Source organism: Erythrobacter longus (assembly GCF_000715015.1).
Classification (GTDB): domain Bacteria; phylum Pseudomonadota; class Alphaproteobacteria; order Sphingomonadales; family Sphingomonadaceae; genus Erythrobacter; species Erythrobacter longus.
Genome location: NZ_JMIW01000001.1, coordinates 458,206 through 573,548 on the forward strand (window position 1 = coordinate 458,206; position 115,343 = coordinate 573,548).

Here is a 115,343-nt window from a genome sequence, read left to right on the forward strand (position 1 = left end):
CGTCATATGCGCGTTTGAGCTTTGCGATGGCCGCGTCAATGTGATGCTTGCCAGCCCCAAGCGGAGCCGCCTCAAACAGGTCGAGAACCCTGCTGAACACTTCAAATGGAAGCTCGCCCACGGGCATTTCCATCCGGTTCTGGCTTTGTGCAAAACGCGATTGAGCCGCCATGGTACTCATCGCAATTTCTGCAATTTCGGGTTTATCAGAAGCGATGAGCTCCTGCATTAGAGGGCTGAGCACAGGGTCAATCGAGGCGGTTTGCTTGAGCTTTGCCGTCAGATGCCCTTCGAGCGCTACGGAATACAGGTGGTCGACCACCGTTTCATCCGATGCCAATTGCTGCGCCACCACATCCACAAGGGCTTTCAACATTTCGGAATTTTCGGGGTTTAACGGCAGTTCGCCTACAAATTGCGCGGCGATATCGTTGATCATCCCGCGCAGCCGTGCAACGATTGCGTCGCCAAAAAGGCTAGGCCCCTCGCTATCAAGCATATGCCCAATAACCGGCGCAACAGAGCGTAGCGCACGGTTGCCGCGCGCCATTTCATCCCGCAGGAATGCGTCCACCAAAGTGGACTGAGATCGGTCGATCGCCATCTTGCCCATTGCGTAGCACCTACAGGCTTAAGGTTAAGCCCCGGTTAGCCTTACATAATAGCTTTTTTATTGCGGACGCGCAGCAGCAATTGCAAAAGCGCCCCAAGAGAGAACACAAGCAAAGCGTTTTGAAGAAGGCCAAAGAAGGCTGCGCCTGCAAATATCGCCAAATGAAGAGCATTATCGCGCCAAAATGCCTGCGATGGTTTTGAGCCGGTGCTTCCAGCAAGATACGAAAGCCCTATCGCAAGCAATGGGATGGAAAGGCTCACCAGCATGGCTCCTGCCTCCCAATTGGCAATCATCAGCACCGCGCAAGAAAGCATAGTCGTCACTGGTGCAATCCAGTTTGAGAGCGCAGATTGGGCAGCGTGGAGTGATATTCCGCGGCGCAATCTTCCCGAGCTATCTGCAAGCGATGCGGCAAATGCGCCCACGCTGGCCAAGGCAATGCCTGCAGGAGCAAACCCAATACCGGCCAAGATTGCCGCAACCAAAAAGCCTGCAACTGCCGCTGCTGCTGCGATTTCGCTACCCGCGCCAAGCCACCGGTCGGCTGTTTGGCGCACGATTGCAGCAGCAATCACCGCGCCCGGCCCTGCCCAGCTTGGCTGCGACAGATTTGCTTCCATCAAGGCTTTGCCGCGAAGGTTCAGGCTCTCGGCATCGCTTGCAAGCACCCATTGGTTGTTTTCAAGCAGCGTTATTGGCACATCTTCGCGCACCACCCTTGCTTGAAGCCCGATCCGCAAGAGTAGCGAAACCGCATCGGCATCTTCTGGCATTTCCTTAAGCGCCGCGGCGCATTCCCCTGGAAGAACAGCAACGCCGCCCCAATGCTTGTCCTTGTCGATTCTTTGAAAATCAGCGGGATATGCCGCGCTTAACGGGTGATCCGAGCTGATTTCAAAGATGCAGTTTTGCAAAGCCGCGTCGGCGCCGCAATCATCGTCTAGCGCGTCCTGATCAACAATAAGGCCGTCGAGCTGGACAAATATCGCATCATCCGCGCGCACTAGATTTGTCAGCTGAAGGTGATTGCGCAGCGCATGAAAAGAGAGCCCCTTGCCCTCGACCCTGCGCTGCTGGGCGATGATAAGTTCGCTGGCCGGCGCAGTGCACAGGCAGATGATCCGTTCACATTGCAATCGAAGCGCCAGATCGACCTGCCATTCAAGCACGCTTCGCCCTGCAAGCTTTTGCTCAGCTCGCAATGCACCGTTCGATGCACGCTCGGTCGCCGACAATAAGGCAATGCGCAAAGCCAAGCTCCCTCAAGGATGGGCCCAATTCCTCTGAACATGAGGCAATGCGCAGTCGCTACGCCGCTTACCCCTCTTGCATCAAGCGTAAGGGGAGAAGTCTTTCCACGATTTTGAGGCAGTTAGCGCTAGAAGCGTCCCGGAGCGTTGCCGCTGAAGCGGGCGAGCACAGTTTCGATTTCGCGAATTGCCGCCGGTTCGCCAGGGGCTGAACACAGCGCGTTTTCTGCCGCATCAAGCAGGTCTTGCGCATGAAAACTGGCCGCTAGCCCTTTCAAACGAAGGGCCGCAACGTTCCAATTTCCATCGCAACGTGAACGCTTTAGCAGATCGAGGAGCTTTTCAGCGCTCTCTAAGAACGCGCCGCGCAGTTCGCTCAGCAGAGCCGAGTTATCACCCGCTGCCGCCGCGAGAGTCGCATCAAGAGCACCACTTTCATAAGCCATAGTTCGCACGTCTAAACGGATTCGGGTTAATGTGGGGTTTATCCTTGTGCCCGCTGTGTTATTCTGTGGCTATGGCAAGTGGAAAGCACATTCGCGCGGTCGGCCAAAACGCTCAGACCAAGGCGCAATCTGATAGTGGTTCGGCGGCTGTTGATGCCGATGCGGGCGATGGTGTCGATTTTGCTGATGCAATCGAAGCTGATGCAATCGCAGCTGGCGATGAGCTTGATCTGGCGGATTATGACCTGGACGAAAGCGTTGAAGCGCAAGAGGCTTCACCACGCGCTTCGTGGTTTGCACCAGCCTTGGCGATTTTGGCGGCGCTTGGATGGTCCGGCTTTTATGGCTGGGCGCTGCAAGATCAGCTTTTAAGCGCAGCCACCGCCCCAAGCGAATGGACACGCCTGTTCGTTGACTGGTCGGTGCCAGTCTTGTTGATTGGTGTCGCATGGCTTTTGGCGATGCGCAATTCGCAAGCGGAGGCAAAAAGGTTTGCACAAAGCGCGGCGCTTTTGTCGCAGGAAAGCCGGGAATTGGAGAGCCGCCTCACAATTGTGAACCGCGAGCTTAGCCTTGCGCGTGAGTTTCTGGGTGCACAATCGCGCGAACTTGAAAGCCTTGGCCGGATCGCGAGTGAGCGTATTTCGGCTCATGCTGATACTTTGCAGGGCCTTATCAAAACCAATGGCAAACAAGTCGAGGCGATCGGAAGCGCCAGTGAAAGCGCGCTCGCCAATATGACCCGGCTGCGTGATGATTTGCCAGTGGTCGCCAACTCTGCGCGCGATGTATCGAACCAGGTTGGCGCTGCGGGGCGCACAGCGCATGAGAATCTCGACAAGCTGGTGAGCGGTTTTGAGCGGCTCAACGAATTTGGCAGAGCAAGCGAGACGCAGGTCAAATCCCTCGATAGCCGGGTTAGCGAGACGCTGAGCCGTTTTCAGGAACAGATCGAAGCGATCGAAGAGCGCGCGGGTGCAAGGCTTGATGAGATCAAGGCAAGCGCAAGCGAATATCGCGGCGAAGTTGAAGACGCTGAACGTGCAGCATTGGAAGCGCTCCAGGACCGTGTGGCCACACTAAAGTCCAGCACAGACGAAATGGGCACGGCGCTGCGCCAATCGGAAGAGCAGGCCATGACGCAGCTGGAGGCATCCAAGCAGCGCTTCTCTGATGAAGTGGTCAAGGCGATCAATTGGCTCGACGAAGTGGACGCCAAGGCAATCGGTCTTGCGAAGAAACGGGTCGAGGAACTCAATTCCAAGGTCGCCCTGTTTGTGGAACAATTGGATACCCGCGACCGTCAGTTCAACGAACAGGTGGTCCGCGTTCAAGAGGCGTTTTCGACCAATGAGGCGCAGGCGAGCGAAGTTCTGGCTCAACGCTTGGCCGATCTTGATGATGCTTTGGCACAGCGGCGCCAGGCGCAAAGCGCACAAACAGAGGAGCTTGTCTCTCATTCGGGCGAGCTTAACGAGAAAGTTGAACAGCTTACCGCTCTAATCGCAGCGGCCAAGGACGAGTCTGCGTCTGCTGAAACGATGCTGTCTTCGGGCCTCAATTCGCTCGACGAACAACTTGAAGATAAGCGCGCAAAACTGCGTGAGACACAGGCCGAGATCGATAAGTTGACCGAGGCCGGGGTGCGCCTGCTTGAGATTATTCAATCCAGCGCAACCTTCTCCCGCGAAGATTTGCCAGAAGCGATGAAGAGCACGCTTGGCACTCTCACAAACGTTGAAGAACGAGCGCATAAGGTCTCCACCCTCATGCTCGCAGCCAATGAGAAGGCAGATGCGCTGACCAACTATTTGATCGAAGCGCGTGGCAAGGTCGATGAGAGCGACGCATCGATAGAGGCGCTGCATTCCAAAACGGCCGAAAAATCAGAAGAGGCCCTTGCGCGCATTCAAGGGCTGCAAAGTGGGCTCGCGCGGCTTGCCGAGGAGAGCGAAAACCTTGCTGGAGGCACGCAGGAGCGACTTCGCGAAGAGCTCGCCAAACTGGATGCTGCGACAAAAGACGTGTTCGAAACGCTTGAAACAGGCGCGCGTGAGAAAGTTGGCGCCCTTGCCGAAACGCTTTCGAAGCGTGCTGTGGAAGAGCTTGAACGGTCCTTGCGCAACAATTCAGCCGAAGCCGCAGGCAAGCTGGAACAAGCCGCCGCGCATGCTTCTGGTGTCAGCCGGGAGGCAACCGCCCAATTGCGCGATCAATTGAGCAAGGTGAATGAGCTTACCAAAAACCTTGAACAGCGCATTGCCCGCGCGCGCGAGCTCGCCGAAGAGCAGGTCAACAATGACTTTGCCCGCCGTATGGCATTGATCACAGATAGCCTGAATTCATCGGCTATCGATCTGACATCGGCATTGTCGCAGGAAGTTTCTGACACGTCCTGGGATGCTTATCTCAAAGGGGATCGGGGCATTTTCACAAGGCGCGCCGTGCGCCTGATCGATAATAGCGAGGCACGCGAGATTGCTGAGCTTTATCAGAATGATGCCGATTTCAAGGCCAATGTAAGCCGCTACATCCACGACTTTGAGGCTATGCTGCGCTCCGTGTTGTCCACCCGCGATGGCAAGGCCTTGGGCGTGACGGTGCTGGGCTCTGATGTCGGCAAACTCTACGTCGTGCTGGCACAGTCGATTGAGCGGCTCAGACAATAATCCGTGCAGCAATAGAGTGATCAGCGCGGCGATGTGACCGATGCAGGTGGCTTTGGCAAAATGTCGAGGTCACTCGCGCTCACCCAGCCATACTCGAAATTAAGCACGAACAGGCTCGTCAGCACAATCGCGATCACGGTTGCGCGGATAAGAAGCTTGCCCGGTTTGAATGTCGCTGGTGCGCTTTCGGCTTGTCCGGGAACCATGGCCTCTCCCGCTTCCTCAGCCGTGCGCACGCCAAAGGGAAGCATGATGAACGCGCTCATCACCCAAATCAGGAAATAGACCGCAAGGATGGATGTCCACTGCATCAATCTGCGTCCTTCTTAAGTCCGGGCATAAGCACGCGCACTTGCGGATTCTTGCCAGACCAGCGGCGTGCCGCGCGCCGGGCAGCAAGGCGCGCTGCCTCATGAACGGCGCTTGGATCGCTTGCATCGCGGCCTTTCAGCCTGCCGATGGCCTTGAGGATATCCTCACGCGTTTCCTCAACAAAATCGGGCAAGTCCTCATCAAGCGGAAGCCCGATTGCCTCGATCAAGGGAGCTTCACCGCGGGCAAGAACGACGATCACCAACCCTTCAAACGACACCCGGCGGCGCGTGTTAACTGCATCGCCGTCGGCTGGTGAAATGATGTCTCCATCAAGCACAAGGCGACCATTGCGCACTTGCGCGATTCTACCTGGCTTACCGGGGGCAAGGCGCACGATATCGCCATTGGATTGCACCACATTGTTGGGAATGCCGGATGACTTTCCAAGCCGCGCCTGCTCCTGCATATGGCGCATCTCGCCATGCACAGGGACCAGAATGTCAGGCGTCAGCCAGCTGTAAAGCGCTTCCAGTTCGGGGCGTCCCGGGTGGCCAGAGACGTGGATGAAACTTTGCCGATCGGTGATCATTTCAATCCCGCGCGCGGCCAATTGGTTCTGCATCTTGCCAACCGAAATCTCATTACCGGGGATGAGCCGCGATGAAAACAGCACCACATCGCCAGAGACCAGTTCAAGCGGATGATTTTCATCAGCGATCCGCGCAAGCGCTGCGCGAGGTTCACCCTGCCCGCCGGTTGCCAGGATCATAACATCACCGCGCGGCAAACGCATGGCGGTGTCGAAATCCACAGGTGTCGGGAAGTCTTCGAGATAGCCATTGTCCTGCGCGACCTCGAGAATTCGGTCGATTGAGCGGCCAGCCACGCACACTTGGCGACCTGTTTCGCGCGCGACCTCTCCCAAGGTATGGAGCCGCGCGACGTTGCTCGCAAAGGTGGTAACGAGGACGCGCTTGCCTTTGTGCTTGGCAACCTCTTCCATAAGACCCTTGTGAACCGCGCCTTCAGAACCCGATGGGTTGGGATTAAAAACATTGGTGCTGTCACAAACCAGCGCCAATACGCCTTCATCGCCAATCGCGCGAAGCTCTTCTTCGGTGGTGGGCTCGCCAATGATGGGATCTTCGTCGAGTTTCCAATCCCCTGTGTGGAAAACGCGGCCATAAGGCGTGTCGATCAGGAGCGCATTGCCCTCTGCGATGGAGTGAGCAAGCGGCAGGTAGGTGACATTAAACGGGCCGATGTCGATCTGGCCGTGGTCTTCCTCAATGATATTGAGTTCAACCTTGCCCAAGAGCCCCGCTTCTTCGAGCTTTCGCGCAACAAGGTCGGCTGTAAACGGCGTTGCATAAAGCGGTACGCCAAGCTCGCCCGCGAAGTAGGGCACAGCGCCAATATGGTCTTCATGCGCATGGGTCAGGACGATGCCAAGCAAATCCTTGGTCCGCTCTTCGATAAAATCGAGATCGGCAAAGACGAGGTCAACGCCCGGGTATTCTCCTCCCGAAAAGGTCATGCCCAAATCGACCATCAGCCATTTGCCGTCGCACCCGTACAGGTTGACGTTCATGCCAATCTCGCCCGAGCCGCCAAGGGCCAGGAAAAGCAGTTCTTGCTCTGGTTTATAATTTTTATTCACGAGCTTGTTGTTGTTCAATCCTCAAGGTCTGACAGTCAGGCGGCGGCCAGTTTGGCCAAAATCGCGAGCCCTTCAATCGTCAGATCGGTGTCTACTTCGTCAAATATCTGTGTCGCATCATCGAACAGAACCGCAAGCCCGCCGGTTGCCACCACTTTGGTCGGGCGTCCGATTTCGGCCTTCATCTTCTCAACGATGCCTTCCATCATAGCGACATAGCCCCAGAACACGCCAATGAGCATTTGGTCTTCGGTGTTGCGTCCAATGACACTGTCATTTTCTGGTGCGCGGATAGCGATGCGCGGCAGCTTTGCAGTTTTGCCCACTAATGCGTCGAGCGACAAATTGATCCCGGGCGCGATGGATCCACCTTTGTAAGTGCCGTTGAAATCGATAGCCTCAAACTTCGTTGCGGTGCCAAAATCAATGCAGATAAGGTCGCCGCCATATTTATGGTGCGCGGCCAGGATATTGAGAGCGCGGTCCGCGCCCAAAGAGCTTGGCTGATCAACGTCCGCCACAAATGGCCAGGACGCCTTGCCCTCGCCCGCTCTCAAAGGTGTGACGCCAAAGTATTTTTGACAAAGGACGGTCAGATTGTGATCGGCACGCGGCACAACCGAGGCGTAGATTATCCCCGTAATGTCTTCGCGCGCGACGCCCTCAATCGTCAGGAGTTGCAGCAGCCAGACGGCATATTCATCGCCCGTACGCCTTGGATCGGTCGCAATGCGCCAGCGCGCACGCGGAGGCGTGACAAAACCGCCCTGCCCATCTGGCTCAAACAGAGCAAAGACAACATTGGTGTTTCCGACATCAGCCGCGAGCAGCATCGGGTACTCCTTTAAGTAACATCACCGGCTCGAATGACACGTTCAGAGCCATCCGCCAAGCGTAGCCGCAATGCGCCGTCACTTTCTTCCAGACCTGCGAAGGTTCCAGAGAGGGTGGTGCCGTCGGTGTCGTGCACTGTCACGCTTGATCCGCTGGCATGTATCGAGCGTTCAAGAAACTGCGAAAGCAGCGGGGTGAGGCCATCCTCTCGCCACTGTTGGAGCCAATGTGCAAAGCTCGCCACGAGAGTTTCGGTAAAGCTCGATGGCTCGACCGGTCCAGCAATATCCGAAAGCGCCGAAGTCTTGCGATCAGGCAAATCGGGAGCTTTCGCAAGATTGACGCCAATCCCCACGACGATGTTCTGGCCCACCATTTCGAGCAGGATCCCGGACAGCTTCCCCCCATCCAGAAGGACGTCATTGGGCCATTTGAGGCGCAGTTTGCTTGCATCCGGCAAGGCGCTCGCTGCCGCATCGTAAACCGCCATTGCCGCAACAAAGCTTAGAGAAGCTGGAGGCGGATCGCCTGCGTTCAGGTTAACGACGCACGACCCCATAAAGTTGCCGGAACCATCAAACCACTTGCGGCCCTGACGCCCTTTGCCAGCGGTCTGGCGCTTGGCAAGGAGCCAATCGCCTTCCACTGGTTTCGCGTCCGAACGAAGTGCGCCTGCAAGGTCCGCGTTAGTCGAGCCGGTTTCTTGGACGACTTTGACTGATGGATGGCGGATCAAATTGCCAAAAACAGCGAGGACGCAGCCTTATTGGTGAGGTCGGTGAGCGATCCGGTGAGCAGATAACCAAGCGGCGATACGATCACAGCGCAAATGCCCAAAAGCACCCAATGCGAAGTCTCGGCTTTCCCGGTGGCAACGCCTGCGGGTTCATCGAAGAACATGACCTTCACGAACTTGATGTAGTAGAACGCACCGATAACGCTTGCTGCAATGGCGATAGCTGCGAAGACCACAAGGTCAGCGTCCACCACGGCCTGGAACACCACAAACTTGCTGTAGAAGCCCAGCAACGGAGGAATGCCCGCAAGGCTGAACATGAATACAAGCAACGCCCATGCGATTGCGGGACGGGTCACAGCAAGCCCAGCAATATCGCCGAAGGTCTCAAACAGATTGCCATCTTCGCCGCGCAGCAACAGCAATGCGGTAAAGCTGCCGAGGCTCATCACGACATAGATGAAAAGGTACACCAGCATCGAACTTGCACCAGCGGGCGTCGCAACAGCCAGACCCAGCAGGATAAAGCCGACGTTGTTGATCGAGGAATAGGCGAGAAGACGCTTCAGATTGTCCTGACCAATCGCTCCCAGCGCGCCGAACACGATGGAGGCCAAAGCGGTGAACATCACGATTTGCTGCCACGCCTGAACTTGCCCGCCAAACACTTCGAACACCACGCGCGCGGTGAGCGCTACGGCTGCGACTTTGGGAGCCGTCGCAAAGAACAGCGTCACCGGTGTTGGCGCGCCTTCGTAAACATCCGGCGTCCACATATGGAACGGCACGGCGGAAATCTTGAAGGCAAGGCCTGCCATCACAAAGATGAGGCCGAACAGTTGTCCTGTCGAAAGCTCGCCTTCGAGCCCTGCGCGAACGCTGGCGAAGTCGGTTCCGCCGGTAAAACCGTAGAGCAGGCTCATCCCGTAAAGCAGGATGCCTGAGGCAAGCGCGCCGAGGACGAAGTACTTAAGCCCCGCTTCGGTTGAACGCTCATCCTTGCGCAGGATTGCGGCCAGCACATAGGCGGCGAGCGAGTTCAATTCGAGGCCCATGTATAGCGTCATAAAGTCGCTTGCCGAGACCATGATGCTCATGCCCACGGTCGCGAACAGGATCAGGACGGGGTATTCAGCGCGCAGCCCGCGCTCGCTCGATGCGGCGGGACCGTTGAAAAAGGCTGGCGCGACAACAAGCGCACCGATCCCTGCAAGATAGATCAAGGCCTTTGAGAAAAGCGCAAAGCTATCGACTTTGAGAAGCGTGCCGAACGCATAGCTGTCAGGGCCATCGACCCCGAGGTGGAGCCCGGGGATCGTGAACAGCCCCGCCACAAACAGCGCACTGGCAGCAACAATTGTCACAGCGCGAGCGGCCTTGTCGCCGACCCATGCAGCAACCAGCAACAGGACAAGGCCCGTGCCGATAAGGATCAGCTCTGGCGTGATGAGGGCGAAGGATGATGGGAAATCAAGCATCAGTGTTGGCCCTCCCCGTCATGGCCCTCGAACTCCATGGCATTGGCCGCCTCCGAGAGTGGCTCACCGCTCGCAAGCGCAGCGTCGCTGGCAGGAGCAGCAGCGGCAAGTTGCGCATCAAGCGCGGCAATATCGGCGCGCATTGGGGCAAGGAAGCTCTCCGGATAGACGCCCATCCACAGGACTACGGCAGCAATCGGGGTCATCATAATCCATTCGCGCGCGGTGATGTCTTTCATTGCGGCGGCATCAGCGTTCTTCTGATCGCCGAAGGCCACGCGGCGGTAGAGGTAGAGCATGTAAGCTGCGCCCAGGATGATGCCGGTGGTGCTGACCAGCGCCACGAGGCTGGAAGTTTGGTAGATGCCTGCAAGCGACAGGAATTCGCCCACAAATCCGCTGGTGCCCGGAAGGCCGATTGAGGCCATGGTGAAGAGCAGGAAAAACAGCGCGTAATACGGCATGTTGATGCTGAGCCCGCCGTAGCGTTCAATCTCACGAGTATGGAGCCGGTCGTAGATGACGCCCACACACAGGAAGAGCGCGCCTGAAACAAGGCCGTGCGAAAGCATGACGATCATCGCGCCCTCAAGCCCCTGCACGTTGAATGCGAACAGGCCCACGGTCACAATCGCCATGTGAGCAACCGATGAGTAAGCGATAAGCTTCTTCATATCCGCCTGAACCAGCGCGACGAGAGAGGTGTAGATCACAGCGATCATCGACAGGATGAAGACGAACCACGCAAAGTCCGCGCTCGCCTCCGGGAACATCGGCAGGCTGAAGCGGATAAAGCCGTATCCGCCCAGTTTCAGCAGAACACCCGCAAGGATCACAGACCCCGCAGTCGGAGCCTGAACGTGCGCGTCGGGAAGCCAGGTGTGGAAGGGCCACATCGGGACCTTCACCGCAAAGCTCGCAAAGAACGCCAGCCATAGCCACGTTTGTGCCCCACCGGGGAAGTCGTATTGCATCAGCGTCGGAATGTCCGAGGTGCCCGCCTCGCTCACCATCCAGAACATCGCGATCAGCATCAGAACAGAGCCGATCAGCGTGTAGAGGAAGAATTTATACGAGGCGTAGATGCGGTTATCCCCGCCCCATACGCCGATGATAAGATACATCGGGATAAGGCCCGCTTCAAAGAAGATGTAGAACAGGAACAAATCCTGCGCCGCAAACGTCCCGATCATCAGCACTTCCATAAACAGGAAGGCCGCCATGTATTCGCCGATGCGCTTTTTGATCGAATCCCAGCTGGCGAGAATGCAAATTGGCATCAGGAAGACGCTGAGCATGATGAGCATCAGCGCGATGCCGTCGATGCCGAGAGCATAAGAGAAGCCCGCGACTAGCTCATACTTTTCCTGAAACTGCCACTGCGCGCCGCCAATGTCGTAATTTGCCCAGAGCATGACGCCCAAACCAAAGGTCACAAGCGTTGCGCCCAATGCGATCACTCGCGAGGCTTGCCCGGCGAACAGACATGCGATGGCTGCCGCTAACGGCACCAACATCATCGTGGTGAGGATGGGAAAGTCCATTACGCTCAAAGACCCCTAGAGCAGCACATAAGTGACAGCGGCGATCAGCCCGAGAAGCATGATCAGCGCATAGGTGTAGAGATAGCCCGACTGGATCGTCTTGGCCGCGACCGAACCGCGCTGAACCACAGCAGCGATGCCGTTTGGTCCAAAGCGGTCAATCACGCCGATATCGCCCAGTTTCCAGAACTGGCGGCCAAGCCAGAAGGCAGGCTTCACGAAGATCGCGTCATAGAGCTCGTCGAAATACCATTTGCGGAACACGAAGTTGTGCAGCCAGCCAAAGGTGCCCACGAACTTCGCAGGAATGTCAGGCTTCGCGATGTAGGCGATGTACGCTCCGATAAAGCCCAGCACCATGACCACAAAGGCCGAATACTTCACCCAATAGGGCACTTCATGAAGCGCGTGGATGAGGTTTTCGTTGTAGAAGATCGAGCCTGCCCAGAAGCTTGCATCATCAATGAAGCTCGGCGCGAACACCTGGCCAGCCAGAACCGCGCCCGTAGACAGCACCACAAGCGGGATAAGCATCGCAATCGGGCTCTCATGCGGGTGATAGCCGCCGGTTGTGTCCTCGCCTGCTTCCTCGGGTGTCTTGTGGACGGTGTGCTGAATATGCTCACTCTCGATCCAGCGGGGCTTACCCCAGAAGGTGAGGAACATCAGACGCCAGCTGTAGAAACTGGTGAGGAGAGCTGCCGTCACACCTGCCCAGAAGGCAATCGTCGAAGTGGTGGTGCCACGCGCGAAGGCCGCCTCGAGGATCGCGTCCTTCGACCAGAAGCCAGCGAAACCTGCACCGAGGTGATAAACACCCAGCCCCGTGATCGCGAGCGTGCCCAACAGCATTGCGACAAAGGTAATCGGGATCGCTTTTCTGAGACCGCCATAATAGCGCATGTCCTGCTCATGGTGCATCGCATGGATGACCGAGCCTGCCCCCAAGAACAGCAGCGCCTTGAAGAAAGCGTGCGTAAACAGGTGGAACATCGCAACGCCGTATGCGCCAATGCCGGCTGCAAAGAACATGTAACCCAGCTGCGAACAGGTTGAGTAAGCGATAACCCGCTTGATGTCCCACTGCGTTGTACCGATGGTCGCTGCGAAGAAGCACGTTGCCGCGCCCACGATAGTCACGATCATCAAAGCAGTCGGAGCCGCTTCGAACATTGGCGAGAGACGGCAGACCATAAACACGCCCGCTGTCACCATGGTCGCTGCGTGGATGAGAGCGGACACAGGCGTCGGTCCCTCCATCGCGTCAGGAAGCCATGTGTGGAGACCCAATTGCGCCGACTTACCCATCGCCCCGATGAAGAGTAGGAAACACAGAATATCCATCGTCGGCAAACGCATGCCGAGGAAGCCGATGGTCGATCCGCTCATGCCAGCAGAGGCGGCCAATATCTCTGGAATAGAGGTCGTCTGGAACACCAGGAACGTGCCGAAGATACCGAGCATAAAGCCAAGATCGCCTACGCGGTTGACCACGAAGGCCTTGATCGCAGCAGCGCCCGCAGACGGCTTTTTGAACCAGAACCCGATGAGCAGGTACGAGGCAAGCCCCACCCCTTCCCAACCGAAGAACATCTGAACGAGGTTATCGGCGGTCACCAGCATCAGCATGGCGAAGGTGAAGAGCGAGAGATATGCGAAGAAGCGCGGTTGATCCGGGTCTTCCTCCATATAGCCCCAGCTATACAGGTGGACGAGCGCGGAAACCGAGTTGATCACCACCAGCATCACAGCTGTGAGAGCATCAACCCGCAAAGCCCAGTCGAAGGTCAAATCACCCGACTGCACCCATTGCAGCACGGGCACGACCTCGGCAGTATGCGTGCCGGTCAGAAACCCGATGAAAATCGGCCAGCTCAAGGCAGCCGACAGGAACAGACCGCCGGTCGTAATCGACTTGGCAATCGTATTGCCCAGCATCCGGTTGCCCAGCCCTGCAATAATCGCCGCGACCAGAGGCGCGAAGACGATCAATAGGATTTGCGTTTCCATGGCGGCGCTTATCCCTTCATCCGGTTGACATCATCGACCGCAATCGTTCCGCGGCCGCGATAGTAGATGACGAGAATGGCAAGCCCGATCGCTGCTTCTGCTGCCGCAACGGTCAGAACCATCATGGCAAAAACCTGTCCCACCAGATCGCCCATGAAGGCGCTGAACGCGACAAGGTTGATGTTCACGGCGAGCAGGATCAGCTCCACCGCCATCAGGATGACAATCACATTCTTCCGGTTGAGGAAGATGCCCAGCACGCCCAGCACGAAAAGGATCGCGCCCACGACTAGGTAGTGTTCAACGCCCACGGGTCCCATTAGAGTTCGACCCCTTTGCCAATGTCTGGATTTTTCATAACCGTCGCCTCTTCCGGGCGGCGTGCAATTTGTTTGCCGATGTCTTGCTGTGCGCGGCTTCCTGGAGGCGGCGGCTGGAACGTCAGCACAATCGCGCCAATCATCGCCACCAGCAGGATGATGCCAGCGATTTCGAACAGCAGAATATAACGGCCATAAAGCAGCGCGCCGATAGCCTCGATATTAGAGACACTGGCGCTCGCAGCGGCGGTTCCATCGGGCGTGCCAAGTTCAATCCCGCCAGCACCATAAGCGCCCAGCCCAAGGCCAAGCTCAGCGAGAAGGATCAGCGCAATCGCAATCCCCAGCGGAAAGTTCCTGATAAACCCGGCCCGCATCGCCGCAAAGTCGATGTCGAGCATCATCACCACGAACAAGAACAACACTGCGACCGCGCCCACGTATACAATGACGAGCAGCATCGCGATGAACTCTGCCCCCACCAGCACCATCAAGCCCGCCGCATTGAAGAACGACAGGATGAGCCACAGTACGGAGTGCACAGGGTTCCGCGACATGATCACCATGACCGCGCTGGCCACGACAAGCGTCGCAAAGAGATAAAAGGCGAGTGTCTGAATCATGATCCCTGTTTTTCCGTCCAGCCCGTCAAGACTTGGCCGCGCCCTTAACGATAGGGGGCGTCCGCTTCAAGGTTAGCCGCGATGGCCCGTTCCCATTTGTCACCATTTGCGAGCAGTTTTGCCTTGTCATAAAGCAATTCCTCGCGCGTTTCGGTGGCGTATTCGAAGTTTGGCCCCTCGACCACGGCATCCACCGGGCAGGCCTCCTGACAAAAGCCGCAGTAAATGCACTTCGTCATATCAATGTCATAGCGCGTGGTGCGGCGGCTGCCGTCTTCGCGCGGCTCGCTCTCGATCGTGATCGCCTGAGCCGGGCACACCGCCTCGCACAGCTTACACGCAATGCAGCGTTCCTCGCCGTTCGGATAACGCCGCAGCGCGTGCTCACCACGAAAACGCGGGCTAAGCGGCGATTTCTCGAACGGATAGTTGATCGTCACCTTGGGCTTGAAGAAATACTTCAAGGTCAGCACGTGTGCTTTCAGGAATTCCCAAAGGGTGAAGCTCTTAAGGAGCTGTGTTGCGGTGGTCATCAGTCAGCCTTAACATTCGTCATTACACAGTCGCCCTGCCAGACAGGCGGATTGCGATCGGTTGATGTAGTAACTTCTTCGATTTTCAGTCGAAAAGTGATCGTTTGATCAATCTTAAACGAAGTCTCGCCAATTCGCTCGGTTACAGGAAAGCTCGTCACGCTTTGAATTTCATAGACTGTATCCGCAATCGTAAATCCGGTTGGGATGTCGTCATCAGATTGGCGTTCCTGAAGGTCGCCAAAACGTCCGGACGAGTTTTTCATATCAGCCTGAGTGATTTTGGGCTGGCTAATGAGATAGCCTTCGTCGCCCCCTTCAAACACTAACAAGCTCTTGTAGAGCTTTAGGCGCTTCTCAGAACTCACCAAATGAAATGGGGTCGGGATCATGATGCGAGCAGTTGGGAAGTCAAACGGTGAACCAGCAGCGGCTGCAACCGTTTCGCAATCCACTTGCATGAGCGGAAACGAGGGCTTCACGGGTTCCTCTGCGTGTAACGGTTGCTGGCCAAGTATCAGTGCCAGACCGAGCGCCATAGGTCTTAGCTTCATGTCTGACCTCCTGACGGCTGCGCTACTGGCGCAGCTTCAACGATTTCGCCAGGCGTCACACTTGCCGGCTCAACCACTGGCGCAGCGCTCGTAAAGTGACCGGTCGCCATCAGATAGCCGCTGATCACTGCGACAAAGCCAAGGCTCATCGGCAGGAACACCTTCCAGCCAAGCCGCATCAACTGGTCATAGCGATAACGCGGCACAGTCGCCCAGATCCAGCTGAACAGCAGGAAGAAGAAGAAAGTCTTCAAAAGGAACCAGATAAAGCCCGGCACATAATACAGCGGTGCCCACTCAAACGGTGGCAACCACCCGCCCATAAACAGGATCGCGCAAAGCGAACACATCAGCAGGATGTTCGCATACTCACCCAGCCAGAACAGCGCGAAGGCCATCGACGAATATTCGGTCTGATAGCCAGCGACGAGCTCGGATTCGGCCTCTGTAAGGTCGAACGGTGCGCGCGCTGTCTCAGCCAAGGCCGAGATGAAGAACACCACAAACATCGGGAACAACAGCGGGTTAAAGAAGAACCCGTTGACGAAGCCAAGCCCGTGGCCGCGCTGTGCCTCGACAATACCGTTCATATTGAACGTGCCCGCCCACAGGACAACGCACACGAGAATAAAGCCGATAGAGACCTCGTAAGAGATCATCTGAGCCGCCGCGCGCATGGCTGAGAAGAAGGGGTACTTCGAGTTCGACGCCCATCCAGCCATCACCACGCCGTAAACGCCCAGCGAGCTGATCGCGAGGATGTAGAGAAGACCCACATTGATGTCTGCAAGCACCACGCCATCACCAAACGGGATCACCGCCCAAGCGGCGAGAGCGACGGTAAAAGTGATGATCGGCGCAAGCAGGAAGATAACCTTGTTCGCGGCGCTTGGAATAATGGTCTCTTGCAAGAACACCTTAAGCCCGTCAGCAAAGCTTTGCAGCAGACCAAACGGCCCCACCACATTGGGCCCGCGCCGAAGCATAATCGCGCCCAGCACCTTGCGGTCGACATAGATCACCATAGCAACGGCCAGCATGACGGGAAGCGCGATCAGGAGGATGCCCGAGATCGTGGCGATGAACCAGGCCCACTCATACGGAAGGCCAAGAGTTTCAAAGAACGCGGTCATTTACTCGTCCCCTTCGTGATCTCCTGCGAAAGCAGGAGCCTATCTCCGGAGTTCGATGATGGCTTCCTGCTTTCGCAGGAAATCACAGGCGCGAGGGAAAGGCTCATTCCGCAGCCTCCTTCATTTCTTCGCCGTGGAGCAGTTCTGCCGAACATTGTTGCATCACAGCTGACGCGCGGGCGATAGGATTGGTGAGGTAGAAATCCTTGACCGGATAGGCGCTGATCACGCCTTCGGCCTTGGCCTTGCTGTCCGCTTTCGGAAGAGAGCCATAGTCGGCGAGAGCCTCTTCACCCAAAGCAGGCACCTCGGCAATCATAGCGCCTTGAAGCTGCTCAAAGCTGTCAAAGCCAACGCTTACGCCAATGGCATCGGCGAGAGCGCGCAGGATCGTCCAGTCTTCGCGCGCATCGCCGGGCGCAAACACCGCCTTTTCAGCGAACTGAACACGGCCTTCGGTGTTGACGTAAGTGCCATCTTTCTCGGCGTATGATGCGCCGGGCAGAATGATGTCAGCGTTATGCGCGCCCTTGTCGCCGTGGTGGCCGATGTAGACCTTGAGGCTGTCCGCAAACGGCGCAAAGTCCATCTCGTCCGCACCAAGGCTGAAGAGCACTTTGGGTTTCGCCGCCGCGATATCCGCCATGCCGCCTTCTTGCGCATAGCCGAGCATCAACCCGCCCATGCGCGCCGCGCTCATATGGAGCACGTTGAAGCCGTTCCAATCGTCTTTCACGAGGCCAAACTTGTCGACAAGCTTCAGAGCTGCGCCAAGAGCACCCGCAGCCAAAGCCGCCCCGCCAAGGATCACCGCAGGGCGTGTCGCTGCCTTCATGGCATCGCCGAGAGCTTTTGGCACACGGTTCAGAACCTTGAGGTCTTGCCCAAGGAATTCCGCCGGATAAGTGGTCTCCCACTCTGGCCCCACTACAAAGACCTTCGCGCCGGCTTTCACAGCCTTGCGAATGCGGGCATTCACCAAAGCTGCTTCCCAGCGGATGTGCGAACCAACGATCAGAATACAGTCAGCGGTCTCAATCCCGGCAAGGCCTGAGTTAAAGTTCACCGCCGCAAGGTTCGAGACGTCGTATGTCATGCCCGTTTGGCGACCTTCAAGCAGCGTCGATCCGCAAGCCTTCAAAAGAGCCTTGGCCGCAAACATGGTCTCACAATCGACCATATCGCCAGCGACCGCCGCGACGGAGGACTTGTCGCCCTCTAGCGCGCCAGCAATCGCCCCAAACGCCTCTGACCAATCAGATGCTGCAAGTTTGCCGTCTTTGCGAACGAACACCTTGTCCAAGCGCCGTTTCGTCAGGCCATCGACCTGATAGCGCGCTTTGTCCGACAGCCACTCCTCGTTCACATCATCATTGATGCGAGGCAAAGCGCGCATGACTTCGCGGCCCTTTGAGTGGAGCGAAATGTTCGCGCCAACAGCGTCGGACACGTCAATGCTGAGCGTCCGCTTCAATTCCCAAGGGCGCGCTTCAAACGCATAAGGACGCGAGGTGAGAGCACCAACTGGGCAAAGGTCGATCACATTCGCAGACAGCTCATGCGCCGCCGCCTTTTCCAGATAGGTCGTGATCTGCATATCTTCGCCGCGATACAGCGCGCCGATTTCATCCACGCCCGCGATCTCTTCAGAGAAGCGCACACAGCGGGTGCAGTGAATGCAGCGGGTCATCACCGTCTTGATCAGCGGACCCATGTACTTTTCGGTCACCGCGCGGCGGTTTTCTTTCGTGCGCGAGGAGCCGCGACCATAGGCGACCGCCTGATCCTGAAGATCGCACTCACCGCCCTGGTCGCAAATCGGGCAATCAAGCGGGTGATTGACGAGCAAGAACTCCATCACCCCTTCGCGCGCCTTTTTGACCATTGGCGTGTCGGTGCGGATCTCTTGCCCCTCGCTTGCAGGAAGCGCGCAAGACGCCTGAGGCTTAGGCGGCCCCGGCTTCACTTCGACCAGGCACATCCGGCAATTGCCCGCAATGGAAAGGCGCTCGTGATAGCAAAAGCGCGGAATTTCCTTGCCCGCTTGCTCGCAAGCCTGAAGGACAGTCGCGCCCTGGGGGACTTCGATTTCCTGACCGTCTACGGTTACCTTAGGCATATTATTCTGCCAATCTCTTTAGACGTGAAGAATACGCCTCACAGCCGCCGATGTTACCGTCGAATTCCCAGTTCTTGATCCTGTTGTCGGGACCGACTGCAATGCGAACATTGCAATTGTAATTAGTCGGCACGTATGTCGTAGTGCCGGTGTTCGCCGAAAAGCTTGTGCCTCCGACTTGGCCATAGGTGTTTGAGGTCTGATACTGCGGCATGTTCACGGTGAACTCACGGCCCCATCCATAAACAGTATCCTCGCCGACGTGCATTTGGCCTTGAGGATACCCGAGCGTATCAATCGCTGCTTGTAGCGGTTGACCCATAAGCGTATTTAGGCCGGTCTCCATGTTTGAAAACGTGGCGCATCCTGCGAGAGAGAGTGCGCCAATAGCCGAAGCAATTCCGAACTTAATCTTCATTTCAGTTCCCCTCATTTTCGGCGCTGATGTAAAAATTCGTCATTGCGAGCGTAGCGAAGCAATCCAGAGCGAAGCGCGAAACGGCTCTGGATTGCCGCGTCGCTTCGCTCCTCGCAATGACAATGATTTAAAGCAATACACATCATTCCGCAGCCTCCCGGAATTGTGCGTTGTGTTCTTCGATCCGGCGCTCAAGCTCGGGGCGGAAGTGGCGGATGAGGCCTTGAATTGGCCACGCTGCAGCATCGCCAAGCGCACAGATGGTGTGACCTTCGACCTGCTTGGTGACTTCATGGAGCATGTCGATCTCTTCGATCTCGGCATCGCCTGTGCGAAGCCGCTCCATCATGCGCCACATCCAACCGGTGCCTTCACGGCACGGCGTGCATTGGCCGCAGGATTCGTGCTTGTAGAAATAGCTGAGGCGAGAAATTGCGCGGACGATATCGGTGGACTTGTCCATCACGATAACTGCCGCCGTACCAAGGCCCGAGCCAAGCTCTTTCAGCCCGTCAAAATCCATCGGTGCTGAACGGATTTGCTCAGCAGGCACCAGCGGAACCGAAGAACCGCCCGGAATAACCGCAAGCAGATTGTCCCAACCCCCAGTAATCCCACCGCAGTGCTTTTCAATCAGCTCTTCGAACGGAATGCTCATCTCTTCTTCAACCACGCAGGGTTTTTCCACGTGGCCGCTGATCTGGAACAGCTTGGTGCCCGCATTGCCCTCACGCCCGAAGCCCGCAAACCACGCACCCGAACGGCGCAGGATCGTGGGCACAACCGCGATGCTCTCAACATTGTTCACAGTCGTCGGACAGCCATAAAGCCCAGCGCCCGCCGGGAACGGCGGCTTCAAGCGCGGCTGACCCTTTTTGCCTTCAAGGCTTTCGATCATCGCGGTTTCTTCACCGCAAATGTAGGCGCCAGCACCCCGGTGCATGAACACATCGAAGTCATAGCCCGAACCGCTGGCGTTCTTGCCAATCAGTCCAGCGTCATACGCCTCGTCAATTGCGGCCTGCAGCGTCTCAGCCTCGCGGATGTATTCGCCGCGAATGTAGATGTAGGCAGCGCGTGCTCGCATGGCGAAACCGGCGATCAGCGCGCCTTCGACGAGCTTATGCGGATCGTGGCGGATAATTTCGCGGTCTTTGCAGGAACCCGGTTCGGATTCATCAGCATTGATGACGAGGAAGCTTGGCCGGCCATCCGCGCTGGTCTTGGGCATGAACGACCATTTGAGACCGGTCGGGAAACCCGCCCCGCCCCGGCCACGCAGGCCGCTAGCTTTGATCTCTTCGATGATCGCATCTTGTCCGCGCTCAATCAGAGCTTTCGTACCATCCCAATCGCCGCGCTTTTGCGCCGCTTTAAGGCCCCAATCTTGGAAGCCATAAACATTGGTAAAGATGCGGTCTTTATCAGCCAGCATCGTTCGATCCTTCTCTCGTATTTGCCCCTTTGCGAGCCATCCGAAGCTGCCGCAAAGTCAAAACCTGAAACAATAAGCCCATCGCCATAAGACCAATGCCAATCGGACGCTCACCGGTTGCCGACAGGTATGCGCCCGCGCCAAAGCCCACGAGCCCTGCAATCATAAAGGCGATGACGGCACCGTTCATTTGTCGTCATCCATCGTCTTGGCGTTGACGACAAACAGCACCACCGCAAGCGCCAGCATGACGGAACCAAGGGCAATCCAAACGGCCATCACCCGATCACCCCTTGTTGATACAGCCCCGTTGTGACGCCAAAAATCAACACAATCACTGCCACGCGCAGCAAGCCCATCAACGCCTTGTAGGCGATGAAGGCACCAGCGAGGGCAAGAATGATTGTGACGATGTCCATTACCGCGCATCGTCCTTGCTCAACAGCTGACGCGCTGCGCCAACTCCGCCGAACAACACGCCAAGCAGGACCCAAACGACCCAGCCATCGCCAGAGAGGAATTCCCACACGGCGAGCGCAAAGAACAACAGGCCCACAGCGCCCATGCCAAGGTTGGTTTTGGGATTGGCCATTACCGATCTCCCCCGCTTTTCTGCCCTTCGTCTGCCTTAGGCAGGAAGATAAAACCAAGCACCGCAAATGGCAGGCCGATACCGATAAAGGCCGGGCCAAGTGTAAGGCCGAAGGTGACACAAAGGCTCAAGCCAAGGACCAAAAAGGTAATGGCGAGCGCGCGCTTTCCGGCGATTTTATCAGCTTGGGTGTCACCCATCACCATTCCCCCCGGTAATCGTGATTGGCATCGACCATTTCTTTAAGAGTGGTGGGTCCGCCCGAAGGTTCTGACGTGTGACGTCCAGGCTCCTGCGTGCCTGCTTTCGGCGTTTCGCCAGCGGCGAGCGCATCAAGCACGGCGTCGAGGCGTTCAGGGGTCAGATCTTCGTAATTGTCATCGTTGATCTGGACCATAGGAGCGGTGGCGCAATTGCCCATGCACTCCACCTCGGTCAGCGTCCAAAGACCATCTTCGGAGACGTGGCCCATCTTCATGCCGCGCTTCTTGCAAGCGCTGATGATGTCGTCAGACCCGCGCAGCATACACGGCGTCGTGCCGCAGACCTGCACATGATATTTCCCGACCGGCTTCATATTGTACATGAAGTAAAAGGTCGCGACTTCGAGCACGCGGATCACCGGCACATCGATATATTTCGCAACATATTCGATGACAGGAAGCGGGAGCCAGCCTTGCGTATCGGTCTCTTCGCCCACCTGACGCTGAGCCAGATCGAGCAGCGGCATCGTCGCCGACTTCGCCCGGCCTTCGGGGTATTTGGCGATGTGGTAATCGGCCTTTTTCTTATTCTCTTTCGACCACTCAAAAGAGCCCCAGCGCGCGCGCAGTTCGGGGGTATCGGGTGCGGGTGTACGGTCAGCCATTTAGTTTCCTCCAACCGTCACCCCGGCGAAAGCCGGGGTCCAGAGCGGAGCCACTAGTGTTGCAAACTGGATTCCGGCCTTCGCCGGAATGACGAGAGATGGGTTGTGCGCGCTCATTCGAACGTCTCACTTTCGTCTTCTTTGTTACGCAGGGAGAGAAGCTGCCAACACACGGCCACGATCAAAGCTCCAATGCCATAGGGAACAATTCCAGCAGTCCAATTGATCGGGCCGCCATCAGCGCTCCCGAATGCAAATAGGGCAACAGCCAGCACAAAAGCGAACACGACCGTGGTCAGGCGGTATGCCGTACCTTCCTGAAAACGTCGCGTAAGCAAGCTAACCAAAGCTGTTAGCAGCGTCATAGCTATGGCTGATCCGATTAAGAATGCAATCACCGGTCACACTCCCCAAACACGACATCAATCGCGCCAAGGATCGCGGTCGCATCGGCCAACATATGACCCTTCGTCATCATTTCCATGGCTTGAAGGTGTGAGAATGCCGTCGGGCGGATTTTGCAGCGGTAGGGTTTGTTTGTTCCATCGCTGACGAGGTAGACGCCGAACTCGCCCTTGGGGCTTTCGGTTGCGACGTAGACTTCGCCCGCTGGCACGTGGAAGCCTTCGGTGTAGAGCTTGAAGTGGTGGATCAAGCTTTCCATCGATTGCTTCATCTCGCCGCGCTTGGGCGGGGAGACTTTGCCATCGGTGCTCGCAATCGGGCCTTGCGGCATATCGCGGATACATTGCTTGATGATCTTGGCGCTCTCACGAACTTCCTTCACGCGCACCATGAAGCGGTCGTAGCAGTCCGAATTGGTGCCGACAGGAATGTCAAACTCCATCCGGTCGTACACATCATATGGCTGCGATTTGCGCAGGTCCCATGGAATGCCAGCGGCACGGATCATTGGCCCCGAAAAGCCCCAGGCAATCGCATCATCGCGGCCCACAATGGCGATATCGACATTGCGCTGCTTGAAGATGCGGTTGTCGATCACGAGGCTCATCGCGTCGTCAAACAGCTGGAAAAACCGGTTGTCGAGCCAATCGCCAATATCGACGAGAAGCTTCTCGGGCACATCCTGATGCACGCCGCCGGGGCGGAACCATGCCGAGTGCATGCGCGCACCCGATGCCCGTTCAAAGAAGTTGAGGCAATCCTCGCGCAGCTCAAACACCCAAAGGTTAGGCGTCATCGCGCCCACATCCATAACATGCGCGCCGATGTTCAGCATGTGGTTGCAGATACGGGTTAGCTCAGCAAACAGGACACGCAAATATTGCGCCCGCTCTGGAACTTCGATGTTCAGCAGCTTCTCGATCGCGAGCACGTATGAGTGCTCCTGACACAGCGGCGAACAGTAATCCAAGCGGTCAAAATACGGAAGCGCCTGAAGATAGGTCTTCTGCTCGATCAGCTTTTCGGTGCCGCGGTGGAGCAGGCCCACATGCGGGTCCACCCGCTCAACCACTTCGCCATCCAGCTCCATCACCATGCGAAGCACGCCGTGGGCTGCCGGGTGCTGTGGCCCGAAGTTCAGCGTGTAATTCTTGATGACTTCGCCGTTATTGGTGGGCGATTCTTCGATTTGGACGCTCATTCTTCGTCCTCCTCTTCAATTTCGATCTCGATCATATTGGGCGGAACAGCATCCGTGCCTTCCGCCGCGTTCTCCCCAGCCCTGGCACCAGCGCCGGTGTCCGCCGGTTTCTCGGTCACTTTGGGCTTGTCCACCTGCGGCGCACCATCCGCCTTCTCATCACCGGGCAGCACGTAGTCCGAACCCTCCCACGGCGAGAGGAAGTCAAAGGTGCGCATATCCTGCGGCAGCTCAACCGGCTCGTAGACAACGCGCTTTTCTTCTTCGGAATACCGCAATTCGGTATAGCCGGTCATCGGGAAGTCCTTGCGGAACGGGTGCCCTTCAAAGCCATAGTCGGTGAGGATGCGGCGAAGGTCCTGATTGCCCGCAAACACCACGCCATACATGTCAAAAACTTCGCGCTCCAACCAACCCGCATTGGGCCAAAGCGTCGTCACCGTAGGCACAGGGGTACTCGCATCGGTCGAACACTTCACCATCACCCGGTGGTTCTTCGTGAGCGAGAGCAGCATGTAGACAACCTCGAACCGCTCGGCACGGTCGGGGTAGTCAGCGCCCGCGATTTCCATCAACTGCTGATAATCGTGATCGTCTCTAAGCGTGCGAAGGACCGTCTCGATGTCGCCGCGCTTGGCGGAGAGGATAATCTCGCCGTGCTGCTCGCCCGACCCTTCAAGCCAAACGCTCAAAGAGCCGGCAAGAGCGTCGATCACGCCTTCATTAGAAGCGTATTTCGGAGCGGAGTGTACAACTGTCATGGCCTAGTCACCTGCAAAGAACCCCATGAACGCACAAAAATATCTGAAATCGCCGCCTCAGCAGCCTCGCTTCCGTCCGTTTGAACATTCAGCATCACTGTACGGCCATCTTTCAGATCGACGATACCAACCGCGACCTTGCCATCAGAGGCGCGGCCTTCGCTGTAGAAGGCTTCATAGCCGCTAACCGATCCGTCGATGAGATAATCGGTCTCGGGGTCCTGCTCTAATCCCTGCCGGAGTACCTCCACAGACGCACCCGGGAAACCGAACCTCGAAAGCATATCGTTCTTCAGAACGAAGAGGAAAACCGTCACGCCGGACACATCACAGCGGACCGCCTCCACACCTTCGCGCTCTTTGACCTGAACAGCCTCTTTCGCACACGGCATTTCTACCGACGCCGTGTCGAACGTGGTCTGTGCGGCGCTCCACTGGACTGGCTGAGCCGCCAAAGGCGCTGCGAGCGCCGCGAGCACAATTGCAAGGAAGGTACGGTAAATCCTCACCGTTCAATCGTCCCGACACGGCGAATTTTGCGCTGTAGTTGCATCACACCGTACAGAAGAGCCTCTGCCGTCGGAGGGCAACCGGGCACATAGATATCAACCGGAACAATCCGGTCGCATCCGCGCACAACGGAATAGGAATAGTGGTAATAGCCGCCGCCATTAGCGCAAGAACCCATGCTGATCACATATTTGGGATCGGACATCTGGTCGTAAACCTTGCGCAGCGCAGGCGCCATTTTGTTGCACAACGTGCCCGCCACAATCATCACGTCTGATTGACGCGGGGATGCACGCGGCGCTGCGCCAAAACGCTCCATATCATAACGCGGCATGTTCACGTGGATCATCTCCACCGCGCAGCACGCAAGACCAAAGGTCATCCACCAGAGCGAGCCTGTGCGCGCCCATTGGAACAGGTCTTCTGTCGATGCGACGAGGAAGCCCTTGTCATTCACCTCGGATTGAAGCGCGCGAAAATAGTCCTGATCCGGTGCACGCACTTCGCCGCCTTTGGCGGTTTCCAGAGCGCTTACGTCGGGGAGACTTGCTGGGGGAGTAATCGTGTTCATAGCTAATCCCTTAGGGCCGATACCCTATTGCCAATACCTCATTGCCAATCGAGGGCACCCTTCTTCCACTCATAGGCAAGGCCAATGGCGAGGATGGTGAGGAAGGTCATCATGCCGATCCAACCGACCCAGCCTGTCTCACCCAGGCTCACGGCCCAGGGAAAGAGGAACGCTGCTTCGAGGTCGAAGATGATAAAGCTGATCGCTACCAGATAAAACTGTACGTCAAACTGGCTGCGCGAATCTTCAAATGCGGGAAAGCCGCATTCGTACTCGGACAGCTTTTCCTCGTCCGGATTGTGCGCACCGGTAAGGCGCGAGACGCCCATCGGCAGAAACACAAAAAGAACCGAAAGCCCAAGAGCTATACCGATGAAGAGCAGTATCGGCAGATACTGACTAAGGTCGACTGTCTGGTCGATCATTACGCTGTCCATGTGTTTTTATCCCAGTGCGCTGCCCCCTACGCCTGAGCCGCCCTGTGTGCAAGGGGCAGAAACGCGTAAATCACGGCATTATTCGTGCACAAAATCGAATGGTCAAACCTCGTGCTTGCCCGTTTCGCAAAGCGAACGAGGGACACGGACCATTCGCGGCCCTGACCAACATTATGCCAAAGCGGACCAATCTCTAGATTTTAAAGCGATCCTTGCCTGAAAATCCGGCTCACTTCATCATGCCGGCAATCGCCTTGTCGGTTGCCTTGCCATAGGGCGGCTTGAACCCGCCAAGCTTGGCAATGTCGATCTTTGGCTGATGATAGACGGCGCGTGCGTGGCTGAATTCTTTAAAGCCCTCAATCGCGTGATAGCTGCCCATGCCCGATGGCCCGACGCCGCCAAAGGGCAGGTCTTCCATTGAAATATGGAAGATCACATCATTGGTAGTCACACCGCCAGAGATTGTGCGGGTAAGAACGCGTTCTTGCTCTGCCTTGTCATCGCCGAAGTAATAGAGGCCGAGCGGGCGATCATTTTCGTTCACATAATCAATCGCTTCATCGACCGCGCGATAGGTTTTGATCGGCAGGACCGGGCCAAAGATTTCCTCCTGCATCGCCTCCATTTCATCATTCACATTCTTGAGAATGGTCAGCGGCATCTTGCGCTGATTGGCGTTGCTGAAATCTTCGCCGGCCGGATTGACCTCGATCACCTCTGCACCCTTGTTTCGCGCATCTTCGACCATACCCTGAAGCCGTTCAAAGTGGCGGTCGGATACGATGGAGGCGTAATCATCATTCTGGAGCAGCGTTGGATACATCGCGCTAGCGCCTTGAACGACGCCTTGGACCGCTTCGTCTTCGCTTTCCTGGGGCACATACATGTAATCCGGCGCAAGGCAGATTTGCCCTGCGTTCATCATTTTGCCCAAAGCAATGCGTTCACCTGCCTTGGCAAAGTCTGCGCTTTTACCCATGATAACAGGCGATTTTCCGCCCAATTCCAGTGTGACCGGCACAAGGTTCTTCGACGCGGCCTCCATCACGCGCCGCCCTGTTGGGGTGGAGCCTGTGAAGACCAGGTGATCGAAAGGAAGCGAAGAAAACGCCGCTGCGACCTCTGGACCGCCGGTGATGACGGTCAGTTCATCGGGTGTGAAATATTCCGCCACAAGTTCCGCCATCAGCATGCTGGTGCGCTCTGTAAACTCGCTTGGCTTGATCATCGCCCGGTTACCAGCGGCAAAGATCTGCATCAGCGGGCCAAAAGCCAGTTGTACCGGGAAATTCCACGGAGAAAGAATGCCGATCACGCCCTTGGGCTCATACCGAAGCTCAGCCTTCGCCCCCAAAAGTCCCAAGGGAAACTGCACGCCGCGCTTTTCGGTCTTGGCCCATTTGTCCATGTGCTTGAGCGAGTGTTTGCCTGCACCAACGGTTGTCGCAATGTCGGTCAGCATCGACTGTGTCATCGAACGATTGCCGAAATCTGCCGCCATTGCTTTACACAAGTTCTCGCCGTGGTCTTTCAAAAGCGCCATCGCGCGCTTCACACGATCCTTGCGCATCGACATCGGCTCTGGCCGTGATGCGGTAAAGGCGTTTCGTTGCAGTTTCAGCGCCGCTTCTTGTTGTGCTCGCAGATCATCAGCCATGGTCGCTCTCTCCCAAACCCGGTCTAGTTTCGATTTGATACTCACACTGCGCGAACTGTGCGCGCCGTGCAAGACTAATACGAAAAGCCGAGGTGTATGTGCGTTGCCTTTCGCGTAAGCTCTCCCTAATTGCTCTGGCAAATCCATGACCCCTTTCAAAAGGACAAAAGCCATGTCTCAATTCGCCGCGTCTGATCCGATTGTCATTCTCTCCTATGCCCGCACCCCGATGGGCGGCATGCAAGGGGCACTTTCCGATGTGTCTGCAACCGATCTGGGCGCGACGGCGGTGAAGGCCGCGGTGGAGCGTTCCGGCGTTCCCGGCGACAGCTTTGACCGCGCATATATGGGATGTGTCCTGCCAGCTGGCCTTGGGCAGGCGCCAGCGCGTCAGGCAGCGCTCAAAGCAGGACTTCCGAAATCCGTTCAAGCAACCACCGTCAACAAGGTGTGCGGTTCGGGTATGCAGACCGTCATCATGGGCGCAGAGGCGCTGGCGAGCGGCACAGTCAATTATGTCATTGCAGGCGGAATGGAGAGCATGACCAATGCGCCGTACTTGCTCAAAAAGCACCGCTCGGGCGCGCGCATCGGCCACGATACGGCCTATGACCATATGTTTCTTGATGGGCTCGAAGATGCCTATGAGGAAGGCCGTGCGATGGGCACATTCGCGCAGGATACAGCGGACGAATATCAACTGACCCGCGAAGAGCAGGACGCCTATTCGATTGAATCGCTGACCCGCGCCAATGCGGCGATTGCGAGCGGAGCATTTGCCGATGAGGTGGTGCCCGTGACGTTCAAAACCCGCAAAGGCGAAGTCACCGTCGACACCGACGAACAGCCCGGCAAAGGCCGCCCGGACAAAATCCCCGCCCTTCGCCCGGCTTTCGCCAAAGACGGCACAATCACAGCGGCCACCTCAAGCTCAATCTCGGATGGTGCAGCCGCAGTCGTCCTGACCCGTGAAAGCCTTGCCAAACAAAACGGTCAGGAACCTGTCGCAAAAATCGTCGCTATGGCTGCCCATGCGCGTGAGCCCAAGGATTTCACCGTAGCACCCGTCGGCGCGATTGAAAAAGTGCTCGCGAATGCTGGCTGGACAATCGATGATGTGGACCTGTGGGAAGTGAACGAGGCGTTTGCCTGCGTCGCCATGTTCGCGATGCGCGACATCGGCATCGACCATGCAAAGATCAACGTAAACGGCGGCGCGACGGCTCTGGGCCACCCCATCGGCGCATCGGGCACGCGCATTATCGTGACGCTTCTCAACGCGCTAAAATCGCAAGGCAAAAAGCGCGGTGTCGCAAGCCTTTGCATTGGTGGCGGTGAAGCTACCGCTGTGGCGGTTGAATTGGTTTAAACCGGTAAGGGGGGCTCTTGGCGATTTGCGAAGAGCCCTTCCCCTACATTTCGCCCGCACCCCAGATGCGTGTCGCAAGCACCCATCCGGTTTTTCCGGCAATATCGATCTCGCAAAAACTATCGCTGCAACGCAAAAGCTCCCCGACAACCCCGGGCTGAGCCTTCCACAGCAGGGCAGAAGTCGCCGAGGCTTCTGCACGAAGCTCTGCAACGCCATCGCCGATGATAAGCGCACCCAATTTGGGGCTAAGCTGGCTTGATGCGATCCACCCTTGAGTGCCATCAGGGTCCTGAACGAGACGCCAGCTTTCACGCAGGCGGATGACTTGCACCGGCAAACCCTTGCGCTTGTAAACCCAATCAATCGGATAGTTTTCACTCGGGCCTTTGCGCATATTGACCTCGTCAAAACGCAAAGTCGCCCAATAGGGCACCTCGCGGTTTTGGGCGTATGCCGTGTCATGGGCCACGCCTGTCCAAACCGTGAGGACAAGTGCAAAAACACCGAGGATTCGCAAAAGTTTCATTGTGCAGTGATAGCCAGAGTGCCGCCCAGGTTTCAAGATCGCCGTTGGCTCCATCATGGCATCTTGTGCCAATTCGGGAACCACTCGGCCCACAAACCATCTTCTTGACGCTTTGGGGCCATTGGTCCTAGCGCATGAGGCACAATGTCTCAGATCGATAACCCGCCGCAATTTGCCTCTGGCAAACCCAAAGTCGTCGTCACGCGCCACCTTGCGCCCAGCGTTGAGGCCCGGATGAGCGAGCTGTTTGACGTGTCATTGAACACAACCGACGAACCCATGACGCGCGAAGCGTTGATGGATGCGATGGCCCGGTGCGATGTGCTGGTGCCTACGGTCACCGACCGGATTGATGCCGACATGATTGACGGCGCTGGCGCAAACCTTCGCCTGATCGCCAATTTTGGCGCTGGGACCGAGCATATCGACCTTGCCGCTGCCGCTGCGCGCAAGATCATGGTGACGAACACTTCGGGCGTTTTCACCGACGATACCGCCGACCTCACCATGGCCGGGATCATCGGCGTGCCGCGCCGTATACGCGAAGGGGTCGAACTGATCCGCACCGGTCGATGGACCGGATGGGCGCCAACAGGAATGCTTGGCCGCAAAATCGGTGGCAAGGTTCTTGGCATAATCGGTATGGGCCGGATCGGACAGGCGGTTGCCCACCGTGCCAGAGCATTTGGGATGGAGATTGCTTACACAGGGCGAAAGCCGCTTCCCGCTGCGATGGAATCCATGCTGGGCGCGCGATTTGTGGCCGATGTCGATGCGCTTATGGCTGAGGCGGATATTCTCACCCTGCACTGCCCTTTGACGGATCAAACACGCGGCATGATTGATGCACGCCGCATCGCTTTGATGAAACCGGGTTCCAGTATTGTGAACACGGCGCGCGGTGAGATTATCGATTCTGAGGCGCTGATCGCAGCGCTTCAATCAGGGCATCTCGCGGGCGCTGGCCTCGATGTGTACCCGGATGAACCATTGGTAGACCCGCGCCTTATCCGGCATCCCAATGTGATGACCCTCCCCCACATCGGCAGCGCCACAGTCGAGGGCCGCGAGGCATCGGGTGAAAAAGTGATCGCGAATATCCAGTTCTGGGTGAACGGCCACAGACCGCCCGATCAGGTACTGACGGCGCTGGTCGGCGGCTGAACCTTCACAAGCTCACTTGAGACGATGCGTGTCACGGCTTGGGCGGCGCGCCTGCCGCTGCCAAACGCCATATGCGATACATCGAGACAATGCGCCGCATCCCTCTCATGCTCCATTCCCCAAGCGCATTCTGGCGGGACAACCCCATCGGTTCGGGAATAAACCGCCACGGTATGCACGGGCGGCTTCGCGCTAAAATCATCAGCAAGCCTGGGCGCATCGACCGTATGATCGTTTAGCGCATTGTAAATGCGCCAAGCATTATTTGCACGCCGATTGCCCGAAAACGGCGTACCCAAAGTCACAACCATCTTGGCAAGCTCCGGGTGCCTCTGCGCCAGAACCCGCGCATAAATCCCGCCAAGACTCCATCCAAGAATAATTGCTGGTTCGCCGTGGATGTCGCAAACCTCCTCAAGCCGCCGGTAGCCTTTCTCGAGGCGTTCGGGTGTGACGCCGGTGACAAACCCCAATCCCGACGGGTACGCGGCAAACCCGCTCGCCGAAAAAGTGCGTCGCAGAAGGCTCGTCGAGCTGTCGTGTGAAAGAAGGCCCGGGAAAACGACAACGGGCGGCGATTGGTCGCCCAGATCGCCCGCTAAATCCACCTTATCCGCGCGGCGAAACCGGCTGGCTGCAATGAGCGGAAGCCATGGCAATTCGCGCAGCAGGAGCGCCAATGAAGGGGGTCGGGCATCGCTCATTAAAGAGCGAGCGAATAAAGCTTGTTAAACTCGCCCGGTTCGTATCCGCCAAAGGCTTCGCACGGTTCAAATCCGAAGCTCTTGTAAAGCCCGACGGCGGCTTCAAACAGTTCGCCCGAACCTGTTTCGAGTTTGACGGCGGTGAAGCCCAATTGGCGCGATCGCTCGATCAAATGGACCAACATCGCCTTGCCAGCACCCGTCCCCCGCGCGTCAGGATGGGCGCGCATGGATTTCAGCTCACCAAAACCATCGTGGTGCTTAAGCGCGCCGATGGAGAGCAAGCTATCGCCATTCCAAGCAGCATAGACCTCAACCTCGGGCACTTTGAGCCCCGACAAATCGAGGAAATGATTCGTGCCGGGAGGAGACCCAGCGTCCATCTCGCGCCCGTGCAGCTCGATCAGCGCAATGACTTCGGGTTCGGATAGGTCAGTGCGCCGGATTTCCATGTGGTTCTATCCCTGAAATTTGCTCATCAGCATCGAGCCATTGGTGCCGCCAAAGCCGAAGCTGTTGGTCATCACCGTATCGAGCCCGGCGTTCTCAACAAGGCTTGTCGCGATTTCTTCAGGCTTCAATGCCGGATCGAGGTTTTCGACGTTGATCGACGGGATGATGAAGTCATCTTTCAATGCGAGCAGGCAGTAAACCGCCTCTTGCGCGCCGGTTGCGCCTTGGCTGTGGCCCGTCATCGACTTGGTCGAGCTTACCGGAGGGGTCGAGCCCTCTCCGAATACGCGGCGAACCGCTTCGATCTCGCCAACGTCGCCGACGGGCGTCGATGTGCCGTGTGCGTTGATGTAGGAGACCTTGCGGCCCTCTGGCAGGGTTTTGAGCGCTCCAGCCATCGCCCGCTCACCGCCCTCACCCGAAGGCGCGACCATGTCGGCCCCGTCGGAAGTTGCGCAAAAACCGGTGACTTCGGCGTAGATCTTCGCGCCGCGTGCCTGAGCATGCTCAAGGCTTTCGAGCACAAGCATCGCGCCGCCGCCGCCGATGACAAAGCCGTCGCGGTCCGCATCGAAAGCGCGGCTGGCGCGGGTCGGTGTGTCGTTATATTTGCTCGACATCGCGCCCATTGCATCGAACAGGCACGAGAGCGTCCAATCAAGCTCCTCGCCCCCGCCACCAAACATCACGTCCTGTTGCCCAAGCGCGATCTGCTGCGCGGCCATGCCGATGCAGTGGAGCGAGGTCGAGCACGCCGAGGTGATCGAGAAGTTCATCCCCTTGATCTGGTAAGCGGTCGCAAGGTTTGCGCTCACGGTCGAGGACATGGTTTTGGGCACGGCAAGCGGCCCAATCCGCTTGGTCGCGCCCGATTTCAGAACCGTCTGGTGCGCAGCAAACATCGCCGATGTCGAAGGCCCGCCAGAGCCCGCGATCACACCCGTCATCGGGTTGATCACGTCTTTCTCCTCAAGGCCCGCATCGGCAATCGCCTGACCCATGGCGATATAGGCATAGGCAGCGCCCGGCCCCATAAAGCGCAGAGTGCGTTTCTCAACGTGCTGTGTGATGTCGAGATCAACCGCGCCCGCAATTTGCGAGCGAAAGCCATGCTCGGCCATATCCTCGTTGAACGAAATGCCGGATTTGCCAGCTTTCAAAGAGGCCGTGACCTCTTCAGCGTTATTCCCAATCGAGGAGACAATCCCCAAACCTGTTATCACTACGCGGCGCATTGTATCCCCTGAATGCTAGTGCGAAAATTTCACGCTTTGGACCAAATCAGGCCTCGGACAGCGCGACTTTCATGTCTTTAACCTGATAGATGACTTCGCCATCGGCTTCGACGATACCGTCTGCAACGCCCATGGTGAGACGGCGCGTTTGCACAGCCTTGGTGAAGGTTACGTGGTATTTCAGCATCTTGCGATCAGGGCGGACCATGCCGGTAAGCTTTACCTCGCCCACGCCAAGCGCATAGCCGCGGCCCTTCCACCCGCGCCAACCAAGGTTGAAGCCGGTAAGCTGCCAAAGGCCATCAAGCCCAAGACAGCCCGGCATAATCGGATTGCCCGGAAAGTGGCATTCGAAGAACCACAGGTCGGGGTTGATATCATATTCAGCCACCACATGGCCTTTGCCATGTTCGCCGCCATCGCCCGAAATGTCGGTGATCCGGTCCATCATCAGCATCGGCGGCGCAGGCAATTGCGCATTTCCGGGGCCAAACAGCTCCCCGCGCGAGCATTTGAGCAGAGCCTCGCGGTCAAAGCTGGTGGGAAAATCTGTCATGTGCGAACCTTACTCCTAAAGCTTTTGCTCTTTTTTTATTGAGGCGCCGATTAGCACCGTGCCCCATGGATGGAAAGGCCGGGCGCTGCTCATCGTTGATAAATGGGTTATGACGAAGACCTAGCCGTTAAGGCAAACTTTGATCTGATCGGGCTCTACCCGCGCTTCGCCTCGCTCAAACCGGGAGAAGTAACTGCTCAGATCGGGGCGCTCGACAAATTCAACCAGCTTGTATCCGATCGCTTCCATCTCGCAAAAAAGTAAGGTTGGCGGGATGCCGCCTGCGTGGGTCGCTCGATCATATTCGACCACGATGATTTGGCCACCTTGCGCAAGCGCGGGCCACATACGCCACATGAATGCATAGGGTTCGGTCACCTCGCTATAGACATGGACGAGGAAAATCCGGTCGAAACTGTCCGTAGGAAGGCGCGGATCGTCGACTTCGCCCAGCTTGATGAAGGTGTTTTCAAGCCTTTCACGCTCCACCCGCTGGCCAAGTCGGGCGAGCGCTTCGCTATCGATGTCCTGTGCAAGAACGCGTCCGCCTGCTCCCACCTGGCTGCCGAGGCGCACGGTGTAATACCCTTCGCCCGCGCCAATGTCGGCGACGGTCATACCCGGAGTGATGTTGGCAAGATCGATGATCGCCTGCGCCTCGCCGCGTTCTTCGCGCGCGTCCTCATCGGGAAAAGGATCGGCTTCACTCACACCGTTTTCAGGAATAGCGCGGTCGGGGGCAGGAAATTCAGCAACGCTTTCAGGCCGGTCGGAGACGTCCGCCTCGCACCCGATCAGCGCGCCTGCGCAAACCGCTGTAACAATAATGCGCAAAATCATGGGATAGGCGGTCATGGGATGGGAAGCGCCCGCATGCCAGAGATGAACACATCAAACGCCAGATCCCCCTGCCGCCACGGCGATTGGCGTTCATCGGTGCGCTTGTTCACTGCGATAGCGGTCTTGCGAAACACCTCGTCCAAGGACTGACGCCGGTCGATCTGCTTGGCAAATTCAATCGCAAAGGGGCTGCCTTTGCCCGGTTGATCGCCATCTTCGGCGACATTGCCCGGCTCGGTCGAGAAGAACGCAACCGCCGAAAGCCCGCGCAGATTGCCAAGCTGTGCCAGCCCGTCGCCTGCGCCCGACATATCTTCTAACCGGATAAACGAAAGGCTGCGTGTGGTCCCGTCGATCTCGATTATATCCAGAGCCGCCTCCGGCTCTGCATTGAAGAACGGATTGTTGCGGCAGGCATCAATAATGATCACGGCCCCGCGCGCGCGTGCCGTTATCTGACCAACCAGCGCATCCAGAGGGATAAGCGAGACACCGTCAGAGCTAAGCAGATAATTGAGCCCATCAAATTGAAACCCGTGGCCCGCATAATAGAACAAGCCGATATCATCGCCCGATAGCGTATCGAGCCACGCGTCGAACCCTTCTTGCCAGTCCTGGGCGGTTGGTTCTTCCAAGACGGTCAGGTCGCGCACATTGGTAGAACGCAAGGACGAGCGGATCAGGCGCAGATCAGCAATTGGATTGGCGAGCCGCAACTGTTCATCCTGAGCCTTATCGTAATTGGACGCGACAAGGAGCGCTTTCACCTCGGCCTGTGCGACGCTGGGCGAAATCAATGCAGCAAAAGCGAGTGCTAAAACGCCGAGGAGACGCACGCTCAAGAAACGCATAACCACCATCACAATCTCAATGACAAGCCTAAGTTTAACCCATGATTGACGCGCGCATCGGAGAAGCTTTGCTCCCCTGTGACCGGAAAGAAGAGCACAGCGCGATACCGCACATCAAGCGCCAACTGATCTGACAGGATAAATTGAGCGCCAACCGCAATATCGGGTCCAAAACTGAATTCATCGGCGTTTTCGAAGTCGGAATTAAGCTCGGCGCCGCCTTGCGTGATCGGCCGGGTGATGACCCGCGCGGTGTAGGCGGGCTGATAACTTGCGTGCACCATGCCGTTTGCAAAGGCGACGGCGTTGTCACCAAAGGGCGCGAACATTGTGACCCCTGCCCGCGCGCTGGCCGTTGTCAGCTGCGCCTCGTTCGTCGTCGCAAATTCCAGCACGCTGGATTGAGGGGGAACAAATGTGCCGGTTTCAACGGTCTGTATCTCGGATGCGATATTCCCGGTTTGGGCGCTGCGCACATTGATCTGTGCATCGGCTTCAATCCGCTCAAATCGAACGCCTGCGAAAATCGCAAACTGTTCATTCTGGCGCCTTTGCCAGGTCGCCTCGAGGTCGATCCGCTTGTAATCGACATTGCCCGAAAGCGTTTGCGTGGCGATATCGGTGATGGTGCGATCGCCTGCGGTTAACGTCGAAGTCGCTGCGGAAAGAAGCTCGATTTCGCCTGACCCCTCGCCATAGCCAGCGCTAAAGGTAAAACGGTCGCGATCATCGCCAAAATTGACCATGCCGCCATACATCGCAAAGCCGATCTGGTTCGCGGTCACCCCTTCCCCTTCGAAAGAGGTATCAAGCGCAACATCATCGGTCTGAAACAGGTCGCGCACATTTTGCAGGAAAGCCTCGTCCGGCTGCTGCACGATGAGCGCCTGATCGCTGCCATCAGAGGTGCGAAGGTTTGAGTTATCAAAGTAATAGGCGACCCGCGGGCCAATAATCACATCGGCCGCTGCTGGGCTCGCGCTCGCAATGGCGGCCAGGCAAAGGCCGCTACGCAGCAGCGCTCTATTCGACATCCTCAACATCAACCGTTTCTCCTGTCACACGCTGGGCAAGTGCCGCAGATATGTAGCCGTCGATTTCCCCATCCAGCACTTTGTCCGGCGAAGAGCTGGTGAAGCCTGTTCGAAGGTCTTTCACCATTTGATAGGGTTGCAAAACATATGAGCGGATTTGATGGCCCCAGCCAATCTCGCTTTTTTCCTGATATTCGCCAGATGCCTCTGCCTCGCGGATCGCCATTTCGCGTTCAAACAGGCGCGCTTTGAGCATATTCATCGCGGTGGCGCGGTTCTTGTGCTGTGACCGGTCGTTCTGGCTTGCCACTACAATGCCGGTGGGCTGGTGGGTAATGCGAACGGCGCTGTCGGTGGTGTTGACGTGCTGACCACCTGCGCCCGACGCCCGGTAGGTGTCGACCTTGAGGTCGGCGGGGTTGATCTCGATGTCGATATCGTCGTCGATCACGGGGTAAACCCAGACGGATGAAAAGCTGGTGTGGCGCTTGGCCGCGCTGTCATACGGGCTGATCCGGACAAGGCGGTGGACGCCGCTTTCGGTCTTGGCATAGCCGTATGCGTTCTCGCCCTTGACCAGCAATGTTGCCGACTTGATGCCCGCCTGATCGCCTGCCTGATATTCGACTGTCTCTACCTTGAACCCGCGCCTTTCGGCCCAGCGGCCATACATTCGGAACAGCATTTCGGCCCAGTCCTGGCTTTCAGTGCCGCCTGCGCCTGCGTGGATTTCGATATAGGTGTCGTTGGCGTCAGCCTCGCCCGAAAGCAGCGCTTGAACCTTGTCGGCGTCGGCGCGCATGGCCAGTTTCTCAAGGCTGGCAAGACCATCTTTGATGATGCTTTCCTCGCCCTCAGCCTCTCCCATTTCGATGAATTCCACCGCATCGCCCATTTCGGCGCTGATGTTGTTGACCGTATTGACTGCCGTTTCGAGCAGTTTCTGCTCGCGGCTGATCTTTTGTGCTTCTTTGGGGTTGTCCCAAAGCGTGGGGTCCTGAACCCGTGCATTCAGTTCATCCAGACGCCGCAAAGCACTGTCCCAATCAAGCGATTGGCGAACGAGACCGAGCGCTGCTTCGATCCGGTCAATATAAGCTTGGGCCTCGGCCCGCATGAGAATTCCTTTGGATTTGTTTGGCCGCCTGCGATTAGCGAGCGTAGGTCAATTGTAAAGCGCCGGATCGGATGATCCGACGGGTTAGCCAGATTACTTCGAAATCGCGCGAACCGCCTGAAGCGTTTTGGAGACATGGGCGCGGTAATCGCTGTCCGAGTGCACAAGCGCAATCCGGCCATCGGGCGCGATGACGTAAGACGTGCGACTGGCAAGGCCCGAAGACCCGAGCGCGACGTCATAGGCGGAAATCAACTCCTCTCCCGCAACGCCGACGGGAAAGGCGTCGCGGCACTCTTCTTTGCTGAACCGTTTCAGGGTTTCAATATCGTCATTGGACATGCCAATCACGCTTGCCCCTTCTTTGCGAAACTCAGGCATTGCCTCTGCAAAAGCGTTTGCCTCCAACGTGCAGCCAGAAGTGAAAGCCTTGGGGTAGAAATAGAGCACCACCGGGCCGCGGCGAAGGGCCGCCGCGAGCGAAAAACCCATTTCCTTGCCTGCGAGCGCGGCCCTTGTCGTGAAGGCAGGTGCCTGCTCTCCAACAGGGAGATCGGCTGCAGCAGGGGTTGCCAGGCCAAGGCTCGCAACCAACGTGAAAAGAGCCAATTTCGATCTGCGCATCAGTAGATTCCACCCTGTTCTTCGGCAAAGTTTTCAGGCTGCGCCTCTGTGCGGCGAGCCGAATTACCACCCTCGCGCCCGGCCTTGATCAAAGCAAGAATTTCATCGCGCTTGGCGGCGATTTCGTCCTGACGCGTCGAACGCTCTGGTTCGGTATCAGGTTTGAACGCCTCCCATATGACATCTGATTTCGCATCGTTGCTGGGCCAGCCTGCTTGCACACGCTTGCCCGTGCGCCGGTCCACCCGGACCATGCGGATGCCCTCTGGTGCAACAGGCGGCAGGTCCGACCAATGATCGCGCGAGTTTTTGATCAAATCCTTGATAATTGGGGCAACAATCGTCCCGCCATAAGCATAGCCGCCCATATTGCGCGGGTTATCAAATCCCACGTAAGCGCCAGCAACGAGCCGCTGCGTACCTCCGACAAACCAGACGTCTTTTGGACCAGAAGTGGTGCCGGTTTTGCCAAACAATGGCAGGCCAAGGTCGTTCAGAACGGTCGCTGTCCCGCGTGTGACGACGCCTTCAAGCATATGCATGATCTGAAACGCGGTGCGCGCATCCATCGCCTGACGGCCCTTGATCCCGAAGCGCGGCATGGATGAACCATCGTAGGCCGCCATATTGCAGCCATTACAGGGACGATTGTCTGCACGCCAGATCACCTTGCCCATGCGGTCTTGCACATAGTCGATGACGGTTGGACTGTTCAAACGCCCATGGTTCGCAAGCGCACCGTACGCCGCCACAAGGCGCGAAACGGTTGTCTCTTCGGACCCCAAAGAAGTCGCTGCATAAGGGTCTGCATCATCGCTGATATCAAGCGCTTTGATCGTCTTGACCACATTTTCCATGCCCGCCTGCATCCCGATCTGGACGGTCATAATGTTCTGCGATTGCTCAAGCCCGTAACGCATCGGGAATTGACCGGCGCGCCCGCCGCGAATGCACTTTTCGCCCAGCTGGCGGCCCTGATAATAACAATAGCGCGTGTTATCGATCTCAGTCGATGGGGTCATCCCATTGTCGAGACCTGTTGCATAGACGAACGGTTTGATGGTCGAACCCGGCTGACGCATGGCCTGTGTCGCGCGGTTAAAATCAGACAGCCGGTCATCGAACCCGCCCTGCATCGCAAGCACACGGCCCGTCTGCGCGTTTTGAACCACAAGCCCGCCTTCAGCAGCGGGCGGAGTTTCAACGCGGAAACCATTGCCGCTCGGGCTGACCGTGATGACATCGCCCGCTTTCAAAGCATTGGGCAGATTGGTAAGCGGCGCTTCAACGCCATCGGAAAAGCCCACAGTGGCAGACGAACCCGTGCGCGTCGTCACAACGCCCACCCGCCAGTCTTCGTATCGAACCGAAAGGAACGAGCTGGCAAGCTGCCCTGCCCAATTGCCTTCACTCATATCAATGGTCGCAATCGGGCCAGACCATGCGCGCCCACCCTGATACCGCATAAGCCCTCGGCGAAGGCTGTCTCGCGCTGCTTTCTGCATCTCCACATCCAGCGAAGTGCGCACCCACAGCCCGCCTGCATAAACGCTGTTTTCGCCATCTTCTGCGGTTTCGCCAAAATCTGCGATGAGCTGGCGGCGGACTTCTTCGAGGAAGTATCCGGCATCCGCGCTGCGCTGACTGCGTTGCTGTGCAAGGCCCAGAGGCTGCGCTGCAGCCGCCGCGCGCTCAGCCTCGGTGATAAAGCCATTGTCTTCCATCTGGGCGAGCACAAAGTCGCGCCGGTTCATCGCCGCTTCTTCCTGACCAGAACGACCATAACGCTCCGGCGCTTTGGGAAGGATCGCCAGGAACGCCACTTCATGCAGTTCCAGATCGCCGACATCCTTGTCGAAATACGCGCGCGCTGCTGCTTGAACACCGAAAGACCGGCGGCCAAGTGGGATTTCATTGAGGTAAAGCTCAAGGATTTCCTCTTTGCTCAGCACCCCTTCGATCCGGCTTGCAAGGATCATCTCTTTGAGCTTTCGGGTTACCGAATATTCGTCACCCAAAAGCAGGATTTTCGCCAATTGCTGCGTGATGGTCGAGCCCCCAACGGCGCGCTCCCCCGACCCGTATTTGGTCGCATAATCGAACACTGCGTTCGCCGTGCCGGTTACATCCACGCCGCCGTGGCTGAAAAAGGTTTTGTCTTCGGCAGAAATATACGCCTGAACCAGCCTGTCAGGAAAATCAGCAAATTGCAGCTGAACCCGGCGTTCGCGCGCGTATGAATGCACGATCTCGCCATCGGCCCCGCGCACAACGGTCGGCAGCGGGGTTTGATATTCCACAAGGCTTTCCGCCTCAGGCAGGTCGCTTGCGAGGAAAAACCACATGGCAAACCACAAAACCGTCGCTGCGGCCAAGCCGGCCGCCAACAGTTTGAACAAAAGGCTCGAGCGCCATTTCTCCCTGAACCACGTTGCCAACCCGCCCAGATCGCGGGAGACGCGGTAGCGGAAATAGTCAGGAAAGGAGAGTTCGCTGGGATCAGCTGTAGGAGTATCGCTAGACATTACTATGCCGATTTACGTGGGTTCGATCAGAATTGCTAGCACCTAGGCTCAGGACCTATTAATCCCTCCATCGAGGCGCCGGAATGACGAACATATCGGGCGAAAGCGCCCGCGTCATAAAGGTTTGAAAGACCGCCGGTATTCCTGCGCCTTTACTCCTTGCACAAGGCCATTTTGGTTCAAACCTCGAAGGTGGGATTAATAGGTCCTGAGCCTAGATCGCGCACTTTTGCCAGCGCGGGTTTAACCTATGTTTCGGCGCGCCTCGCCAGGTACACTCGGATCGCGCGCTCCAACGTGTCCACATAAGCGCGCCGTCCATCCTCGCTCATCAGCCGCGTCAGATCGTTTTCATTGGTAACAAAACCGCTTTCAAAAAGGACGCCGGGAACATCGGGCGCGCGCAGCACGGCAAGTCCTGCTGATCGTTTGGCAAAGGGGTGAAACCTGATCTTGCCCTCGCCTTCGCGAAGGATAAGGGTGGCAAATTCGATGGCCTCTTCCTGAGTGCGTTCCTGCGACAATTCGACCAGAATATCGCTCACTTGCGAATTGTTGGTTTCTACGCGGATGCCGTTCAAACGGTCGGCTGCGTTCTCACGCTCGGCAAATCGTGCTGCCGCCTCGCTCGATGCTTCGTTCGATAGGGTGTAAACGGTTGCGCCTGAAACTTCTGCGCGCTCACCCGCGGAATCGATGTGGATCGAGACAAACAGATCCGCCTCCAATTGGCGTGCGATTTCCGGGCGATAGGCAAGCGGGACAATCCGGTCATCCTCTCGCGTCAGAGCAACACGCACCCCGCCGCCTTCCAACAAGCGGTCACGCAGTTCGAGCGAAAGCGCGAGCACCAGGTCTTTTTCGTAAACCTCTTTGCCCCCTGCCATTTTTTGCACCTTGCCCGGATCACGCCCGCCGTGCCCTGCGTCAATCACGATCAAGGGCCGTGTCGGATCATCCGGGCCTTCGATATCGGGAAGTTGCAAGGGCGGCGCATCGGTCGCAAACGCAAGACGCACGACATAATCACGCCCCCATTCAGGGACAGGTATCGTCATGCCCAACGCCTTTGCCCCTCCCAGCATAAGCGCTGGAACAGCAAGGATCAGCAAAAGGAGCGTTCGTACACTCATGGCACCCATTGGATTAGAATGTTGCGCATGGATAGCGCAATAGTGTTGCGGGTAACTACCCACGGTGCTAGTTGTTGGTAGGAAAGAGGAAAGGATCGCCCTGTTAGGGTGCATTTGATATTCCTCTTTGTTCACAAGGCCTACTTATCGCGGTACCCACCGCACCTTGGCCCCACACAGGTTGATGCAGTGACGAGACGCTCCTCCTCGCAAAAATTCACACAGCGCTTTGCTGCTTGTGGAATTGCGAGTCGCAGCACGGGAGATACCCGCAGCTCGCTCACAGCAGACACGTTCATGACGCTTTCCCCAAAAATTGGGGAAAGGGTTGATCTTAAAATCAGCGCACACAGCAACAGGCTGAAACACTGCGCTGTTTTCCCACACAATTTGGCCCCCACCCCCTGCCGATCGGTTCGCATAACTGCTCACCGACCGGGACGAGCGAGGGGCCTCTGGAGAATTACTAATGGCAACGCGCATGCTAATCGATGCGCGCCACTCGGAAGAAACCCGGGTGGCGGTCCTCAAAGGCAACCGAATTGAGGAATTTGATTTTGAATCTGCTGAACACAAGCAGATAAAAGGCAATATATATCTGGCCAAAGTCACGCGGGTTGAACCCTCGTTGCAGGCCGCATTTGTGGATTTTGGCGGCAATCGCCACGGCTTCCTAGCCTTTAACGAAATCCACCCTGACTATTACCAAATCCCGCAAAGCGACCGCGAAGCGCTTCTCGCCGAAGAGGCTGAGGCCGCTGAAGAAGAAGCGCGCCTTCGCGATGAGGAAGAGGAAGACGGCGTTACCCCCGGCGACGAATACGACGCCGATGAGGAAAGCTCTGAGGCTTTGGCCGAAGACCTGGCCGAAGATGGTCTGGAAGAAATCGACACTTCGGAAAAAGAGAAAGTCGCCACTATCGAAGACGGCACATCGGATGATGATGGCGACGACGATGATGACGACGACGATTCTGACGAAGACGGCGATGATACCGCTTCGGGTGATGATGGCGATGACCAAAAGCAACGCCGCGGACGCCGTGGACGTGGTCGCCGCCGTCAGGGTCGCGGCAAAAAAGGTGGCGGGCGTTCACGAGCCAAGGAAGTCGACGAAGTGCGCGCAAAGCGTATGGCGCTGCGTCGTCGCTACAAAATTCAGGACGTCATTCAGCGCCGTCAGGTTCTGCTTGTCCAAGTGGTCAAGGAAGAGCGCGGCAACAAAGGCGCGGCTCTCACTACCTACCTCAGCCTTGCTGGCCGTTACACCGTGCTCATGCCTAACAGCAGCCACGGTGGCGGGATCAGCCGCAAGATCAATTCATCCAGCGATCGCAAGCGTCTGAAAGAAGTTGTGAGCGCGCTCGAACTGCCTAAAAGCATGGGATTGATCGTGCGCACTGCGGGTCTTTCGCGCACCAAAACCGAAATCAAGCGCGACTTTGACTATCTTGCCCGGCTTTGGGACGGCATTCGCCAGAACACGCTGTCATCCACCGCGCCATCGTTGATCCATTCAGACAGCGACCTTATCAAACGCGCGATCCGCGACATCTACAACCGCGAAATCGAAGAGGTCGTGGTCGAAGGTGAGGAAGGCTACAAATCCGCCAAGGCGTTTATGAAAATGCTGATGCCGAGCCACGCGCGCCGGGTAAAAGCCTATTCTGACCCTGTGCCTTTGTTCCAGCGTTACGGCGCAGAGGACCAATTGCGCGCGATGTATGATCCGATGGTTCAGCTGAAATCCGGCGGCTATCTCATCATCAACCCGACCGAGGCGCTGGTCTCGATCGACATCAACTCCGGGCGCTCCACCAAAGAGCACGGGATTGAACAGACCGCGCTTCACACAAACCTTGAGGCCGCGCGCGAAATCGCACGCCAATTGCGCCTGCGCGATATGGCCGGTCTGGTCGTGATCGACTTTATCGACATGGAGTATAACTCCAACGTGCGTAAGGTCGAAAAGGCGATGAAAGACGCGCTGAGAAACGACCGTGCGCGCATTCAGGTAGGCCGCATTTCGGGCTTTGGCCTGATGGAAATGAGCCGCCAGCGCCTTCGTACAGGCGTTTTGGAAGCGACCACCCGCGAATGTCCGCACTGTGATGGCACGGGCCTTGTGCGCACAGCGTCCTCTGCTGGTCTTTCCGCTCTTCGCCTGATCGAAGACGAAGCGGCCAAGGGCAAAGGCACCTCCATCAAGCTTGCTGCAAGCGCAGAAGCGGCGTTCTATCTCTTGAATGAGAAGCGCGCCGAATTGATGGAAATCGAACAGCGCTACGGCGTGACGGTTGAAATCGCTCCGGGCGGAGAGGATGAAGGCGCGAAGATGAGCGTTTCCAGCTCTGGCCCGCGTCCAACACAAGCGCCCAAGTTTGAGCCGATCATCGATGATGATGATGACGATGACGACTATGATGACGATGCGGCAGAAGAAGACGATTTCGATGCTGAGAATGATGGGGACGACGATGATCAGCCCCGCAAGAAGAAGCGTCGCCGCAGGCGCGGTGGCCGAGGCCGCAACAAGAAGCGCCAGGATGAAAATGGCAATGACAACGATAACGATGAGGCGTCGGACGAAAGCTCGGACGACAAATCGGATGCGGAAGGCCAATCCGACGACAATGACGGCGATGAAAAGCCCAAGCGCCGCCGTCGCCGTGGTGGCCGTGGACGCCGCCGCAAGCAGGACGACGATGGTTCAGCAGCAAATGATGACGCGCAAGGTGCTGATACCGACGCGCTAGAAGAGGTTGCTGAGAAGGTCGAAAAAGACATTGCCGTCGTTGCCGCGCCAGACGGTGAAGAAGGCGCCGTTGCAGAACCTGTGGAAGAAGAGAAGCCCGCAGAGAAACCCAAGCGCAAGCGTGCTCCTCGCAAGAAGCCTGCACCCAAGAAGGCAGAAGCCGGGGCAGAAGCAGTAGCTGGGGCAGAAGCTGGGGCAGAAGCTGAAACGACCAAAGAAGCTCCCGCTGAGGAAGCTGCTGCGGAAGAGAAGCCGAAGCGCAAGCGTGCGCCGAGGAAGAAAAAGGTCGAGCCCGAGGCCGAGGCCAAAGCCGACGAGGCATCTGCACAGGAAGCGGCTCCTGCCAAAAAAGCAGCGCCTGCAAGGAAAAGGGCACCGGCCAAATCCAAGGCCAAAACAGCAGATACTGCGTCAGGCAGCGACGACAGTGCCAGCGCTGTCGAAGCCACTGACGCTGGAGCTGCAACGGACGCGGTCAAAGGGGGCGCCGATGAAGGGGGCACCGATGATGGAGCGCCTAGGAAACGCGGCTGGTGGCAACGCACTTTTGGTGAGTAGCCATACGGCAGACGGTACAGAGATCGGTCATGTCTGAAACTCCAGTCAGCGTCATTTTGCTGGCGGCGCAGCGCTCTGGCGTGACCAATCCTCTCGCACAGCGCGCCGGTGTCGTTAACAAGGCACTGGCGCCTATCTGCGGGCGGCCTTTGATCGAGCATGTGCTCGAAGTGCTCACCACAAGCCCGGCAATCGAGAGCATTCGTATCGTCCTCGAACCCGAGGGCCAGAATGCTGTCGATGCTGTGCTGGAGCCATTCCGGGCGCGCGGCATTGCGATAGAGCTGATCAACTCCGATGCGAATATCGTCGAAAGTGTGATTGCCGCAACGAAAGGCGAGGACCGCCCCTTCATCATTACCACGGCGGACAATGTGCTGCTTACCCATGATGGATTTGAACAGGCTCGCGCGAAACTCCTTTCGTGCGACGCCATTATCAGCCTGTCCACGCGCGAGCAGGTTTTGGGCGTTCACCCGGATGCGCAGCGCGGATTTTATCATTTCAGGGACGCCGGCTACGCCAGTTGCAACCTTTTCGGACTGAACGGTCAAAAGAGTTTGCGCGTCGCAGAGGTGTTTCGCGAAGGCGGCCAGTTCATGTCGAACAAGGGCAGAATGGTGCGCGCCTTCGGCTTGTGGAACATCATCCTTGTGGGCCTGAAACTCGTGACAATGCGCAAAGGTATCGAGCGGCTGGGCAAACGCTTTGGCCTGCATGTCGAAGCCGTTTTGTTCGAAGACGGCGCGCTTGCGGTCGATGTTGACAATGAAAGGACCTATTCGATCGCCGAATGGGTCCTGGGCCAGCGGCTCGGGATGGACATCCCCAAACCTGTCATTGCCCCTGACGCATAACGCAAACCCGCGCGCAGCTTATCGCTGATCTCTTGCCAGAATCAGGCGCAAGGCATAATTCCCGGCAATTCATTTCAGGCAAAGATTTTCCCATGACATCATCGATTGAGCCTCTTCGCATTCCTGACGAGGCAAAGGAGCGGATCCGGACCCTCTTCATGGCGAAACATGCGCTGTGGGGCGGCGGGATGCATCCTGAAGATGGCAATCATGCGATCTATCACCACGAGGTTCGCACAACGCTCGAAAACCTCGGCCTCAACCTGCAAATGGCGAACAGCTACGATGTGCTTTTCCAGCAGCCGGAGGGCATAGATTTCGTGTTCCCGCTGCTCAATCGCGGGGGCTTTGTGAACAGCGAGATGCTGATCCCGGTGCTGTGTAATATGCACCGTATCCCGTATCTTGGCGCGATGCCGTTTTTGCGCGGACTGGGCGATGACAAATCGGTCAGCAAGCTTGTCTGCACCCATGCCGGTGTACCAACCGCGCCATGGTTTTGTTATCGCCGTGGTGCAGAAGTAAGCGAGGAGAACCTGCCGCCATCGGCCGATGGTCGCTGGGTCATAAAACCCAATGCGTCTTCTGCCAGTTGGGGCATATCAGATGCGTTCGACTGGTTCGGTGTGACCAATGCGATTGCCCACATCCATGAACAGGGGCACGATGCCATCGTCGAACCTTATCTCGATGGCTATGACGTGCAATGCGCTTTCATCACGTTGGACGGGAAGCCGACCGCTCTCCCCATGCTTTGGTATGAACGTGAGGACACGCAAAAACTGTGGACCTATTACGAGAAGCGCGACCTTGTTCCCAATGCGGAAAAAGCGACATTGAAGCGTTTCGATCATGCGGAACTCGCCCCAAAAATCGAACAGATGGCCAATGCAGTGGCAGCCGAACTTGTGCCTTTCGATTACGGCCGCATCGAATTTCGCGTTGATCTGAAAACCGGCGAAATCAATTTCATAGAGATCAATCTCAACTGCAATCTATGGAGCGAAAAGGTCATGGCAAAGGCAGCGGCGCAGGCCGGGTTCAGCCATGCCGATCTGCTTGAAACACTTCTGGCGGAAAGCTGGCGACGTTACGGAATGATCAGCGCTTAAGGGCCGCACCCCATTCGTTCCACATCGCAAACTTTGGCGTTTTGGGCATGTAGCCCTTGCCCAATAGATCGACATCAAACCCTGCCCCTTCAAAGGCGGCCGCAATCGGGCGGGTCAGGTTGCAACCGCCTGCCAATCGCTTCCAAACGGGCTCGATCCGGTCCTGCCACTTGGCAACATTCGCGTCCGGTGCGCGCCCGTGTTCAAGGAACAGAGCCGTGCCGCCTGGACGAAGAATACGTTTCATCTCTGACAGGACGCGCTCGGGCTCCTGGACCGAGCACAGCGTAAATGTGCAAACAACGGTATCGAAAGATTCGCTGGCGAATGGGATGTCTTCGCCGACCCCCTGCCTCAAATCCAACGCGGGCATGTTGCTATCCCAGCCCTTGGCGGCTGCGGCCTCACGTGCGGTTTCAAGCATCCCTTCGTGGGGGTCGATGCCTGCATAGCTTTTAACGGCTTTGGTATCATAAAACTGTTGGTTGATGCCGCAGCCACAGCCCAGCTCAAACACATCGCCTTTGGCAAGCGGGACCACCATCGATCGCCGTTTGAGAACCTGACCCGTCCCGCATGCACAACCGATCAACTTCGGCATGACGTTCGCCTCGTACCAGGTCCCAAGTCCCATAACTCATCTCTCGCCTCATCGCTTGACCGCAAGGTTCAAGCAAAACGAAGGTCTTGCCAAGCCCCCTTGGCGCAAACCGCAAGAATGCAGCGAAACGGAGCAAAGCTGGCGGTTCTAGACAGCCCCCACCGCCAATGTCTGATCTTCACACATTGCCTTGGTGCTCTGGACAGTGACCGTGGAAATTTCGCCTGCCATCACTGCAGTCTCGGATTTTGAGCCCTTCCACCCAAATTCGAATGTCACCGGACCCGTCAAACGGCACACCGCGCCGCCATCTTGCGCCGCGCACATGTCAGAGGCACGGCGATAATCATCAACTGTTGCTGGTTCGACTACGGCGACGTCCACCGAAGTTGTGGCCGTCCCACCAAACAGCACTCTTTGGCCAAGGTTAAGCGCATTGGCTTTCCAGCTTGCCTTGCCATCGCGGACCTCGACATCGTCGATCCCAATATTGGCGGCAAGCCGCGCACAAAAGCTTGGATGCCCATCGCTCGCCTGTGAACCATCATGCCCTGCAAGCGGAAGCGACGCAGCAAGCAGCGCAAAAATCATGACGCCCTTAGCCGGACGAACACACTCAGAGACGGTCATGGAAAGAAACTCCACGGCCCGGACCGCACCATTGCGCCGGGCCGCAGTGACAATATTTATTTCTAACCGAGGTGGCAGACAAGAATTATTTGAACCCGCCATTGAACCCGCGTTTCTCAGGCCGGGATTTCTTTGCCTGAAAAATCAAAGACACGCCCGCTTTGTTCGGGTGTCAGCGATGCAAGAACCCGCACCAGATTGTCCGCTGCCTGCAAAGGATCGGTCAATTGCCCCTCGGCCAAGCCTTTTTGAAAAGGTGCGGACAAAGCGGTATCGACCGTGCCGGGATGCAGCCCGACGATTACCCCCTGGGAGTGAGTGCGCCCCACCTCGATTGCGAAATTTTTGATCAGCATATTGAGGGCCGCTTTAGATGCGCGATAGGAATGCCATCCGCCAAGGCCATTGTCCGAGATTGACCCCACCCGTGCGCTAAGCGCAGCAAAGGTGAAGGCGCGCTCTCGCGGCATCATTGGCAGCATATGCTTTGCAATCATAGCAGGGCCAATGGTGTTGATCGCCAGAACCTTGGCCATGACGTCAGGGTCCAGCCTTTTGTACGTCCGCTCCGGCCCCTTCCCATCGTCAAGGGTGAGCACGCCGCTGGCAACAATCACCCATTCTGGCACCCATTCAGGCGGCTCGGCGCGCATCATTCGTGCGGCCTCTGCAATGCTCGCCTCATCGGTAAGATCAAAGGCAAACGGGACGATCCCCGCTCCTGATACATCACCGCTTCGCGATCCGGCATACACGCGCTCGCACCCTAAAGTTGAAAGGTGCGCGGCCAGCTTTGCGCCAATCCCTCCGCTTGCCCCAAAGATCGCAGCGGTCCGGGGCACTGACGGGCGCTCGTTTGCGCCGATATTTCCTACATTGGTCATGACAGCTACAGTGATGCAACACGCATTGAGTTCCCGCTTTTGCGCGCTTGCGTGCAATGTGTCTTATAGGGTTAACAAAGCAAGGCATTGAATTTATGAGAGATGTAGGAAAGGCAGCAGCATCCTATGAGACACTGGTGTCTCATAGGGTTAATTTTTGAGCGCATCAGTTGAGAGAGAAACAAGCTCCGTATCAATTCTCGCAACACCCCGTCTCTTGCCACTCACGGCCAAGGCGTTAGATAGGGTGTAACGCAAACAGGGATTAAGCGATCATGGCGACTTTCACGCTACCGAAAAACTCGAAAATCAAGAGCACCGGCCAGGTTCACAAGGCATCGGGCGGCGGGCGCGTCAAATCGTTCAAGATTTACCGCTATGATCCCGACACGGGCGAAAACCCGCGCTATGACAAGTTTGAAATCGACCTTGATGAATGTGGTCCCATGGTTCTGGACGCTTTGTTCAAGATCAAGAATGAAATTGACCCGACGCTGACCTTCCGCCGTTCGTGCCGTGAGGGGATTTGCGGGTCGTGTTCAATGAATTTGAACGGCAAAAACGGTCTTGCCTGCACCACCGCGATTGAGGATTTGAAAGGCGAGATTCGCATCACGCCTCTGCCGCATATGGACGTGATCAAGGACCTTGTGCCTGATTTCACGCATTTTTATGCGCAATACGCATCGATCAAGCCATGGCTGCAAACGGTCAGCACGACGCCTTCGGGTAAAGAGCGCCTGCAAAGCCCGAAAGAGCGTGAAAAGCTCGATGGCCTGTATGAGTGCATTTTGTGCGCGTGTTGTTCGACCTCTTGCCCGTCGTACTGGTGGAACTCGGACAAGTTTTTGGGGCCAGCAATCCTGCTTCAGGCCTACCGCTGGCTTGCCGATAGCCGCGATGAGATGACGGGTGAGCGTTTGAACGAGCTTGAAGATCCGTTCCGTCTTTATCGTTGTCACACAATCATGAACTGCGCGAATGTGTGTCCAAAAGGCCTGTCACCAGCCAAGGCGATTGCGGAAACCAAGAAGATGATGGCCGAACGCGCGATTTAAGTCTGCGTTTTCATGTCCCTTCGCGAAGAGTATTTCGAGGATGGCCCCTGCCCCGATAATCCGGGTTGGCGGCAATGGAACATACGCGACAAGACCATCTTTAACGGCGCAGTAATGGGGCATCTCATCACGCGGGTCGATGATGATGGAAAAGCCCGCCTTCGGATGTTTCCGGAGCGGCACCACGAGAACCTGCAAGGGATGATCCACGGCGCGATCAGCCTGTCACTGATCGACATATCCATGTTCACCACCATGCATATGATCGGCGGCGGGAGTGCCGGTCCCTCTGTGACGCTGGAGCTGTCCACACAGTTTGTGGGTGGCGGTGATCCGGCGCTGCCGCTTGATGCAGTGAATGAAATCGTGCGCGAAACTGGAAAGCTTGTGTTCGTGCGCGGCCAGGTTGTTCAAGGCGACAATGTGGTTGCATCGCATTCTGGCATTGTGCGTAAGTTTTCGCGCACAAAAACCGATGCGAAACAATGATGGGCACGTCCAATACTTCTACATTGGCCCGTTATGAAAAGCTGATCGCGAACAAAGAACTTCGCGCAGACCCCGACCAAAGGCGAGCAGCAGCCCGGCTTGATGCATTGCAAAAAGAGCTGGAAGCGGAACGGCCTGGTGGTTTGCTAAGCCAGCTTTTCAGCCGGAAAACACCGCGCGCGCAGGGCGTTTACATGTGGGGCGGCGTTGGGCGCGGTAAATCCATGTTGATGGATCTGTTCCACGATGCTTTGCGGATCAAGGAGAAACGCCGCGTCCACTTCCACGCCTTCATGCAGGAGGTCCATGAGGCCATGCGTGAGGCGCGCAAAAACCATGGGGGCGACCCAATTCCGGCGGTTGCGGCCAAGCTTTCTGACGGCGTGCGCGTCCTCGCCTTTGATGAGATGGTGGTGAACAATTCCGCAGACGCCATGATTATGAGCCGACTGTTCACGCAGCTCATTATGGAACGCGATGTGACGATTGTGACCACGTCAAACAGGCCGCCAGATGACCTTTACAAAGACGGCCTCAATCGCGAGCATTTCCTACCCTTTATCGACCTGATACACGCGCAGCTTGATGTGGTAAGCCTCAACGGCCCGACCGACTACAGGCTTGACCGCATCGGCGATTTGGAAAGCTGGTATGCGCCCATGGGTGATGAGGCGACGGCCAAAGTGCGTGAGGTGTTTTTCAGGCTGACCGACTTTGATCCCGATGATGCCGCCAATGTGCCCAGCGGTGAATTGGCAGTGGGCTCGAAGCGTTCGATGTATGTGCCCAAATCGCTGAAAGGTGTGGCGGTCTTCAGTTTTAAGCGATTGTGCGAAGAAGCAAGGGGCGCGCCTGATTACCTCGCCATAGCGCGGGCCTACCATACAGTGATAATCGTTGGAATTCCGCAGCTTGGCCCTGAAAAACGCAATGAAGCGGCGCGGTTTGTGACTTTGATCGACGCGCTATACGAACACCGCGTCAAACTGTTTGCGACCGCCGCAAGCGAGCCGGAAACGCTCTATGAATCAGGTGATGGCAGCTTCGAATTTGAGCGAACCGTCAGCCGGCTTAATGAGATGCAAAGTGATGAATATATGGCGCTTGGCCATGGGACGGACAGTCAGGTCCAAAGCAATTAAGGTGCTAGGCTCAATCTGGATCAAGCCGCAATCTGGATCAAGCCACCGCCTGACGGTCCGCGATCCGCCCTTGCGCCGAGACGAGGCGGTTCATAACTTTCAAGTCGGTGTCTGTAAGCTTGAGCGCAGTTTCCGCCCATAGCTCAGTGATCGCATTGAGCTCTTGAAGACTAATAGTGCTAGCCATTTTGCTGGCAGTGCGCGCTCCCACTAGACCCGAGTGACGCCTCTCGGATTTCTTGATGAAATCACGCACAGCGCTTTCGCCCTCACCCGGCTCAACGATTTCATGCACAATGCCAAGATCGAACATTTCCTCAGCCGTATAGGTCTTGTTCGATACGATGATCCGATCAGCCATAGCTGAACCCAATTTGCGCGAGAGAAAAACATGCGCTCCCATACCGGGGAAAAGGCCAAACATGATCTCTGGCAAGCCGAAGGTGGCTTGGCGTTCAGCAATGATGTGGTCAAAAGACAAGAGCGCTTCAAACCCTCCACCAAGCGCCGAGCCCTGAACAAGGCCAATTGTGAGCATAGGAATATCAAGCGAGCGCATATTGCGCTCCAGAATAGCGCAGCAACGGTGGCCGTATTCGACAAGACCTGCACGGTCATTTGCGCGGATTAGCTTTTGGAAAAGATGCAGATCGCCGCCGTAACAAAAAACATCCTGTGAACGGCTCCCAAGGATAAGATAGCGCAAGGGTACTTTGCTGGCGCCAAAACCTTCAGAGATCAGGTCTTGCCAGCTTTCAAAATCAGAAAGCATGGAGGAGGTGAAGCTTGGCCGCCCTTCCGGTCGCATGTAAGACCAAAGGGCGCCAACACGATCGTCGTATAAAACGTCCAACTCTTTCAGCTCGAACAGGGCACCGGGAACTGCACCATTCAGCTCGCTTTCACTGAGCGCGTCATCAGCTCCCGATAACAGGATTGGATTTCCGGCGCTGCTGTCCATGAACGTTTCTCCGACTGCGACCCAAGTACCACCGACCCGAACAAGTCAGTGCGTGCGCGCCCTTATTTTTTGTCGACGCTTTAACGAAAGGTTACTCCGATGTTGTTCGGTTTTGCAAACACATATTTTACATGTTTGGGCAGTCATAATCATCACTGTGACAATATGGCACAGTTAGATGAAATAAGATTCCAAGCCTGACGAGGATTTATCTATGCCCTCTCGCTACTTAGCCTTGGACACCCATTCTTGAGATCGACTTTTCAAGCATCAACAATTGCCACAAAGTGCGAGAGTGATCGCTTGTTCCGGAGATATGCGCATCTGCAAGTGAGGCCACCGTCCTACTCTCAATCCATCCAGATTGGACCAAATTCGAGTTTCGCGCGATTGAGCGCACCTCCTTGGCCAAAGGCCCACGCATCCACGATGCGATCGGCGTAACAAAACCCTGCTTAGGACGGTAGAGGACGTCTTGTGGCAGGTACCGCTCCATACATTTCTTGAGCAGATATTTACCCGTGGTACCCCGCACGCGCATCGCATCGGGGAGCTTTGCAGCAAACTCGACCAAGCGATGATCCAGCAAGGGTTCGCGCGCTTCAAGGCTCACAGCCATGCTCGTGCGGTCCACCTTGGTAAGGATGTCCCCAGGCAGCCAAAACGCAAGATCGGCATATTGCGCCCGGTCAAGCCCACTGCGCGCAGGGGCCTTTTGCATGATAGCGATCAGTTCGTCCTCGGGCCGAAACCCCCCCAGTTTCTGGCGAAAGTCAGAAGTGTAGAGCGATGATCGGATGGCTGGATTCGTGACGCTTAACGCGTTCGCGTACCCCTCCTCGCCGCTATGAGCCAAAGCCAGCAAGGTGGTCTTTGCCCGCAACGGGCGCGGTGCCCAATCGGCTTTGGGCCATATCCGGCCCAGTCCGCCAAACAAACTTCCCCGAACACTTGCAGGAAGAACGGAACGCACGCGCTCTTCGTTGTGATGGAAAACCTGCCTGCGGTAGCCTGCGAAAGCTTCATCCGCGCCATCGCCAGAAAGCGCGACAGTCACTTTCTCGCGGGCCAACTGGCACACACGCCATGTTGGCAGCGCCGAGGCATCCGCGAATGGTTCATCGAACATCGCTGCAAGCGCATCGATCTCAGCGAAATCATCCTGGCTCACCGTTCGCGCCTCGTGCAAGGTCCCGAATTTGTCTGCGATTGTCCTGGCATAGCCCGTCTCATCGAGCGCTTGGACATCGAAACCGATCGAACAGGTTAGCACAGGTTCGCCGCTGGCTTCGCTCATCAAGGCAACAACGCTCGACGAATCGACCCCGCCAGATAGAAATGCGCCCAAAGGCACATCTGACACCATCCGGGACTGCACCGCTTCACGCAGCAAGTGCACCAGCTCTGCGGAAAGGTCCGCCTCTTTGCCCTCGTTTCTCTCAGCAAAGCTGATGTCCCACCACCTGCGCTGCGCAGGCAACGGCTTACCCTGCTCAAGCAGCAGGAAATGCCCCGCTTGAAGCTTTGATACGCCTTCGAGAATGGAGTGCGTGTCAGGGACATAGCCCCAGGTCATAAACGCATCGAGCGCTTGGGGATTGAGCCGCCGGCGCAACAGCGGATGAGTGAGGAGGCCCTTTAGCTCAGAGGCAAAGATCAAGCTGCCATCGGAAAGCTGGCTTAGGAAAAGCGGCTTTACCCCAAACCGGTCACGGGCAAGAAAAAGCTGGCGTTTGTCCAAATCGTAGAGCGCGAAGGCGAACATGCCATCGAGGCGGGAAAGGCAGTTCGGCCCCCACCGGCGCCACGCGGCAAGAATGACTTCGGTATCGCCTTGCGTGCGGAAATGGGCCCCTTCCCGCTCCAACTCCGCGCGTAGCTCGCGAAAGTTGTAAATCTCGCCGTTGAAGACGATGACTGCCCGACCATCAGCCGAATGCATCGGCTGGGGGGAGCCTTCAAGGTCGATGATTGACAAGCGGCGGTGACCAAGGCCGACACCAAGATCGGTCCAAACGCCCGCGCCATCTGGCCCGCGGTGAACCATAGCCTCACACATCCGCTCAACCCGCAAAGGGTCGACCGGTTTTGGCGTCTCAGAGTGAAATATTCCAGCGATCCCGCACATTACAGGTCGCGGTTAGCTTATAGTCGCTTGGGCAGCAATCATCGCGGTGACGCCTGCGCAAACGCACAAGGTCAACACGCCTGCAAGCACAACGATTGGCCGGGTGAATCCAGAATTGAGCAGAGGTGAAGACGTGAGGCGATCCACTTCTACCGCAGTCCAGCCATAGTCTTCTGGTTCGCGATCAAAAAATCGCCAGGCAAGGCCAAGGATGAGGGCAACAACGAATGCGAAGAAGAACCAGCCATAAAAGACATGATCAAATCCGGCAGCAAACTCAACGCCTTGGCTCTGTGCGATATAGATAGTCCCCCACGCTCTGATCCCGTTCGCGATGATCGGCACGATGATCGAAACGGCCATGAACGCGATGCGATGGGACCATTTGGTAAACCGGGTAAAGGCAACCAGCACGGCCAGTGTCACCATCGCGATCAGGAACCGCACCCCAGAACACGCTTCGGCAACTACGAAAAGCCCGACAGGTGTGTCGATATAGATGCCATCGAATTGGGCTGGAATGCCGCTCCATTTTGTCAAAACAATTGCGATATGGGCGGTGATAACCTGCAAGGGCTCGATAATCTCATCCCCGAACGGCACGAGGAAGACACCAAAACATAGCGGCAATGCAATGACCGTTGAGACGCGTGGCCCAAGGGCCGTGATTGCCAGACCTTGAAGCGCGCCAACGGCCCCTGCGTGAGCGATGAGATTGGCCCCTGACACCCTGCCAACAAGCCAAAGTCCAAGGCCGGCTGCGAGGACCAGGAGGCCGGGAAGCCATGGACGCGGATCGACTTTGGCAAGCTCACCCACTTTGAGTGCGATAAGCCAACCGATGATAATCGGAACCAGCAAAATGTGCGAATAGGTGTCGATGTTCCACCATTGGTGCACCATCTCTACCCACTCACGCATGGTGACAGTCAGAAGCGCCAAAACGCCAAATACAAGCAAAGCAATCGCCTCACGCCAGGCTTTGCTCAACCGGCCGGGCGATGAAGGTGTGCTGATGTTTTGCAGTGAAGCCTCATGCGGCATTGCGCGGCTCCTCTTCGCCCAAATCAACCAGCATATCGAGCGGCGCGAGCATCGCGTCCCAATCGTGGTTCTCGAGTACAAATTGTCGGGCATTCTTGCCGATCACTTGCGCCTTTTGCGGGTCTGCCATGATCGCGTCAAAGCGCTGCGCCATCGCCTCAGCCTCGCTATCGCAAAGGAGCCAATGCGTGTCGTTTTGCCCGTCAATTCCGGTCGCCGCTTCAGGTGTGAGGAGAACCGGACGTGCCATCGCCATGGCTTCCAGCACCTTGTTTTGTACGCCGCGCGCAATTGTAAGCGGAACCACAACGCAATCAGCGCCTGCAATAAAGGGTCTTACATCAGGGACCTCGCCCCAAATGGTTACGCCATCGCGCGCCTGATCTTGCAAAAGCTTTGTGGGATTGCGGCCTACGATATGGATTTCTGCGGTGGGATAATCCTCGCGGTATGCCGCCCAGAATGCCCCAATCGCCCAAAGCGCCGCTTTTTCGTTGGGCGCGTAGTCCATTTGCCCTGTAAACACGAAATGGGGACCGGGCCGTTTGGCAAGCGCTGCATGTGCCTGCGTCGTAGAAGGATCAAAGAAGCGGGCATCAATCCCGTTTCCGATAACCTTAACATTGGCTTTTGATGGATCGTTCAACCGCGAGCGAAACAGTTCCGCTTCGTTTTCGCTGATCAGAATGGTTGTATCGGCGCGCCTTGCCAGACGCTCCTCCTCGCGGGCCAGCAGGCGCCCCTCGCGCGCGTTGAGCCAAACCCGCTGCCCAGCATCGGCATAGTTTTCAAACTTGGCGCTATCCACATCGCACAGGTCGATAACCACGCGTCCGGCAAAATCATCGGGAATGTATTGCCCCATTTGCCCAGAGAAGACGAAGATCGTCGTGATGGGCCGAGTTGCAAGGGTTTCGCGAACCCAGTTTTCTAGCCTTGCCCTATGAAAAGCAGTGAGGCTCACCGGTTTTCCTGAAAGCACCGCTTCGACGCCTGCGAGCACGAGCGGCTTTGTGCGGTTAACGATGCAGTGCGATGCGGCGAGCGCGGCGACATCTTTGCCCCCCGCCCTATCCTCGTCCGTTTCAGCAAAACATCCGACGTGCACTGGCGCCAGGCTCGCCAACTTCTTGAGCAAGTGCGCGCTTCGGATCTTATCCCCCCGATTGGGCGGAAACGGCACGCGGTGTGCAAGAAAGAGAATGTCGCCCATCGACCCGCCCCTCTCACGCAAGTCCGCGGGAGATAAATGGGCCAAGCGTATTGGCAATCGGCAAGGGCAGCTTTTTCCAAAGCTCGATCTTGCGGGCATAGGCCTCGCTAGTGGGGTCCACATCGCGCGCCTCAACACCCTCTGGCGTCCATGTCGCATAGGTCAATGGTTGGGGCTCAAACCCCCAATTTTTCTTATATTTGGCAGGCCCGCTGCCTACTTTGGAACGGCCAAAATCAAACCGTTCCATCCCGCATTTGCGAGCGTGCAGCATCAGCTCATAATACATCAGCTCATTCGCCCTTGCCCCGCGTGCGGCGAAACTGCCCCCGCCCCAGAACGGTAAAACAGCGCCATTGTGATAAAAGGACAATACACTCGCCAATGGCTTGCCATCGCGAAGGATCGTCAGAATATCGCTCTCACGAGGGAACGCGCTTAGCATTTCGCGGAACAAGGCCTTTGGAAAAACCGGCGTGCCCAAATTGCGGACACTTTCGGAATAGGCGGCGTAATGCATAGCAAGGTCGTTGTCGGTGCTTCCGATGGCAAGCGTAAGCCCATTATTGAGCCCCTTGCGCACCTCTGCTCTGGATTTGCGCGGGATTGCGAGCAATTCTGCATCGTCATCGGCGGCCAGAGCCCGTTCGAACTCGCAGTGTTTATCGGTGACCGCCTGCCAGCCTTCGGGCACGTCGCCGCCGCGCAGTTCGACGCTGCCAAAGCCATGTTGGGTGGCATAATCTTGCGCTGCGCGGGCAAGCGCGTTTGCAGCTTCCGGGGATTCTGCGCAAATGCCGCCGCCAACGCCAAATCCGCTGGAAACCAGCGCTTTGCCGAACAGGAAAGAGCGCACCTCTGTAAGAGGCAGCCACCCTCTCACCACGCCAAGCTGCTGCGCTACAAAGCCGCTCGCCCGCTGGCCCGTCGCCCGCTCTACTGCGAGCAGCCACGGCGTTCGGTGAAACAGGCTTGCACCCATTTCTTTGACAAAGTCATCCACCAGCAGACGGCTTTTCGCGTCCGCAAGGTCGACGAGCTCAATTTTGAGAGAGAGGCTGACAGGGACATTCACTGCGCTGCACTCATCTCTGGTCTTGCCACAGGAAAGTCGATGGCACGGCGCGCTTCGATTTCGGCCAATGCATCCATCCGCCCCCACTCAAACTCGCGCATCAGTTTGCCGAGCTTACCAGCCATTTTATCAAGGTTGGTGTAGTGGCGCAGTTTTGAACGCAGCGGCGCGTTGTCTAAGCGCGGCTGTGCTGGATCAACTTCCCATGGATGGAAATAGAACACCGCCGGGCGTTCGTCCTCGCTGTTCACTTGAGAAATGGCCCAGCGTGAAAAAGCGTAAGGCAGGACACGGAAAAAACCCCCTCCCCCTGCGGCCAATCGGCGCGAACCGAGAAGGGCCGTGGTAACCGGGATTTCAATCAAGTCTGAGCCTGCAACGGGGCGAAACGTAAATCGCGGCGCCTCGCGCCAACCATAATGGTCGTGCACAACAGGGGCGACACTGGAGGAATATGCATAGCCCTGCTCAGCCAGGACCTCGAATGCCCAAAGCGAACGCGGATCAATCGAAAAACTGGGTGCGCGGTAGCCGATGACCGCTTGGCCAGAGGCGTCTTCGAGGATTTCGCGGGTGATCCGAATGTCGTTTGCGAATTTGGCCGCATCCAATGTAAACACCCGTGCATGGTCGTATCCATGGCTTGCCACTTCGTGGCCTGCTTCTGCGATCCGGCGGATCACCTGAGGACAACGCTGTGCCACCCATCCAAGGGTGAAGAATGTGGCGCTGACCCCTGCTTCGCCAAACAGGTCAAGGATACGATCAACGTTCCCTTCAACCCGGCTTTTGAGGCCATCCCAATCAGCGCGCTCAATTACACTTTCAAACGCACCAACTTGAAACCAGTCCTCAACATCGACCGACAGGCCGTTGATGATGGTCTGGTTTTCAGCATCCTCGAAAGGAATTGGGCTTTGAGCATTCATAGCAAAAAGGTCACTCGCAACTTAGGCCGCCTCGCGGGACCGATCATCCTCAAGCCATTCAATCAGCATGGTGAGCACGTGGCGGAAAGAACGCTCTTGCTCTTCCAGACGCGCTTCAATCCGGCCGAGTGCCTCGTTCAGATCCTCATCAGATTGCGAATGCGGCATGTTAAGCGACCGGTCAGCGCCCGCTGCCTGAAGTTCGCCAATGGCCGCTTCGAGTTCGGCAGTGCGCGCATCGCGCTGTGCCATGATGGCAGCGACTTCCGCTGCGGGAACGCTTTCGATCTCGGCCTCGGCTTCTGGCGTTACTGGTACAGCTGGAACCGCCATTTCGATGTCGCCTGCAAACGGATCTGGATCGCCGGATTCGTATTGGGCCATTTCAGGCTCAACCGTTTGCGTCTCTTCAAGTTCTAGCGCTGGCGAAGGCTGATCGACCTCGACTGACGCTGAAGGCGCGCGGCTTCCACCAAGGTGATCTTCGTTCATCTCCTCCAGAACGGCGTCGAGCATACGAACGCCGATTTCATCGCGTTCTTCGATCGCACCAAGCAGAAGGATGCGGTTCATAATCTGGTTCACCCGGCGCGGAATGCCATCGGTGGCTTGGTACAAAGCCGGCAAAAGACCCTCGCCAAGCGATGGCTGGTTCTCCCAACCCACATGGGTCAGCCGGTGGTGGACGTAGTCTTCCAATTCCTCTTCGTCGAGCGCTTCGAGGTGATGCGAGGCGATGATACGCTGGCGCAATTGGTCAAGGTTGGGATGATGCGCCAAAGTGCGGCGGAACTCTGGCTGACCCAGCAAAAGGCTTTGCAGCAGAGGGTGCGATCCCAACTGGAAGTTGGACAGCATCCGCAACTCTTCAAGCGCGGTGAACTCAAGGTTTTGACACTCATCCACGATCAGCAGACAGCGACGCCCTGCACGCGCCTCATCCTGCAAGAACTGCTCGATAGCGCCCAAAGCGCCGGCCTTATCCTTGCCATCAACAGCAAGGCCAAAGGACTGAGCCACGACTTGAATAAGCTCTTCACCATCCAAAGCGGATGTGACCACATGTGCCACGGTCAACGCCTCTGGGTCGATCCGCTCCATCAAATGCGCCACAAGCGTAGATTTACCCGCGCCCACTTCGCCAGTGATGACGATAAAGCCTTCACCCTGATTAAGCCCATAGCCGAGATAGCTCATCGCCTTTTTGTGGCTTGCGCTCTCGAAATAGAACTCAGGATCAGGGGTTAGCTGAAACGGTCGTCCGCTGAAGCCGTAATATTGATCGTACATGTTTCCTAACGCTCCATGTCTCTCTTAGAAATCGTACCGGAGGCCCAGCAAAGCTGTGGCCGTGGCGAAATCTTCGTCTGAGAATTCACTATCAAAGTAATCCACTGCAACCGCAGCGCGTGCTGAAAGCCGTCCGGCGATCGCGCGGCTGTATGCGGCCGATGCGCCAAATGCGGTGAGGTCGCCATTGGGGTCGCCGCTGGTTTCAAACAGGCTGGCGTAGGCGTTGGCAGCGATTGTTCCGCTGCGGCCGATGTCACGGCTAAGCGCGCCGGTGACATAATAGCTTTCGTCGACAAGGCCATCGACCGATGCAAGAACGCTGTCTTGTGGTGCGATGAAGCTGCGACGGTCATAGCCTGCGCCAATGCTTGCGTTCAGACGGCCAATGCGCTGCTGATAGCTTGCTGCGATACCGCGACCACGAAAGGCAGAGCTACGGATAGAACCGAGCGGGTTGATAATGCCAACGCCGTCATCGCTTTGCACTAGGCCGCCAAAATCGCCCGAAAGCGGATTGCGCTGCGCCTCGAAATCGCTCGAAAGCTGTGAAAGCGAATTGCCAAGCACGCCGCCGAAGCCCGAAATGCCGTCATAAACATTGACCGCAAACGAACTGCGCTCGCTTGGGACATAAGTAAAGGTGCCGTAATAGGTTGTGCTGTCGTACCGGCGACCAACACGGGCCTCCAGGCTGGTGCGTGACGATGGGCGCCAGAGGATCCCAGCGTCCCACAAAAGCCCATCGACCTCAAATGCGATCAAGCGATCAGAAGCCGTATCAGTGATCAGGCGACCATCATCGCCAAAGACGGGATTGCCATCGATATCACGGACCGCATCGCGGCTTGAAACCTCGACGTCTTCATATCCAACGCCGCCGACCAGAGCGAGGGTTGGCGAAACAGGAATGGTGACATCACCGCGCACGAATACATCGCGCACGCGCTGATCCAGGTTTGACACGTCTTCCTGAAAACCGCCCGCACTCACCGCAACGCCAATCGGGAGAACATCGCCAGGGCGAGTGCCCACTGCAAGGCGTCCGCTGTAAGTGGTGCTGTCGTCGAACACATCGACCTGTTCGCCAGCAGAGTTGAACACCGCATCATTGGCTTCGAACCGGTTGTATCCAACCCGCGCATTACCGGCGATCTCAAGCGGACCGGCGCGGGTTTGGAAATCCGGGCCGACATAAACGCTGTAAATCTGGTTCGTGGCATCATCGCTAACCAGTGGGTTGGCAGAGACAGCGCCCCCGCCATCGACGCGTGTGCGACTTGCCAGCGCGCCTGCCTGAAGGGTCAGGTTTTGCGGGATGATAGACAGATATCCGCGCGCGATCCCGCTCACCGTGTCGGTATCAACTGCATCATCGCCATAGCCGATATTGCGCTCGTAACGCACGGAAACAGAGGCGCCGCTGTTGCGGCCTTGAATATTCGTATCGACGCCCGCTGCGACCTGCGTGAAGGTCAACGTGTCGCTTTCAGGCGACAATTGCGCCGTCAGGATTTGCGAAACCTCGATGTAAGGTTGGATAGTGACCGCCCGATCTTGAGAGCCGCCTTGCGAACCGGGGCGATTACCGCCCTGCCCATCTTGCGCAAATGCAGGGTTTGCAGTGGCAATTGCGGCAATTGCGACCATTCCGGCGAACAGGGTTCCAGTTGTGTGACGCATGATCAATCCTCCCTCTCGCCATAGTCGCCAAAGCGGCGACCGGACGGGCTGAACTGTGTTGCATTGAGTAGTAATTTGATGTCCGAGCACGCGGACAGAAGCTGGACCGCATCATCCAATGCGGCGCGGCTTGTTTCGTCTGCACGCACGACCAACAAAGCCTGGCCTACGTGCGCCGCAAGTTCTGCGGCAGGGGATGCAGCCAAAGCTGGCGGCGTATCGAATATGAGATAGCGATTGGGCGCGCCGCGTGTGAGGCGGTCGAGCACCTCGCCTGTGCGATTGCTGGTCAGATATTCTGAATCGCGCGCGCTGCTGGTGCCAGCTGGCAGGATAAACAAGCCATTGATATCTGTAGGTGAGACGAGGTCTTCTGGACGCAAGGATTTGTCGACAAGCGCATCCATAAGCCCCAGGCCTGGATCAATTCCAAGCCGGCGCGTGACCGAAGGGTTGATCACATCCGCGTCAACCAAGATGACCTCAACATCGCGCTCAGCCGCGAGCGCGATTGCAAGGTTGGTCGCGCAATACGTCTTGCCCTCGCCCATATGCGGTGAGCTGACCAGAACGCGCCTTGCCAGATCATCACCTGAATGACGTGCATCGGCGAGAATCTCGCGCTTGATGATGCGAAACTCTTCCAAAAGGCCGGTCACCTGATCGTCAGGCGATATCAGACCCTCTTTCTGAAGCACTTCGCGATCAATTTGAACACGAGGGCCGCGCAGCGCGACAGCATGTTCAGGCTTTGGTGCCGGTTGAGCGGGTTCAAAGCCCTCTTTAGCGTTTTCCTTCTCGCCGCTGGGACGAGCAAGTGGCTGGTCTGCTGTGGGCGTGTGATCGGCAGGTGCAGCAGCGTGTTCGCGAGGCGGCACGAAGGGACGCGGGGCGGCAGGCAGGTTCTTGGGCACTGGCTTTGTGCCAAACCCATCCAGACCAAAGGCAGCATCCGCTCTCTCGAGAAGCGAGGAGCGGCGCGCACTTTTGCGGGTGAAGTTGCTGTGCTCAGTCATTCAAGGTCTCCTCACACAATCGTCCCGATCGAGACGACCTCGATGACCAGCAGAATTGCTAGAACGCCGACTAAACCCGCACAGGCTCCGGCAAATTGTTTGGTGCGCCGCTTGCGCAAGGATTGAGCGGCTTCAGATAGGTTCAATGAAACCGAACCAATGACCGGCAGACCCATGGATCTCTCAAGCTTTTGCGCAGTGGCAAATGCAGATCGCAACTGACCCATGATCCACGCGGTACCAACGCCTGCGCCAAGTCCTGCAATCAGCACGCCCAGCAAGAGCAGTGGGCGGTTTGGCGCTGCTGGTTTCTGCGGAACAACCGGGGGGTCCACGAGGTCAAATTTGTATTGGCTCGTCTCATCCACGACATCACTGCGCGTGCGCAGTTTCTCGCGGTCTTCGAGAAGCTTTTCATAGTTATCGCGAAGCACTTCGTAATCACGGCTTATTCGGTTTGCTTCGGCTGCCACTGCGGGTTCTGTCGCTTGGCTCGCGGCAAGCGACGCCAATTGCGACTGCAATGCCGCGCGCCGTGATTGCAGCGATTCAATCGACGCCTGACGATCTGCACGAAGCGCGATCAGTGACGAATATGCAGGGTTCGGCGTGCCGCTCACATCATCGGGACCAGCAGCTGCCGCTTGCTTTGTCAGCAATTCAACCTGCCGCTTTGTTGAGACCACATCTGGGTGGACTTCGGTAAGCCCGCGCGAGCGAAGTCCTGCCAATTGCGTTTGCGCTTGCAACAAGGCGGCTTGCGGCCCCCCTGAGTTGGCTGCGCCGATAATCGTGCGCTGCGTGCTGCCAATCTGATTGTTGAGCGCCGCGAGCGCGCTTTGCGCTGCGGCCAGGTCTGCATCAATATCGCGCAGTTCGGTGCGTGATTGCTGAACCCGGGTTGAAAGAGTCGCGGTCCCCCCAATCAGATCGGGATATTGTGCCTCAAAAGCCAGACGCCGTGTCTCAGCCTCTTCAAGCTCCGCTTTACGGTCGTCCAATTGGTCGTTGAGATCGTTGATAGCGCCGCTGATTTCGGCCCGGTTTCCGGAAATGTGTTCCTCGCGGAAAATATCGAGCAGTTTCTGCACAACATCGCGCGCAAGAACGGCGTTTTCGGAATCGCTCAGCCCGCTTTTGCCGACAGTCGCGCTGATAGAAAAAAGCGTGTCCTCTTCGCTTTCGACTTGAACATCCTTGGACAGCGCAGCAATTGCGGATTCAAGCTGAGTGCGGTCCGAAATGCCATCGCCAAGTTTTGTGGTGGTGATGACCTTTTCCAGGTTCACCGAGCTTAATAACGTCTGGCGAACTTGTGAAATTTCATCCTTGCCATCTCCTGCAATGCCAAGTTGCTCTGACAGAACATCGTCCACGTCGACAAAGATACGTGCCTTGGATTCGTAGGTATTCGGGATAAGGGCAACGACAAGCCACCCCAGAAGGCAAACGCCCCAGGCAACAGCCAGCGCCAGCCAACGGCGGTGCCAGACCGAATAGAGCGCTGTGCGCAGTTCTTCGAAAAGCTCGTTCATTGTCCGGTCCGCGCTCCTTTAGAACCGGCTCTCGGGGATGATGATGGTATCCCCTGGACGAAGCATGACATTGGCAGTGCTATCCCCGCGTTTCAGCAGGTCTGATAGACGCAGGCGATATTCCTTTTGCAGACCAGTCTCGCGGTTGATGCGCAAAAGTTTTGCCCGATTGCCAGCTGCAAACTCGCCCAAACCGCCCACCGCGATCATGGCATCGAGCACAGTCATGTTGGCACGGTAAGGCAGCGACGCCGGCTGTTCAGTCGATCCAACAACCCGGATCTGTTGATCAAAGGTCGAGTTAAATTCGTTGACGATGACAGAGACGATTGGCTGTTCGATGTATTGAACGAGCACTTCTTTGATGTCGTCTTGAAGCTCAGTCGCGGTTTTTCCAACAGCGGTCATGTCGCGCACCAGCGGGATAGTGATCCGGCCGTCGGGGCGCACTTGAATGTCTTCTGCACTCAGTTCCGGATTACGCCAGACGTGGATTGTCAGCTGGTCAAGCGGGCCGATGATGTATTCGTCGGTCGAGGCCGTCTGCGTGTCCGCATAGCTCGCCGAGGGCAGTTCAGGACCCGTTCCTGCGCAGGCCGCGAGCGCTGAAGTCGCAAAAAGGGCACCGGCAATACGGGCAAAAGTGGGCGAAGTAGGCATCGATGCAAATCCTTAGGTCAGCTGATGCGGAACGCTTGCCAATGTGAGGAGCGACCCCACGCAAACAGGTATTTCCGCGAATGACCCGGACTATCTCGCCGATAATGGTGAATATAGTGTTAGTAATGTTGGGACTATTGGTGCCTCATCCCATTTCGGGACAGGCAAAATAGTGAAGTTTAAACAACGACCTCTGCCGCTGGACCATGCCCAAGAAAGTTAATTGGAGATGCTGTGGCGCCGTAGGCTCCTGCACAAAATACCGCGACCAGATCACCCACTTCAGCGTGCGGGAGCTCGGCCATATCGGCAAGCCTATCAAGCGGCGTGCAAAGACAGCCAACCACATTGACGGGCTCTGCAGGAGTAGCGCCGAAGCGTGAAGCAATCGCTACTGGATAATTGCGCCTCACCACAGTTCCAAAGTTACCAGAGGCCGCCAATTGGTGATGCAATCCGCCGTCTGTTACCAGATATGTCTGCCCATGGCTGACCTTGCGATCTATCACACGGCATAGGTAAACCCCTGATTCCCCAACGAGATAGCGGCCAAGCTCAATACAAAGATCGGTATCACCAAGGCCAGCATAATGTTCAAGCAGGCCGTGCAACGCTTCACCCACAGCGGCAAGATCAAGCGGCTCATCACCCGGGAAATAAGGAATACCAAAGCCGCCGCCCATATTGAGCTTTGGCAGTGCTTCGCCGATCTCATCAGCCAGCGACTGAGCCAGATTGAGGACATTGCCCTGCGCCTCGATGATTGCATCTGCGCTAAGCGTTTGGCTCCCGGTAAAAATGTGAAGCCCGCGCCACTGCGCACCTTCAGCGATCACTTTCTTCGCAAGCGCAGGCACTCTTTCCGCGTCAACTCCAAAAGGTTTCGCGCCCCCGCCCATCTTCATGCCCGAGCCCTTGAGCTCAAAATCTGGATTGACCCGAATGGCAATACGCGGACATTTACCAATGCGTTGGCCAATGGCTAGCGAACGCTCTGCCTCCCCTTCGGATTCGCAGTTTAACGTAACCCCAGCGGCAATTGCCGCTTCTAACTCGTCATCGCGTTTGCCTGGTCCGGCAAAGCTGACCAAAGCGGCATCTATCCCGGCTCTCTCGATCATGGCGAGCTCACCCGAGGAGGCAATATCGAAGCCATCGACGAGCCCCGACATATGGGTGATCACCTCAGGGTGCGGGTTGGCTTTGACAGCATAATTGATCCCGATCCGGTCTGGCAAAGCCGCTCGCAGATCGGCCACGCGCGCATCAAGCCTGTCTTTGGAATACACAAACAAGGGCGTTTGCCCGGCCGCCTCAACCAGATCGCTTGCCTTGTGGCCACCGATTGCAAGCTCACCGTCAATAGCTTGATAGCAAGCAGGGATTGGCCCCAGCGGCTTAGTCTTTGATTTGGTCTTCACGAGCTCTTCCCCTCCGCCAGTTCACGGGTGAGCGCGGTTCGGTCGATCTTGCCGTTAGGGTTAAGCGGCATTGCTTTTCGCCAATGGATTTCTTGAGGTTGCATGAAATTGGGAAGCTCCCTCAATAAAGCCTTGGGAAGTTTGGATTGCTCTTGTGGATCGAGGGTGCCCCTTACCACCAGATGGACACGGTGCCCAAGCCGTTCGTCAGGAATACCCAAAGCGACCGCCTCAGCCACCAATCCCGTTGCAATGGCAGCCTCTTCGATTTCCTGAGGGCTTATACGGTTGCCTGCGCTTTTGATCATCGCGTCGCGGCGTCCAACGAAATAAAGCAGGCCGTTGTCCTCGCGTTTTACCCGGTCACCAGACCACACAGCGGTGCCGCCATAGTGTGAGCCTTCTGGTGCAGGTTTGAACCGTTCAGCGGTGCGCACATCGTCTTGCCAATACCCTTGCGCCACCAATGGGCCACAATGGACGAGTTCTCCTTCTTCACCCGGCCCCGCGACCTGACCGTCATCATTGATGACCATGATCTCTGCAAATGGGATCGCTTTGCCCATGCTCGTGGGATGATCGTCCACGAGAGCAGGGTCGAGATAGGTCGAACGAAATGCTTCGGTCAGGCCATACATCGGATAGAGGTCAGCCTGCGGAAAAACCGCCCGCAAGTCGTCCACCAATTCCGTAGTCAGCGCGCCGCCGCTATTGGTGAGCCGCCGCAAGGGCGTGCACGCTTCTTCGGGCCAATCCAATTCGGTCAGTTGCACCCACAAGGGCGGCACAGCAGCAAGCGTGGTGATGCCGTGTTTCGCGCAGGCTTTGGACACATCGCGTGGGAAGAGGAAATCGAGGGGAACCACGCTGCCCCCCGCATACCACGTCGAGAGCAGCTGATTTTGGCCATAATCAAAGGAAAGCGGCAGAACCGCGAGGGTCACATCATCTTGCGCCATCCCGAGATAATCCGCCACGCTCACTGCACCGAGCCACAAATTGGCATGGCTAAGCATTACGCCTTTGGGACGCCCGGTTGACCCACTGGTGTAAAGGATAGCGCACAGATCGTCGGGGTCAGCCTTTGACGGTTCCAGTTCAATGCGAGCCTCATATGCCGCTTCCAAAGCCGCTGTTTCTTCCAATTGAACGCACCTGGCCGGAACATCGCCATCATCCAATGATTTGAGCCGCGAAGGCGTCGCGATCAGCATTTTCGACCCGCTATCAGCCAAAATATGAGCCACTTGCGCACGTTTCAGGAGCGGATTGATCGGCACATGCACGAGCCCTGCCCGTGCTGCGACAAGGGGCAAAAGACAAGTCAGCTCGCCTTTCGCCGCCCAAGTGGCCACCCGCGCGCCTTTTTCCGGCACCTGACGGGCCAACCAACCAGCAAGAATTGCCACACGCTCTTTTAACGCCTTGTGGTTAAGAACCCCATCCCGAAGCACCAAAGCCGGTCTTTCGCCAGAACCATTGGCACACGCTCGCTCAGCGAGGTAATCTAATGGCAAAGGCGCAGGATTGGGCTCAGCAGTCATCAGCTTCCTTTAGGGGCTCACACTCTAGTGATCGAAACGCGGTATCACGACACAGTTAACGTCTTGCAAGAGCTGTTTGAAGACAGCCCTTCAGGAATTGTGCCTGATGCACATGGGTGTGCACCCTTTGACCGCAGCGAGTGGTATGCGCTTCTGGCCAAGACAGGTCTTCGCCCTCTGATTGTCACTGCTACGGACGCAGAAAGCACCGCCGCTCTCGCTTTGACCGAAGAGCGCGGGCACATCACACCCTTGCGCAATTGGTATAATTTTACATGGCGGCAGTTGGTACAAAAAGGTGACAATGGCGACCGGCTGTTGCGCGAAGTGGCCACACAGCTAAAAACCAAAGCGCACCGTGTGACGCTTGAGCCTGTGCCCGACGAGGATTGCTCGGCAACCCGGCTTGCGCAGGCCTTTTGCGATGCAGGCTGGCGGGTTGAGGTGACGCGGTGCGACATCAATCATGTTCTGTATGTCGCTGGTCGAAGCTTCGAGGAATATTGGGCATCACGCCCAGGGCCACTTCGCACCACCCTCAAACGCAAAGCCAAAAAGGTCGAGACAAAGATCGTCACCCATTTCGACCCGGAACTTTGGGCAGATTATGAGGCGATCTATAATTCGAGCTGGAAGCCGGGCGAAGACCATCCCCAAATGCTGCGACAATTTGCGCAAAGTGAAGGCGATGCGGGCCGTTTAAGGCTGGGCTTAGCCTTCCGCGAAGGCGCAGCCGTTGCTGCCCAATGCTGGACTGTCGAGAACGGGACCGCCTTCATCCATAAGCTCGCCCACTTGGAGAGCATGAAGAAGCTTTCAGCGGGAACAACCCTTTCAGCGGCCCTGTTCAAGCACACAATCGACAAGGACCGTGTTGATGTGATCGACTTTGGGACAGGCACACAAAGCTATAAAGCAGACTGGATGGAAGACACCCGACCGCGCTATTCGATTGATTGCCTTGACCTTTCCGCACCGCGCGCATGGATTGCTCTTGCCCGCCTCACTGCAAAACGCTTAACCTTGCCAGACGTCCCGGAACTTGCACGTTTACCACAGGCTAGTTAAGGCGCGCATCGCTTTGGTACATTCGGGTGTGCCACAGGTTTAAAGGCCTCTAGAAAAGGACAACCAAGCAATGGGGCAAGCAATCAGCTCTCAAAAAGCGAGTGCAGACGCCGCAACGAGCGAAGAAGCGGGCGAAGTGACGGGTCAATCGACAGGTGAAGCCTCTGGCGCAGAATCCGACAGGGAGGCGCTCGATGGTGAACTCAAGTCGATCATCGCCGATGTATTAGGGCTTGAGCCCGAGCAGGCTAATGAGCTTGACGAAGACAGCGGTCTGTTCGGCCACCTTCCCGAACTCGACTCCATGGCCGTTGCAGGCCTTCTCACAGAGATCGAAGACCGCCTCGATATCGTCATCGAAGACGAAGATGTCGACGGCGAAATGCTTGAAACTTATGGCGGATTGCTGGCCTTTGTTGAGGCCAAGTTGAGCGAGGCCTGATCCAAATGGATGTGCCAGAGCCGCGCATGATCGCGACTTGGCAAGCTCCTTTGGGGGGCGGCAAGACGTCGGACGAATTGCTCGTCTCCTTTGACCATGGGCGCGAACGCCGCATTCTCATTCTGCCAGCGCTATTTGATGAAGCCAACAAGCTGCGCCGCTTTACAGTCCAGATGATGCGCGCCCTTGATGAGCGCGGCGTGGATACATTTTTGCCTGATCTTCCCGGCTGTAACGACAGCCTCGTCTCTTTTGAAAGCCAGACGCTCGATTCTTGGCGCGATGTTGCAGCGAATGCAGCACAAGCGTTTGAGATCACTCATATTCTGACCATCAGAGGCGGCGCGCTAATCGCTCCTGAAACCCTGCCCGGATGGCAATATGCGCCGGTTACGGGGGCTAAAATCTTGCGAGCCATGGTCAGAGCACAAACCATTTCGGCGCGCGAATCGGGCCGAGAGATCAGCTCTGAGCAATTAATGGAACGAGGCCGCCAATCTGGTTTAACCCTCGCCGGGTGGAACATTGGCGCTAACATGCTGCGCGAGTTGGAAAGCGCTGCCCCGATCGCTGCGAACACACAAAAGGTGATTGAGCAAAAGGACCTTGGCGCAGCTGGCCTATGGCTTCGCGCTGAACCTGATGAGGATCAAGCCGGTTCGCAGGCGCTTGCTGCGATTGTCGCAGGCGATGCGGGTGATCCGCAATGAGCCGCCTGCAATTCGATTTTGGCTGCCGTGGTCTCAAACTGGCGGGCTCGCTTGATACCGCTCCCGGTGTCACTGGCCTGCTGATCGTAAATGGTGGGAATGAGATCCGTTCGGGCGCCTTTTCGGGGCAATCTCAACTGGCTGCGTCGATTGCGAAAAAGGGCTTTCCCGTTCTGCGTTTTGATCGCCGGGGCACCGGAGACAGCGAAGGAGAGAACCGGGGTTTTCGCAAAAGCGCGGGCGATATCGAAGCCGCTCTGGAGGCCCTGCGGGCTATGGCGCCGCAGGTTGAACGGGTTTTTGCATTTGGCAATTGCGATGCGGCCTCGGCCCTTATGCTTATGGAAGGCAGAGGGTTTGAAGGGCTCATCCTATCAAACCCATGGACGATCGACGAGCCGGCAGAAAAGAGTGCCGAGCCACAACACAGCCGCGATGCGATCCGGTCGCGGTACGCCTCAAAGCTGAGAGATCCCCGAGAAATTGCTCGCTTGCTGAAAGGCGGAGTGAACCTGCGAAGGCTGGCGCAAGGCGTGGTTGCTTCCATGCGGACTTCGCCACCACCCGGCGGTCTTGCTCAAGACATGCGCGCTGGGCTTGAGGCGTTTGGGGGGAGCGCGCATATTCTCCTTGCCGGTGCAGATCGTACCGCGCAAATGTTTGAAAGCGTGTGGGACAAGGGCGATGCCCGGATAAAGCGCTGCGCTGGTGCAGGTCACGCCTATGTCGAGCCCGAGCACCGCGAATGGCTCGAAAAACAGGTGCTAACGGCGCTGCGCAGTTAAACGCAGTTAGCGCTCAAAAAGACTCACCAATTCGACATGGGTGGACCAGCGGAATTGCCCCACAGGACGCAGTTTCTTCAGCTTGAACCCAGCCTCTGCCAGCACAGCGCCATCACGCGCCCAGCTTGACGGATTGCAGCTGATATAGACCACACGCAAAAGCGAGCTTTCTGCGATTTGGGCGACTTGCGACCGTGCCCCTGCGCGCGGTGGATCGAGCAGGACAGCGTCAAAGCGGTCGAGTTCCGAAGCCTGCAAAGGGTTGCGGAACAGATCGCGGTGGAGCGCAATCACGCGGCCACCCGTTCGCGCCGCAGCCGCTTTGCACGCAAGGTGCGCCGCTTGATCCGCTTCTGCGGCAAGGACCTTGCGCGCCCCCTTCCCCGCCTTGGCCATCGCGAAGGCAAAGGTGCCGAGCCCTGAAAACAAATCCGCGACAATGCGCGCATCCCCAAGCCACTGCGATGCATCGTCGATCATGAGAGATTCTGCATCAGGGGTAGCCTGCAAAAATGCATTTGCAGGAAGGCCAACGGGCAAGCCGGACAAGGTGACAGTCGCAGGCTCAGGTTCCCAAATAGTCTCGGGCCCGTAGCCTTGATCGATGGTAAGCCGTGCCAAGCCATTGACTTGCGCAAACTCAAGCGCCGCCTCTGTTGCGGCAAGCCCTTCCAGCGGAAAATGGGTGAGGCCCAGATCAATCCCCTGGTCACACAAGGTCAAAGCGATATCGACATTGCCCTTTGGGCCATGCGCCGCGACAAACCGCCGCAAGGGTTCGATCAATCCAGCAAGCTTCGGGTCCAGCACCGGACACTGCGCCAAATCGACGAGCGTGTGCGAGCCGCCTTCGCGGTAGCCGACAATCGCCCCGCCCCGCGTTCTTTGCGCATGAAGGCCGGCGCGCCGGCGCGAAGCTGGCGGCGAAAGGTGCTCTGGCAAAAGCTCACCGATGTCGAGGCCTTGCCCCGTGGCCGCATTGACTACCCGCTCACGCACAAACCGGCTGAGCACTTCATCATCGCCATGCTGCAATTGACAGCCACCACAGGTGCCAAAATGCTCGCAAGCAGGCGCTATGTGATGCGGTCCGGGAATAATGGTTCCATCTGCCTCAACGCTGTCGCCCGGCACAGCGCGCGCGAAATGCGCACCTGATTCGGTTACGCCGTCGCCCTTTGCCGCGATGCGGACAATGCTCTGTTGGTCTGTCACAAACACCTCGCCAAAGCGCGTCCCACACTTTGCGCCAATTCGAGCGAAGTGAACGCTGGTCCGCAAATCCTTGCCGCCTCACCGTGAAGCCATACCGCCTCGCAAGCAGCTGTGAACGGGTCCGACCCATTGGCCATGCGGCTGACCGCGATCCCTGCGAGCACATCACCCGTTCCTGCAATCGAAAGCCACGATGGCGCAGGCGGAGCAATTGCCACCTCACCTTGCGGCGAGGCGATGATCGTATCGGGGCCCTTGGCACAAATGACCATGCCGCTCATGGCCGCAAGCGCCTTGGCGCGAGCCATCCGGCCATCGGCGACAATTGCGAATTTGCGGCACAGGGCATCAAGCTCCCCGTCATGCGGCGTTGCAAGCACGGACATTTGCGGATCAAGCATATGGGGCTCAACCAGATGCAAAGCGTCGGCATCCAGGACGAGAGCGCCCTTGCATTTAAGCGCCGTCTCAAGAGCCTTGATCGAGCCCTCATGGCGCGCCAGTCCGGGCCCGATCAGAACCGCATTGATCCGCTTGTCGTCAAGTGCGACCCGCACATGCGATGTGTCCACGACAAGTTCCGGTCCCGCATTTGGTGCCTCATGCACCGCAAGTTTGACGTATCCTGCGCCTGCCCGCATCGCTGCCTGGGCGGCCAAAACAGAGGCTCCCGGCATGTCACCACCGACAATTGCCGCGAGACCTCGGGAGTATTTGTGATCGGCAAAAGCGGGCGGCGCGAGCTTTGGCTTTGTAACGCGCACAGCCGCTTCTTCGAGCGCGCTAACGCCAATCGGCACAAGGCGCTGCGTCCCCATCTTGTCACGCGCTGGCAAGAGGCAATGCGCAAATTTCCACGCACCAAGCGCCAATGTCACATCGAAGCGGGGAAGCCGCTCATTCAGAACTGCGCCGCTATCACTGGCAATTCCGCTGGGAACATCCAAAGCAATCGCCATTTGGTGACGCTCGGCCAGATCGCGCAAAAGCAATGAGTGCTCACCGCTGAGCTTTCTGGTGAGCCCCGAACCGAACAGGCAATCGACGAAGACCTCGCCTTGGACAGAGCCTCCCGACGTCAGAACATCGTCGCCCCAAAGGGCAAGTGCCTGTTTGGCCGAGGGCGTCTTGGGTGCCTCGGGCGCTACAATCGTGACTTCTAGACCGGCTTTTTGGAGGCAATGCGCAATGACGTATCCGTCGCCGCCATTGTTGCCGGGGCCACACAGGACCGTGACACTTCGGCCGGCGGCAATTCTTCGAACCCACTCCGCCGCGCGGCCGGAGGCCAGTTGCATCAAGTCAAATTCGGGCATGCCTGCGTCAAAAATGCGCTGCTCGGCATCACGCATTTGCTGCGTGGTGAGGATTTGAGAGAGAGCGTTGTCGCTGGCCATTACACGCCAGAAGGCGGCGGGAGAGGCATCAAGTATTGGTCACCCGAGACCGAAAACTGCCAGAACCCATCAGGCGCTGGCTCAATCATTTCAACATCTTGTGCGCCGTCTTTAACGGTCACTCCGCTGGCATCCTCGTTGAGGACAAAGCGCCGAAAGCCGCCTTCAGGATCGTGGATGAGGAACTCTTGACCCCACTCTTCGCCAACCCATTCAAGCGTGCAGACTTTGGCAAACTCTGATCCCGCACCAATAGCGCAGTCAAGCATATCACCTTCTGGCTCAGGCGATTGGGTTGCTTCGCAAGCCGTTAAAGCGCCGAGTGCACAAACGCTGCTAAATATCCGCAAATACATGAGTTTCTGCCTTTGCTCCGGGATGGGTAAGCGCGCCATCGCGCGCTGGTCCAACGTTTTGAGCATAGCGCCAAAGTGCGCCGGATTGATAGTCATTGCTGCGCGGTTGCCAAGCTTCTTTACGCTTGGCGAGGGTCGCTTCATCCACCTCAAGATCAATTGTGCCAGCCTCGGCATCAATGGAAATGGTATCGCCATCCTCGACCAGAGCAATTGGGCCGCAATCCGCTGCCTCTGGACCCACGTGCCCGATGCAAAAGCCCCGCGTCGCACCAGAGAAACGGCCATCGGTGATAAGCGCCACTTTCTCGCCCATGCCCTGCCCGTAAAGCGCAGCGGTGGTAGAAAGCATTTCGCGCATTCCGGGGCCGCCCTTGGGCCCTTCATAGCGGATGATGATGACGCTGCCCTCGGTGATATCGCGCTTCTCGACCGCAGCAAATGCGTCCTCTTCACAGTCAAAAACGCGCGCCGTGCCGGTGAATTGCAACCGCTCCATCCCAGCGACTTTCACAATCGCCCCTTCGGGTGCGAGCGAGCCTTTGAGGCCCACAACGCCGCCCGTTGGAGTGATCGGCTTTGCCACGTCGTAGAAGACTTTTTGATCGGGGTTCCAGGTGATCTCGTCGATATTCTCACCCAGGGTTTTACCGGTCACCGTCATCGGATTAGGGTCAAGAAAACCGCCTTCGAGCAGCGTCTTCATGCCCATGTAGATGCCGCCTGCCTCGTGCATGTCTTTGGCGACATACTTGCCGCCAGGCTTGAGGTCCGCGATGTAAGGCGTTGATTTGAAGATTTCGGCCACATCGAACAGGTCAAAATCGATTCCCGCCTCGCTCGCCATAGCAGGCAGGTGAAGCGCGGCATTGGTCGAACCACCGGTTGCCGCCACAACGCGCGCGGCGTTCTCGAACGCAGCCTTGGTGCAGATATCGCGGGGGCGCAGGTTCAGCTTCAAAAGCTCCATCACCTGAGCGCCAGCAGCGCGCGCAATCTCCTCGCGTGATCTGTACGGAGCCGGTGCCATATTACTGTTTGGCAGCGACAATCCGATCGCTTCGCCAACGCAGGCCATAGTGTTGGCGGTAAACTGACCGCCGCAAGCACCGTGGCCGGGACAAGCGACTTTCTCGAGAGCGATCAGCTCTTGCAACGGGCAATTGCCAGCGGCGTGTTGACCCACAGCCTCGAACACGTCGACGACGGTCACATTCTCACCCTTATAGGTGCCGGGAAGGATTGAGCCGCCATAGACAAAGATCGACGGCACATTGAGGCGCAGCATCGACATCATCATGCCGGGCAAGCTCTTGTCACAGCCTGCAAAGCCGACCAGCGCGTCATAGCAGTGCCCGCGCACGGAAACCTCAACGCTGTCGGCGATAATCTCGCGGCTGATCAGCGAGCTTTTCATGCCCTGGTGGCCCATGGCGATGCCGTCTGTGACGGTGATCGTATTGAACCGGCGCGGGGTTCCGCCGTTTGCGATCACACCCTCGCGGCAAATATCCGCCTGCGCGTTCAGAGTGGTGTTGCACGGCGCAGAATCATTACCAGCGCTGGCGACCGCCACGAAAGGCTGTGCGATCTCTTCCTCTGTCATCCCCATGGCATAGTAATAGGAGCGGTGCGGTGCGCGCTCTGGACCGACGGAAACGTGGCGGCTTGGCAATTTGGATTTGTCAAAAGACATATTATTACTCTTGGAGTTAGGTTTGCGTAACGCCCACTGCCTTTAGTCGAGCGCGAGTGCAACCCTTCCGCACACATCAGCAACCATAGCGGCCCAGCGCGATTGATCGGCTCGGGTGGAAATCAGGTCGTTGCGGATCTCGATCGCGCAATAGGGACGCCCGTGCGCCTCGGCGTGACGGTTCATGGTCGCGTTCAATTGCTTGCCCGAATAGGGCTCATTGTCGCCGACATTCAGGCCCTCTTCGCGGAAAAGCCGGATCGCATGGCGCGCTGCGCGGTCGTCTTCGTTGTAGAGCAGGCCCACTTGCCAGGGGCGCTGCTCCCCGCCGCTTTCAAGCTTGGGTGTAAAGCTGTGAAGCGAGATAATGAGTTCAGGCCGTGCTGCATCGAGACATTTGGCGAGCGCCTCGTGATAAGGGCGGTGATAGTCCCTGACCCTCGCCTCGACATTGGCGCCGATATTGCCGGGAATGAGATGCCCGTCGCTTTCCGTGGGCACCACATGGGGATGGTCTTCCTCGCGGTGGAGGTCGATCACAAGGCGGCTCACCTGCGCCATATGGGCCGGAATACCGTGGCGGCGCGCCATGCGGGCAGCGATACCGCCGGCACCGATATCAACCGCGATGTGCGTCTCGAGAAGGCTCGCCGGGATGCCAAGCGGCACATCTTCGGGCACAAAGTTCGACGCGTGGTCGCATACGCAGACGATACCGCCCGGCTTTACAGCGCCAACGTGCTTATACGGCAGTCCGTCGATCATCTTAGTTTCCCCGCAAGCGTCCACCAGCCGGGACGCTCCTGTTGAAGCCTTGCCAGCGCCTCGTCGCGGGCGCCTTCGTGCTCATACAACGCAAAACAGGTCGCTCCTGATCCCGACATTCGGGTGAGCCATGCGTGATCCTTGGCCAATTCGCTCAGCACCTCGGCGATTTTCGGGCAAAGACCCATGGCGGGTGTTTCAAGATCATTGCGCCCTTCAAGCGCAATTTGACGCGCCGTGCCTTGGGGGAGCGGCCCGCGATCGGTCTGGTCCCAGGCCTTGAACACGGGGCCGGTCGAAAGCGGCTCGCGCGGGTTTACCAGCAGCACGGGCGTGCCTTTAAGGTTGTCATCAAGCGGCTCCAACTCGGTCCCCGTGCCCCGACCGATCACCGTCTCGCTGCGCACACAGCACGGCACATCTGCGCCGAGCTTTGCCGCGCGCGCCTGCCAATCATCGGGGAGGCCGTGAAGACGCTCAACCAGCCGGAAGACCGCGCCCGCGTCAGCAGACCCTCCTCCAAGGCCAGCGGCGACAGGGAGGTTCTTTTCAAGGGTAATTTTGATACCCTGAGGGCGCGGGAGGGCGGACAGCGCCTTGGCCACGAGATTGTCGAAGGGACCGTCAATCCCGCCTGCAAACTCGCCAACAGTCGTGACTTCGTCCTGCTCGCTGGTTTGCGCGGCTAACTTGTCGCCCGCATCGACGAAGGCGAACAACGTCTCAAGCTCATGATAGCCATCCTCGCGGCGCCTGCGGACATGCAGCGCAAGGTTGATCTTGGCGTAGGCGGTTTCGGTGAGGGTCAACGGGAAACCTAAGCGAGTCCATTGCAGACAAGGGTTTCAAAACTCTTGGTTTTTGGCTGATAAGTGATGGAGATAAAACTGCACCCGCCATCCAGTACAAAGGGAAATCCTTCTTCACTGTCATGCCAAATCACTTGGCCAGCAATTCCATCGCGTGACTGAATTTCTTCAAGATGTTTGCGTCCCTCTGCAATCTCTTGAGCATCACATGGCCGGGACCCGAAGTTCTTGAGAGCAACCTCGCAGCCTTGCTCAACTGAGCTTGTAGCGGATGGAATGAGATAAACAGCCACTACATTACCCTCATGATCCATGGCATAGTGCCTTGCGTAATTCTCAATTGGATCAGCCTCTGAAGGAAGCACAACCGCGGCTTCAATCTCCCTAACTATCTGCGAATGCTTGGGCAAAATATCCGCAATGTCTTCAGATACGGGGGATTGGGCACACCCAAACAAGACGGTCACGATCCCAAAAACCGAAAATACTGGCGCGACGAGGTTCATCTTACATCACATATTCGGATAGTTAGGACCGCCCGCCCCCTCAGGCGTCACCCAGTTGATGTTCTGGTTGGGGTCCTTGATGTCGCAGGTTTTGCAGTGGACGCAGTTTTGCGAGTTGATCTGGAACTTGGGCTCCTTGCCCTCTTCCTCGATCCATTCATAAACGCCCGCCGGGCAATAGCGCGATGATGGGCCTCCGAAGACATCGAACTCACTCGACTTCTGCAATTCGAGGTCACCCACCTGCAAGTGAACCGGCTGGTCCTCTGCGTGGTTGGTGAAGGAATACGCCACATTGGTCAGGCGGTCGAAGCTGATCACGCCGTCGGGCTTGGGGTATTCAATCTTAGGATAGAGGTCCGCGCGGCCCGTTTGGGTGTAGTCGGCGTGGTGCTTCATGCTGATCGGAAGGCCGATTTTGAGCGTGCGCATCCACATGTCTGCGCCCGCCAGAATAGTGCCGATGTCCTCACCATATTTGGCCACCGCAGGTTCTGCGTTCTGGACGAGCTTCAATTCCTTGGCGATCCAGCTTGAGCGCACGGCCGGCTCATAGCTCTGCAGCTCTGGCTGGCTTTCGTGACCTTCGATCTCGGCAACAATAGCCTCGGCACACAGCATCCCGCTCTTCATCGCGGTGTGGCTGCCTTTGATGCGCGGTACGTTTACGAAACCAGCCGCACAGCCGATAAGAGCGCCGCCGGGGAACGCGAGCTTTGGCACCGATTGCCAGCCGCCTTCGTTGATGACGCGCGCGCCGTAAGCGACACGGGTGCCGCCTTCGAGCATTTCTCGGATCGCAGGGTGCTGCTTCCAGCGCTGGAATTCTTGATAGGGCGAAACCCAAGGGTTTTTGTAATCCAGAGCGGTGACAAAGCCGATCGCGACCTGATTGTTCGCCTGGTGATAGAAAAAGCCCCCGCCCCAAGTGTCGCTTTCAGAAAGCGGCCAGCCTTGGGTGTGGATCACACGGCCAGGAACGTGTTTCTTGGGGTCGATATCCCACAGCTCTTTAATGCCAAGGCCATAGACTTGCGGCTCGCAATTGGCCTCAAGGTCGAATTTGGCCTTGAGGCCCTTGGTAAGGCTTCCGCGCGCGCCTTCTGCAAAGAGCGTATACTTTGCCTCGATTTCCATGCCGGGCTGATAGTCGGGCTTGTGGCTGCCATCTTCGGCGATGCCCATGTCCTGCGTAATGACGCCTTTGACCGCGCCATTGTCGTCATACATGACGCCCGAAGCGGGGAAGCCGGGGAAGACCATGACGCCAAGCGCTTCGGCCTGTTCGCCAAGCCAGCGGGTCATATTGCCCAAAGAGCCCGTGTAGCAGCCATGGTTGCTCATCAACGGCGGCATGATGATGTGCGGGATAGAGGTCTTGCCGTTCTTGCTGAGCGACCAGTGCCAATTGTCGGTCACCGGCGTTTCGGCCATCGGGCAATCCATATCGCGCCAGTCGGGGAAAAGCTCGCTCAAAGCTTTTGGATCGACAACCGCGCCTGAGAGAATATGTGCCCCGATTTCAGAGCCTTTTTCAAGGACTACGACTTCGAGTTCTTCGTTCAACTGCTTCAGACGGATTGCAGCGGAAAGGCCGGCTGGCCCGCCACCCACAATCACGACGTCGCATGGCATTGATTCCCGTTCGCTCATGAGCTTTTCTATCCCAATCTTTCGTCTTGCGAGTTATCTCGCTCATATGTGTAGCACTGCACTTGCTAAGCGAGGCGGTGACAGTCAAGGGGGGCATTGAACAGTATGAACGCATCCAATCCCACTTTGAGCTACGAATTGCAGGCGGCCCTGGATTGGTGGCGGCTGGCCGGTGTGGACAGCGACTTTACCGATGACGCTACGGACTGGCTGGCCCGGTCAAGCGATCTGGGGGCGCAAAATGGGGCAGATGCGGGAGCTGCGGCTGGAACTGGCGGGCCTGATCAGAAAAAGCCGCTCGGCGGCCCGCTGCGGCAAGAAACACCTCCGGAAGCGGTTGCCGCCAAGCCGGTCAATCTACTGGGCGCGAATCCCCCGCAAACCTTGGAAGAGTTTCGTGAATGGTGGTTATCTGCGCCCGGTCTTGATGCCATTGGTCCGCGTGGCCGGGTTGCGCCGCGCGGGGGCAGGAACGCTGAGCTAATGGTTCTGGTGATCGATCCAGAGCAAGGCGACACGAACACGCTGTTAAGCGGGCCGCAAGGGCGGCTTTTGGCGCGAATCATCAAGGCGACCGGCATTAACCAAGAATCGGTTTATTTCGCCTCTGCCCTGCCCCGGCACACGCCGATGGCGGATACAGCATCGCTTGCCGCGTCTGGAATGGACGAAATCACCAAGTTTCACGTTAACCTTGTTTCCCCGCAGAAACTCTTGGCCTTTGGCGCAGGCATTCCACCGCTTTTGGGCCACGGATTAACGAATGACCTCTCGCATTTACGCGAAATCAACCGAAAACCCTCACCAATACCGCTGCTTGTTACTGAAGGACTGGACGCCATGATGGCGATGCCCCGTCTAAAGGCAAAATTCTGGCGGAGATGGATCGAATGGTCGGTCGAGGGAAGACGTTAAAACATATGCGCGCACTCATTGCTGGCCTTGCCCTTCTGGGCACCGGTGTTTCCACTTTTGCACTGGCCCCGGCTGCGTTGGCCCAAAACGGCAGCCTGGTGGCACAATATGATAGGCAAGACAGTACAATCCCCGCCCAATTGAGCGCGGGCGAACGTCAGCATTATCAAAACCTCTTCGCAGCGATCGATGCAGAGCGTTGGGATGATGTGCGCGCGATGCTGTCTCAACAAACCGATAGTGTTCTGCATCAGGTCGCGGTTGCCGAGTTTTACACTCACGCAAACAGCCCCAAAGTGTCTGCCGAGCAGATTTCCGAATGGTTCCGCGACGGGGTTCACTTGCCTCATTCAGAGCAGCTTGGCCGACTGGGGGCGAAACGCGGGCTTGAAAGGCTCCCCGAATTCCCGAGCGCGATTGATCTTGCCCGCCAGCCCGACATCACGAAACGCATCCGTCCACGCACTGTCGATGATGGCACTTTGTCTGCGCAAAGCCGCTCTGCGATCCTTGATGCGATCAAGAACGACGACCCGATGAGCGCATACACGCAGCTTCAGGAGGCTGAGCCATACCTCAGCGCCGAAGCGCGCGCCGAATGGCGTCAGCGGGTTGCGTGGAGCTTTTATATCGAGAACGATGACCAGAACGCTCTCGCCTTGGCACAGATGGTTGCCGAAGGATCGGGCGCATGGGTTGCCGAAGGAGAATGGGTCGCGGGCCTTGCTGCATGGCGGCTTGGGTCTTGCCAAGAGGCGGCGGATGCTTTTGCGCGCGCTGCTGATCGTTCGACCAATGCAGAACTGACTTCAGCGGCGCATTATTGGGCCCATCGCTCACTTGTACGGTGCCGCGAACCGGGCGCAGCACAAGCGCATCTGGAAAACGCGGCGCGCTATGATGAGACGCTTTATGGGCTGCTTGCCGTTGACCAATTGGGCATTGAAGTGGCCTCTTCTGCCCCAGCACAGCCGCTTTCCAGCCAGGAATGGGGCGCGATCGCTGACCGGGCCAATATCCGCATCACTGCCGCATTGACAGAGATCGGGCGTCCTGCGCTTGCGGACGAAGTGTTGCGCCACGAAGCACGCATTGGCCGCGCCCAGGATTACTATTCAGTTGCCAAACTTGCCCGCACGCTTGGCCTTCCATCAACGCAGCTTTTCATGGCGAATTATGCGCCGCGCGGATATCGCGCTGATCCAGCGCTGCGTTTTCCAGTTGCCCATTGGCAACCCCGCACGGGATGGCGCGTGGACCCATCGCTGGCCTTCGCCCACGCGCTGCAAGAAAGCAATTTTCGCGCTGGCGCTGTATCACCAGCAAACGCGCGCGGCCTCATGCAGATCATGCCGGGGACCGCGCGTGATCATAACCGCAGCCTAAACCTTGGCGCGAGCTATGCCGACCTTAACGACCCAGAGGTCAACCTTGCCTATGGTCAGCAGCACCTTGAAATGCTGCGCGATAGCGGCGCGACGCAAGGGCTCCTTCCCAAGATCATGGCAGCCTATAACGCCGGGCTTACGCCCGTCAGCCGCTGGAATTATGAGATCAACGACCAAGGCGACCCGCTGCTTTGGATGGAATCGATCCCCTATTGGGAAACGCGCGGCTATGTCGCAATCGTGATGCGCAATTACTGGATGTATGAACGCGCCGCAGGCGTTCCCAGCCCAAGCCGCCGCGCTCTTGCACAAGGCCAGTGGCCGACCTTCCCCATGCCTGCTAGGACCCGCTCTGCACGGATAGACTATCAGCAGTAGCAGGAACTAAAGCAGTGGCGATTGACCAAGCCCGCCCCTTCACCCCGATCAATATCGCTGTCCTCACCGTCTCGGACACACGCACGCCGGAAACCGACACATCGGGCGATATTCTAGCTGCACGGGTAGAGGGTGCAGGCCACACACTGGCCGCTCGCACCATCGTTAAAGACGATGCGAAATTGCTTGCCGCGCAGTTTGATCAGTGGATCGAAAACGAGCAGATCGACGCCATCATCTCCACCGGAGGCACTGGCCTCACCGGCCGCGATGTGACGCCAGAAGCCTTCGCCCGGATAGAGGGCGCGCGCGATATTCCCGGATTTGGCGAACTGTTCCGCTGGCTCAGCTTTAAAAGCATCGGCACAAGCACGGTCCAGTCACGCGCCTGCGCCATTGTCGCGCGCGGAACCTATCTCTTTGCCCTGCCCGGCTCCAACGGAGCGGTCAAAGACGGCTGGGACGGCATCCTCGCCGAGCAATTGGACAGCCGCAATCGCCCCTGCAATTTTGTGGAATTGATGCCGAGATTACTAGAGACATAGGGACTTTTGTTCTATATATGTTCTCCACATGAGAACAACAGAACATCCCGATGCACAGCATGGACGCGGCGCGGCTTCTGCCAAGGTTCCCACACGCTTTGGCCTCGCAAGCCGGGAGACCGATGGCGATTGGCGTGACTATGTGGCGGGCCTTGGCGTGGATGATGCGCCGCCGGTCAAACTGCGCACCCATGTCACGGAAGAACACCCCAAGACGATCCTCTCGTTCAACTCCTCACCAGACATCCCCTTTGACCGCTCGATCAACGCCTATCGGGGGTGCGAGCATGGCTGTGTCTATTGCTATGCGCGCCCGACCCATGCCTATCACGATTTGTCGCCGGGGCTCGATTTTGAAACGCAGCTGTTCGCCAAGCCCGGTGCAGCAGAGCTTTTGCGCAAGACACTGAACAAGCGCGGATACAAGCCAGCGCCGATTGCACTTGGCACCAACACCGATCCGTATCAGCCGATTGAAAAACGGTATGAGATCACGCGTGAGATTTTGGAAGTGTGCCTTGATGCGCGCCATCCGGTGACGATCACAACGAAGTCTGACCGCGTGCTTCGCGATGCGGATATTCTGGAGGAGATGGCGCAGGCCAATCTGGTCGCGGTGGCTATTTCTGTGACCACCCTTGATGCAAAGCTCTCAAGCAAGCTTGAGCCGCGCTGTGCCACTCCGGCGAAGCGGATTGCGGCGCTGGGCAAGCTTATAGAGCACGGCGTTCCGGTGCATTGCTCGGTTTCCCCCATCATCCCCGCGATTACGGATGAATTTATGGAAGGGATTATCGAGGCGGCGGCGGGCGTCGGGGTTAAAAGCGCCAATTGGATACCCTTGCGCCTTCCCCATGAAGTCGCCCCGCTTTTCCGCGAATGGCTCGCCGTGCATTATCCCGACCGCGCAAGCAAAGTCATGCGCATTGTCCAATCAATCAGAGGGGGAAAAGACAACGATCCCGACTTCTTCACCCGCATGAAGCCTACAGGCGTATGGGCAGACATGTTCCGCGCCCGTTTTCGCATAGCATGCAAGCGCAGCGGTGTTGGTCATGGTAAGACCGCGCCAAGATTTGAGCTGGATTGTTCGAAGTTTCGACCACCAGAATTGGGCGGTCAGATGCGGTTACTTTGATGCATCTCAATTATTTTGGTCACCAAATGTGGAAATACACTCATAACGGCGCTCTTCGGGACCGGTTTAACTCTAAATTAACCCCGTTTAAGGACTCGCTAAGTAAATCGACGTATGAACGTCTTGTAACTGGGGGTGCAGACCATGACAGAAGCAACAGATCCAAAGAACGAGGAACAATCTGATCGTCGCAAAGGCGATCGAAGACAAGGCGACCGCGGCGTCGAGGATCGTCGCAAGGGTGAACGTCGCCAGAGCAATGAGCCATATTCCGGACCTGAGCGGCGGAAGCATCCGCGGGGTTAAAGCATTGCACAAAGCTGCGGGCGCAGTCGTGATAAGTATAGGCTCGGTTTCTCCGGGATTAGAACGCGGCCCTCCGGATCGCAGCGACTTTAGTATGCGTCAGCAGAATTGATGACCAGCGTATCGGCATCAAGATAGCGGAGCAGATCACTGGTGACGCTGCCGATTGTGGCCTGACGAAACCCGCTTGCGCCGTGACTTCCCAAAACGACAAGCGCGGACGGATTGAGTGCTAACCCCTGGCGCAAAGCTTCCACCGCATCACCGCGAACAAGCTGAGTGGTTGCATCAGCGAGGTTGCTGTTGCGGGCCACCAGCTCTTTCATAAACGTGGCCATTGACGCCTTGCTCTCGGCTTCGATTTCATCGGCGACATAGGCGTCCTTGTTAAACGCCTGGAACGGGACGCTCCACGCATGCATGATATGAAAGCGCGCTTCGGGAAACATTTCGGCAGCGGTCAGGATAGCGTGGGCTGAACCAGGTGAAAAATCGGTTCCTGCGACGATCTCCTGATATTCTTCGTTCGCCCGCGCCTTAACCACCAGGACAGGCTTGGTGACGGAACGAAGGATGTAATCGACCGCGGTCCCTAGGAAAAAGTCGCCGAGAGAGTTGTAACGCGCCGGCCCGACCAGCAGCATGTCGGCACCGCCTTCTTCACACGCCCGCGCAATTGCTGGCGGAACGGAGCCGGACGGGTAGAGAAACGTGACATCTTCATCCGATCCCGAAAGGCCGGTTGCGCAGCGCATTTTTCGGTCAAGCTCAACCTCGTCAGGCGCGTCATCGACCGGCAGAGCGGTAGCGTGGATAATGCAAAGCTTCCCGCCCAATTGTCGCTGGAGCATCTTTGCACGGTCAATCGCCCTGTCAGCACGGGGGCTAAAATCTGTCGCAACGGCAATGCGTAGCATAAGGGGTATCCTCTCACACATGGAATCCTAGTGTAAAGGTATCAGAGCACTTGGTTCAGGCAAGCTTAGTGGACACAGTCGGGTGCTGCTTTATTTACCTAGGCCATATGGCCTAGCGACCTCTACCTCACCCAAAGCCCCCGCCAGCCTCGCCCGGCTTAAACCGCATCAATCGGCTGTCGAGCAGTGCCGCTGTCCGGTTCACCACGGCAAGCTGGTAATCCGGGTCCTTGATCATCGCAAAGAACGCGCCCGAATTGGGGTATTCGGCTACAAAGCCATCATGCCAGACCTTGTCGTCGGGCTCCGGCCCTGTGACCATCGTCTGGAATGCCCCTCGCCAGACCACTTTGCCGCCGACGCCTGCGAAGATGGCGTGTGAGGTCTTGCCGTATTCTTCATAAGCCCGCCGCCCGGTCCAGCCATTGCCGTGGTGCTCATGGCCTTGCGGATACTCGGCAAGCTCGCGATACCGCAGCAGGTTGAGCATATGGATCGGCTCATCACGCGGGAGGTCTTTGAACGCCTGAAAGTTGGTAGGGCTCGGGTCGATATAGGCTTTGGCCATGTTTTGTATCCCTGTGCTTTGTATCCTGATGCTTTGGCCGCGCCGTTACGAGGCAGCGGGGCCGTGGGTTGCCCAGATACGGTGGCGGCCATCGCGCATGATCAACACCACTTGATAACGTTCCACGCGGCTGCCCTGCTCCATTCCGGGTGAACCAATTGGCATTCCCGGAACGCTGAGCCCGACGGCAGCGGGGCGCTCGGCAAGCAGGCGTTTGATGTCTTCGGCGGGCACATGGCCCTCGATCACATAGCCTTCGACCATGGCAGTGTGACACCCGCGCAAGTTTCGAGGCACCCCTGCGGCATCGGCAACTGGATTAAGGTCATCGACATTGCGCACCTGCATGGTGAAGCCTGCTGCTTCCATCCGTTCCACCCAAACCGCACAGCATCCGCACCACGCAGTCTTTGCCACGTCGATCACGCTCGCTGCGGCAGAGGATGTGCAAGCCAGCAAGGCAAAAGGCGCCATCACGGCGGCAAAGCGGGAATGCGCGCGTCTCATGGTACTCATCCTTCCAGTTTGTAGTCAGAGAACCGCTCGCGCAGGTCTTTCTTCGAAATCTTGCCGGTTGCTGTGTGCGGGATATCGTCCACGAACTCGACTGCATCGGGCAACCACCACTTGGCGATCAGCGGTTTTAGATGCTCGACGATCTCTTCGCCGGTCACAGTTGACCCCTCATTACGGACCACAAACAACACGGGCCGCTCGTCCCATTTGGAGTGGTACATACCCACACACGCCGCCTCGGCAACTTCGGGGTGGCCAACGGCCGCGTTTTCAAGCTCGACCGAGCTGATCCATTCGCCGCCTGATTTGATCACATCCTTGGTGCGGTCGGTCAGTTGAAGCGTGCCGTCCGGGTGGATGATGCCAACGTCGCCTGTGTCGAACCAGCCATCGTTATTGGTCGCATCGGCCTCGGCCTTCAGATAGCGGCGGATGATCCAAGGCCCACGGATTTGCAGCGCGCCAGATGCCACGCCGTCACGGGGCAATTCGGTGGTCATATCGTCAAGATCCACAATCCGCAGTTCTACGCCGAAGATTGGCCGTCCCTGCATCGCGGTCTTGTCGACCTTCTCCTCGAAGCTGAGCTGATCCCAGTCCCAGGTCGGCCCGCCAACGGTGCCAATCGGCGATGTCTCGGTCATGCCCCATGCATGCTGCACCCGCGTGCCGTTTTTCATCAGGCGCTCGATCATAAAGCGCGGACAGGCGGAACCGCCAATGGTTGCAGCCTTCAAAGGCGGCAAATCAAGGCCTTCTTTATCGCAATATTGGAAGTGGGCAAGCCATACGGTGGGCACGTCTGCGCTATCGGTCACGCCTTCGCGCAGCATGAGTTCGTGCAGCACCGCAGGGTCGTTGACGGCAGAGAATACGAACTTAACCCCCGCCATAGCGCCCGCATAGGGGAGCCCCCAAGAGGCTGCGTGGAACATCGGGACAACCGGCAACATGACCGACGCGCTTGAGAAATTGAACGCAGCGGGCTGTAAACCGGCCTGCGCGTGCATCATGGTTGAGCGGTGCTCGTACTGGACGCCTTTGGGATTGCCGGTCGTGCCCGAGGTATAACAGATCATGCAAGGATCGCGTTCATCGCCCAGATACCACTCATACTCGCCATTTTGCGAACCAATCCAATCCTCAAACGATTGCGTATGTTCGCCTGAATCGTAGCAGATATAGTGCTCGACCGTGGTCCAGCGGTCTTTCATCTTGTCGACGATTGGCTGGAATGCGGCATCGTACAAAAGCACGCGGTCCTCTGCGTGGGTTACGATGTATTCAAGCTGATCCTCGAACAGGCGCGGGTTTACGGTGTGGAGCACCCCGCCCATGCCAGCGACCCCGTACCAGCTGACAAGGTGGCGCGAGTGGTTCATCGCAAGGCTGGCAACGCGTTCACCCGGCTTGATGCCGAGCGCTTCCAAAGCCTGCGCCATCTTCAACGCATCGCGGCGGATGCCCGCCCAATCGGTGCGGGTCTCGCTTCCGTCGGCCCAGCGGGTCACAATTTCGCGCGAGCCTGCCTCGCGGGCTGCGTGATCAATCACATGGGTGATCCGCATCGACCAATCTTGCATCGCACCAAGGGTTTGCGTGGGCATGGGGTTTTCTCTCCTCAATTGCATAATGCATCCATCCAGACGCACGAATTTACGCAGCGACAATGGCGCGCACGATTACCCTTTGCAATCATCATGTTTTCCCGAGAAGGCATTGGAGCGTAGCGGGATGGTCAGACCCGACATTCTGGCTCAATGGACAATTGCCCTGATTTCCAATCCTAGCTCTCGAGTTTCTCCAAACAGCCCTGTCAATTCGGCGCTGCTGGAGCACAGGTGATCTCAAATCGAACAATTGGAAGCAAATGGAGCAAGATTTTTCACGAATTTTCAGTATTTTTTGAACGATATGAGTAATAGAGAGTACCTTGGGTCTTAACCCCCCTCCCCCCCGAACAAAACAAAGGGCATATCGTGAACAAGAAACTATTATTGCTAGCTGGAGCGGCTGCAGTCGTTGCTGTGCCGGCACAAGCCCGAGAAGGGCAGCCATATATCGGCGTTGATGCCGGTTTCGTGCTCGGAACCGACATTGACATGGATCTGGAATCGCCGGTTGAGGAAGATCGCGCAGCGCGCATCGACCGCGATGACGGCTATGAAATCGGCGTGGTTGCAGGTTACGACTTTGGGGCGTTCCGCCTTGAAGCTGACCTCAGCTACCGTGAAAATGATTCGGAACGTCTCGAAATCATCACCCCTGGCCTCAGCAATGCGACCGGCCTCCCCATCGCTCTTAATCAAACCGACATTGGCAATGCTGATGTTTTTGCGGCGATGATCAACGGGCTTGTCGAATTCGGCAACGATGACGGATTTACCGTCTTTGCAGGCGGCGGCGCGGGTGTTGCCCACGTCGAAGTCAGCGCAGGCAACGACACGATTGGCGTTCCAATCAGCGATGGTGACACCGGGTTCGCTTATCAAGCACTCGCAGGTGCCCGCGTTGCGGTTACCGACAATGTCGATCTTGGCCTGAAGTATCGCTATTTCGTGGCACAAGATGTCGGCATTGATGCCCGCAATGTAACAGAGCTTGAGGCGGATTATGAATCGCACTCAATCCTCGCAAGCCTGATTTACAACTTCGGCGCGCCAACACCGCCGCCACCACCGGCACCGGTTGCACCTCCGCCGCCACGTCCGGCACCAGCTGCACCACCGCCTCCACCACCACCGCCTGCACCTGCATGCAACACTGGCCCGTACATCGTGTTCTTCGATTTTGACCAATCGAATATCACTGCGGACGCAGCGACCATTCTGGACAGTGCTGTGACGGCTTACTCAAACTGCGGCACGGCTTCTGTCATGCTCGCAGGTCACACTGACCGTTCAGGCAGCGTGACTTACAACCAGGCACTGGCTCAGCGCCGCAACGCAAGCGTCACCCAATATCTGGCTGGCAAAGGCATTCCATCGGGCCGCATTTCTGCACAAGCCTTTGGCGAATCGCAGAACCGCGTCCCAACCGAAGACGGCGTGCGCGAGCTGCAAAACCGCCGCGTGGAAGTCACTTACGGTCCGGGTTCGGGCATGTAAGGCAAGGCTACACAAGCCAAATAAACGAAGGGGCCGGAGTGATCCGGCCCCTTTTTTATGGGTTCAGGCAACCGCGCCCCATCGTTCGGCGCGTTGAGCGAGTGAAGTTATCGGATATAATATCCAGCGATATCAAAGCCGTCACCATTGCGGATCAAGATTACGGTTTCCGTCGAGATCTCATCCACTTTCGAAAACTTGGTTTGGTATTGCAGGATTTCATAGTCACCTTCAGGCGCCCCGGGCAAGCTCGCTGCCTTTTGGACGGTGGCCAGCCTGCGCTCTTCTACCTTGCCAAGAGGTCCACGCACCGGCTCAACAAGAGCGGTCCATTCATCAGCACCAGCCTGAGACTGAAAGAAGGTACCTGCCACTTCCCAGCTTCCTGTCCAATTGCCGGCATCAACAGCGCGGATAAACTGGCGTGCACGGCTTAATGCCGCCGCACTTGCGCCGCTTGATTCAGTTGAAGATGCCGCCTGTGGTGAAGAACCCCCGCTGGAGCTGGCTGCTCTTTCTTCTCCACCCGTGTTCGAAACAGCGGCAAAAATTGCGATGGCGATAAGTACTGACATGATAAGCATTCCTCCTGCTAGCCAGACGTAGCGATTGGGCGCTTTCTGACTTCGTTGATCGAGGATTGCATTATCCGCAGCTCCTTCTGCAGCCGCCATCCCGAAAGATGTGTGCGCAGAAATTTGGGGTGGGTTTTGCGGTATGGTTTGGGGTGTCTCCCCCTCGGCGTCCCGCAAAATTCTTGCGGCCTCGCGGCTGCTCGACACACCCAATTTGCGGCGTGCATTGCGCAGGCGATCGTTGACCGTATGCACCGAAAGGCCAAGCAGGTTGGCAGACGATTTCGCATCGTGGCCCTCGACAAGCAAGCGAAGGGCCTCTTTCTCCTTTTCTGTGAGGTCGCCAATTTCCTGTGCCATTATGCCACCAGTTTAAGGTTTGCTCGCCCACGTGCAGGCGTCAGTGTGACATTGGCAAGGCCTTCCATCTCGGCCAGGCGTTCAGCAAGATCGCCATTGAGAACGAAATCAGTGCCAAGCCGAACGTGGGCGTCTTCGTTCTCACCAAGGATAAGGCGCAAGAGCACCTCGCCTTGGGCAGCTGGATCTTTCGCAAGCTCAAGCTTCAATTCTGCAATTGCATCAAGGCTATGCACGTCCGCTCTTAGAACCATTGGGATTGAGCCGGAAACGGCCGCCAAAGGACGCGCGCCCCGAACCGTCAGGCGCGGGGGCTCCCCGGGATTGGGACTGTCTAGCTCCACGGTGAGCAGCACGCATTCGCCACTCGCGGCCCATTCGGGGAACTTATCAACCAGAGATTCCTCGAAGCAAGCGCTGGAAAACTGGCCTGAGCTGTCAGAGAAGTCTGCGCGGATAAATTCAGCCCCGCGCTTGGTTCGCCCTTTGCTTGCGCCCTCGACCATAGCGGCGATCATCGCGGTAGAGCGGCCTCCTGCAGGCGCGCCGCCTTCCATCAGGCTTTGATAGGTGCGCGCGCCATGGGCGCTGGCCGCTTCGCGATATTGCTGGACCGGGTGGGCGGAGAAATAAAAGCCGAAGTTTTCGCGCTCTTTCGCCATTTGCTCAATCCGGGGCCAAGGCTCGCTTGTTTGCAATCGCAGGTCGTCTTGCGGCGCATTGTCGCCTCCGAACAGCCCGCCCTGCCCGCTCGAGCGCTCACGCGCCGCGGCGTCGGCTGTCGCAAGCAGCAAGTCGGCATTGGCGAAAAGCTCCCCGCGATTGGGGTGAAGGCCGTCCAACGCGCCTGCACAGATCAACCCCTCCAGCTGACGCCGGTTCATGGAACCTTGCGGGATGCGTTCGAAAAAGTCTTTGAGGCTTTCAAATTTCCCGTTGGCGTCGCGCTCGGCAACGATGGCGTCCATCGCCTTTTCGCCGACATTGCGGATACCGGCGAGCGCGTATCGCACAGCATAACCATGGTCGGTTTGCTCGGTCGTGTATTTCGCCTGGGAAAAGTTCACGTCCGGCGGCAGGACTTCGACACCAGTTCCCCCTTCCCGCTCTGCCGGATAGCGGCGCGCATCGTCGACAAAGACGGAAAGCTTATCCGACTGATGCATGTCAAAACACATTGAGGCGGCGTAGAATTCTTCCGGGTAATGCGCTTTGAGCCAAGCGGTCTGGAACGCAAGCAGAGCGTAAGCCGCCGCGTGAGATTTGTTGAAGCCGTAACCTGCGAACTTGTCGATCAAATCGAACAGTTCGTTAGCCTGTTTCGCCTCAATATCAGAGACTTCCTTGCAGCCTTCAACAAAACGGCCGCGCTGGATATCCATCTCGGCCTGAACCTTTTTACCCATCGCGCGGCGCAGCAAATCTGCGTCTCCAAGAGAGTAGCCAGCCAATATCTGGGCTGCCTGCATCACCTGTTCCTGATAGACGAAAATACCGTAAGTTTCGGCCAAAATGCCTTCCAGTTTGGGGTGCGGATATTCAATCGGCACCTCGCCCGCCTTACGCTTTCCGAACAGCGGGATGTTGTCCATCGGGCCGGGCCGATAGAGCGAGACGAGCGCGATAATATCGCCAAAGTTCGAAGGCTTCACCGCCTTCAGCGTGCGGCGCATGCCTTCCGATTCCAGCTGGAACACGCCGACCGTGTTACCGCCTTGCATTAGGTCATAAACGCCTTTGTCATCCAGCGGCAGCGCGCCCAGATCAATCTCGATGCCCCGTTCGGCGAGCAGGTCCACCGCCTTGCGCAACACCGAAAGCGTCTTGAGGCCCAAAAAGTCGAACTTTACAAGGCCGCTGCTCTCGACATTCTTCATGTCGTATTGCGTCACCGGCATGTCGGAACGCGGATCGCGGTAGAGCGGCACCAATTGCGCCAATGGCCGGTCGCCAATCACAACGCCCGCTGCGTGGGTGGAGCTGTTTCTTGGCAGGCCCTCAAGCTGCAAAGCCAGATCAACGAGGCGTTTTACCTCATTGTCATTGTCATATTCCTTCTTGAAATCCGCCGCTCCGTTCAATGCGCGCGGCAGCGTCCATGGGTCGGTCGGGTGGTTGGGCACCATTTTGCAAAGCCGGTCGACCTGACCATAGCTCATCTGCAAAATCCGCCCGCAATCGCGCAGCACCGCGCGCGCTTTCATCTTACCAAAGGTGATGATCTGCGCGACGTGATCGGCCCCGTATTTCTCCTGTACATAACGGATAACCTCGCCGCGCCGCGTCTCGCAAAAGTCGATGTCGAAGTCGGGCATGGACACACGTTCCGGGTTCAAAAACCGTTCAAACAGCAGGCCCAACTGAATGGGGTCCAGATCGGTGATCGTCAGCGCCCATGCCACAATCGAACCCGCACCAGACCCGCGCCCCGGCCCCACCGGAATGCCCTGGTCCTTGGCCCATTGGATAAAGTCCGCAACGATCAGGAAGTAGCCGGGGAACCCCATGCCAACGATGATGCCGATCTCGTAATCGAGGCGGTCAAAATAGGCCTTTCGGTCTTCCTCTGAGAGGTCCTCATAGGTCGACAACCGGTCTTCGAGCCCCGCTTTGGAAAGGTCGGCGAGCATCTTGGCCTCGCCCTCCAGGTCGCCGGCAAGGCTGGGCAAAATCGGATCACGGTAAGGCGGCGCAAAGGCGCACCGCTGTGCGACGACGAGCGTGTTGGAAATGGCCTCCGGAATGTCGGCGAAGAGCTCTTCCATCATGCTTGCTGATTTGACGAAGGCTTGCGGGTTGGTGCGCGGGCGGTCTTCGTTTTCGATATAGGTCGAATTCGCGATGCACAGCATGGCGTCATGCGCCTTGTGCATATGCGGCTCTGCAAAGTTGGCAGGATTGCTCGCCACCAATGGCAGATTGCGGGCATAGGCCATGTCGATAAGCGGTTCTTCGGCGCGTTCGCACGCCGCATCGCCTGACCTTGCAAGTTCAATGTAGAGGCGATTTGGGAACAGATGTTCAAGCCGTTCGATCAGCTCGCGCGCCGCGTCATGCTGTCCTTCAGCCAAAAGCCGCGTCAAAGCCCCCTCGCCAGCTCCAGTCAAAGCGATCAGGCCGTCAGAATGCCCTTCAAGTTCAGACATTTGCACATGGGGTTCGAGTTCAAGAGGCCGGTCCAGGTGCGCAGCAGAGACCAGATGGCAAAGGTTGTCATACCCCGCCTCATCCTTGGCAAAGAGCGGCAAGTAATCGACAAGCCTGCCATCAGACCCTTCTCGCGCCACGCCGAGCAATGTGCCGATGATCGGCTGCACGCCCTCGCCCTTGCAGGCATTGGCGAACATGACCGCGCCATAAAGCCCGTTTCGGTCACAGATCGCGATAGCGGGATAGCCGCGTTCTTTCGCGAGTTTGGCAATGGCCTTGGGATCAATCGCCCCTTCCAGCATCGAATAGGACGACAAAACGCGAAGGGGTATGAATGGGGCGTATGGCATGGGCGGAAATATGCGCGCTTCGGGCAGCTAGGCCAAGGGCAGCTTCCACAGGATTTTGCCACAATTGACCACGTCATCCTGAACTTGTTTCAGGATAACCGTTGATGCTTGGCGCTGATCCGAAAGCGTTATCCTGAAACGAGTTCAGGATGACGAAATGGGACAGGTTTAAAGCAGCTTCTCGATATCCTTCACGATGGTCTTTGGCGCATCTTGCGGGCCATAGCGTTTCACCACATTCCCCTCACGGTCGATCAGGAATTTGGTGAAGTTCCATTTGATCGAGGTCGAGCCCATCAGACCCTTTTTCTCCGACTTCATCCAATCGAACAAAGGCGATGCGTCATCGCCGTTTACATCGACCTTTGCCATCAATGGGAATGTGACGCCAAAGTTCACTTTGCAAAATTCAGCGATCTCATCGGCATTGCCCGGTTCTTGCGCGCCGAACTGGTTGCAAGGGAAGCCGAGAACCTCGAAATCCTGATCCTTGAACTGCTGATACAGCGCTTCAAGCCCATCATATTGCGGGGTAAATCCGCATTTGGACGCCGTGTTCACCACCAGCAGCACTTTGCCCTTCTTGGTCGCAAGATCGAGCGTTTCGCCCCGATTGGTGGTGACGGTGAAATCAGCGACAGTGGTCATGGCTGTGTCCTTCGAGCGATTATCATGTGCAAACGTAGTCGCGAGCTAACCAAATTCAAGTTGTCGCGATGTCCACTCCGCCCTCACCCCCGCTTATATAGCGATGCGCATGGTGCCCTATTCGAGCACGCCGTCATGCAGGCGCACCACCCGGTCCATGCGGGCGGCCAAGCGTTCATTGTGGGTGGCCACCAATGCGGCACTGCCCTCCCCGCGGACAAGCTCCAGAAATTGGCCAAGAACGGCGTCAGAAGTCGCCTCGTCAAGGTTGCCCGTCGGCTCATCGGCAAGAACAAGCGTGGGACGGTTTGCAAGCGCCCTTGCAACGGCCACACGCTGTTGTTCACCACCGGAAAGCTGGCTTGGCCGGTGGGTCAGGCGGTGACCCAAACCAAGGCTGGTCAGCAGGCTCTCGGCGCGAGCGATTGCCTCTGCTTCGGGCGTGCCCGCCACCATTTGCGGCATCACCACATTCTCTGTCGCATTAAAGTCGGGCAGCAGATGGTGGAATTGATAGACAAACCCCAAATGCTCACGCCGCACACGGGTCCGGCCGTCTGACGCGAGGTTTTCGGCCGCCTCACCTGCGATATGGATCGACCCTTCAAACCCGCCTTCCAGAAGGCCAACAGCTTGCAGCATCGTCGACTTGCCAGAGCCAGACGGGCCCAAAAGCGCGACAATTTCGCCCGGCATAATGTCGAGATCGACACCGCGCAGGACATCAATGCGCATGCCCCCTTGTTCAAACGAGCGGCACAGGCCGCGTAAAGAGACAATGGGACTACTCATAGCGCAGCACCTGAACCGGATCGGTGTTGGACGCTTTTAGCGCGGGGTAAAGCGTTGCAAGGAAGCTAAGCCCAATGCCAAGTGCAACGATCCCGGCAATCTCCCATGGGTCGACCCGAACCGGCAAAGTCGTGAGAAACCGAACCTGAGGGTCCCAGATCTCAACGCCTGTAACGGCTGCAATACCGTTAACGATCGGGTTGCGAAAATAGAGGAGGACAAAGCCAAGGATCAGCCCTGCTACCGTGCCCAAAGAACCAATGGTCGTGCCTGTGGTGACAAAAATCTTGAGCAATGACCGCCGCGATGCCCCCATGGTGCGCATGATCGCGATATCGCGGGTCTTGGCGCGCACCAGCATCACAAGGCTTGAGAGGATGTTGAACGAGGCAACCAGCACCATGAAGCTGAGCACAAAGAACATTGCGACCCGTTCAACCTCAAGCGCCTCAAACAAGGTTGAGTTGATCGTTTTCCAGTCGGCAATAACGGCGCGGCCCGTCAGCTGCTCTTCAATCCCGCCAAGAATATCGCCGACGTTATCGGGGTCCGTCACCGTCACTTCGATCAGGCCGATCTTATCGCCCAGAAGAAGCAGCGTTTGCGCATCGGACATCGGCATGATGACGAAAGTTTCATCAAAATCATAAAGGCCGATTTCAAAGATCGCGCCCACCTCATAACCGACCTGCCGGATCGAAGTGCCAAAGGGTGTCGCGCGGCCTTGCGGATTGATAATAGTGATCGTGTCCCCGACCCGGATGCCAAGGTTCGTCGCTAACTGTACGCCAATTGCTACCTTGCCGCGGCCCGGTACAACGCTGGCCATATCGCCCATAATGACCTTATCGCTCATGGAGGCGATATCTTCGTTAGTATTGCCGCGCACAAAGATTACATTGCTTCGGCCATTGAAGGCACCCATCAAAGGCTGTTCAATCAGGGGCGATGCATTTATGACCCCATCGGTCGCCTGAACATCGGCAAGCACACGCTCCCAATCGTCAAGCTCGCCGCCATATGCCTGGATCACGGCATGGCCGTTCAGCCCGGCAAATTTGTCCAGCATCTCGCTGCGAAAGCCGCCCATGACGCTCATCACGAGCACCAGCATCGCGACCGACAGCATGACGACGCCCACAGAAATCCCCGCGACCAGCGCGATAAACGCCTCGCCTTTGCCCGGCCATAAATAGCGCTTGGCGATCATTCTTTCGAAGGGGGTGAGCATAAGTGTCGGCGTCTTTGAAACCTGTTTGGTGAACGGGAGCTTTAAGCGGCCATCCGCGCGCGCACAATGTGCAAGGCCGCGCTAACTGTGTGTAATCTCAAAGGTCGACTGCACGCCTTACTTTGGTGGCAAATTAGGCGATTACGCACAAACTCGTGGAGTGGGTTAGCATATTGCCTGTCATTGGGGTTGTAATTGGACCGTAACACAGCCATTGACGCCCCCATCGGCGGGCTTCAGTGCGGCGGGCACAAGACGTCGGGGCAGCGGGCGAGGAATCGATGGCACTTACCGGGTCAGATCAGTTCGACGGAAATCTCACACATCCTTTCCTTGATGAAGACGGCGATAAGCTGCGCGAGGAATGCGGCGTTTTTGGCGCAATCAATGCTGAGAAAGCATCGGCTGCCACCGCGCTCGGGCTTCATGCGCTCCAGCATCGCGGGCAAGAAGCGGCCGGTATTACCAGTTTCGACGGCAAGGATTTCATCTCGCGGCGCGGGCTTGGCCATGTGGCGGAGAACTTCTCCTCCCAAGAGGCGATTGACGAGCTTCCCGGCAATATGGCAGCGGGCCATGTGCGCTATTCGACCACCGGAGGCGCAGGCCTTCGCAATGTTCAGCCGCTTTACGCAGAGCTAGCGAGCGGAGGCTTTGCCATCGCGCACAATGGCAATATTTCCAACGCCCTGGCGCTGAGAAAAGACCTTGTTGGCAAGGGGTCTATCTTCCAGTCGACATCGGACACCGAAGTCATCATCCATCTGGTCGCGACATCGCGTTATCCGACGGTCGCTGATCGCCTGATTGATGCGCTGCGTCTGGTAGAGGGCGCCTATGCTCTCATCGTGATGACACCCACCGGCATGATTGCTTGCCGCGATCCCTTGGGCATTCGCCCACTTGTGATGGGCAAGATGACCAATAGCGATGGTTCTGAATCCGTCCTGTTCGCCAGTGAAAGCGTGGCGTTTGACGTGGTTGGCGCGGAAATGATCCGCGAGGTGGAGCCGGGCGAAATGCTGACCGTTGGCTTTGATGGCCACGTCGAAAGCATGCGCCCCTTTGGCAGCCCTGCACCGCGCCCGTGCATTTTCGAACACGTCTATTTCAGCCGGCCTGACAGCATTTTCGCCGGTCAAAGCGTCTATGAAGCGCGCAAAGCCATCGGCCGCGAACTTGCAATCGAAGCGCCCTGCGATGTCGATCTGATCGTGCCCGTTCCCGACAGCGGCGTCCCTGCGGCTATCGGTTATGCGCAAGAATCGGGCGTACCGTTCGAACTTGGCATTATCCGCTCACACTATGTCGGGCGGACCTTTATCCAACCGGGCGATGGGGCGCGCGATTCCAGCGTGAAACGCAAGCACAACGCCAATCGCGGTCTGGTCGAGGGCAAGCGTATCGTCCTGATCGACGATTCCATCGTGCGCGGCACCACCAGCCTCAAGATCGTTCAGATGATGCGCGACGCAGGCGCAAGCGAAGTGCACTTCCGCGTTGCCAGCCCGCCAACGGCGCATTCCTGTTTCTATGGTGTCGATACGCCAGAACGCTCCAAACTGCTGGCGGCGCGCATGGATCTGGAGCCGATGCGCGAGTTTATCAAAGCAGACAGCCTCGCTTTTATCTCCATCGACGGCCTTTACCGCGCGGTGGGAGCAAAGGGGCGCGACAGCAAGTGCCCGCAGTTTTGCGATGCCTGTTTCACGGGCGATTACCCCACCTCTCTGACCGATCTTGCAAAGACCAAGGAAGGCAGCGATGAGCTCCCTTTTGCTGATCCCAAAGCTGCCTAAGGCACACCACACATGACAGATACAAAACCCCTTTCCGGTCAAACCGCGCTCGTCACTGGTGCAAGCCGGGGCATTGGCGCTGCGACCGCTATCGCCCTCGCTAAGGCTGGCGCACATGTGATTATCACGGCGCGAAAAGTGAAAGAGCTTGAGGCGGTTGAAGACCAGATCCACGCCATCGGAGGAACCTCGACCATTGCGCCTGTCGACCTGATGGAACCCGATGCCATCAGCCGTTTAGCAGCAGCCATTGCGGGGCGCTGGGACACGATTGATCTGATGGTGATTTCAGCAGCTTACCTGCCAGAGCTCACACCACTTAGCCAGATTGATCCCAAGCAGTTCAACACCGCAATCCTGACCAATGTGGTCGCAACGCAAGCCTTGCTAGCGGGTTTTGACCCTCTGCTGCGCCGTGCCAAGGCGGGCAAGATCATCGGCCTCACCAGCAGCGTTGGCGCGGACCCGCGGCCATATTGGGGCGCTTATGGGTCGACGAAGGCTGCGTTTGACAATCTGCTTTTGACCTACGGAGCAGAGGTCGAAAAGCTCAGTGAACTGCGCGTTGCGATCCTTGATCCAGGTGCCACACGCACAGCGATGCGCGCGCGCGCCTATCCGGGCGAAAATCCCGAAACGCTCAAAGTGCCTGACGTTGTGGCAGAGCGGATTGTAGCGCTCGCAAGTGATGGATTTGAAACGGGTTACCGCGAACGGGTCGACTGATCTCGCTCTTCCACAAATCGTCCTTAGCGGCGCGTTAACCAAAAACCGAAACTCTCCTTAAGGGAAAATTGTGGCATCGCAGCCGTCATCAGAGACCAAAAACTGATGAAAAGAAGGTATTTGCGACCATGCCTACTGGAAGCACTCGTTACCAGACAGCAGCACAAGAAGACCGCTGTTCCCCGCGCACACGGCTGATCATTCCTGCAACTTTGCGGGCATCAGGCGGCCGCGCGTTTCAAACCAATGTGCAGGACCTGTCGATTTCGGGCTTCTCGGCAAGCTCGATCAATCGGATGCACGATGGACAAATGTGCTGGCTCACCCTGCCCGGCCTCGAATCGCTCCAAGGCCAGGTCGTGTGGTGGGAAAACTGCGTGGTCGGCGTCGCGTTCGAAGAGCTGCTCAGCCCTATCGTGCACGACAACCTTCTGCAGCGTTACAGCAGCACCGGTGTGAGCCGCACGATCATCTGATCGCAACCCGGCTTTTCAATCCAATGCAGCAATCTTGTCCGCGACATCGCGCCATGCGGCGCGGTGCGCGTTGCTGGTCGCGGTTGACCAATTGCTGACCACAGTCAGGACAAGCTGTTTTTCAGGAATGATGGTGATCGACTGGCCAAAGATGCCCTGCGCGCCGTATCCTTGCGGGTAGGTCCACCATTGGTAGCCATAGCCAAAGCCCGTATCGCCAAAATCGACAAGGCTGTCGCCTGCCTCGGCAAACCAGCCTTCGGGAACGCTATCCCCGCCCCCTTCGAGAGCGAATATCCCCATACGGGTGTAATCGCCGAGCGATAGCGAGAGGCAGCATCCGCCAATGCTCCCGCCACGCGCATCTGCCATCCAGAAGAGGCCGTCTTTGAGGCCCGCTGGCTCGACAATTTTCTCTTGTGCATATTCGGCGAGAGAAAGACCAACAGCGTTCTCGACGACAAGACCGATCAGGTTTGTCTCACCCGTCTTATATAACCATTTTTCCCCCGCAGGCGCCTCGCGCGAAAGGGCGCGCATCTGGGCAACGGTTGCCTCGGCCCCGAATTCGAGGATGAAATTGTTCATCCGGGCAACGTCGCTATTGGGATCGGTGTAATCCTCATTCCAGGCAACGCCGCTGGTCATGGTCGCGATCTGGCGCAGGCTCACGCCTTCATAGGCAGAGCCCGCAAGGCCGGGCACATAGGCAGTCACGGGATCATCAAGGCTCGAGATAAAGCCATCGCGCACTGCTGCGCCAAGCAAGGTTGAGGTAAAGCTCTTGGCGACCGAAAAACTGGTCCAACGCTGATCAGGGGCAAAGCCAAGACCATAACTTTCAAACCGCACCGCTCCCTTGTGATAAACCATCACGCCTGCGGCATTGGTCTCGGCCATAACGCGCCTGATTTCTCCAGCAAGGTCTGCAGGCAATGCCTCGCCCTCGGGAAGCTCTCTGGGGGTGGTCGACGCTGGCACTTCTTTGCCTGCGAACCAGTTTTCCATCTCACGAAAGCGGGCTGACCGCTCCTCATCGCTCCAGAACAGCACTTGCAGTTCAGACGGATCGCGTGCGGGAGGCGCAACGTCCTCGACCGAGGCCAGCGGAACCGGCCCGCTGTCAAAACCTTCCGCTGCGCCATAGCTGCATCCGCCAAGCGCAAGAGCAGCCGCGCCTGCCAACATCATTGAAATTCGCTTCATCGTTCCCGCTCTCCCGTCGGCGTGCGCCCTATTGCGCGACATCGCCTGTTTTGTCTGGTGCGCCCGCATCGGTTTCTACCGCAATTGCGCGTTGCACCGCGCGATAGAATTCGAGCCGCGCGGCCGCCTGTTTCTGCGGCACTGCTTCAGGCCAATTGGCATTGGATGCAATCACCAAATCGCGCGAGGGATCGATAAAGATGCCCTGCCCGAAAATGCCCTGTGCCGCGTATGAACCATCATCATAGGTCCACCATTGATAGCCATAACCCTCGCCAGGTGTCCCGATGTCGGCCTGCTGCGTGGTGGCTGCTTCGATCCAGCCTTCGGGCAGAACCGCCTCGCCATTGATCCGCCCGCCGCCCAGCATAAACAGCCCGAAACGCGCCATGTCGCGCGTGGCAGCCTGGATGCAGCAGCCGCTGATTTCATTGCCTGAATTGTTAAGGAGCCAGGTCGCATCAGCCCCCATTCCAAATGGTTTCCAGATTTTCTCTGAGAGGTAGTCAGCCAAAGGCTTACCCGTCGCCTCACTCACCAAAATGCCAATGAGGTTCGTCTCGCCGGTTTTATAAACCCACTTCTCCCCCGCAGGAGCCTCTCGCGGGAGCGAGCGCATATAGCTGACCGTGGTGTCCATCCCGCCTTCGGGTGTGTGGTTGTTGAACTTGGCGACATCGGAATTGGGGTCGCCGTAATCCTCATTCCATTGAACGCCGCTGGTCATAGTGAGCAATTGCGCGACCGAGACATCATCATAGGCGGAGCCTTTGAGGTCGGCGATATACTTGGTCACGGGATCATCAATCGAGGCGATCGAGCCATCTGCAACCGCCGCCCCGACAAGGGTCGATGTGAGGCTTTTCGCGACGGAAAAGCTGGTCCATTTGCCATCCGCCGAAAAATCGAGGCCATAGTCTTCAAAGACCACCTTGCCTTCGTGCACAATGACCAGAGCCGAGGCGCGTTGATCGGCCATATATCTTGCAATATCGACCCCGATATCGACCGGCTCACCTTGGGGAAGCGGTAAAGGCTCATCGCCTGCCTCAATCGTGCGTGATCCGGCAAGAAAGGGAAATGCGTCGAGCACGCGAAAACCTGCGTCGCGTTCATCAACTGACCAGAACAGGACATCAGGGCTCGTCTGACCCTTCGCAAGAAAGTCGCGCGCGTCCTTATCGAACGAGAACCACACCACCGATGCGCCCAGCACCAACAGTGCAAGGACGATGAATATCGCTTTTCTCATGGTGCTTTTTGTCCTCTCAAACTCCCAAGCCTTCATAGGCTTAGGGCAAAAGGACAAGCAAGAGCCCCAAGCGGGCCTCTCCCCTAATCGTCCTTCATCGCTTTATAGGCAGCCAAGGCCCGTTCGCGCGCTTCTTTATGGGCGATCATCTTGGGAGGATAGGCCTTGGGAAGACGCCCGAATTCTTCCGGGTCGTGGATATATGGCTCATCAAGCCCGGCGAGCTCTGGCACATATTTGCGGATATAGGCTGCACTGTCGAATTTCTCCGACTGGGAAAGCGGGGCCATTATGCGCACAAACATGTTGGAATCGACGCCCGTGCCCGCGGTCCATTGCCAGTTTGTAGCGTTCGAGGCGTAATCGGCATCGACCAACGTGTCCCAGAACCATTGTTCCCCGTGCCGCCAATCGATCAACAGGTGCTTGATAAGAAAGCTTGCCGTGATCATCCGCACCCGGTTGTGCATCCATCCCGTCTGCCACAGCTCGCGCATGCCAGCATCCACGATTGGATAGCCCGTGCGGCCCTGCTGCCATTTCTTGAGGTCTTTCGCAGCCTTTTCATCCGTTTCCGGATCGCGCCATTTGATCTTGTCGAAATCCTCACGGTAATTGTCGCGTGCATAAAGCGGGAACTGCGCCACGGTGTTCTGCGCATAATCGCGCCAGATCAGCTCGCTTTCGTAGGTGTCCCACCCTTTTGAGCGCTTGTGTTTGAAGTGATGCCAGATTTGCACCGGGGTAATCTCGCCAAAATGTAAGTGCGGGGAGAGGCGCGAAGTCTTTTCGACCGAGGGGAAATTTCGCTTGTCGTCATAGTCGTCGACGTGGGTCTCCCACCACTCGAGGCGCTCATGCGCGGCAGCCTCGCCCACTTTCCAGAAATCGCGCATCCCCGCTGCCCAGTCGGGCTTGCTGGGGAGAAGCTTCCAGTCTGCAATGTCATCGCTTTCGGGATAGGTTTCAGGGGAGGACAGCGTTTCGGGTTCAGGCAATTCATCACGCGGTGGATACTGCGAACGCACAGCGCGGCTAAAGGGGGTGTAAATCTTATACTGCCCGCCCGTGCCCGTCTTGATCGAGCCCATGACCGTCAAGAAGTTGGCATCGTCATAGCGCTCAAGGTCAATCTTCTCGCCAAGCGTTTTTTCCGCATTGCGCCACCATGGTTCAAAATGGCGGTTCGCATGAATGGTCTTTGCGCCAGTTTCCTCAGCAATTTGCAGCAGATGCTCGACCGCATCGCCGCGCCGAAGGACGATCTTAGCATGGCGGCTGGCAAAACTGTTTTGCAAGGCTTCAAGCGAATGATGCAACCACCAGCGTGATGCCCCGCCATATGCGTGGGTGCTGGCACGATCGTCATCGAGCACATAGACCGCAACAACCGGGCCTCGCTTGGCGGCTTCATAAAGGGCGGGATTGTCGGCCATGCGCAGGTCGCGCCGCAGCCATACGATTTGTGTTTCACTCATGTCCTACCAACGCCGTCATGCTGAACTTGTTTCAGCATGACCGTCAAAAAAAGGGCATCACCGGTAGGGGGGCGAACAGTCATCCTGAAACGAGTTCAGGATGACGAATGGGGCAATGGCTCACATTTCACATCTGGCAGTGCAAGAGAGAAACGTTCGCGCGCACGCGGGTCGTAAAAACGCGCATCATGGAGCACCAATGACCCATCCTTAGCCCGCGTACCAAAGGGTGCCCGTGACCAGAAAAGAAAGGCGTCAAGCTGCGAATTGTCGCGGCTCTGTTCAGACAGGTCAGGCAGCAGGCACTGGGTTTCGGCTGAATGGCGATAGCCGTAACCTGCGTCCTCACCTTCCCATGTGCTTGAGACCCAGCGGCCGTCGTACAACCTTGCGATTCGCTCGCGGCCAAGAGAGAGCACAGGCTGTGGTGAGGCAATGAACTGTTCGGGATAGGGTTCTGCCGTGACGCCCTTGTTCTGGTACGCCATCCAGGTGATCGTCCAGTTGAGCGCAATATAGCCAAGCATGATCGCAATCGCGCCGCGCGCAATCGGGCGCTGGTTACCGCCAGATTTCTCTTTGGCGTAGCCCCACCACACCGAGACGATCAAAAGCGCCCAAAGCCACACATCGACAATGAACAATGTATCGCCATATGCCCATGTCGGGGCAAACGGCTCCCAGAACCGGACGCCATAGACATTCATCCAGTCAAGCAGCGGATGGCTGAGCGCGCCAAGGAAACTGAGCGCATAGAGCCAGCCAAAATGGACTGTCACGCGCTTTTCGGGCCGCATGCCACGCTTGGCCTGCCAACGGTCAAAACCCCACAGCAACCCCGCCAATATCAGCGGCAATATCACCAAGGCGGGCGGCCCATGCGTGATCCCGCGCCGGAACCCCAGATGCTCTGTCCCCTCCAGCCAGAAGAAACACGCCGCATCAACATCAGGCAGATTTGCCCCGATAATCAGAGCAGGCATCGCAAGCCCGGTTTTCCGCTTAAGGCCCGCTTGACCCATAACTGCGCCGACAAGGCTGTGCGTCAGGTTATCCATTTGCGTTTTCCATTTGCGGGCGATTAGCGATGGTGCATAGGCAAAGTCAAAGACGAAGCGGGAAAGACACAGAAAATGACCGACACACCCTTCATCCGCCCGGATATGAAAGCCTTTTTGGAGGCGATTGCCGCAATGGCTGGCCCCACTTTGGCTGAGATGACATTGGAAGAAGCGCGCGCATCTTACGTCGCGTTGCACGGTATGGCTGACCGACCGGCGCGCGAATTGGCGGTGATCCGCAATCTTAGCTGTCCGGGTCCTGCGGGCGACATACCGCTTCGCCTATACGATGCGCGAGAGAGCCGCGAGGCCGGCCCTGTCATTACCTTCTATCACGGCGGCGGCTTTGTGATCGGCGACCTTGATACGCACCATAATCTCTGCACCGAAATCGCCGCATTGATGGACCTGCCGGTGGTCGCAGTCGATTACCGCCTTGCCCCCGAACACCCCTTCCCCGCTGCGATTGAAGATTGCGAAGCGGCCACGCGCTGGGTTGCCTCATCACCTTCCGAGCTTGGGCGCACGGCGTCGGGCGTCATTCCCATCGGCGACAGCGCAGGCGGAAATGCGACCATCGTGGTGAGCCAGCTGCTCGGCGCAAAGCCCGCCGACGTCCCCGTGGTCCTGCAAGTCCCGATCTTCCCGCTCGCAAGCGATGCGGTGGGCTCGGCCAGTCTTGAAGCCTTTGCCGAAGGCTTTGTCCTTACCAAAGCGTCGATCGAATTTTTTGATACAGCCTACAAGGCAGATCGCGCCGATCCTCGCGGTTTTCCGATCCTTGGCGATCACACTGCCGCGCCTCCCACCATTGTCGCCACCGCCAGCCTTGATCCGATCCGCGATTCCGGGCGCGATTATGCGAAAGCGCTGGTCGAGGCGGGCCGCGATGTGGTCTATCTCGAAATGGAAGGGGTCACCCATTCTTTCACCAATATTCGCGCCGCCGTGCCCAGCACACAAGGCGACCTTGAGCGGATTATTGCCGCAATGAAGATGATGTTGGGGACTGCCTGAAATGACCGACCTTCCCTACAGACCCTGCGCAGGTTTTATGCTGGTCAACGCCGAGCGGCGCGTCTTCGTAGGTGAGCGCATCGACAAACGCGCGCATGGGTTCTGGCAAATGCCGCAAGGGGGCATTGATCCGGGCGAAGACCCGCAAACTGCCGCTGTGCGCGAATTGCAGGAGGAGACAGGGGTAGGCCCCGATATGGTCGAAATCGTCGCGCCTGCGTCCAGAACATTCAAATATGACCTTCCGCCAGAGCTATTGGGCCGCATTTGGAAGGGCAAATATCGCGGGCAGGAACAGCATTGGTATCTTGGCCGGTTTCTGGGGCAAGATGCAGACATCAACCTCGCCGCGCACGATCCGGCAGAGTTTCAGTCATTCCGATGGGTGGGCGTGCACGAGCTGCCTGAGCTCATCATCCCGTTCAAACGCGCCGTTTATGAAGAGCTTGTCGCCGAATTCGCGCCGCTGATCTGATCAGTTCGTAACAGCGCTTTCATCGCCACTATCGCCCATAGTCTCCACCGCAAGACGCGCTGGCGGGCCTGCGGCAATGCGTTGCTGCAAGGCCATTGTTTCAGGGCAGGATGACCCGCAAAGGCTTTCAAGCCTCGACAAATTGCGCTGCGCTTTTTCAACCGCGCCGCGTTCCACCAATGCCTCGCCCTCGCCTGAGATTGCGGCGAAGTTGTCAGGGTCGCGTTGCAACGCCTCGCGGTAATAGGCGATGGCTTTGCCCTGCAACCCGTCCTGACGCGCGGCTTCTGCGAGTTGCAGAAAGATGGGGGTGTAAGATGGATCGACTGCAAAAGCGGACTCGAACGCGTCAATCGCGCCTTGTGTGTCGCCATTTTCCAGAGCCGTCTGACCAAGTGCAATCAATTGCGCTGCACGCGGATCAGGAGCCCTGTCGCTGGCGCTCGTCACGCTCGCGGTGGTAGCAAGAAACAGTGATAGGGCAGCGGCAACGGGCGCAAAACGCATGAACAGCTCCTTGAGGTTGGCAGGCGAAGATATACCAGCCGGGAAAGATGATGGCTTAGCCATGACCTATATTGCTATCATCGCAAATGCAGGTTGGCGACAAAAAATCCATCCGTGCCGTCGTGAAACGGTGTGAGACGCTTTCCTTCACCGCGTTTACGACCAAGCGGAAGGTCGAGCGCGGTCGCACTCCATCCCTCGTGGCGAGAAAGGAATGAACCAATCCGCGCTGGCCCTTCGTCATCGAGCACAGAGCAGGTGACAAAGGTCAAAGTGCCACCAGGCCGCACCAGCTCCGCGCCCAAATCCAGCACATGGTCCTGCAGCTTGGTAAGCCGCGTCAGTTCTTTCCTATCGAGCCGCCAGCGCCCTTCGGGGCTACGCCGCCAAGTGCCGCTGCCAGAACACGGCGCATCAATCAGCACCCGGTCCGCTTTTCCGATCCAAGGGGCGAGAGCATCGCGTTCTTCACCCGGATTGAGGAGGACCGTGTGGTCAATCTGAGCGCCAGCACGCTCAGCGCGGGGTGCCAAATTGCCCAGACGCCGTTTGTCCGTATCGCACGCCACAAGGCTTGCAGCATTGCCCAGCTTAGCCGCTAGAGCGAGGGTCTTGCCCCCGGCACCAGCACAAAGGTCGATGATGGTTTCGCCTGCCTGCACGTCCATCGCCTCGCACACCCATTGGCTGGCGTGGTCCTGTATTTCGATGAGACCGTCGCGATATTGCGGCCATTGTTCGACCTGTGTGCCGTTTGGAAAGCGCAAGGCATTTGGCGCTGCCAAGACTTCGCCCTCTTCGGGCAGTTCAAGGTCCTCACGCGACGCTTTAAGCGTGTTCACCCGAATATCGAGCGATGCGCGGCCAAGCAGCGCCTCTGCCTCATCGCCGGTGATGCCTGAATCGGTGAGCTTCTTTTCCAGCCATTCTGGTGCCACGCCGATGAACGCCGCCATTTCGCCGTCGCCAATCTTTGCGGGGCCATGATCTGACCCATCGAACAACGGCACAAGATTTTCATCCTGAGTTGCAACCGCCAACATCGCAGAGCGCCCGTCATGCGGCACTTCGCCGCAAAGCCGAATGGCCTGATACACAAGATCACGCACCGCCCGCCGGTCTTTGGACCCTGCGTAACGGCGCGTTTTGAAATAGGCCGATATCAAACGATCGGCAGGCGCGCCTTTGGAATTTGCGCCTTCAATGATCTGGTCGAGCAGCTCAATCGCTGCCTGGACGCGTGCTGCAGGGGTCATTTGAGGGCGGGATGGGTGCGTTTGAGAAGTTCGCTATATTCCTCGCGATCCGGGAAGACAATGCATCGCGCTGTATATTGTACACCGCTCGACTCGCTTTGTGTCTCCGTTCTTTGAGCAGCGAGCTTCGCACCGTCAGCCTCGCAATCTTCCATTGAAGCATAAAGAGCGGCATGACGCACAAGCTCTACATCGCCGGGACGGTCTGGATGGATGCCAATCAGGAACAACATTACTGGAATAAACTCTATGAGCATGGCAGCCTCCTAACGCGTTGGATAATTCGGGGCTTCGCGGGTGATCGCGACATCATGGACGTGGCTTTCGGAAAGCCCGGCATTGGTGATGCGAACAAATTGCGCGCGTTTTTGCAGGTCGGCGATTGTTTCGGAGCCAGTGTAGCCCATAGCCGCTTTTACCCCGCCCACCAATTGGTGGATGACGTCTGCTGCTGGACCCTTGAACGGAACCTGTCCCTCAATCCCTTCAGGCACCAGTTTAAGCGCCGAGACGTCTTGCTGGAAATAGCGATCAGCCGAGCCGCGCGCCATTGCGCCGACACTGCCCATGCCGCGATATGCTTTGTATGAACGACCTTGATAAAGGAACACTTCGCCCGGGCTTTCGGCGGTGCCGGCCAACATGGAGCCGACCATCACGCTGGAAGCGCCAGCAGCCAATGCCTTTGCCGCATCGCCCGACGTGCGAAGCCCGCCGTCTGCGATCACGGGAACACCGGACTTGGCCGCTTCTTCCGCGCTTTCCATAATGGCGGTCAATTGCGGCACGCCGACCCCTGCGACCACGCGGGTGGTGCAGATGGAGCCCGGACCAATTCCGACCTTCACCGCATCTGCGCCTGCATCAATCAAGGCGCGCGTTGCCTCTGCGGTGGCGACATTGCCCGCGATCACCTGAACCGAATTGGAGAGCGCTTTCACACGCTCAACCGCGCGGCCCACATCCTTGTTGTGGCCGTGCGCTGTATCGATCACGACGACATCGACTTCGGCATCAACAAGCGCGGCAGAGCGCTCAAAACCCTTGTCACCAACGGTGCTCGCCGCTGCGACGCGAAGGCGGCCTGCGGAGTCTTTGGTGGCATCGGGATAGGTCACGGCCTTTTCGATGTCTTTGACCGTGATAAGACCGATACACTTGTAATCATCATCGACGACCAGCAGCTTTTCAATCCGGCGTTGGTGAAGGAGCCTGCGTGCGTCTTCCTGCCCTGTGCCAAGCGGCACGGTCGCCAAATTCTCGGTCGTCATCAACTCGCGCACGGGCTGAGCGGGGTTTTCCGCAAAGCGCACATCGCGGTTGGTGAGAATGCCGACAAGCTTGCCAGCATTATCTGTAACCGGAATGCCGCTGATCTTGTGCAAGTCCATCAGTGCTTGCGCATCGCCGAGAACTGCGTCTGGGCTGATCGTGATCGGGTTCACCACCATTCCGCTTTCGAAGCGCTTCACCACGCGAACGGCGGCGACTTGCTCTTCTACGGTCAAATTGCGGTGAAGCACGCCAATGCCGCCCAATTGCGCCATGACGATGCCCATATCGGCCTCTGTCACTGTATCCATAGCAGACGACAGGACCGGGATATTGAGCGCAATATCTCGCGTCAGCTTCGTATGCGTTTTCGCCATGCTCGGCAGAACATTGCTTTCCGCAGGACGAAGCAGGACATCATCAAAAGTAAGGCCAAGAGGGATTTGGGTGTGCACGTGGGTCAGCTTTCTATGGCAAGAGCGAATCGTGCAGGTCCCTGTAGGACGCATCTCGTCATCGCGCTAGAGGACGAGAGCAGGTAATCGCCGGTTATTGTGAAGCTTGTGTGTCAGCGGCCGGATATGACAGCGTGTTTGCCACGCGTTTCACCAATGCCTCATGCAGCAAAAGGTCATCCACTGCTCCGCCCAACTCAATCCCGGTAATTTCATCACCCGGTCGGTGGTACCGTGACGCAAGATAAGGCCCGAGCACAATTTCGGACGAAAACGCGGTGGAAACAAGCACGGATGGCACGCCCTTTTCAAGCAAAGCCCAGCCATCGTGGCGTTGCAGGAAGGTGGCGGCAAATTCGCGGTTGCCAAGCTGACCGCCGCGTTCGCGCACAACCTCTTGAATCACGCTATCAAGCGGAGTGCGCCCCTCGCCCACAAATCCAAACGCCTCTCCTGCGCGGGCCACCGCGACGGAATCGAAGTTAAACGAGGCTACAATGCTGTCGAGAGGGATCGCGGGTTCTTTTACAAATGCTTTCGCGCCCAAAAGCCCAGCCTCTTCCGCGCTGGTTGCAAGAAAATAAATGTCGCGTTCAAGCGGTGGACCTGCCTTCAACCGTTGAGCAAGCTCCAGCATGAGCGCAAGGCCTGAGGCATTATCAACAGCGCCATTGCAAATCGGATCAGGCGTCCCTGCCGCGCATTCGCCCAAATGGTCCCAGTGCGCCATCAAAAGAACCGTGCCAGAGCCGGGAAGCGATCCGGGGATCATCCCGATGACGTTAGAGCTGGTAAATTTGCGGCGGATAGAATGCACATCAATTGCGATGGTTGCGGCAAGGACTTCAAATTGAAAATCCCGCTCGTCTGCGCGGGCGATGAGCCTGTCCCATTCGCCAGCAGGCAAAGCAGCGGCAAACGCTTCGCTGGTGACAAATGCGCTCAACCGGTCCGAGGCTTCTGAGGCAAGGATCAGCCTTTCGCGGGCAAATCGGCTGCGTTGCCGTTCCAGCGCAACGCGCCCTGGCACCACCGAAAGGATTGCTGCGGGGTTAGCGGCAAAAATGCTTTCTGCCACCAATGGATCATTGCCAGCATCAGCCAGAATAACGATCCGGCCTGTTAGCTCGCTATGTGGAAGGCTGCGAAGGCCGTTGCCCACGAACACGACCTCGACCCCGTCGATCAGCACCCTGCTGCTGAGGGAAAAGGCAAGACTGCTCTCAATCGGAAGGACAGAATTGCCCCTGTTCGTCCGCACGGTGATTTCATGATCGAGCGGGACAGAGCTCAAAAGCTCAACCGGCGCGCGCCACGCGCTTCCGGGATCATTGGTGCCCGATTGCAGGCCGACCGCTTGCATTCGTTCGATCAAATAGGAAACGGTCTGTTCACCGCCCGGAGTGCCCGGCCTGCGACCACCAAACTCTTCGCTTGAAAGCACTTCGATATCGCGCATCATGCGTGCAGCGATTGCATCGCGCTCTGCCTGTGGATCAGGCCCAGACGGCACCGTGGCGCAGGCCGAAAGGCCCGCACACACAAAAACGGTCAGAAAAAGGCGCACCCAGACGCTCATCCAGCGGTCCAGCCCCCGTCGATGCTCCAATTTGCCCCTGTCACATTGCCCGCCTCCTCGCGGCACAAGAACACTGCAAGAGCGCCGATTTCGTGAGGCTGAACGAACTTCTTGGTGGGTTGTTTGGCCAAAAGGACATCGTTGATGACTTCCTCGCGGCTAAGCCCGCGCGCGGCCATCGTATCGGGGATCTGCCCCTCGATCAGAGGCGTCCAGACATAGCCCGGCGAAATGCAATTGGCGGTCACGCCCGTCTCTGCAAGTTCAAGCGCGATGGTCTTGGTAAAGCCATCGACCGCGTGTTTGCTGGCGTTATAGGCGCTTTTGAACGGCGATGCGGTTTTGGAATGGGCACTGGCTGTATTGATAATCCGGCCCCAGCCTTTTTCCTTCATATACGGCACAGCCATGCGCGTGGTGTGAAACACGGCGCTAAGATTAAGGCCGATGATCTGGTCCCATTTCTCAGTTGGGAAATCCTCAACCGGCGACACGTGCTGCATCCCTGCGTTGTTGACGAGGATATCAACCCCGCCAATATCCTTCATCATTGCCTCAATCGCGCTTGTATCAAGCAGGTTTGCGCCCGTGTGGCTCGCGCCAAGTTCTTCGCAAAGCTGCGCAATATCAGCCTCGTCGCCAAATCCGTTGAGAATGACTTCAGCGCCTTCGCTTTGCATGGCGCGAGCCATCGCAAGACCGATCCCCGAGGTTGAGCCTGTTATGAGCGCGCGTTTACCGGTGAGCATTGCCGAGTTCCTTTTCCCATTACAGCTTGGATTTTAGGCCATTGCGGGGCCCACCAAGACGTGTACCATGTTTCCCAATGCTTTTGCTTTGCTGGGCCGCTGTGTCCAGAAAATTGCGATGTGACGTAAAGTTTGGGCAAAGCTTGGGCGCAAAATTATCAGTGACCATACGGGCTCTTGGATGGCCCGCAATTGGACTTTTAGGGGAATTCGCAGTGCGGCTTGGGCGGTATGACACATCGAAGATCAAGGTCCGCTCCGGCGGAGGAAGCGCTCGCGGCGCAATGGGTGGCCGTGCTGGAAAAGCGGGAGGCGTGGGCTGCGGAACCATCATAATCGCGATTATCGCTGCGCTGGTCTTTGGGGTTGACCCCGCGCAAACGATTGGCGTTCTTTCCGGCGCTGAAGGTTCCGCGCCTCAAGTAAGCCAACAATCGGGCCTGAGCGAGGATCAACTGTGCTCGAGTGGCCCATATGCCCAAGAGGCGTGTGAGGCGATGACGAGCTTGAATGGCACATGGGCACCGCTTTTCCGGCAGGCAGGCTCGCAGTTTCAGCAACCCGAACTTGTGTTGTATCCCCCCGGCCCGATCACCACGCAAGGTTGCGGCAATGCAAGCTCTGCATCCGGCCCGTTTTATTGTCCTGCCGACATGGGCATCTACATCGAAACAGGTTTCTTCGATCAGTTGGCGCAAATGTCCGGCACCAATGGCGATTTTGCGCGGCTTTATGTGATGGCGCATGAATATGGCCACCATATCCAGAACCTGACCGGAGTTTCCAGCCAGGTGCGCAGCGCTCAGGCGCAAAATCCGCGCCGCGCCAATCAACTGCTCGTGCGGTTGGAATTGCAGGCCGATTGCTATGCCGGTGTGTGGGCGGGCATGAACAGCAATTTGATCGAACCGGGTGATCTTGAAGAGGGCATGCGCGCAGCAAGCGCTGTTGGTGATGACACGCTTCAACGCGGCGCAGGCCAAAGGATCAACCCCGAAAGCTTCACCCACGGATCAAGCCAGCAGCGCATGGAAGCGCTGAGACGCGGATTGAAAAGTGCGAATGCAGGAGCGTGTGATGTCTATTTCGAAGCCGGTTAAAGCGATCGCACTGGGCGGCTTTTTTGCGCTATTGGTGCCGCTTGGTGCGGCCAATGCGCAAACGGTTCAGGACGATCCGGACATGGCCGATGTCGCGCGAACACCGCTTGAAGACTTCAATATAGATTCAGAAGACGTCCCGGAGATATTGCTTACAGCGGCCGAAAATCCCTATGACGATACCGGCATCACCAATTGCAACGCCGTGGTTCAGGAAATCGCCGCGCTTGATAATGTCCTTGGGCCTGACTTTGATATCCCGCAGGAAGAAGCCAGTCGCATCAGCGCTGGCCGTGTTGCCAAGAGCGTGATTGGTTCGTTCGTGCCGTTTCGGGGCATCGTAAGAGAGGTTTCGGGCGCTAATAAGAAGCGCAATGAAAGGCGTCTTGCTATCACCGCTGGAATGGTGCGCCGCGCGTATCTCAAAGGTATGGGCGAAGCGCGCGGGTGCGCTTATCCTGCAAGGCCGCGCGAACCGGGCACCGAAATGCTGAACGCCGGATCATCCAACATCCCGCCCAATATCGAAAGAGACGCAGGCGATGATCCCAATCAGGACACTGCCCCGAATGAATGAAAAACCGGCGCAGGAGACGTATTCCTAGCGCCGGTTCTTTCATGTCACATAGCCGGGACTGCCGTTGGCAGGCGGCGGCTCGTCTGCATTAGCGAGCCTCGCTCTCCCAGCGGGAAATCACACGGTCAATGTCGCGAAGAGCAGTGCTCCTTGTGCCGCGATCCATGTCCGAACTCTTGATCGAACGGCGTGCTTCGCGAAGACCTTCAAGAGCCTGGGCCATCACGCGCTCTTGGCAGATGCGGATGATTCTTACGCCGTCAGAGCCCTCTTTTTCGGTTACGATCTGGCCTTTGTTGCCGCTGCAGCTTGATTCCACGCGGATCTCCTGACGACCCGCTTCATCACGCGCAGCATCTGCTTCAGACCGGGCTTTTTCGATGATTTCAGGAAGGTCTTCCATCACCTTGTTCGCTTCTTCAAGGCCCTCGCGCACTTCCTCAAGGATCTCTTCGATTTCCTCGTCGCTGAGGCGGCCTCGTTGGCCTTCCAATTCAAAGCGGTCGAAGAGTCGGCGTACGCTTTCGCGATTACGCAGCATAACCTTGGAACCCTCTGAACTCTCGAAAAAACGCTTGAGCTCTTCCCTGTTTTTATTGCTGCGGCCGGGGAAATCGGAACGGTCGAACAAACGAGACAAACTCTCTTTGCTGCGAAAGACGATGCGCGGCCCTTTGTCTCCATCTTCGGAGTTTAGGATAAACACGCTATCGCCTCGCGTCTCGATGCTCGATACCTCGCCATCGGGGTCAACTACGATGATCTGATCATCGACCAAAGGCGCGGCAGGGGCTTGCGGCGCGACGGGTGCAACGGGTGCTGCGGGATAGGCGGGCGGCGCTGCGGACACGCTTGGCGCTTCGGGGAAAGCAGGGGCAACTGGCGCTTCACTTGCGGCATAGCTGATCGAAGCGGTCATCGGCAGAGCCACCACAGCCGCACCCAGCAGGAATTTGCCCGCAGCGCGGCGCTTTGTACTCGTGTGGTCCATTTTCAGGCTCCTTAAACGGTGAATGATAGATTTATCGCCCAAAACCGGACAGGCCATCGGGGCGGTCAATGCATGGCTTGGGGCCACGGTAGGAGAGGCCACAAAGCTGACGATGAGGTTGGCGTAAATCTCACGCTCTTCGGTCTTTGCGCTCGCCATAACGCGGGCATCGCACGCAGCCTCTTGATCACGGCGAAGCGCCAGCCAGCCCAACCGGCCAAGCGGGTTCCACCAGTGAATGGCAAACAAAGGCTGGACCAGAACATTGGCCAACAAGTCGCCGCCTTTGTGGTGGGCAAGTTCGTGTGACAAGGCCAGATCGCGCGACTGGCGGTCAGGATGAGCCAAGAAGCCTTCGGGCAAGGCCACGACCTTGTCGATGACGCCAAAGGCAAGAGGCGCGTTGGTTCCTGGCGTTTCAACCAAACGAACCGATCCTTCGCGCCCAACTTCGCGGCCCTCTTCCAACAGCTCATCGCGGAGGCGGAAGTAGGCTGAAAAACGCGAGATCAGGAAAATGGCGGCGCCGACAAGCCACAAACTGACCCCTAGATCGACAAGCAGACCAGTATCGAAACTGCTTATGTCGAAACCAGAAGTGTGGGTAAGCGGGGATGTGGTATCGGACACCGCCATCCATGAACCATCAGGTTGCGCCACACTC

The 115,343-nt window shown here is 57.4% G+C and carries 111 protein-coding genes (2 of these 111 only partly in view); 25 read left to right on the forward strand and 86 right to left on the reverse strand.

Annotated elements, in window-relative coordinates:
- From EH31_RS02210 to EH31_RS02220, 3 genes are all read right to left on the reverse strand, one after another.
- Positions 1–613, reverse strand: the 5' portion of a protein-coding gene (locus EH31_RS02210) for a hypothetical protein (RefSeq protein WP_034957777.1). Its footprint begins 332 nt before the window's first position; only the first 613 of its 945 coding nucleotides appear in the window; the start codon lies at positions 611–613; its stop codon lies beyond the left edge, outside the window.
- Between the two features lie 41 nt (positions 614–654).
- Positions 655–1,866, reverse strand: coding sequence for a hypothetical protein (locus EH31_RS02215; protein WP_152553429.1), 1,212 nt, complete (start codon positions 1,864–1,866; stop codon positions 655–657).
- Positions 1,867–1,994: 128 nt separating this feature from the next.
- Entirely contained in the window at positions 1,995–2,312 is a 318-nt protein-coding gene (locus EH31_RS02220; RefSeq protein ID WP_034957780.1) for a hypothetical protein, read from the reverse strand.
- A gap of 71 nt (positions 2,313–2,383) precedes the next feature.
- Here EH31_RS02220 and EH31_RS02225 point away from each other — a divergent pair, with 71 nt between their 5' ends.
- Positions 2,384–4,981: an ATPase gene (locus tag EH31_RS02225; protein WP_034957782.1), complete on the forward strand. Its 2,598-nt coding sequence runs from the start codon at positions 2,384–2,386 to the stop codon at positions 4,979–4,981.
- 20 nt (positions 4,982–5,001) lie between these two features.
- On the opposite strand, the gene EH31_RS02230 is transcribed toward EH31_RS02225, so the two are convergent.
- The 27 genes from EH31_RS02230 to EH31_RS02350 form a co-directional block, all read right to left on the reverse strand.
- Entirely contained in the window at positions 5,002–5,292 is a 291-nt protein-coding gene (locus tag EH31_RS02230; protein ID WP_034957784.1) for a DUF1467 family protein, read from the reverse strand.
- Positions 5,292–6,956, reverse strand: a complete 1,665-nt coding sequence (locus EH31_RS02235; RefSeq protein WP_034958807.1) for a ribonuclease J — start codon at positions 6,954–6,956, stop codon at positions 5,292–5,294. The genes EH31_RS02230 and EH31_RS02235 overlap by 1 nt, the downstream gene beginning before the upstream one ends.
- 35 nt (positions 6,957–6,991) lie before the next feature.
- Positions 6,992–7,789: a type III pantothenate kinase gene (locus EH31_RS02240; RefSeq protein WP_034957785.1), complete on the reverse strand. Its 798-nt coding sequence runs from the start codon at positions 7,787–7,789 to the stop codon at positions 6,992–6,994.
- A gap of 11 nt (positions 7,790–7,800) precedes the next feature.
- Positions 7,801–8,526, reverse strand: a complete 726-nt coding sequence (locus EH31_RS02245) for a biotin--[acetyl-CoA-carboxylase] ligase (RefSeq protein WP_241765802.1) — start codon at positions 8,524–8,526, stop codon at positions 7,801–7,803.
- Positions 8,523–10,004, reverse strand: a complete 1,482-nt coding sequence (gene nuoN, locus EH31_RS02250) for an NADH-quinone oxidoreductase subunit NuoN (protein WP_034957787.1) — start codon at positions 10,002–10,004, stop codon at positions 8,523–8,525. Before nuoN ends, EH31_RS02245 begins: the two co-directional genes overlap by 4 nt.
- Positions 10,004–11,548: an NADH-quinone oxidoreductase subunit M gene (locus EH31_RS02255; protein ID WP_034957789.1), complete on the reverse strand. Its 1,545-nt coding sequence runs from the start codon at positions 11,546–11,548 to the stop codon at positions 10,004–10,006. Before EH31_RS02255 ends, nuoN begins: the two co-directional genes overlap by 1 nt.
- 15 nt (positions 11,549–11,563) lie before the next feature.
- The gene (nuoL, locus tag EH31_RS02260) at positions 11,564–13,558 is read right to left on the reverse strand and encodes an NADH-quinone oxidoreductase subunit L (RefSeq protein ID WP_034957790.1); all 1,995 of its coding nucleotides are present in this window, start codon (positions 13,556–13,558) and stop codon (positions 11,564–11,566) included.
- Between the two features lie 8 nt (positions 13,559–13,566).
- Complete coding sequence (gene nuoK / locus EH31_RS02265) at positions 13,567–13,878, reverse strand: NADH-quinone oxidoreductase subunit NuoK (RefSeq protein ID WP_034957791.1); 312 nt, start codon at positions 13,876–13,878, stop codon at positions 13,567–13,569.
- The gene (locus tag EH31_RS02270) at positions 13,878–14,501 is read right to left on the reverse strand and encodes an NADH-quinone oxidoreductase subunit J (RefSeq protein ID WP_034957792.1); all 624 of its coding nucleotides are present in this window, start codon (positions 14,499–14,501) and stop codon (positions 13,878–13,880) included. The genes nuoK and EH31_RS02270 overlap by 1 nt, the downstream gene beginning before the upstream one ends.
- Before the next feature lie 44 nt (positions 14,502–14,545).
- Positions 14,546–15,034: an NADH-quinone oxidoreductase subunit NuoI gene (gene nuoI / locus EH31_RS02275; RefSeq protein WP_034957793.1), complete on the reverse strand. Its 489-nt coding sequence runs from the start codon at positions 15,032–15,034 to the stop codon at positions 14,546–14,548.
- Complete coding sequence (locus tag EH31_RS02280) at positions 15,034–15,588, reverse strand: hypothetical protein (protein WP_152553430.1); 555 nt, start codon at positions 15,586–15,588, stop codon at positions 15,034–15,036. Before EH31_RS02280 ends, nuoI begins: the two co-directional genes overlap by 1 nt.
- The gene (gene nuoH, locus EH31_RS02285; RefSeq protein ID WP_034957795.1) at positions 15,585–16,721 is read right to left on the reverse strand and encodes an NADH-quinone oxidoreductase subunit NuoH; all 1,137 of its coding nucleotides are present in this window, start codon (positions 16,719–16,721) and stop codon (positions 15,585–15,587) included. Before nuoH ends, EH31_RS02280 begins: the two co-directional genes overlap by 4 nt.
- Before the next feature lie 103 nt (positions 16,722–16,824).
- The gene (nuoG, locus tag EH31_RS02290) at positions 16,825–18,840 is read right to left on the reverse strand and encodes an NADH-quinone oxidoreductase subunit NuoG (protein ID WP_034957796.1); all 2,016 of its coding nucleotides are present in this window, start codon (positions 18,838–18,840) and stop codon (positions 16,825–16,827) included.
- Between the two features lies 1 nt (position 18,841).
- A complete protein-coding gene (locus EH31_RS02295) occupies positions 18,842–19,258 on the reverse strand; it encodes a hypothetical protein (protein WP_034957797.1) in 417 nt (138 codons plus the stop codon).
- A gap of 142 nt (positions 19,259–19,400) precedes the next feature.
- Positions 19,401–20,693 carry an NADH-quinone oxidoreductase subunit NuoF gene (nuoF, locus tag EH31_RS02300; RefSeq protein WP_034957798.1) on the reverse strand — a complete coding sequence of 431 codons (1,293 nt, stop codon included), beginning with the start codon at positions 20,691–20,693 and terminating at the stop codon, positions 19,401–19,403.
- Positions 20,683–20,883: a hypothetical protein gene (locus EH31_RS02305; RefSeq protein WP_034957799.1), complete on the reverse strand. Its 201-nt coding sequence runs from the start codon at positions 20,881–20,883 to the stop codon at positions 20,683–20,685. The genes nuoF and EH31_RS02305 overlap by 11 nt, the downstream gene beginning before the upstream one ends.
- Before the next feature lie 88 nt (positions 20,884–20,971).
- Positions 20,972–21,112 carry a hypothetical protein gene (locus tag EH31_RS17705; RefSeq protein WP_169738760.1) on the reverse strand — a complete coding sequence of 47 codons (141 nt, stop codon included), beginning with the start codon at positions 21,110–21,112 and terminating at the stop codon, positions 20,972–20,974.
- Positions 21,112–21,285 (reverse strand): hypothetical protein, encoded by a 174-nt coding sequence (locus tag EH31_RS17710; protein ID WP_169738761.1) that lies wholly within the window; start codon positions 21,283–21,285, stop codon positions 21,112–21,114. The genes EH31_RS17705 and EH31_RS17710 overlap by 1 nt, the downstream gene beginning before the upstream one ends.
- Positions 21,285–21,485 (reverse strand): hypothetical protein, encoded by a 201-nt coding sequence (locus tag EH31_RS02310; RefSeq protein WP_051698983.1) that lies wholly within the window; start codon positions 21,483–21,485, stop codon positions 21,285–21,287. The genes EH31_RS17710 and EH31_RS02310 overlap by 1 nt, the downstream gene beginning before the upstream one ends.
- Positions 21,485–22,153 (reverse strand): complex I 24 kDa subunit family protein, encoded by a 669-nt coding sequence (locus EH31_RS02315; protein ID WP_034957801.1) that lies wholly within the window; start codon positions 22,151–22,153, stop codon positions 21,485–21,487. The genes EH31_RS02310 and EH31_RS02315 overlap by 1 nt, the downstream gene beginning before the upstream one ends.
- Positions 22,154–22,266: 113 nt before the next feature.
- Positions 22,267–22,518, reverse strand: coding sequence for a hypothetical protein (locus EH31_RS02320; protein WP_034957802.1), 252 nt, complete (start codon positions 22,516–22,518; stop codon positions 22,267–22,269).
- A 29-nt stretch (positions 22,519–22,547) separates the two neighbouring features.
- Positions 22,548–23,759, reverse strand: coding sequence for an NADH-quinone oxidoreductase subunit D (locus EH31_RS02325; protein WP_034957804.1), 1,212 nt, complete (start codon positions 23,757–23,759; stop codon positions 22,548–22,550).
- The gene (locus tag EH31_RS02330) at positions 23,756–24,520 is read right to left on the reverse strand and encodes an NADH-quinone oxidoreductase subunit C (RefSeq protein WP_034957806.1); all 765 of its coding nucleotides are present in this window, start codon (positions 24,518–24,520) and stop codon (positions 23,756–23,758) included. Before EH31_RS02330 ends, EH31_RS02325 begins: the two co-directional genes overlap by 4 nt.
- On the reverse strand, positions 24,517–25,029 hold the full coding sequence (locus tag EH31_RS02335; protein WP_034957807.1) for a hypothetical protein: 513 nt from the start codon (positions 25,027–25,029) through the stop codon (positions 24,517–24,519). Before EH31_RS02335 ends, EH31_RS02330 begins: the two co-directional genes overlap by 4 nt.
- A complete protein-coding gene (locus EH31_RS02340; protein WP_081853176.1) occupies positions 25,026–25,601 on the reverse strand; it encodes a NuoB/complex I 20 kDa subunit family protein in 576 nt (191 codons plus the stop codon). The genes EH31_RS02335 and EH31_RS02340 overlap by 4 nt, the downstream gene beginning before the upstream one ends.
- 38 nt (positions 25,602–25,639) lie before the next feature.
- The gene (locus tag EH31_RS02345) at positions 25,640–26,026 is read right to left on the reverse strand and encodes an NADH-quinone oxidoreductase subunit A (protein WP_034957808.1); all 387 of its coding nucleotides are present in this window, start codon (positions 26,024–26,026) and stop codon (positions 25,640–25,642) included.
- Between the two features lie 241 nt (positions 26,027–26,267).
- Positions 26,268–27,698 carry a coniferyl aldehyde dehydrogenase gene (locus EH31_RS02350; protein WP_034957809.1) on the reverse strand — a complete coding sequence of 477 codons (1,431 nt, stop codon included), beginning with the start codon at positions 27,696–27,698 and terminating at the stop codon, positions 26,268–26,270.
- Positions 27,699–27,870: 172 nt separating this feature from the next.
- Between EH31_RS02350 and EH31_RS02355 the strand changes: the two genes are divergently transcribed.
- Positions 27,871–29,067: a thiolase family protein gene (locus EH31_RS02355; RefSeq protein ID WP_034957810.1), complete on the forward strand. Its 1,197-nt coding sequence runs from the start codon at positions 27,871–27,873 to the stop codon at positions 29,065–29,067.
- Positions 29,068–29,110: 43 nt separating this feature from the next.
- On the opposite strand, the gene EH31_RS02360 is transcribed toward EH31_RS02355, so the two are convergent.
- Positions 29,111–29,596 carry an SH3 domain-containing protein gene (locus EH31_RS02360; RefSeq protein WP_034958813.1) on the reverse strand — a complete coding sequence of 162 codons (486 nt, stop codon included), beginning with the start codon at positions 29,594–29,596 and terminating at the stop codon, positions 29,111–29,113.
- 144 nt (positions 29,597–29,740) lie between these two features.
- Between EH31_RS02360 and EH31_RS02365 the strand changes: the two genes are divergently transcribed.
- Positions 29,741–30,760 carry a 2-hydroxyacid dehydrogenase gene (locus EH31_RS02365; protein ID WP_034957812.1) on the forward strand — a complete coding sequence of 340 codons (1,020 nt, stop codon included), beginning with the start codon at positions 29,741–29,743 and terminating at the stop codon, positions 30,758–30,760.
- On the opposite strand, the gene EH31_RS02370 is transcribed toward EH31_RS02365, so the two are convergent.
- The 11 genes from EH31_RS02370 to EH31_RS02420 all read right to left on the reverse strand — a co-directional run bounded on the left by EH31_RS02370 (position 30,730) and on the right by EH31_RS02420 (position 41,841).
- Positions 30,730–31,464 (reverse strand): esterase/lipase family protein, encoded by a 735-nt coding sequence (locus tag EH31_RS02370; RefSeq protein ID WP_034957813.1) that lies wholly within the window; start codon positions 31,462–31,464, stop codon positions 30,730–30,732. The genes EH31_RS02365 and EH31_RS02370 overlap by 31 nt on opposite strands.
- Entirely contained in the window at positions 31,464–31,916 is a 453-nt protein-coding gene (locus EH31_RS02375; protein WP_034957814.1) for a GNAT family N-acetyltransferase, read from the reverse strand. The genes EH31_RS02370 and EH31_RS02375 overlap by 1 nt, the downstream gene beginning before the upstream one ends.
- A gap of 6 nt (positions 31,917–31,922) precedes the next feature.
- Positions 31,923–33,152 (reverse strand): beta-ketoacyl synthase N-terminal-like domain-containing protein, encoded by a 1,230-nt coding sequence (locus EH31_RS02380; RefSeq protein WP_034957815.1) that lies wholly within the window; start codon positions 33,150–33,152, stop codon positions 31,923–31,925.
- A 46-nt stretch (positions 33,153–33,198) separates the two neighbouring features.
- Complete coding sequence (fabA, locus tag EH31_RS02385) at positions 33,199–33,708, reverse strand: bifunctional 3-hydroxydecanoyl-ACP dehydratase/trans-2-decenoyl-ACP isomerase (RefSeq protein WP_034957816.1); 510 nt, start codon at positions 33,706–33,708, stop codon at positions 33,199–33,201.
- 120 nt (positions 33,709–33,828) lie between these two features.
- A complete protein-coding gene (locus tag EH31_RS02390; protein ID WP_241765803.1) occupies positions 33,829–34,563 on the reverse strand; it encodes a class I SAM-dependent methyltransferase in 735 nt (244 codons plus the stop codon).
- Positions 34,560–35,399, reverse strand: coding sequence for a caspase family protein (locus tag EH31_RS02395; protein ID WP_161782116.1), 840 nt, complete (start codon positions 35,397–35,399; stop codon positions 34,560–34,562). Before EH31_RS02395 ends, EH31_RS02390 begins: the two co-directional genes overlap by 4 nt.
- 8 nt (positions 35,400–35,407) lie before the next feature.
- Complete coding sequence (locus EH31_RS02400) at positions 35,408–36,433, reverse strand: outer membrane beta-barrel protein (RefSeq protein ID WP_034957818.1); 1,026 nt, start codon at positions 36,431–36,433, stop codon at positions 35,408–35,410.
- Positions 36,423–37,550, reverse strand: a complete 1,128-nt coding sequence (gene prfB / locus EH31_RS02405; protein WP_034957820.1) for a peptide chain release factor 2 — start codon at positions 37,548–37,550, stop codon at positions 36,423–36,425. The genes EH31_RS02400 and prfB overlap by 11 nt, the downstream gene beginning before the upstream one ends.
- Before the next feature lie 93 nt (positions 37,551–37,643).
- Positions 37,644–38,174: a peroxiredoxin gene (locus tag EH31_RS02410; RefSeq protein ID WP_034957821.1), complete on the reverse strand. Its 531-nt coding sequence runs from the start codon at positions 38,172–38,174 to the stop codon at positions 37,644–37,646.
- Positions 38,174–40,699 carry a penicillin-binding protein 1A gene (locus tag EH31_RS02415; RefSeq protein ID WP_034957823.1) on the reverse strand — a complete coding sequence of 842 codons (2,526 nt, stop codon included), beginning with the start codon at positions 40,697–40,699 and terminating at the stop codon, positions 38,174–38,176. The genes EH31_RS02410 and EH31_RS02415 overlap by 1 nt, the downstream gene beginning before the upstream one ends.
- Positions 40,700–40,947: 248 nt before the next feature.
- A complete protein-coding gene (locus EH31_RS02420; RefSeq protein ID WP_338390468.1) occupies positions 40,948–41,841 on the reverse strand; it encodes an N-acetylmuramoyl-L-alanine amidase family protein in 894 nt (297 codons plus the stop codon).
- A 460-nt stretch (positions 41,842–42,301) separates the two neighbouring features.
- Between EH31_RS02420 and EH31_RS02425 the strand changes: the two genes are divergently transcribed.
- From EH31_RS02425 to EH31_RS02435, 3 genes are all read left to right on the forward strand, one after another.
- Positions 42,302–45,145: an Rne/Rng family ribonuclease gene (locus EH31_RS02425; RefSeq protein ID WP_034957824.1), complete on the forward strand. Its 2,844-nt coding sequence runs from the start codon at positions 42,302–42,304 to the stop codon at positions 45,143–45,145.
- 29 nt (positions 45,146–45,174) lie between these two features.
- A complete protein-coding gene (locus EH31_RS02430; RefSeq protein ID WP_051698868.1) occupies positions 45,175–46,002 on the forward strand; it encodes an NTP transferase domain-containing protein in 828 nt (275 codons plus the stop codon).
- Positions 46,003–46,094: 92 nt separating this feature from the next.
- Positions 46,095–47,114, forward strand: coding sequence for a D-alanine--D-alanine ligase family protein (locus EH31_RS02435; protein ID WP_034957826.1), 1,020 nt, complete (start codon positions 46,095–46,097; stop codon positions 47,112–47,114).
- Here EH31_RS02435 and EH31_RS02440 read toward each other — a convergent pair.
- The 3 genes from EH31_RS02440 to EH31_RS02450 all read right to left on the reverse strand — a co-directional run bounded on the left by EH31_RS02440 (position 47,104) and on the right by EH31_RS02450 (position 49,229).
- Positions 47,104–47,748 carry a class I SAM-dependent methyltransferase gene (locus EH31_RS02440; protein ID WP_034957829.1) on the reverse strand — a complete coding sequence of 215 codons (645 nt, stop codon included), beginning with the start codon at positions 47,746–47,748 and terminating at the stop codon, positions 47,104–47,106. The genes EH31_RS02435 and EH31_RS02440 overlap by 11 nt on opposite strands.
- A 114-nt stretch (positions 47,749–47,862) precedes the next feature.
- Positions 47,863–48,345, reverse strand: a complete 483-nt coding sequence (locus tag EH31_RS02445; RefSeq protein WP_241765804.1) for a hypothetical protein — start codon at positions 48,343–48,345, stop codon at positions 47,863–47,865.
- A gap of 116 nt (positions 48,346–48,461) precedes the next feature.
- Positions 48,462–49,229: an SDR family NAD(P)-dependent oxidoreductase gene (locus EH31_RS02450; protein ID WP_051698870.1), complete on the reverse strand. Its 768-nt coding sequence runs from the start codon at positions 49,227–49,229 to the stop codon at positions 48,462–48,464.
- 275 nt (positions 49,230–49,504) lie between these two features.
- Here EH31_RS02450 and EH31_RS02455 point away from each other — a divergent pair, with 275 nt between their 5' ends.
- Genes EH31_RS02455 through zapE form a run of 3 tightly spaced genes read left to right on the forward strand, consistent with a single transcriptional unit; the run spans position 49,505 to position 51,918 of the window.
- Entirely contained in the window at positions 49,505–50,287 is a 783-nt protein-coding gene (locus EH31_RS02455) for a succinate dehydrogenase iron-sulfur subunit (RefSeq protein WP_034957831.1), read from the forward strand.
- Between the two features lie 12 nt (positions 50,288–50,299).
- Complete coding sequence (locus EH31_RS02460; protein WP_034957833.1) at positions 50,300–50,776, forward strand: PaaI family thioesterase; 477 nt, start codon at positions 50,300–50,302, stop codon at positions 50,774–50,776.
- Positions 50,776–51,918, forward strand: a complete 1,143-nt coding sequence (zapE, locus tag EH31_RS02465; RefSeq protein ID WP_034957835.1) for a cell division protein ZapE — start codon at positions 50,776–50,778, stop codon at positions 51,916–51,918. The genes EH31_RS02460 and zapE overlap by 1 nt, the downstream gene beginning before the upstream one ends.
- A gap of 37 nt (positions 51,919–51,955) precedes the next feature.
- Here the strand turns inward: zapE and EH31_RS02470 are convergent, their stop codons facing one another.
- The 13 genes from EH31_RS02470 to EH31_RS02530 form a co-directional block, all read right to left on the reverse strand.
- A complete protein-coding gene (locus tag EH31_RS02470) occupies positions 51,956–52,879 on the reverse strand; it encodes a crotonase/enoyl-CoA hydratase family protein (RefSeq protein ID WP_034957838.1) in 924 nt (307 codons plus the stop codon).
- Positions 52,880–53,108: 229 nt separating this feature from the next.
- Positions 53,109–55,007, reverse strand: coding sequence for an XrtA/PEP-CTERM system amidotransferase (locus EH31_RS02475; RefSeq protein ID WP_034957840.1), 1,899 nt, complete (start codon positions 55,005–55,007; stop codon positions 53,109–53,111).
- 12 nt (positions 55,008–55,019) lie between these two features.
- On the reverse strand, positions 55,020–56,051 hold the full coding sequence (xrtA, locus tag EH31_RS02480) for an exosortase A (RefSeq protein ID WP_169738762.1): 1,032 nt from the start codon (positions 56,049–56,051) through the stop codon (positions 55,020–55,022).
- On the reverse strand, positions 56,041–57,264 hold the full coding sequence (locus tag EH31_RS02485) for a TIGR03087 family PEP-CTERM/XrtA system glycosyltransferase (RefSeq protein ID WP_034957842.1): 1,224 nt from the start codon (positions 57,262–57,264) through the stop codon (positions 56,041–56,043). The genes xrtA and EH31_RS02485 overlap by 11 nt, the downstream gene beginning before the upstream one ends.
- Before the next feature lie 13 nt (positions 57,265–57,277).
- Positions 57,278–58,339, reverse strand: a complete 1,062-nt coding sequence (locus EH31_RS02490; protein ID WP_034957846.1) for a FemAB family XrtA/PEP-CTERM system-associated protein — start codon at positions 58,337–58,339, stop codon at positions 57,278–57,280.
- Positions 58,336–59,268, reverse strand: coding sequence for an XrtA system polysaccharide deacetylase (locus EH31_RS02495; protein ID WP_051698871.1), 933 nt, complete (start codon positions 59,266–59,268; stop codon positions 58,336–58,338). The genes EH31_RS02490 and EH31_RS02495 overlap by 4 nt, the downstream gene beginning before the upstream one ends.
- A 21-nt stretch (positions 59,269–59,289) precedes the next feature.
- Complete coding sequence (locus EH31_RS02500) at positions 59,290–60,558, reverse strand: XrtA/PEP-CTERM system-associated ATPase (RefSeq protein ID WP_034957848.1); 1,269 nt, start codon at positions 60,556–60,558, stop codon at positions 59,290–59,292.
- 24 nt (positions 60,559–60,582) lie between these two features.
- Positions 60,583–62,241: a hypothetical protein gene (locus tag EH31_RS02505; protein WP_034957850.1), complete on the reverse strand. Its 1,659-nt coding sequence runs from the start codon at positions 62,239–62,241 to the stop codon at positions 60,583–60,585.
- A 2-nt stretch (positions 62,242–62,243) separates the two neighbouring features.
- Positions 62,244–63,257, reverse strand: coding sequence for a P-loop NTPase (locus tag EH31_RS02510; RefSeq protein WP_034957852.1), 1,014 nt, complete (start codon positions 63,255–63,257; stop codon positions 62,244–62,246).
- Between the two features lie 11 nt (positions 63,258–63,268).
- On the reverse strand, positions 63,269–64,792 hold the full coding sequence (locus tag EH31_RS02515) for an XrtA system polysaccharide chain length determinant (RefSeq protein WP_034957854.1): 1,524 nt from the start codon (positions 64,790–64,792) through the stop codon (positions 63,269–63,271).
- Positions 64,793–64,810: 18 nt separating this feature from the next.
- The gene (locus tag EH31_RS02520; RefSeq protein WP_051698872.1) at positions 64,811–65,452 is read right to left on the reverse strand and encodes an XrtA/PEP-CTERM system exopolysaccharide export protein; all 642 of its coding nucleotides are present in this window, start codon (positions 65,450–65,452) and stop codon (positions 64,811–64,813) included.
- Positions 65,453–65,631: 179 nt separating this feature from the next.
- A complete protein-coding gene (locus tag EH31_RS02525; protein ID WP_034957856.1) occupies positions 65,632–66,873 on the reverse strand; it encodes a pyridoxal-dependent decarboxylase, exosortase A system-associated in 1,242 nt (413 codons plus the stop codon).
- The gene (locus EH31_RS02530) at positions 66,870–68,417 is read right to left on the reverse strand and encodes an acyl-CoA ligase (AMP-forming), exosortase A system-associated (RefSeq protein ID WP_034957858.1); all 1,548 of its coding nucleotides are present in this window, start codon (positions 68,415–68,417) and stop codon (positions 66,870–66,872) included. Before EH31_RS02530 ends, EH31_RS02525 begins: the two co-directional genes overlap by 4 nt.
- Positions 68,418–68,444: 27 nt before the next feature.
- On the opposite strand from EH31_RS02530, the gene EH31_RS02535 reads away from it, so the two are divergent.
- The 4 genes from EH31_RS02535 to EH31_RS02550 all read left to right on the forward strand — a co-directional run bounded on the left by EH31_RS02535 (position 68,445) and on the right by EH31_RS02550 (position 71,422).
- Positions 68,445–69,485 carry a GNAT family N-acetyltransferase gene (locus tag EH31_RS02535; protein WP_034957860.1) on the forward strand — a complete coding sequence of 347 codons (1,041 nt, stop codon included), beginning with the start codon at positions 68,445–68,447 and terminating at the stop codon, positions 69,483–69,485.
- A 211-nt stretch (positions 69,486–69,696) separates the two neighbouring features.
- Positions 69,697–69,927, forward strand: coding sequence for an acyl carrier protein (locus EH31_RS17910; protein WP_034958831.1), 231 nt, complete (start codon positions 69,697–69,699; stop codon positions 69,925–69,927).
- A gap of 5 nt (positions 69,928–69,932) precedes the next feature.
- Entirely contained in the window at positions 69,933–70,637 is a 705-nt protein-coding gene (locus tag EH31_RS02545) for an alpha/beta hydrolase family protein (protein ID WP_241765805.1), read from the forward strand.
- Positions 70,634–71,422, forward strand: coding sequence for a hydrolase 1, exosortase A system-associated (locus EH31_RS02550; protein WP_034957866.1), 789 nt, complete (start codon positions 70,634–70,636; stop codon positions 71,420–71,422). The genes EH31_RS02545 and EH31_RS02550 overlap by 4 nt, the downstream gene beginning before the upstream one ends.
- Positions 71,423–71,428: 6 nt before the next feature.
- Here the strand turns inward: EH31_RS02550 and EH31_RS02555 are convergent, their stop codons facing one another.
- The 8 genes from EH31_RS02555 to EH31_RS02590 form a co-directional block, all read right to left on the reverse strand.
- Complete coding sequence (locus EH31_RS02555) at positions 71,429–72,637, reverse strand: class I SAM-dependent RNA methyltransferase (RefSeq protein WP_034958833.1); 1,209 nt, start codon at positions 72,635–72,637, stop codon at positions 71,429–71,431.
- Entirely contained in the window at positions 72,634–74,034 is a 1,401-nt protein-coding gene (locus EH31_RS02560; protein WP_034957868.1) for a bifunctional ADP-dependent NAD(P)H-hydrate dehydratase/NAD(P)H-hydrate epimerase, read from the reverse strand. The genes EH31_RS02555 and EH31_RS02560 overlap by 4 nt, the downstream gene beginning before the upstream one ends.
- Positions 74,034–74,303, reverse strand: a complete 270-nt coding sequence (locus EH31_RS02565; RefSeq protein WP_034957870.1) for a hypothetical protein — start codon at positions 74,301–74,303, stop codon at positions 74,034–74,036. Before EH31_RS02565 ends, EH31_RS02560 begins: the two co-directional genes overlap by 1 nt.
- A 67-nt stretch (positions 74,304–74,370) precedes the next feature.
- Positions 74,371–76,086, reverse strand: a complete 1,716-nt coding sequence (gene ilvD / locus EH31_RS02570; RefSeq protein WP_034957873.1) for a dihydroxy-acid dehydratase — start codon at positions 76,084–76,086, stop codon at positions 74,371–74,373.
- Positions 76,087–76,128: 42 nt separating this feature from the next.
- Complete coding sequence (locus EH31_RS02575; RefSeq protein WP_034957875.1) at positions 76,129–76,851, reverse strand: N-formylglutamate amidohydrolase; 723 nt, start codon at positions 76,849–76,851, stop codon at positions 76,129–76,131.
- Entirely contained in the window at positions 76,848–77,660 is an 813-nt protein-coding gene (locus tag EH31_RS02580) for a 4-(cytidine 5'-diphospho)-2-C-methyl-D-erythritol kinase (RefSeq protein WP_034957877.1), read from the reverse strand. The genes EH31_RS02575 and EH31_RS02580 overlap by 4 nt, the downstream gene beginning before the upstream one ends.
- An 8-nt stretch (positions 77,661–77,668) precedes the next feature.
- Entirely contained in the window at positions 77,669–78,166 is a 498-nt protein-coding gene (locus EH31_RS02585) for a hypothetical protein (protein WP_034957880.1), read from the reverse strand.
- A gap of 6 nt (positions 78,167–78,172) precedes the next feature.
- Complete coding sequence (locus EH31_RS02590) at positions 78,173–79,819, reverse strand: electron transfer flavoprotein-ubiquinone oxidoreductase (RefSeq protein ID WP_034957881.1); 1,647 nt, start codon at positions 79,817–79,819, stop codon at positions 78,173–78,175.
- A gap of 105 nt (positions 79,820–79,924) precedes the next feature.
- Here EH31_RS02590 and EH31_RS02595 point away from each other — a divergent pair, with 105 nt between their 5' ends.
- Genes EH31_RS02595 through EH31_RS02610 form a run of 4 tightly spaced genes read left to right on the forward strand, consistent with a single transcriptional unit; the run spans position 79,925 to position 84,183 of the window.
- Entirely contained in the window at positions 79,925–80,734 is an 810-nt protein-coding gene (locus EH31_RS02595; RefSeq protein WP_034957882.1) for a uracil-DNA glycosylase family protein, read from the forward strand.
- A 5-nt stretch (positions 80,735–80,739) separates the two neighbouring features.
- Complete coding sequence (locus EH31_RS02600; RefSeq protein WP_081853179.1) at positions 80,740–82,500, forward strand: lytic transglycosylase domain-containing protein; 1,761 nt, start codon at positions 80,740–80,742, stop codon at positions 82,498–82,500.
- Positions 82,501–82,514: 14 nt separating this feature from the next.
- The gene (gene moaB, locus EH31_RS02605) at positions 82,515–83,045 is read left to right on the forward strand and encodes a molybdenum cofactor biosynthesis protein B (protein ID WP_034957884.1); all 531 of its coding nucleotides are present in this window, start codon (positions 82,515–82,517) and stop codon (positions 83,043–83,045) included.
- 28 nt (positions 83,046–83,073) lie between these two features.
- A complete protein-coding gene (locus EH31_RS02610; protein WP_034957886.1) occupies positions 83,074–84,183 on the forward strand; it encodes a PA0069 family radical SAM protein in 1,110 nt (369 codons plus the stop codon).
- A gap of 395 nt (positions 84,184–84,578) precedes the next feature.
- Here EH31_RS02610 and EH31_RS02615 read toward each other — a convergent pair whose 3' ends face one another.
- From EH31_RS02615 to EH31_RS02630, 4 genes are all read right to left on the reverse strand, one after another.
- The gene (locus EH31_RS02615; protein WP_034957887.1) at positions 84,579–85,406 is read right to left on the reverse strand and encodes a universal stress protein; all 828 of its coding nucleotides are present in this window, start codon (positions 85,404–85,406) and stop codon (positions 84,579–84,581) included.
- Between the two features lie 127 nt (positions 85,407–85,533).
- Positions 85,534–85,974 (reverse strand): DUF1330 domain-containing protein, encoded by a 441-nt coding sequence (locus EH31_RS02620; protein WP_034957888.1) that lies wholly within the window; start codon positions 85,972–85,974, stop codon positions 85,534–85,536.
- 45 nt (positions 85,975–86,019) lie between these two features.
- The gene (locus EH31_RS02625) at positions 86,020–86,481 is read right to left on the reverse strand and encodes a DUF411 domain-containing protein (protein ID WP_034957889.1); all 462 of its coding nucleotides are present in this window, start codon (positions 86,479–86,481) and stop codon (positions 86,020–86,022) included.
- 5 nt (positions 86,482–86,486) lie between these two features.
- Positions 86,487–88,097, reverse strand: a complete 1,611-nt coding sequence (locus tag EH31_RS02630; RefSeq protein WP_034957890.1) for a long-chain fatty acid--CoA ligase — start codon at positions 88,095–88,097, stop codon at positions 86,487–86,489.
- A 372-nt stretch (positions 88,098–88,469) separates the two neighbouring features.
- On the opposite strand from EH31_RS02630, the gene EH31_RS02635 reads away from it, so the two are divergent.
- The gene (locus EH31_RS02635; RefSeq protein ID WP_034957893.1) at positions 88,470–89,597 is read left to right on the forward strand and encodes an OmpA family protein; all 1,128 of its coding nucleotides are present in this window, start codon (positions 88,470–88,472) and stop codon (positions 89,595–89,597) included.
- Between the two features lie 107 nt (positions 89,598–89,704).
- Here the strand turns inward: EH31_RS02635 and EH31_RS02640 are convergent, their stop codons facing one another.
- From EH31_RS02640 to EH31_RS02660, 5 genes are all read right to left on the reverse strand, one after another.
- Complete coding sequence (locus EH31_RS02640) at positions 89,705–90,532, reverse strand: helix-turn-helix domain-containing protein (RefSeq protein WP_034957895.1); 828 nt, start codon at positions 90,530–90,532, stop codon at positions 89,705–89,707.
- The gene (gene dnaE / locus EH31_RS02645; RefSeq protein WP_034957897.1) at positions 90,532–94,032 is read right to left on the reverse strand and encodes a DNA polymerase III subunit alpha; all 3,501 of its coding nucleotides are present in this window, start codon (positions 94,030–94,032) and stop codon (positions 90,532–90,534) included. Before dnaE ends, EH31_RS02640 begins: the two co-directional genes overlap by 1 nt.
- Positions 94,033–94,200: 168 nt before the next feature.
- Positions 94,201–94,680, reverse strand: coding sequence for a glutathione peroxidase (locus EH31_RS02650; protein ID WP_034957899.1), 480 nt, complete (start codon positions 94,678–94,680; stop codon positions 94,201–94,203).
- A 117-nt stretch (positions 94,681–94,797) separates the two neighbouring features.
- Positions 94,798–95,472 (reverse strand): ABC transporter ATP-binding protein, encoded by a 675-nt coding sequence (locus EH31_RS02655; protein WP_034957901.1) that lies wholly within the window; start codon positions 95,470–95,472, stop codon positions 94,798–94,800.
- A complete protein-coding gene (locus EH31_RS02660) occupies positions 95,465–96,703 on the reverse strand; it encodes a lipoprotein-releasing ABC transporter permease subunit (protein ID WP_034957904.1) in 1,239 nt (412 codons plus the stop codon). Before EH31_RS02660 ends, EH31_RS02655 begins: the two co-directional genes overlap by 8 nt.
- A 281-nt stretch (positions 96,704–96,984) precedes the next feature.
- On the opposite strand from EH31_RS02660, the gene purF reads away from it, so the two are divergent.
- From purF to EH31_RS02675, 3 genes are all read left to right on the forward strand, one after another.
- Positions 96,985–98,502 carry an amidophosphoribosyltransferase gene (purF, locus tag EH31_RS02665; RefSeq protein ID WP_034958836.1) on the forward strand — a complete coding sequence of 506 codons (1,518 nt, stop codon included), beginning with the start codon at positions 96,985–96,987 and terminating at the stop codon, positions 98,500–98,502.
- Between the two features lie 12 nt (positions 98,503–98,514).
- Positions 98,515–99,228 carry an SDR family NAD(P)-dependent oxidoreductase gene (locus EH31_RS02670; RefSeq protein WP_034957907.1) on the forward strand — a complete coding sequence of 238 codons (714 nt, stop codon included), beginning with the start codon at positions 98,515–98,517 and terminating at the stop codon, positions 99,226–99,228.
- 128 nt (positions 99,229–99,356) lie between these two features.
- On the forward strand, positions 99,357–99,704 hold the full coding sequence (locus tag EH31_RS02675) for a PilZ domain-containing protein (protein ID WP_034957909.1): 348 nt from the start codon (positions 99,357–99,359) through the stop codon (positions 99,702–99,704).
- Between the two features lie 15 nt (positions 99,705–99,719).
- Here EH31_RS02675 and EH31_RS02680 read toward each other — a convergent pair whose 3' ends face one another.
- The 4 genes from EH31_RS02680 to EH31_RS02695 all read right to left on the reverse strand — a co-directional run bounded on the left by EH31_RS02680 (position 99,720) and on the right by EH31_RS02695 (position 104,698).
- Positions 99,720–100,910 carry a serine hydrolase domain-containing protein gene (locus tag EH31_RS02680; RefSeq protein WP_034957911.1) on the reverse strand — a complete coding sequence of 397 codons (1,191 nt, stop codon included), beginning with the start codon at positions 100,908–100,910 and terminating at the stop codon, positions 99,720–99,722.
- Positions 100,911–100,938: 28 nt separating this feature from the next.
- Positions 100,939–102,162 (reverse strand): serine hydrolase domain-containing protein, encoded by a 1,224-nt coding sequence (locus tag EH31_RS02685; protein ID WP_034958837.1) that lies wholly within the window; start codon positions 102,160–102,162, stop codon positions 100,939–100,941.
- Positions 102,163–102,245: 83 nt separating this feature from the next.
- Positions 102,246–103,640 carry a cryptochrome/photolyase family protein gene (locus EH31_RS02690; RefSeq protein ID WP_034957915.1) on the reverse strand — a complete coding sequence of 465 codons (1,395 nt, stop codon included), beginning with the start codon at positions 103,638–103,640 and terminating at the stop codon, positions 102,246–102,248.
- Between the two features lie 95 nt (positions 103,641–103,735).
- On the reverse strand, positions 103,736–104,698 hold the full coding sequence (locus EH31_RS02695) for a metal-dependent hydrolase (protein WP_034957917.1): 963 nt from the start codon (positions 104,696–104,698) through the stop codon (positions 103,736–103,738).
- A gap of 75 nt (positions 104,699–104,773) precedes the next feature.
- Here EH31_RS02695 and EH31_RS02700 point away from each other — a divergent pair, with 75 nt between their 5' ends.
- Entirely contained in the window at positions 104,774–105,718 is a 945-nt protein-coding gene (locus tag EH31_RS02700; protein ID WP_034957919.1) for an alpha/beta hydrolase, read from the forward strand.
- A 1-nt stretch (position 105,719) separates the two neighbouring features.
- On the forward strand, positions 105,720–106,193 hold the full coding sequence (locus EH31_RS02705) for an RNA pyrophosphohydrolase (RefSeq protein ID WP_034957922.1): 474 nt from the start codon (positions 105,720–105,722) through the stop codon (positions 106,191–106,193).
- Here EH31_RS02705 and EH31_RS02710 read toward each other — a convergent pair whose 3' ends face one another.
- The 6 genes from EH31_RS02710 to EH31_RS02735 form a co-directional block, all read right to left on the reverse strand.
- Entirely contained in the window at positions 106,194–106,700 is a 507-nt protein-coding gene (locus EH31_RS02710; RefSeq protein WP_241765806.1) for a tetratricopeptide repeat protein, read from the reverse strand. It abuts the gene before it with no gap.
- Positions 106,701–106,777: 77 nt separating this feature from the next.
- Complete coding sequence (locus tag EH31_RS02715) at positions 106,778–107,956, reverse strand: RsmB/NOP family class I SAM-dependent RNA methyltransferase (RefSeq protein ID WP_034957927.1); 1,179 nt, start codon at positions 107,954–107,956, stop codon at positions 106,778–106,780.
- Positions 107,953–108,213 (reverse strand): hypothetical protein, encoded by a 261-nt coding sequence (locus EH31_RS02720; protein ID WP_152553431.1) that lies wholly within the window; start codon positions 108,211–108,213, stop codon positions 107,953–107,955. The genes EH31_RS02715 and EH31_RS02720 overlap by 4 nt, the downstream gene beginning before the upstream one ends.
- A gap of 9 nt (positions 108,214–108,222) precedes the next feature.
- Entirely contained in the window at positions 108,223–109,683 is a 1,461-nt protein-coding gene (gene guaB / locus EH31_RS02725; RefSeq protein WP_034957930.1) for an IMP dehydrogenase, read from the reverse strand.
- 94 nt (positions 109,684–109,777) lie between these two features.
- Positions 109,778–111,262, reverse strand: a complete 1,485-nt coding sequence (locus tag EH31_RS02730; RefSeq protein WP_034957931.1) for a M20/M25/M40 family metallo-hydrolase — start codon at positions 111,260–111,262, stop codon at positions 109,778–109,780.
- Positions 111,259–112,011 (reverse strand): 3-hydroxybutyrate dehydrogenase, encoded by a 753-nt coding sequence (locus tag EH31_RS02735; RefSeq protein ID WP_034957932.1) that lies wholly within the window; start codon positions 112,009–112,011, stop codon positions 111,259–111,261. The genes EH31_RS02730 and EH31_RS02735 overlap by 4 nt, the downstream gene beginning before the upstream one ends.
- A 215-nt stretch (positions 112,012–112,226) precedes the next feature.
- On the opposite strand from EH31_RS02735, the gene ypfJ reads away from it, so the two are divergent.
- A complete protein-coding gene (ypfJ, locus tag EH31_RS02740; protein ID WP_034957933.1) occupies positions 112,227–113,111 on the forward strand; it encodes a KPN_02809 family neutral zinc metallopeptidase in 885 nt (294 codons plus the stop codon).
- Positions 113,089–113,688, forward strand: a complete 600-nt coding sequence (locus EH31_RS02745) for a hypothetical protein (RefSeq protein WP_199796990.1) — start codon at positions 113,089–113,091, stop codon at positions 113,686–113,688. The genes ypfJ and EH31_RS02745 overlap by 23 nt, the downstream gene beginning before the upstream one ends.
- A gap of 88 nt (positions 113,689–113,776) precedes the next feature.
- Here EH31_RS02745 and EH31_RS02750 read toward each other — a convergent pair whose 3' ends face one another.
- Positions 113,777–115,343: the 3' portion of a M56 family metallopeptidase gene (locus EH31_RS02750; protein ID WP_034957934.1), read on the reverse strand. It continues 290 nt past the right edge of the window; the window shows 1,567 of its 1,857 coding nt (coding positions 291–1,857); the start codon falls outside the window, past its right edge; its stop codon occupies positions 113,777–113,779.

Coding starts and splice junctions, on each gene's coding strand:
- EH31_RS02255 (WP_034957789.1), bottom strand. CDS start 11,548: ATGGACTTTCCCATCCTCACCACGATGATGTTGGTGCCGTTAGCGGCA.
- EH31_RS02565 (WP_034957870.1), bottom strand. CDS start 74,303: ATGCTTGACTGCGCTATTGGTGCGGGATCAGAGTTTGCCAAAGTCTGC.
- EH31_RS02325 (WP_034957804.1), bottom strand. CDS start 23,759: ATGAGCGTCCAAATCGAAGAATCGCCCACCAATAACGGCGAAGTCATC.
- EH31_RS02530 (WP_034957858.1), bottom strand. CDS start 68,417: ATGACTGCTGAGCCCAATCCTGCGCCTTTGCCATTAGATTACCTCGCT.
- nuoG (WP_034957796.1), bottom strand. CDS start 18,840: ATGCCTAAGGTAACCGTAGACGGTCAGGAAATCGAAGTCCCCCAGGGC.
- EH31_RS02230 (WP_034957784.1), bottom strand. CDS start 5,292: ATGCAGTGGACATCCATCCTTGCGGTCTATTTCCTGATTTGGGTGATG.
- EH31_RS02240 (WP_034957785.1), bottom strand. CDS start 7,789: ATGCTGCTCGCGGCTGATGTCGGAAACACCAATGTTGTCTTTGCTCTG.
- EH31_RS02495 (WP_051698871.1), bottom strand. CDS start 59,268: ATGAATGCTCAAAGCCCAATTCCTTTCGAGGATGCTGAAAACCAGACC.
- EH31_RS02550 (WP_034957866.1), top strand. CDS start 70,634: ATGAGCCGCCTGCAATTCGATTTTGGCTGCCGTGGTCTCAAACTGGCG.
- EH31_RS02280 (WP_152553430.1), bottom strand. CDS start 15,588: ATGAAGCTAAGACCTATGGCGCTCGGTCTGGCACTGATACTTGGCCAG.
- EH31_RS02450 (WP_051698870.1), bottom strand. CDS start 49,229: ATGACCAATGTAGGAAATATCGGCGCAAACGAGCGCCCGTCAGTGCCC.
- EH31_RS02670 (WP_034957907.1), top strand. CDS start 98,515: ATGACAGATACAAAACCCCTTTCCGGTCAAACCGCGCTCGTCACTGGT.
- EH31_RS02680 (WP_034957911.1), bottom strand. CDS start 100,910: ATGAAGCGAATTTCAATGATGTTGGCAGGCGCGGCTGCTCTTGCGCTT.
- EH31_RS02350 (WP_034957809.1), bottom strand. CDS start 27,698: ATGGCTGATGATCTGCGAGCACAACAAGAAGCGGCGCTGAAACTGCAA.
- EH31_RS02610 (WP_034957886.1), top strand. CDS start 83,074: ATGAGAACAACAGAACATCCCGATGCACAGCATGGACGCGGCGCGGCT.
- nuoK (WP_034957791.1), bottom strand. CDS start 13,878: ATGGGACCCGTGGGCGTTGAACACTACCTAGTCGTGGGCGCGATCCTT.
- EH31_RS02445 (WP_241765804.1), bottom strand. CDS start 48,345: ATGACCGTCTCTGAGTGTGTTCGTCCGGCTAAGGGCGTCATGATTTTT.
- EH31_RS02660 (WP_034957904.1), bottom strand. CDS start 96,703: ATGCTCACCCCCTTCGAAAGAATGATCGCCAAGCGCTATTTATGGCCG.
- purF (WP_034958836.1), top strand. CDS start 96,985: ATGGCACTTACCGGGTCAGATCAGTTCGACGGAAATCTCACACATCCT.
- EH31_RS02410 (WP_034957821.1), bottom strand. CDS start 38,174: ATGCGCAGATCGAAATTGGCTCTTTTCACGTTGGTTGCGAGCCTTGGC.
- EH31_RS02505 (WP_034957850.1), bottom strand. CDS start 62,241: ATGCGTCACACAACTGGAACCCTGTTCGCCGGAATGGTCGCAATTGCC.
- EH31_RS02305 (WP_034957799.1), bottom strand. CDS start 20,883: ATGAACGGTGCCGTCATCGCCTTTATGATTGCAGGGCTCGTGGGCTTT.
- EH31_RS02730 (WP_034957931.1), bottom strand. CDS start 111,262: ATGAGCGTCTGGGTGCGCCTTTTTCTGACCGTTTTTGTGTGTGCGGGC.
- EH31_RS02485 (WP_034957842.1), bottom strand. CDS start 57,264: ATGGGCGACATTCTCTTTCTTGCACACCGCGTGCCGTTTCCGCCCAAT.
- EH31_RS02475 (WP_034957840.1), bottom strand. CDS start 55,007: ATGTGCGGGATCGCTGGAATATTTCACTCTGAGACGCCAAAACCGGTC.
- EH31_RS02320 (WP_034957802.1), bottom strand. CDS start 22,518: ATGACGCTGCTAACAGCTTTGGTTAGCTTGCTTACGCGACGTTTTCAG.
- EH31_RS02695 (WP_034957917.1), bottom strand. CDS start 104,698: ATGGATAACCTGACGCACAGCCTTGTCGGCGCAGTTATGGGTCAAGCG.
- nuoF (WP_034957798.1), bottom strand. CDS start 20,693: ATGCTGGCTGATAAAGACCGCATCTTTACCAATGTTTATGGCTTCCAA.
- EH31_RS02655 (WP_034957901.1), bottom strand. CDS start 95,472: ATGAGTAGTCCCATTGTCTCTTTACGCGGCCTGTGCCGCTCGTTTGAA.
- xrtA (WP_169738762.1), bottom strand. CDS start 56,051: ATGCCGCATGAGGCTTCACTGCAAAACATCAGCACACCTTCATCGCCC.
- EH31_RS02515 (WP_034957854.1), bottom strand. CDS start 64,792: ATGAACGAGCTTTTCGAAGAACTGCGCACAGCGCTCTATTCGGTCTGG.
- EH31_RS02585 (WP_034957880.1), bottom strand. CDS start 78,166: ATGAACCTCGTCGCGCCAGTATTTTCGGTTTTTGGGATCGTGACCGTC.
- EH31_RS02560 (WP_034957868.1), bottom strand. CDS start 74,034: ATGGCCAGCGACAACGCTCTCTCTCAAATCCTCACCACGCAGCAAATG.
- EH31_RS02595 (WP_034957882.1), top strand. CDS start 79,925: ATGAACGCATCCAATCCCACTTTGAGCTACGAATTGCAGGCGGCCCTG.
- EH31_RS02705 (WP_034957922.1), top strand. CDS start 105,720: ATGACCGACCTTCCCTACAGACCCTGCGCAGGTTTTATGCTGGTCAAC.
- EH31_RS02625 (WP_034957889.1), bottom strand. CDS start 86,481: ATGAGACGCGCGCATTCCCGCTTTGCCGCCGTGATGGCGCCTTTTGCC.
- EH31_RS02395 (WP_161782116.1), bottom strand. CDS start 35,399: ATGCGTTTCTTGAGCGTGCGTCTCCTCGGCGTTTTAGCACTCGCTTTT.
- EH31_RS02330 (WP_034957806.1), bottom strand. CDS start 24,520: ATGACAGTTGTACACTCCGCTCCGAAATACGCTTCTAATGAAGGCGTG.
- nuoH (WP_034957795.1), bottom strand. CDS start 16,721: ATGACCGCGTTCTTTGAAACTCTTGGCCTTCCGTATGAGTGGGCCTGG.
- EH31_RS02220 (WP_034957780.1), bottom strand. CDS start 2,312: ATGGCTTATGAAAGTGGTGCTCTTGATGCGACTCTCGCGGCGGCAGCG.
- nuoI (WP_034957793.1), bottom strand. CDS start 15,034: ATGACCACCGCAACACAGCTCCTTAAGAGCTTCACCCTTTGGGAATTC.
- EH31_RS17705 (WP_169738760.1), bottom strand. CDS start 21,112: ATGGACATCGTCACAATCATTCTTGCCCTCGCTGGTGCCTTCATCGCC.
- EH31_RS02520 (WP_051698872.1), bottom strand. CDS start 65,452: ATGCCTACTTCGCCCACTTTTGCCCGTATTGCCGGTGCCCTTTTTGCG.
- nuoN (WP_034957787.1), bottom strand. CDS start 10,004: ATGCTTGATTTCCCATCATCCTTCGCCCTCATCACGCCAGAGCTGATC.
- EH31_RS02365 (WP_034957812.1), top strand. CDS start 29,741: ATGTCTCAGATCGATAACCCGCCGCAATTTGCCTCTGGCAAACCCAAA.
- ilvD (WP_034957873.1), bottom strand. CDS start 76,086: ATGTCTTTTGACAAATCCAAATTGCCAAGCCGCCACGTTTCCGTCGGT.
- EH31_RS02375 (WP_034957814.1), bottom strand. CDS start 31,916: ATGGAAATCCGGCGCACTGACCTATCCGAACCCGAAGTCATTGCGCTG.
- EH31_RS02675 (WP_034957909.1), top strand. CDS start 99,357: ATGCCTACTGGAAGCACTCGTTACCAGACAGCAGCACAAGAAGACCGC.
- EH31_RS02455 (WP_034957831.1), top strand. CDS start 49,505: ATGGCGACTTTCACGCTACCGAAAAACTCGAAAATCAAGAGCACCGGC.
- EH31_RS02745 (WP_199796990.1), top strand. CDS start 113,089: ATGTCTATTTCGAAGCCGGTTAAAGCGATCGCACTGGGCGGCTTTTTT.
- EH31_RS02340 (WP_081853176.1), bottom strand. CDS start 25,601: ATGAACACGATTACTCCCCCAGCAAGTCTCCCCGACGTAAGCGCTCTG.
- EH31_RS02225 (WP_034957782.1), top strand. CDS start 2,384: ATGGCAAGTGGAAAGCACATTCGCGCGGTCGGCCAAAACGCTCAGACC.
- EH31_RS02600 (WP_081853179.1), top strand. CDS start 80,740: ATGCGCGCACTCATTGCTGGCCTTGCCCTTCTGGGCACCGGTGTTTCC.
- nuoL (WP_034957790.1), bottom strand. CDS start 13,558: ATGGAAACGCAAATCCTATTGATCGTCTTCGCGCCTCTGGTCGCGGCG.
- EH31_RS02440 (WP_034957829.1), bottom strand. CDS start 47,748: ATGGGACTTGGGACCTGGTACGAGGCGAACGTCATGCCGAAGTTGATC.
- EH31_RS02620 (WP_034957888.1), bottom strand. CDS start 85,974: ATGGCCAAAGCCTATATCGACCCGAGCCCTACCAACTTTCAGGCGTTC.
- EH31_RS02270 (WP_034957792.1), bottom strand. CDS start 14,501: ATGATTCAGACACTCGCCTTTTATCTCTTTGCGACGCTTGTCGTGGCC.
- EH31_RS02430 (WP_051698868.1), top strand. CDS start 45,175: ATGTCTGAAACTCCAGTCAGCGTCATTTTGCTGGCGGCGCAGCGCTCT.
- EH31_RS02435 (WP_034957826.1), top strand. CDS start 46,095: ATGACATCATCGATTGAGCCTCTTCGCATTCCTGACGAGGCAAAGGAG.
- prfB (WP_034957820.1), bottom strand. CDS start 37,550: ATGCGGGCCGAGGCCCAAGCTTATATTGACCGGATCGAAGCAGCGCTC.
- EH31_RS02345 (WP_034957808.1), bottom strand. CDS start 26,026: ATGATCGACCAGACAGTCGACCTTAGTCAGTATCTGCCGATACTGCTC.
- zapE (WP_034957835.1), top strand. CDS start 50,776: ATGGGCACGTCCAATACTTCTACATTGGCCCGTTATGAAAAGCTGATC.
- EH31_RS02460 (WP_034957833.1), top strand. CDS start 50,300: ATGTCCCTTCGCGAAGAGTATTTCGAGGATGGCCCCTGCCCCGATAAT.
- EH31_RS02510 (WP_034957852.1), bottom strand. CDS start 63,257: ATGACTGAGCACAGCAACTTCACCCGCAAAAGTGCGCGCCGCTCCTCG.
- EH31_RS02685 (WP_034958837.1), bottom strand. CDS start 102,162: ATGAGAAAAGCGATATTCATCGTCCTTGCACTGTTGGTGCTGGGCGCA.
- EH31_RS02735 (WP_034957932.1), bottom strand. CDS start 112,011: ATGCTCACCGGTAAACGCGCGCTCATAACAGGCTCAACCTCGGGGATC.
- EH31_RS02415 (WP_034957823.1), bottom strand. CDS start 40,699: ATGTCTAGCGATACTCCTACAGCTGATCCCAGCGAACTCTCCTTTCCT.
- fabA (WP_034957816.1), bottom strand. CDS start 33,708: ATGACAGATTTTCCCACCAGCTTTGACCGCGAGGCTCTGCTCAAATGC.
- EH31_RS02650 (WP_034957899.1), bottom strand. CDS start 94,680: ATGACCACTGTCGCTGATTTCACCGTCACCACCAATCGGGGCGAAACG.
- EH31_RS02390 (WP_241765803.1), bottom strand. CDS start 34,563: ATGACCGCCTATCCCATGATTTTGCGCATTATTGTTACAGCGGTTTGC.
- EH31_RS02470 (WP_034957838.1), bottom strand. CDS start 52,879: ATGGACAGCAGCGCCGGAAATCCAATCCTGTTATCGGGAGCTGATGAC.
- EH31_RS02370 (WP_034957813.1), bottom strand. CDS start 31,464: ATGAGCGATGCCCGACCCCCTTCATTGGCGCTCCTGCTGCGCGAATTG.
- EH31_RS02380 (WP_034957815.1), bottom strand. CDS start 33,152: ATGCGCCGCGTAGTGATAACAGGTTTGGGGATTGTCTCCTCGATTGGG.
- EH31_RS02720 (WP_152553431.1), bottom strand. CDS start 108,213: ATGCTCATAGAGTTTATTCCAGTAATGTTGTTCCTGATTGGCATCCAT.
- EH31_RS02710 (WP_241765806.1), bottom strand. CDS start 106,700: ATGCGTTTTGCGCCCGTTGCCGCTGCCCTATCACTGTTTCTTGCTACC.
- EH31_RS02615 (WP_034957887.1), bottom strand. CDS start 85,406: ATGCTACGCATTGCCGTTGCGACAGATTTTAGCCCCCGTGCTGACAGG.
- EH31_RS02425 (WP_034957824.1), top strand. CDS start 42,302: ATGGCAACGCGCATGCTAATCGATGCGCGCCACTCGGAAGAAACCCGG.
- EH31_RS02360 (WP_034958813.1), bottom strand. CDS start 29,596: ATGAAACTTTTGCGAATCCTCGGTGTTTTTGCACTTGTCCTCACGGTT.
- EH31_RS02630 (WP_034957890.1), bottom strand. CDS start 88,097: ATGCCCACGCAAACCCTTGGTGCGATGCAAGATTGGTCGATGCGGATC.
- EH31_RS02690 (WP_034957915.1), bottom strand. CDS start 103,640: ATGAGTGAAACACAAATCGTATGGCTGCGGCGCGACCTGCGCATGGCC.
- EH31_RS02575 (WP_034957875.1), bottom strand. CDS start 76,851: ATGATCGACGGACTGCCGTATAAGCACGTTGGCGCTGTAAAGCCGGGC.
- EH31_RS02590 (WP_034957881.1), bottom strand. CDS start 79,819: ATGAGCGAACGGGAATCAATGCCATGCGACGTCGTGATTGTGGGTGGC.
- EH31_RS02715 (WP_034957927.1), bottom strand. CDS start 107,956: ATGACCCCTGCAGCACGCGTCCAGGCAGCGATTGAGCTGCTCGACCAG.
- EH31_RS02315 (WP_034957801.1), bottom strand. CDS start 22,153: ATGGCTGACCGTACACCCGCACCCGATACCCCCGAACTGCGCGCGCGC.
- EH31_RS02500 (WP_034957848.1), bottom strand. CDS start 60,558: ATGTACGATCAATATTACGGCTTCAGCGGACGACCGTTTCAGCTAACC.
- EH31_RS02700 (WP_034957919.1), top strand. CDS start 104,774: ATGACCGACACACCCTTCATCCGCCCGGATATGAAAGCCTTTTTGGAG.
- EH31_RS17710 (WP_169738761.1), bottom strand. CDS start 21,285: ATGGCCAATCCCAAAACCAACCTTGGCATGGGCGCTGTGGGCCTGTTG.
- dnaE (WP_034957897.1), bottom strand. CDS start 94,032: ATGCCATACGCCCCATTCATACCCCTTCGCGTTTTGTCGTCCTATTCG.
- EH31_RS02400 (WP_034957818.1), bottom strand. CDS start 36,433: ATGTCGAATAGAGCGCTGCTGCGTAGCGGCCTTTGCCTGGCCGCCATT.
- EH31_RS02310 (WP_051698983.1), bottom strand. CDS start 21,485: ATGGGTGACACCCAAGCTGATAAAATCGCCGGAAAGCGCGCGCTCGCC.
- EH31_RS02420 (WP_338390468.1), bottom strand. CDS start 41,841: ATGGGTGCCATGAGTGTACGAACGCTCCTTTTGCTGATCCTTGCTGTT.
- EH31_RS02295 (WP_034957797.1), bottom strand. CDS start 19,258: ATGAAGATTAAGTTCGGAATTGCTTCGGCTATTGGCGCACTCTCTCTC.
- EH31_RS02640 (WP_034957895.1), bottom strand. CDS start 90,532: ATGGCACAGGAAATTGGCGACCTCACAGAAAAGGAGAAAGAGGCCCTT.
- EH31_RS02355 (WP_034957810.1), top strand. CDS start 27,871: ATGTCTCAATTCGCCGCGTCTGATCCGATTGTCATTCTCTCCTATGCC.
- EH31_RS02545 (WP_241765805.1), top strand. CDS start 69,933: ATGGATGTGCCAGAGCCGCGCATGATCGCGACTTGGCAAGCTCCTTTG.